The sequence below is a fragment of the Chloroflexota bacterium genome (assembly GCA_026710945.1).
In the GTDB taxonomy this organism is placed as follows: Bacteria; Chloroflexota; UBA11872; order VXOZ01; family VXOZ01; genus VXOZ01.
The window spans coordinates 1-115,343 of sequence record JAPOQA010000028.1; the positions used below are offsets into that span (position 1 = coordinate 1).

Sequence of the window (115,343 nt, forward strand, 5' to 3'; positions counted from 1 at the left end):
CCCTCTGTATAGACCAGAGAGATACTTAACGGGTGTGCGCAGACATACTTTACACAGTATGGCACTCTTTCTGAGTAAAGAAGGAGGTGCCTCATGCCTTGGAAGGAGAGTACTGTTGTGGATGCTAAGCGTGAATTCGTCGCTTTGGCGCGAGCGCCGGGGGCGAACATACGCGCGTTGTGTCGACGCTTTGCGATCTCGCCGCCCACTGGCTATGCCTTGCTGCATCGTTACGCCGAGGAGGGGGAAGGGGCCTTCACGTCCCGCTCGCGACGGCCGCACCATTCGCCGCGGCGCACGCCGTCTGCGGTGGAGGCGGTCGTGGTAGAACTGCGCAAGCGCCACCCGGCGTGGGGCGGTCGCAAGCTCCACCACGCACTGCTGAACGCCGGTCACACGGTGGTTCCCAGCCCCAGCGCCATCACCAACATCCTCCATCGGCACGATCTCATCGACCCGGTGGAGCGAACGCACCGGGACTGGCAGCGCTTTGAACACCCGTATCCCAACGACCTGTGGCAGATGGACTACAAGGGTCACTTCGCCGTGGACGCCGGGCGCTGCCACCCGCTCACCGTCCTGGACGACTGGCTTGGAAAGCAAGACACTCATTCCCGCTTCGCCGTGGGTCTGTGGGCCTGTGGGGACGAGCGGGCAGACACGGTGCGGGCATGTCTGACGAGTGCCTTTCGCCGCTACGGACTGCCGGCGCGTATGCTGATGGACAACGGGTCGCCGTGGGGCAGCAATGCCGCGCACCCGTACACCAGGCTTACCGTCTGGCTGCTGCGGCTGGGCGTGTCGGTGAGCCATGGTCGCCCCTACCATCCGCAGACCCAGGGCAAAGAGGAGCGGTTCCACCGCACCTTGCAGGCTGAGGCGCTGCAAGGCAGGCGGTTCGCCGACCTCGCGACCTGCCAAGCGGCCCTGGACCGCTGGCGGGACGTCTACAACCTGGAACGACCGCACCAGGCCCTCCACATGGCAACGCCCCTGAGCCGCTACGCGCCGAGCCGCCGCTCCTTCCCCGAGGAACTCCCCCCGATCACGTATGGCGACGGCGACGAGACGCGCAAGGTGATGGCGGAAGGTTGGGTCAACTTTCAGGGACGAGAGTTCCGCGTCGGCAAGGCGTTTGTGGGTTGCCACATCGGCCTGAGACCAACCACCAGTGACGGCGTGTGGAGTGTGTGGTTCATGACCCACCACATAGCAGAGCTGAACCTGCGCGGACCTCTGCCCCGTGTAAAAATACCAACTCATGTGTAAAGTATGTCCTCGTACACCTGTAAACTATGTGTCAGGTCTATACACCCTCTCCCCAGGGAGAGGGGGTCTTTCCTGCCTTCCAGCTTTGGGTGCGCAGAGATCGCTCCCGGGAAACGGCGTCGTCTTGGGTACCGACTTTGCGTGCTCGAAGGTCTCCCCAGGGAGAGGGAGTCTTTCCTGCCAAACAGCTTTGGGTGCGCAGAGATCGCTCCCGGGAAGCGGCGTCCTCTTGGCTACCGACTTTGCGTGTGCAAAGTTCTCCCCAGGGAGAGGAGGTCTTTCCTGCCTACTAGCTTTGGGTGCGCAGAGATCGCTCCCGGGAAACGGCGTCCTCTTGGGTACCGACTTTGTGTGTGCAAAGTTCTCCCCAGGGAGAGGAGGTAGACAGTACACCACCGGCCAGAGCTATGCTGCCCCTGCCGCACTCCCGGAATCGAGGGTCTCAAGAGGGAGGCAGCCATCCACCTTGTGTACGGTGTTGCGCGCAAGTTTCATTGCGTGAGGTCGAACAGCATTCGAGCCTCGGCTGGCTTCCGTTTTGGGTGGTTTTCGTGCCGTTTACTCTAACTTGCTCACAGCGGACAAGCGGGGTACACTTGCGCTCAATGCAGCGTCCCTGACGAAGTCATCCTTCACCGTCCGAACAAGCGCAGCCCATGGCAACTACGGCACCGTCGTCCGCGAGCTTCTTTACCCTCTCGTGGATTGCGATGTCCGCCTTCTTCGTCATCCTCTTCTTCAATGTCGGCGCTGCCAATCCGCCGCGCGCGCAACTGCCAGTCTACGTTGAGAGCGCGCTGGCAGGTGCGCCGATTGTCACCTCGATTGTTCAGTCGACGTTTCACGTCGTTTTTGCGGCGATGCTCTTGGTTGGCGGTTTTCTCGCCGACCGTTTCCGTCCCAAGCGAACGTTTGTCATCGGGTTGCTCACCCCTGCGGTTGCCGGATTCCTGTTGATCGCGCAGGAGGTCTGGCAACTCGTGCTTGTGGCGGCGCTCACGGGCACCTTCTTTGCGCTGCACGCGGCCGGCAGTCGCGCCTACCTCGTGCTGGCGGTGCCGCTCAAACGCATGGGACTGCTCGGCAACCTCTATGAGCTTGGATTCACGTTAGGCGCGGCTCTTGGCAATGCCGCCGTTGGCGTCATCGCCGCAAGGTCGGGCTTTCCACTCGCCGGCATTGTCATCGTAGCCTTGGGCTTCCTCACCGCCCTTGGCGCGCAGCTTTGGCTGCCGTCGGTTACGCCAAAGTTTGAGAGCGCTGAGCCCATTACTCTGGGGAGCTATTGGCAGATGGTGCAGCGCCGCTCAGTGCAACTCTTGCTTCTGCTGCGCGGTCTACCGACGATCTATTGGGCCACGGGGCAACTGGTGATTGGCATCCAACTCCTGCGCTTGACGGGGTCCCCCGTGGCGCCGGCGCTCTTCTATGCGGTGAGTCTGCTGGCAATCGGTACTACCATGATGCCGGTGGGCTGGGCCTCCGACCGGTGGGGCAGCGGCCTGCCGGTTCTCGCGTCTACGGTGCTCGTAATCATCGGGGCGGTATTGGCGGCCATATTCGTAAACGACGTCTGGGGACTTGTCTGTGGGGCTTTCGTTGGGCATTTGGGCGCGTGGTGGCTTTCCGGTCTCTTTCCGCTCCTGGTCGCCGAAAGCGGCGCGCACGATGAACAGGGCCGCCTCGTCGCCGTCACGGAGATGGCTTGGAACATTGGCGCGGTGGTGGGCGCTTTGGGAGCGGGAGCGCTCTTAACCGTTCACCTCAGCGCGCCGTTCCTGGTGGCGGCGTGGCTGAATATTCCCACGCTTTTCATTGCCATGCTCGTGGCGAACGGCGGACACCGGCTGGTGACCGACAAGCCCGTGGCGGCACTCGAAACCGGCTAGAAAACGCCATACCAGCAGGAGAAAGGTACAGCGAATGGTTGCAGGCTTGCGCGCGCGCATGGGCCGGTTCGCCTCATGGCGGTCGGTCGTGATCATGTTCGGGCTCCTGTTCGTGAATCTCGTATTTATGAGTCCGGCGCAGGGCCTGATACCGGTTTTCGTTGAGAAAGAGCTGGAACAGCCGCCGTTCTTTACGGCGATCGTCGTTTCGATGCATACGGCCGTCTATGGCGTCATGCTGCTGGTCGGTGGCGTGCTGGCCGACCGGCTGGGCGCGAAGTGGACGCTGGTGCTGGGGTTCTGCGGCGCTATCGCCGTGGGTCTCATGCTGCAAATGAAGACTGTGTGGCTGCTGCTTGTCATTGCGCCGGTGTACGGCCTGCTCTTTTCGTTCATGACCACCGGCAGCCGCACGTATCTCGCACGCGCCCTGCCCTTGGGGCAGATGGGCATTGGTGGCGCATATTATTTCTTGTGCCTCACGATTTCCATGGCAGTGGGCAGCGCAATTGGCGGCTTGATTGCTGACACCTGGGGGTTTGCCAAGCTGGGCCTGATTGCCATCACTGCCGGTCTGGTGCTGGTGCCGCTCACGGCATGGTTGCTGCCTTCAGTCGAATCCGGTAGCGAAGAACCGGACTCTGATGAGAGTGCCGAACAGCGGAAGGCTGCGTTTTCGGACTACCTTGGGCTTCTGCGCGACCCAAGAATTCTCTCCCTGTGCGGACTGCGCTTCTGCGCTACTTACTTCTACGGCACTATGAACCTGCTGCTGGTGTTGCAGCTCTTCCGGCTCACGGATTCGGTTACGTTTGTGGGGGTTTACGGCAGCGCCATTCTCTTCATCATCGGTCCGACCCAGCTCATTATTGGCTGGGCTGCCGATAAGTACGGCCGGAGCGGGCCGGTTCGCATGGCAGCCGTTTTCGTGTTGAGTGGCGCGGTTCTCATCACACTCTTCATTAATGACCAGTGGTTGCTTGCCGCCAGCGGCTTGTTGGCAAACATGGGCGCGTGGTGGTTCTCCGGTCTCTATCCAAAACTCGTGGCGGAGGCCGGTTCGGCAGAGGAACAGGGCCGCCTCATTGCCATTACGGAGTTCTTCTGGGCGGTGGGCATTCTGGCGGGCACGCTCATTTCCGGCACGTTGGTGTCAGTGTTCCTGCGACTACCTTTTATCGTCTGCGTAGGGGTTACGATTCCTATGTTCCTCCTGGCCATGTTGGTGGCGCGGGGCTATCATCGCGCGCCTGATAGCGAGACCGTCGCGTCCGGCTGAGCCCGCCAGGGAGAGGGTCGGGGTGAGGGGATCCTTGCTTACTCGGTTTCTCTCTCCCTGTAGGAGACCTTTGCGGAACTCCTCCCCGACGGGCTGACAGGGGTATGTATTCTATAATCGACTTCACATGTCATTCCGAACGGAGCGCAGTGGAGTGTCGCTAAGAGCGCGGAATCTAAAGCACATCTCCGCAAATCAGCATTTTTAGATTCCTCGCTGCGCTCGGAATGACATTTACATACCCCTGTCAGCCTTCGACGGGGGAAGATGGGACAGAGTAAACGGATTGACGGTATGCTACTATAAGCTGTACACGCACCTCTGGATTCCTCGGTTTCTCAACCGCGCTTTTGCCGGAATGAGGGTGGTTAATTGCCCATATGCGATAGCCCTGGGTGGAATATTGACCCAATACTTCTAAGGAGAGTACAATACATGCATGTATCGCATCTTACACCCCCACCGTGTGAGATGTGACGAGCGTTGTGCTCATAGCTGTTGGCGCTATTGGTTCGTGCAATGGTAGCGTCCACTGCTGGAGCCGCGGCCTATGAGTCATGAAACTTAGGGTTGCCTTTGTTTTCATGGTACTGCTACTGGCCGTTTTGGCTTGTAAGTGCGGGATCGCCACCTTCATCTGCTCAGACTAAGGCCGCATTATCGCCATCTGCTTAGCTTCGGCCGCGTCGGAGCATTAGTGCGGCAACACGCATAGTCCACCCCACCTTAATGACCCCGTGCTATGTCTTGGGATCTAGCGCGGAGCCTTGATTTCCATGGAGGTATCTGATGGAAAGCAATTCAATTCCTACTGTTTTTCTCGTGATTGGACTGCTACTCTACTTTCTCCCCTTCAGTGTGGCCTTGCTCCGGCTGCACACTGGCCGCACAAAGATATTCTTTGTGAATCTCCTGTGCGGCTGGACGGCTATAGGTTGGGTTGTTGCCATGCTCATGGCGCTGGATGTCATCAACGCTAGAAAGCCGCTGTAGTAACTCTCTACGCCGCCGCTTTCACCGCCCGCTCCATGAAGTCTTCGAAGAGTATTCCTGACTGCCCCCACCCTACAAACCCCGATCCTGAAACTCCTGATTCCGTTATCTGGCTCGTTGATTCGGGAACGGTGAGGCTCACTCTTACCCTAGCCCTCTTCCTGTGGCGGAGGGCATTCTTGGATACAGGAAAGTGGGAGTCTTTGCACCCAACCATAGGGTTAACACGTGTTCCTTTCCGCGGAGCATTGGGATATATCCCTATAGCCGGGGTGTATAATCGGTAGCATACAGTGTCCATGAGAGTTGAGGGAACGCAGCACTATGATCATCGACGTCCACGTTCACTCGCGGCTGGGGCCGGACCCGCATGGTTTTCAATACTTGCTGGAGCAGGCGGCAGCGCTGGACGTTACCCTCTGCGTGAACAGCTTGAGCCCCAAAGATGGTACCGGCATGTCGTACGATCCGGGAAGAGATGAAGTGAAGCGGTGTAACGATTGGACGGCCGAGCTGGCCGCCGCGCACCCGGAGCGCATCATCCCCATGTGGTACCTCAATCCCGCGCACGGCGACTTTGCCTGCCGAGAGCTTGAAGAGCGTGTGGCCGCTTACCCCGGCCAGCAAGGCGTGAAACTCTGGGTAGCGGTGCGCTGCAACGATCCGCGCCTGGATCCCATCATGCGCCTCTGCGCGAAACACAAACTGCCGGTGCTGCAGCACACATGGTTCAAGGTCACGGGTAACCTGCCCGGTGAGTCCACACCGATGGACCTCCGCGTGCTGGCGCTGCGGCATCCCGACGTGAGCTTCTTCTGGGGGCACTGCGGCGGCGATTACGAGTACGGCGCTAAGTGCGCCCGCGGATTACCCAACGTCTACATGGACCTGGGTGGCGGCGAGGCGATGAACGGCTATGTCGAATTGCTGGTGGAGCATGAGACCGCCAACCACATCGTCTTCGGCAGCGACGCGCCGGGGCGCTCATTGGTGTCCCAGCTTGCCAAGGTGTGCGGGGCGGATCTGAGCGAGGAAGAGCAGGACAAAATTCTCTTCCGCAATGCCCAAGCCCTCTTCGACCAACAGAAACCCGCCAACGGAGCAACGTCATGATCGATGCCAACGCGTACATTGGCAATTGGCCGTTCCGGCAACTACGCTACACGACACATATCGCGTTACTCGACAAGATGGACGCGCTCAGCATTGAGAAGGCCGTCGTGTCGTCGCTCGAAAACGTCTTCTATAAAGACCAGCTTGCCGGCAACCGCCACTTGCATTCCGAAGTGCACCACCACGCCGACCGGCTCCTCCCCGCTTTTACCATCAACCCGATGTTTCCCGGTTGGGAAGAAGACCTCGCCATCTGCGTGCGGGAATTCGGCATGCGGGTCATGCGGCTGCATCCCAACTACCACCAGTTCGCGCTGGACTCAGCGGAGGGCGCGGCGGTCCTGGCAGCGGCCCGGGCGCACAACTTTGTGGTAATTCTGACAACCGGATTGGAAGATACGCGCCATCACCACCCGCTCGTAAAGGTACCCGACGTGCCCAGCGCGCAGGTTGCGGCGGCAGTTTCAGCGTTTCCCGACGTGCGGTTTCTTGTCGCAGCAGAGAGATTCACGGGCATTAACGCCGTCTGGTCGGAGGCTACCCACACGGAAAACCTGCATTTCGAGATTTCCCGCGTGCAAGGGCCGGTGGGAGACATCGAGAAGCTCTGCAGAACAATGGGCGCCGACCGCGTGCTCCTCGGAACCAACCTGCCGCTGCACGTGCCCGAAGCCGCCACGCTGGCAATTGCGCATGCAAATATAGCCGCCGACGCACGCCGGATGATCGAGCAGGAAAATGCCGCGAGACTATTCGGCCTCTAGTCGGCGTGCCCTTGGGCGCTTGGCGGGCAGAGGCAATCAACTATTCGATTGATGTTTGGGCACCCACTAACCTTGTGGCCGTAGTACTAGCTGCCATTAAAAGTCATGAGGTGCCGCGAACGCCCATTATTCTTCAAGGTACAAGTCTGCAATCCGCCCCAACTGCTGGGGACAGCCTGGCGAATGCCTGAGCGCGGACTTGCAATCGAATGGTAACTGCGTCGTACGTCATACCCTCACGTTCGTTATGAAGAGGGTGCTTCTCTGCCTGCCAAGCCTTCGCGCAAGCAAGGGAAACTCTCGGTACCGCTATAGTCTCAGCCAACGCCTTCTCAGACTGACAGTGTAAGCCGTCTTTGTCCTCCAGGGGGGCTTTGGCGAGTCTTGGCAGAGCGAACGAGACTTGGCTGTGTCGACAAAGAGTTACACTCATTCCCTCTTCCGAGGGACTATCTTTGGCAAACGGCATGCGTTGTGCAAGGGATTCCAACGGCAGCGGAACTCTATCGCCTATGCCAGGTTTTCTTGCAGGCCTCCACTTAAGTCAACAAAGACTGCGGCACTTCTCTCTCAGAAGTCCGGCAACCTATGAGTCCTGCTGGTGAGGCAGTTCATTGCAGCCCCATTAGGAGACCTTTGCGAAACCTGAGCGGAAGCGAGAGCGTTCCCTCTCCCTCGACGGGAGAGGGGGTGCCCCTGCTTGAAAGTGGGGTTATGCAAAGGTCTCCATTAGGGCTATACCCACTGGCCGTGCTACGTTACGCTAGGTGAGTTGCCAGGTGGTTGGGTCCAAGCCCACGTCGCGGGCGGCGGCACAGAGCTTCTCCCATGTAGTTTCGTCGATGGGGATTCCCGTCTGCTCGCGCTCGCGTTGTGCACGGTACTCCGGTTCGCTGGCAACCAAAACCTCATCGACACCGGCTGCCGGGCGGCTCGTCTTTACGTGGCTGACGAGCGTGTCAATCTCATCATAGAAGAACTCAGGTTCCACAAACTGGGCGATGTCATAGGCCGTCATGTGCACACCGTTGCTATCCACGCGCATGTCGCCGGCGGACATACCCTGGCCGCTCAGCCCGCCGCCGCAGATTTCATTCATCATGCTCAGCGCAGTGCCTTTGTGCCCTAGGGGACCGCCCAGCGGGAGCACAGCACCGCGCGGTTCGTCCCAATAGTCGCTGGGATCGGTGCTGGGGTTGCCTGCCGCATCCACAATCCAGCCCTCAGGCAGCGGCTTGCCCTGGTTGGCGGCCACTTTGATCTTGCCGTCAGCGACAGTAGAGGTGGTCATGTCCACAAAGAATGGCGGATCGGCGCGCCGTGGCGCCGCAAAGGCCAGCGGATTCGTCCCGAGACGGCCGTCGATGCCACCGAACGGCGCTACTTGAAAGCCCAGTCTCCCGGCATTGACAAAGATCAGGCCGATCATGCCGGCCTCTGCCACCATGTGCGGATACTCCCCGACTCTGCCGATGTGGCTCGCATTTCGCAGCGAGACACTGGCTATGCCGTACTGTTGCGCCTTCTCTATCAAGAGCTTGGTGGCAAAGACCGCGCCCACCTGACCAAACCCGTTGTTGGCGTCCACCACCGCTGTGCAGGGATGTTCGCGCACAATCTCCGGTACGGCTTGCGGGTCGACAACCTGCTGTTCCGTTACTGCGCGCCAATACTGTTCCATGCGTACGACGCCGTGAGAGTCATGGCCGTAGAGGTTGGACTGCACGAGGTGATCAGTGACTATGCGGGCATCTTCCCGGCGGCAGCCCAGAGCGGTGAAGAATTCGTAGCCAATGCTGCGCAAAGCGTCGGCGGTAACGGTAGGCACAAACGGCTCCTTTCGGCATCGCGTGAGTTTTGAAGGTTCGGTTCTTGCTCGTGAAGGTCCACGTATTGGGTTACAGTGCAGGCTCTGTGAACTTATGTCAAATACGCCGGTTCAGGTTGGTACGGTGAAGATTCCCCTCACCCCGGCCCTCTCCCCAAGGAGAGGGAGTCTTCTCGCTAGCCGGCTCGGTTTGTGCAAGAGTCTCCCCAGAGAAAGGGAGTCTCCTCGCCTGACGGCTTGGGTTGTTCAAGAGTCTCCTCAGGGAGAGGAAGTTTTCGCAAAGCCACTGTCCCAAGTTACGCATTGGACTGGAAGCCCGCCCCTGCCCTGCCCGTTATGCGGGGATCGCCGGGTGGGAACTCTCCGCAGGGCAGCGCTTGTATGTGTTAAGTGATTTGTTGACAGATTTGAGAACAAAAGCAACTGAACGCAGTACTCTACATGAACAGTACACATGTCATTCCGAACGGAGCGCAGCGAAGAGAGGAATCTAAAGATGTTGAGCCTATTGGGCGACACGTTGCATGGGCCCTAGATTCCTCGCTCCGCTCGGAATGACATGCACCATCAACTCCTCAGAATGGAAAGCGGATTCTGTCAACGAATTACTCAACTCTTACAGGAATGACATGTATGCAGGCAAGCGCAGAGTCTTGCTCCCGTGATTCTTCTATCAAATCTGTCAACGAATTACCTGACATTTACAAGCGCTGACTACTGCATCTATCCTGCCACAGTGTCGGGACTGTCACACGTGGAGTACTGCAGCAGTCCGTAATGGTCACTGTGTTCAGTCTGCGGCGTCACGCGAGGCGAGTTCCCAAGTGTCTGGTTCCAAGCCCAATTCCCGGGCCGCGGCGCAGAGCTTTTCCCAGGTGGTGTCGTCGATGGGGATTCCCGTCTGCCCGCGTTCGCGCTCCGTGCGGAATTCCGGTTCGCCAGGAACCAGAATCTCATCCACGCCGGGCGCGGTGCGGCTAGACTTGACGTGGCTGACCAGGGCTTCCACCTCAGCGTAGAATGCCTCCGGATCGGTGAACTGCGCGATATCGTAGGCCGTAATGAGGACGCCGTTACTGCTAAAGCGCATGTCGCCTTGGGACATGCCCTGACCGCTCATTCCTCCCCCGCAAATCTCCATCATCAAGCTGAGCGCAAAGCCTTTGTGCCCCAGGGGACCGCCCAGCGGAAGCACGGCCCCGCGCGGTTCGCCAAAATAGTCATGCGGGTTCGTGCTGGGGTTGCCCTCCGCATCGACAAACCATCCCTCTGGCACCGGCTTGCCTTGATTGGCGGCGATGTAAATCTTGCCGTCGGCGACCGTGGATGTGCTCATGTCCACAAAAAGCGGTGTGTCGGCGCGCCGGGGCGACGCGAAAGCCAGCGGATTCGTGCCCAGGCGACCGTCGATGCCGCCAAAAGGCGCCACCTGAAAGCCCATCCGACCGGCATTGACGAAGATCAGGCCGATCATGCCGGCCTGCGCCACCATGAGTGGATACGCGCTCAACCTGCCAATGTGACTCGTATCGCGCAGTGAGACACTGGCCACGCCGTACTGCTGCGCCTTTTGTATCAAGAGGTTGGTGGCGAAGGTCGCGCCCACCTGACCGAACCCACCATTGGCATCCACCACCGCGGTGCAGGGATATTCACGCACGATGTCCGGTACTGCTCGCGGGTCAACACGTTGTTCCTCCCAGACGGCGCGCCCATACCTTTCCATGTGCACGACACCATGGGAATCATGGCCGAAGAGGTTGGACTGCACCAGGTGATCGGTGACAATTCGGGCGTCAGCGGGGCGGCAGCCCACGGCGGCGAAGAAGTCGTAGCCAATACGGCGCAAAGCATCAGCGGTGACGGTAGGCACAGCGGCTCCTTTCGGCGTTACACCAATTGTGACTTGAGTAGGTGTTATGGTATGGCTTCGCGCCAGTTGGACGGCTTTTCGTTCCAGGCTGCGGCCTCGCGCTAGGCGGGTTCCCAGGCGGTTGGGTCGAGGCCGATGTCACGCGCTGAGGCGCAGACTTTCTCCCACGTGGTGTCGTCTATGGGAATGCCGTTGCGTTGGCGTTTGCGCTCGGTACGGAATTCCGGCTCACCGGGAACCAGTATTTCATCGACGCCGGGCGCAGTCCGGCTCGGCTTGACGTGTTTGACCAGAGCTTCCACCTCGTCGTAGAAGAAGTCCATGTCCGTGAAGTGCCCGATGTCGTAGGCGGTAAGCAGGAAGGCGTTCGCAGGCGCGCGCGAGTCGCCGGCAGCCATGCCTTGACCGCTGAGGCCCCCGGCGCAGAGCTCTACCATCATGCTCAGCGCATAGCCTTTGTGGCCGAGTGGACCGCCCAGCGGCAAGATTGCGCCGCGCGGTTCGTCCCAATAGTCCTGCGGATCGGTGCTCGGATTGCCATCTCCATCGATGATCCACCCTTCCGGCAGCGGCTTGCCGAGATTAGTTGCCAGGCGAATCTTGCCGTCGGCGACCGTGCTCGTTGTCATGTCCACCATGATGGGCGGGTGGGAACGGCGCGGCGCGGCAAAAGCCAATGGATTCGTCGCCAGGCGGCCGTCTATGCCGCCGAACGGCGCAACTTGGATGCCTAAACGGCCGTAATTGACGTAGGCCACGCCAATGAGGCCGGCCTGGGCAATCATGATGGGGTAGGCTCCCGCTCTGCCGATGTGGCTCGCTCTGCGCAGTGCGACACTCGCCAGGCCGTACTGCCGCGCCTTCTCTATGGCCAACTTTGTGGCAAGAGTCGCGCCCACCTGCCCAAACCCGTTGTTGGCGTCAATCACCGCCGTGCAGGCGCGTTCGCTCACGATCTCGGGCGTTCCCTGGGGTTGGACGCGCCCTTCGTCCACGGCGCGCGCATACTCATACATGCGCAAAATGCCGTGGGAGTCATGGCCGTAGAGGCTCGATTGCACCAGATGGTCGGCCACAATCTGCGCATCATCGGGACGACAGCCGAGTGCGATGAAGAATGCTTGGCCGATGCGGCGCAGGGCGTCAGCGGTAACGGTCGGCACGAACGGCTCCTTTCGGCATCACGCTAGTCGTATCTGCGCAGGTATTTTTTGATTGGTTAGCTGTGGGCTGTACGGCGATTCTAAGAGGAATGGAATAGGCTTGCTTTGCGCAGTGTCATCGCGGGACAGCGTCTTTTCAGGCGGGGACAAGCCCCCGCGCTACGGCCTCCGTCATTCTTCGTCCGGTAGCGCAGGTTTGCAACCTGCGCACCCAGGCCAGCCCACAATCCGAGCGAAAGCCGAGTACCATCATTGCCGCCAGGCAGTGCGCCTTGCCAGGCGGGGGACAAGCCCCCGCGCTACGATCCTACGTAAATCTACTCGCCGGCAGGATAACCGGCAACCCGCTCCACCAGCGCGTCCACCGCGGCTTCTTCCATGATCAACTGCGGTCCGTGGGGAAAGTCGGCGTGCTTTGCAAAGCGGCCGCGCCGTTCGAGCGCGCATTCCCAGCCATCGTCGTTATGCTCGGCGCGTGTGATCTGGAGAACGTACCCGTTAGCGAAGGGCACCGTGTACCGCTCGTTGATGCGCAGGCACCAATCATTGGGCAGTTCCTTGCGAAACACGCGCCACGACAACTCAGGTTGCCATACTCTCTGTCGCACTGCCATCGTTCACGCTCCCTTGGTTTTATACTCAAAGCACATGATACTGTGTGACAGTTTGCACGTACAGCCTCCGTCAGGCGCAGCTAGCAAACGTGTCCTGAGCACTTCGGCAGGCCTGTGCTGAGCCTGTCGAAGGGAACACACTGCCGGATTACGCACAGCTTTTGCTCCTGCACGCTGTGCGGGATAGAATAAAGCAAAGCAGCGGTGCGCGGCCTGCGCTATGCAGTGCGCGCCCTATGCAGATTCACAAGCAATCGCCGCAGAAAATGAGCAAATATGTTTGACATCGGCCTGCCGGAACTTATGATCATCCTCCTGCTGGGCCTGGTCCTCCTGGGACCGGACCGCCTGCCGGGGGTAATTCGTCAATTTTCGGGGGTTGTCCGCATGCTGCGCTCGAGCTACAGTGAAGCACTCGCCACCTTCAAAGACCAACTCGGCGACGTGCAGGAAGACATCGACGCCATCCGTGGCGAAATATCCTCTATTCAAGGTGAAGTGCGCTCTACCGCGGAGGACGTGGAGAAAGATGTAAAGGAAGTTGAGAGTGAGGTCAAGACTGCCAGCGCTGATATAAAGCGCGATCTCGATGAAACGGCGAAGGAGGCTGCTGCGACGCGACCGGACCAGGTCGGCGCGGAAGCCGCGGCGCCGCCGGTAGTTGCCAGCGTGGCTTCCTCGCGGCCCGCTATAAGCGAACGCGGCGCTGCCTGGACGCCCCAGGGAACCCAGACGGGCGGCGGCTCTCCGTTGCAGCAAGACCTCTTCGCCGGTCTGATGCGCAGCCTTAAGGCGCGGCTTGGCGAAGACTGGCTGGTGGAACAGGCAGCGATCTACCGTGATCTCGGCACGCGCGCCGCCGAAAGGAACGCGGAAAAGGAACAGGACGTTGCGGCGCTAGTGCGCACGTGGGCGGACATGCACCGCAACTCGCTGCCGGAGGGCAGTTTGCAGATCATTGAGACCGGTAGAGACTATCGCGTGCGCATGCGCCAATGTCCCTTTAGCTTTACCGAAACAGATGACGTGGAACTGTGCCGGTCGTGCGGCGCGTATGACCTGGCTTATCTGGAGGAACGCACGGCTGAGGCGAAGTGGGAGTCGCACCTGACGGCAGGCGATCCCTGGTGCGAGTTGGTGTTTGCCAAACCGCCGCCACCGCCCAAGCCGGAGCCCGCTGAAGAGGCGCCGGCAGAAGAACCCACCGCCACGGTCAACGGGGATGCTGTGGTTGCTACCGAAGACTCTACGCAGACCGTCGAGCCACAGGCTGCGGCGGCGAGCGCAGTCGACCCTGTCGCTGCAGGATCGGAATTCAGTGCTTTGGCACAGGCATTTCGCACCACTGCAGAGGATGCGGATTCGCCGGAGCCCGCTGCCACAGACGTTCCGGACGTGGCAGCGGTTGATGAGGCCAAGCTAGCGGTCCAGAACGACGATAGTGCACAGGCGTCCGCAGTGGATCCAGTGGTTGCTGAAACGTCAGCGGATGCCGATGCAGATTCCCCTACCAAGACCGCCGGCAGAACCGACTCCGGCAAGAAAGAAGCCGCCCCATGAGGGTGGAGACTTTCGTCCGGGGTCCGCTGCTAAACAACGTCTACCTCCTCTGGGACGAGCACAGCAACGAAGCGGCCATCATCGATCCCGGCATCCAGAGCGACGATCTGCTACAGAACATCCAGGACCTGCAACTAAACCTGCGCTATGTTCTCAACACTCATCGCCACTTCGATCACGTCGACAACGATGAATTCTACCGTGAGCAGACCGGCGCTCCCATCGTATTGCACCAAGACGACGCGGCCATGCTCAAAGACCAGCTAGGGATTGAACCGGACATGCTGCTGCAGGGCGGCGAGGAATTGGCGTTGGGCGGCCTTACCATCCGGACACTCCACACGCCCGGCCATTCCGCAGGCGGGATGTGCTTCCTGGTGGAGGACCACCTGTTTGCGGGCGATACGCTGTTTGCCGGCTCGGTAGGCAGGAGTGACTTCGAGGATAGCGACGGTGAACTGCTGCTAAAGGTCATCGCAGAGAAGATCCTGCCGCTGCCGGACGCGACCCGCGTTCTCCCCGGTCACGGCGATGAGACTACCGTCGGCGCAGAACGCGCCGGCAATCCCTTCCTACAGGGGTTTGTGGGGTAGACTTTTCCAGGCAGGAGCTACACGGGCAGGCGGTTCAATGTGGGATTTCCTTGCCCGCATGGTGTGCACACTCGTCCGTTCGTAAGATTGGCACTCTTTCCGTTCGGCCTGAGCTTGTCGAATTCCGTTCGGCCTGAGCTTGTCGAATTCCGTTCGGCCTGAGCTTGTCGAAGGCTGAGCGGAAGACTTGGTTGAATCTGGGTTCTATGAGGACTGCTTCTTGCGGCACCTGGCTATACTACGTTTGACGACTATTACTGCGCCGATTGAAGACATTGGAACAACCATCAGAACCAGTGAGGAGCTTGACCGTTCGTACTTCGACAGGCTCAGCACGAACGGTCAAGCATTGCCATACGAGCTTCTGAACTTCATGCGGGGAACGCTTCCAAGCACTCCTGCAAGGCACGGTATTCGCGGTACAATAGTATGTGCTGGCGAAAAGCAAATTCACAGGTTGAAGGCCAATCTTTGAGACAGTCGCCACCTCACTAATGTTGGGCAGGCTGCACGTTCAATGAATTGGCGCATACTCCCGCGCACCGACGAAGAGTGATCACGGCACCACTGGGGAAATTGGAGGTCTAGCAACATGAACAATGAGCAGACGCACGAACACGACCATGACCACGAGCATCATCAGGGGCGCTCGATTATCTCCCGGCAGCCGCATCGACCGCCGCCGTGCGAGGCGGATGACAATGAGGCGGAAGCAGCGGCACGCCAGCAAGATGAGGCACACGCCCAAACGGGTGAGGGTGGCCATGCCGAAGCACACGGCCATGCCGGAGAAGGCGTGGTCCACGCCCACGACGAGCGCCAGCATGGGGCTAAAGCAGAAGAGCACGCCCATGACGCCCACGCACACGGCGCGGCCGCTGCAACGTCGTCCCCCGATGAGCATCGCCAGGCCGGCGCGCAGCAGTTTCCCACCATAGAGTGCGCGGTGATCACGGTCAGCGACACGCGCACGGAGCTCGACGACAAGTCCGGCGCGATCATCCAGTCTATGCTGCAGGAGGCCGGCCACGAGATCGTCGGTTACCGGTTGGTCAAGAATAATGCCCAGCAGATTACGCAGGCGCTCACCCACATGCTGGCAAGCCGGGCGCGCTTCGTGATGCTCACCGGCGGCACAGGTCCGGGCACGCGGGATATCACGGTCGAGACCGTGCAATCCCTGCTGGAGAAAGAGCTAACGGGCTTCGGCGAGCTCTTCCGCATCTTGAGTTACGAGGAAATCGGCGCCGCGACCATTCTCAGCCGTGCCACTGCCGGCCGCATCGGCAACAAATTTGTCGTCTGCTGCCCCGGATCCTCGGGCGCCGTGCGTCTGGCGCTGAACGAGATACTCATTCCCGAACTGGCGCACATTCTCCGCGAAATGAACCGGTGAGGCAACCAAATGCGCATACTCTTCCTCGGTACAGGAGCTGCTGAAGGCTATCCGGCGCTTTTTTGCGAATGCGCGCATTGTACTGCGGCGCGGGCGCGCGGCGGACGTAACCTGCGGCGGCGCTCGGCGCTCATGGTGAATGACGACCTCCTGATAGATATCGGCCCCGACTTTGTAGCCGGCATGCATGCGACCGGCGCGAATTTCGGCCGCGTCGCTACCCTGCTCATCACCCATGCCCACGGCGACCACTTTCATCTGCCCAATCTCTACATGCGTCGGAGCAACTTCTGCGCTACGACACCCGCGCAGTTGGAAGTCTTTGGCACTCCTCCCACGACGGAAGCGACGAAAGCTGAGGCCTCAGCGCGCAATCTCTCCGAAGAGGAGTTTCGTCTGCGGCTCAACACCATCCAACCCGGTGATTCCTGGCAGACCGGGCGCTACCGGGTCACCGCGTTCCCAGCGGCACACGCAGAGGAACTCATACCGGTGTTCTTTGCCATCGAAGAGGGTGACCGGACGCTACTCTACGCATCTGACACCGGCCCTTTCCCCGACGAAACCTGGCGGCAACTCCAAGCATTCCGTTTCGACTGCGCAGTCATCGAATCGACAATGGGCATCGGCCCGCCGGGCACGCACCATCTCTCTATGGAGCAGTGCGCCGAACACCATCAAAGGCTGGAAGATGAGGGCTTGCTGCGTCCCGGGGCACGCCGTTTCGCCACGCACTTCTCCCATAACCGGACGCCACCCTATCTGGAATGCGTGGAGTTCTTTGCGCCGCACGGCATCGAGCCCGCGTACGATGGCTTGGTCGTGCAGGTGTAGCCGCTGAAGGTTAGCTCACCATGTGGACTTGCAGGCGAAGCACATAGAAGTCGCTAGATGGTCTCGATGCGAGATTCTTAGCGCCTCTATGACAAGGACTGTGGCTTCAATCTCGTATCTCTAAAGAATTCGAGGGAATCTTAAATCGTACTGGCTTAACTTTAGAGCTTATCGGTCAAGAAGTATGCGAGGGACAAGGCCCACGCTACGTTGTAGCTCTTGGCTTAAGTGATGGCTAGGCAGAATTCACCTTTCATTGCATTGCTATCCAGCGAGCCTCTAGCCCGGTTTAGCTGTCAAACGGTCTTTTAGAGCTCTTTCCTCATCTGTCATTTCGCATTCTGGCACTCGGCTCATTGACAGCAGAGCAGGGATACCACGCCTGCCCATCTCATCCATGTTCAGTTCAATCAAGGAAAGTGCCAAGCAATGAAGAATCTGTACATCACGCGGGAGAATCTCGAATTCATTTCTTAGTTTTCCTTCGTGACTTAGGTCAAAGTATCTTACGCTCAAGTACGAAGAATCATGCCTGTTTAGGCAGACCCTTAGGTCTTTTTCAGAAATGTGTTCAATGTCTTTGGATTGACCGAGCGAATTCATCCTAGTGGTGATGCGATTCCTTATCCCTTCGTTGCCGCCACTCATTCTTAGCATGGCTTTGTATAAGACGTTTGGGTTATGGTTTACGTCATCTCGAATGATTGAGTAGTGAAGGAGTAAGAGAAGGCGCAAAGACTGTTCGATAGAAAGCAGGATCAACTCAAAAGAAACCGTAGGAAAGAAGAAGGCATCAATAGATGGAGGTTTGGCACCGGGCTTTTCAAAGCACCAGACCGATGCTCGTTGGTGGGCCTGCGCTGCAGCCATCATTCGGACCGCAGCGATCTTGATTTCTTCACCGCAAAGTTGCGCTCGCTCTTCCATTTTTGGTGCATTCCTGCGTCTCGCCATTTATGTAGTCTCCGAACCGCGCATCAATTCACCTTTGTCCCATACCCGCCGTTGGGATCCCGTCCAACAGCCGTGTTGTAAGGAGGATAGTAGTAGTGGGGTTCAGCGTCAATCCTAGCCAATGTCGTCCGAGGTCGCTTCCGACAACTTGGCATATTGGAGGCTTGCTTCCGCAACCGCGATGCGTGCGCTATTGAATGTCGCTATGAATTCAAGAGTTTCTATCGGTAAGACGTATTGGCGACAGTGTACATAATTCCTTTTGAATGGAGCGGCAATGCTGACAATTGTGCACACGCTCTAAATTCCATCCCCGTGTCAAGCACGAGGTCTCGGCGCATCCGGGATTCCTTGATAGATAGCTTGGACCGCACTCTCCTCAACCAGTCTTTAGTAGTCCGGTGACAGGGGCGAGTTTCTCTACGCAAGGACAGCGTTTAGAATAATGGAAGAGCGAGGTTACGGAGCCACTGTAAATTGGAGAGCGATGAGCATTTCGCGACGGAAACTTCTAAGTGCACTAAGCTCGCTGCCGGCGCTGCCGCTGCTGGCGGCATGTGGCAACAGTCTGCCGGATTCCATCCGACCCGGCGGCGAGGCCAACGTGCCGACGGTACACGTGGTCGCGCCGAACATTACCCTCATCTCTGCCACCAACCTCATCCGCGCCATCCAGGCCTGGAACGGCGGCGAAATTGATCCTGCCGGCCCTGGTGAGCGATTTCGCATCTCTTTGCAGATAGTTAAGGCACGCGAAGACGGCGGCGTCACGGCCAGCGGCAGCCCGCCGACGTGGACGTATTTTCGCCGCGGCATTGACGCCGAGGCCGCTGCCGGACGTCCGGCGGACGTTGCCATGCTCACCGGCGGCATCTTCACACTGCCCGGCATTGCCAGCCCGTTCTTTGCGCCGCTCAACGACTTTATACAGCGCGACCCGGGCTTTCTCAACGAGTTTGTGACCCCAGCCGTGGACGCCACGACGTTCGGAGGGCGCATCCAAGCGGTGCCAACGGTGTTGGGCGCCGGCGTGATGGCCTGGAGGCCGGACCGGTTTGACGATACCGACCTGCCGCCACCTCCCGCGAAATGGACCTGGAATGACCTCGCAGCGCTGGGACAAGATTTCATGACCGCGGCGCGTGCGCGCAACAAGGACGACTGGTGGGCCATCGGCGAGGGTCTTCACTCGGCACTGTGGGCGCACCTCATGGCCCAGTCCGGCGGGGGCGTGCTGAACATGGAGGAGGGTCGGCTGAGCCTCAATTCCGATAAGACTCGTGCGGCGCTCCAGTGGTGGCGGGATCTAGCCTACACGCACCGCATCATGCCGACGGGCGCCGACATGTCCTTCTTTGACATGACGCGCTTGGCGCCGCGCAAGCGGGCAGCATTCCATCACGCCATGGTCTATTCCGGCGAAAATATCGGCGGCGGCTGGAAAGTGCAGCACTCGCCGTCCTTTGCCGGCAACGCTAACAGCTCGCTCTACGTGATGGACGTCATGGGCATTCACGGCAAGTCGGTGCAAACCGAGTTGGCCTACCAGGCCATCAAGGCGCTCGCGCCCTATGTGTCGTTGCGCTCGATGGTGCCGGCTTGGATTCCCGCCCTCAAACACGTTGAAAACCCCTCCGGCGAACGGCCGGAGCTCGCGTTGGTCGAAGATCGCGTGCCGGTGGTCTTGGAGGCGCTGCGCAATGGGCTGGGTACGACGACGTTGCCCTGGACGGAGGTAGGCACGCTGCTCACCAGAAACCTCATCGAGCCGCTCTACACCGATGAACTCGACGTCGCCGCCGCTACCGAACGCGCCACCCGCGCTGTCGCCAACGCCTTGCCGGGGGTGCTAGTGTAGTGCGCATACTCGACGAGGGCTCGTCGACAGCCGGCGAGCGGTGAGGGTGGGAGTGTAATCCGGCCCACGGACAGCCTGCGCTAGATCAAGCTACCAGCGGCTCCAACCTCTTCAGCAGTACCTCTACGCGCTTGATCCCGTCCTGGACTAAGTCTTCCGATTGCCAATTCTCGTAGAAATTCGTATGCAGCGAATTGGCAATTCTGAACAGGTCACGAAGCTCAGCGTCTTCCGTCTCGTGGTAGATTCTATCGACCGCATCAAAGAGATACCGGTGTCCGTCGAGCTGCCAGCCACGGTGCTGAGCCACGGCTTTCACCGCATGCGCAGCCGCGCCCCAGGCCTTCTCTGAGGCTTGGAGCCGGTCGCCTGTGGCGAATTCTTCTTCCGCTTGGCGCAGGAATTGGCGGCTGATGCGCAGGTGCTCTTCTACTCTTGGGTCCCTGCCGTTAACTCGCGTAGCCACGATGCGCTCCGTGTTCTGGTTGCTGCTCTTCTAATCGTCGTGAAAAGCTACACGCTGCACCATAGCGGACCAAAGAATGGTTTCAGGCTGCCAGCGGCTCCAGCTTCTCTAGCAACACCTTTACACGCTTGATCCCGTCCTGCACTTGATTGTCCGTTTGCCAATTCTCATAGAAGTTCATGTGCAGCGAGTTGGACGCGCTAAATAGGACAAGAACTTCCGAGTCTCCCGTCTCGCAATAGATCTTGTCGATTGCCTCGAAGAGAAAGCGATGCCCGTCGTGCTGCCAGCCGCGGTGCTGAGCCACGGCTTTCACCGCGTGCGCGGCCGCGCCCCAGGCTTTCTCCGAGGCCTGCAACCTGTCGCCTTTGGCAAGCTCTTCTTCCGCTTGGCGCAAGAATTGGCGGCTGATGCGCAGGTGCTCTTCTACCTTGCGATCTCTGTAATTGACTTCTCTCGCCACTATGTACCCCGTGTTCTAACTGCAACCTTATTCGTCGTGCATAGATTCGCGCTGCAATTTAGCGCGTCTATCACCTTCAGCATGTCACGCTACCAGCGGCTCCAGTTTCTCTAGCAGAACCTTCACCCGCTCGATACCATCTTGCACGAATTCATCGGATTGCCAGTCCTCGTAGAAATTCATGTGCAAGGCATTGGCCGTGCCGAATAGGCCTCGCAACTCGGGGTCGCCCGTTTCACGGAAAATGCTGTCAACTGCTTCAAAGAGAAAGCGATGACCGTCGTGCCGCCAGCCTCGTTTTTGAGCAACGGCCTTTACCGCATGCGCCGCCGCGCCCCAGGCCTTCTCTGAGGCTTGCAGTCTATCGCCCTTGGCGAATTCCTCATCCGCTTGGCGCATGAATTGACGGCTGATTCGCACGTATACTTCCACATTGCGATTTCTGCCGTTGACTTGCCTAGCCAAACCGAACCCCTAGTATTAATCCTATTTAATTACACCATGAATTCACTTTATACTGTACCATAACTTAGTTGTGCAAACCATAAATGAATACACGTTTCACGCCTTTTGTCGACGCACCCGCGCTATCTCGCGCTCCGCCTCGATGAGGCGGCGTTGAAAGCGCACGTGAGGGACCGATAGGTTGTAAGTGCGAATGCGCTTGTTGAGCGCGGAAACCCGCTCGCGATAATCCGCCATTGCTTTCTGCCAGCGTGCTTCTGCCGCAGCGCCGGGGTGTCCTGCACTTTCGCAGGCACCGTACATGGACCACGACCGCGCCAGTTCTGCAGCAGCCTCAGCGCAGAGCTTTTCAATCCGCCGGCGTTCTTCAACCCACGGCAAGCTCATGCCGCTGTTGCGCAAAATATGTCGAGCCATCCACAACGCGGGATCCGCCAGCGGGTCTTCCTCCAAGTTCAGGGGCTTACCCTTGCCGGGCAAGTCTGCAAACTTGCCCTCTGCAAAGGCCGTCTGCAGTCGTTCCTCAACCAGCTTGCCCCACTTATCCGTCATGCCTGCCAACCTTCCGGTCGCGAGCCGTCGGCAACCGCCGCCAGCCGTTCCAAATAGCGCGCCCAGCCTTCGTCGTGAATGTCGCGTTCGAGAGGCGGCGCCTGCGCAAAACCGGTCTGTCGCAAGCGCAATGCCGTATCACTGCCATCGCGTTCCAGGGTAAAGAGCACGTGGAGCGGCGGAAACGTCCATTGCCGGTTATGCCACGTGAAGCCAAAGCGGGCGTTAGCTTCATACGCTGTGACCTCCCCGGAGAACACGCTAACCGAGCCGTTCTCGTTGAAAAACACGAACTCCACCGCGCCACCCGGATGCGGCTCGATGCCGGACACCTGCGCAAACCAAAGGCTGATGGCATTGGGATCGGTCAGCAGTGCAAAAACGCGCTGTGGCGAGGCCGCAATCCGCAACGACACTTCCAGCATGTCATCGTGCGCGTCCGCGGAATCGCCTGGCGCGCCGCTTCTTGAGTTGTCTTCAGTTGAGTCTTTCAAAGCATTCAAAAGCGCGTCCTTGGGAATGGCGCCGGGAGGACGTTCCGGCACGGGAAGCCTCTGAGCGAAGTTTGGCATCCACCCTGAGTATACTGCGGACTTGCGGATTTGTAGACTAGAGTGTTGAAACCGCGATGCTATTATTGCGCCATATGTCTGCGCCGCGCCTCGTTTGCCGGCAATCGAAGCTGCTTGTCCATGCTGTGCCTGGACACCCACTCGTGGAGAGGTGACAATGGAGGCGCATGCGACGATTACGACAACAGAGACCGGTCGTTCTTGACGTAGCCTTCCTGTTCAAGAAACTAGATTAGGTCGTGCTCCCAACGGATGAAGGATCTGCAGCCGCCACAGCGCCAAGGAATTCATCATGGTCATTGACTGTCATGCGCATCTGAGCGGGGACCACACCGGCATCACGCGCATTTGGGGCTCTAGCGACGCTGCGCTGCTTGCTGCCGCCGACCGCGTGGGCATCGACATGAGCTGTGCCTCAATTCTGACCACGGCTATGCCCGCCCCGCTGGCGGACTTCCAGGAGTGCAACCGGCAAATGGCCGCCGCGACTCAACAGTTCCCCGGCAAAGTGCGCGGCTATTGCTACGTGAACCCCGGCTACACGCGGGAATCCTTGTGGGAGATCCGGCACTACGTGGAAGAGCACGACTTCATGGGCGTCAAGCTCTACAACGAATACAAATGCACCGATCCCATCCTCTTTCCCATTGTTGAACTGACAATAGAACTCGGCGTGCCAATTCTGCATCACGCCGGGCATCCGCACCACCCGATACCCAGCCAGCCCAACATCTCCGATAGCGGGGACCTCGCCGCATTGGCCACACGTTACCCCGAGGCCGTGCTGATCTGCGCTCACATCGGAGGCGGCGGCGACTGGGAGTGGACGATAAAGGCGGCCCGCGCTACACCAAACATCTACCTCGATACAAGTGGCAGCGTCTTCGATAGCGACATGGTGCAGACGGCCGTGCGGGTCGTTGGCGCAGAGCGTGTGCTCTTTGGGTGCGATACGTCGTTCACCGCCGGGATCGGCAAGCTGCGGGCGGCGCCCCTGACAGAGGAACAGCGCGCGCTCATCATGGGCGGCAACATGGCGCGCATTCTGGCAATGCGCAAGGCCTAGCCTGAGGACTTCCGCAATCCTCGTTGCCCGGCTCCGACGTTGTGGGTAGCCCGCCGCCTCAGCCCATAGCAACCTTACGAGCGGCCTTAGACTCAGTCGCGGCCAAGATACCGGGCGGACTTGCTATGCAATGCGTAGCCCTTTTCGTTAGCCTGTCGTTCAAGTGAGCCCGTCGCCAAGCCCGTCTTGAGCCTGCCGAAAGGCTCAGGGAGCAACCCCGCGACGAGAAAACGAGCAATCTCAGGACTCTAGATTTCTCGCTTCGCTCGAAATGACAGGTAAGGTCCCTTACCAGCGGGGCTCGACATTCAGTTCATTAGGTCTGTTCAATCCTCAAACTTGCAGGTCTTTGCTTCATGCTCTTACCGCAGGAAATGTGGGAAGCTCATGGCGGAAAGAGTTGCAAGGCCGTGCCTGAACTCCAGTACTGCCTTGACAGTGTATGATATCCAGGGGTACACTTCTTGCCACAACGGGTAGTGGCAATGAAAGTCCCAAAGCCGTTCCCGAAGAGTGAGCAGTGGTACAAAGGAGAGCAACGATGAGAAATGCCCGACGATTGACGCGGCGTAGCCTACTTGGCGCGTCGACTATCGGCTCCGCCGGACTTGTCTTGGCTGCCTGCGGCCAGGTGCAGATGACGGGTGAGCCCATGGAACAGGCGGCAGATGCCCCGAAAGAGGAGGCAGAGCAGCCGCAGATGATGGAGCACGCGCCCGTCGTCGCGTTGCTCATCAGCCAGCGTGAGGATACGATCGCCAAGACGGCGGCCACGCTGGAGCTCTTCGATACGGAACATCCCGAAGTCGACATTGCTTGGAAGCTGGGCTATCCGCCGGGAGAACTGCCGGCGCTCTTGGCAGCCGGTTCACCGCCGGACGTGTGCTGGTGGGGCGTGGCGCCGCATCAGGTGGCCGACATCGTCCGGGACCACCGTCCGATCCTGGCGGCACACGGCGTAGATATTGACGAGATCGTGGAACCGGTAATCAAGGGCAATACCTGGCAGGGCAAACTGCTCGGCGTGCCGTACGGCTTGAACACCACGAGCATCTTCTACAACAAAGATCAATTCGCTGCCGCCGGCCTCAATCCCCCGACAGACGACACCACGTGGGAGCAGGTCCTCAACGATGCCGATGCCTTGACGGCGCACCTCAACCAGGGGCAGGAAAAGAAGACCGCCTGGGGTATCGCCATGAGTTCTTATATTCCACAGTACTTGCCGTTCGTCTATGGCGGCATGCTCGATGAGGACGGCGAACTCGCCGCTGACCGCGAGATTGTGCTCCACATGGTGCAAATGATCAAGGATGCCTGGACCCGGCGGGAAGCGGCGCCAGGGCCGAACAACGAAGATATCGACCTGAGCCGCTTTGCCATCGCGGCATTCGGCAGACAGCAACTCAGCCAGGTGATCTTCGGTACCTGGGGTATCGTGCCGACACGGGAAGCGGCCGAATTCGGGTTCGATTCCATCGAGCCACCCTACCTCGAAATTGGCGGCGGACGCACCCGCGGCGCGTTCATGGGTCAGGAAGAGCACTTTGTCCTAGACAGCAGCACGAATCCGGATGCGGAGACGCTTGTGGTCTGGTTCGTCAAATCCACCCATCAAGAGTGGATGGGGCAGCGCGGCCACGCCATCCCCGTGCACATCCCATCACAGCATTCCTTCGGCCCGCCGGAAGACAACCCGCACCCGGCCAATCAACTGTCATTCGCTCGCAGCGCGGGCTATGCCACGCCATTCTGGCCTCACCCGGCGTACCGCAGTTTCACCGGCGCCCTCAATACGCACCTGCGGCCGCATTTCCGGGAAGAGGACAATCTGACGTCGGAAGAGGCGGTCGAAAACTCCTTCGCGGCGCTCGAGCAGGCCATCGAGGACTGGAAGAAGGAGAACGCATAGGTTCTCTAGCCAGTTTCAGTTGACAATCACTGGTATTTCCAGCGCAAGTGTCATTCCGAGCGTAGCGAGGAATCTAGTAGGGGCGGTTCGCGAACCGCCCCTACGCACGAACTGTAACCAATGGGCACATAGGCAGAATACTCACCGAGGAGGGAGGCACGTGGGGCGTTGCCTCCCTCTTTTTTTCTCTAGTCTGCCTTGGTTGCTGCCATCACGGATTCCGCCGCTGCCGCGAACTCCTTCGCCGTAATCGACCCCGCAAGGCTGCGCGACTCAAGGTGATGAAACACCTCCTCCGTGCAGAGATTGTGCGGCAGGCCGGGTGCGCCGATGCTCGTCGTGCAGTCCCGCAGCATGATGATGCAGTAGCCGCGCTCGCGCATGGCGAAGACGCCGTAGTCGCGGTGGGGCACACAGTAGTTGGCGGCAAAGCCTGCGTAGAAGAGGTAGCGAATGCGCCCGTCACGGCAGAGGCGGTGCAGTTGATCGCCCGTCGCGATCACGAAGTCCTCATCGGCGGGCCACACGGCGCGGTCGATAGACCGAATCTCGTCATGTTGACGGCGCAGCGGCAGCCACTCCTCGCCATAGTGCGCTTCCAGGTTTGCCCACGCGCCTTGCCGCAACGCGAAGTCCGGCGGCGGCCAGTCTGAGACGGCCTTTGGCGGCGGATTGAGTTCGCTATCGCCCGCGTAGCGCAACCACTGCGGGAACTTCCGTGCCACCGGCGGCGAGGGCGCATGTACCACGGCGATACCCAGCCCGCGGCACGCATCAAGCAGGGGCCGGATGAGGTCTCGGCAAATCTGGGCGGAGCGCTCGCCGTGACTCTCGATGGTCGGCTCGTCCCAGCAGTCTACCAGCACGATGGCAGCCTGGGAAGGCGGAATACTCACGGAGGCGTGCTTGAAGCCAAAGTGCTCTTCCCGGTAGGGCAATTCGATAGTGCGCGGTTCGTGGATGAGGAAGCGGGTACGCAATTCCAGGTTCGGCATCCAGGGTCTCCTTCAGTTTTGAGGATCGCGACTCATCTCTAGTCGGGATTAATAGATATAGGCTTGTAGCCCTTGCGGGCAGCGTTCATGTCATTCCCTGTAAGTGTCAGGTAATTCGTTGACAGATCTGGTAGAAAGTTGATGAGTGTCAATCACCAGCTCTGGAGGCAACTGATGCGGGACAATAGTAGTGACAAGACCATCGAACGCAACTTCATGCAGAAATGGCGCTTCCTCATCTCGGAATACGAACTGGTCAAGGCCAAGCAGCATCCCCAGTTCCGCTTCCTGCAGGACTTCTATGCGTTCCATGGTACCAGCCGGCAGACCTTCGCCAAGTACTACAACCGTTTTCTTCAATTGCGCAGCGACGACGCCCTGCTGCCGCGCAAGCGCGGCCCCAAGTGGAAGAGCCGGCGCACCTTGCCCTACATCGAGCAGAAAGTGCTGGAGCAACGCCGCAAGGGCATCAACCGCTATGAGATCTATGCCATACTCAAGCCAGTACTCAAAGCGCACACGCCGTCCCCCTCAACCATCTATGCTATCAGCAGACGCCATGGGCTCAACCGCCTGAAACCGGCCATGAAACAAGCCAAGCGCACCATCATCAAGACCCGCGCGGGCGAACTGGGGCATCTGGACTGCCATTACCTCAGCCGCGACCTGCTGGTGAACAGCTCCCAGCGCTACTACCTGGTCTCCGTGCTGGACGCCGCGGACTTCAGTCCGAGCACTCGTCTGGCCTGGGCTGAGGTGGTGCCTGACCTCAAGAGCCTCAGTGTCATGTTCGCTGCCCTCAAGAGCCTCAACCTGCTCAATGCCGAGTACGACTGCTTCTGCGAAGCAGAAGACGGCATCCAGTTCGAGGCCATCCTCACCGACAACGGTCCTGAAGTGGCGGCACGGACGAAGCCGGCGCAGCACCCCTTCGAGCGCATGCTGCTGGAGCTCGGCATCAAACACCGCTACACCCGGCCCTACCGACCCCAGACCAACGGCAAGATCGAACGCTTCTGGCGCACACTCAATGACGACCTGATCGAAGGCACGACGTTCGAGAACCTGGCCCAGTTCCAGGATGAACTGATGCAATACCTCCTGTACTACAACACGGAAAGACCACACCAAGGCCTGAACGGGCATACGCCTCTTCAAGCCCTGCAAAATCTGTCAACGAATTAGTCAACACTTACAATTCCGAGCGCAGCGTCGAACAATGTTCGCGGAATCTAATAAAAGCTCCCGATTCTAGATTCTTCGTCGCTGCGCTCCTCAGAATGACAGTTGGAAGTTGGCTTAGACCTAAAGACGATCACAAGTCTTGCCTCTTGCCAACCCAAACCTAAAACTACTAATCGCTTCTCTATTCTAGGTGGTGCGAAAAAAGCAGGACATTCCTTTATAGTTAAGGTCGACGTTGAAGTGAGACAGGCGGTCTCACCGGTCACTGCTGCGAAGGCGGGTGTCCACGTATCACACCAGAGATGGCTGCCAGCTTTCCTGGGAACGTTGGATTCGAATGCTGTATGGTCCTATGGCAAGACCGCGCCACTAGTCGCTTAGGAGAAGCCGCATGCTGCGCGTAGAAACTTGGAAGCACGGTTGGCGGTGGGTGTACTCCATCACGTACGACGCAGCGGTGCGCTCCCTGTTGGAGCCTGCCCTACCGTTGCACCGCCGGCATGCGATACCCGGGACCATAGCCCTCGACGCAGCGGGACTATCAAGCGGCGGCGGCCAGAGTGAATCGGGCAGCCGGACACATGCACCTGCTCTGAGCAATGACGAATTGCGGGAGCTCCAGCGGGAGGGCTGGAGCGTTGCCGGCAGCGGCCCAACGCGCAAGCTGTCTCCCAACGGCGATCGGGCGCCCACAAGGGACGCCCCTACGCGGGAATCGCGGGAAGCTCTCGAGAAACTTGTGGATGCGCCGGTTACGATGCTCGTGGTATCGACTATAGACCATCACCATGGGATTCTGCCGGCAGAGGTGCAAGCCGCCGGCTACCAGGCAGTTTTAGCGCTGGAAGACCGCCTGAACTACAACCACGTCGACGAGGACCTGAATGCGCTGGGCCGGTCAGCGCTCTACACGATAGAGGGTCTCCCGCTGCCCGCGCGGACCTACGATCCCTACTGGCGGCTGCACCAGGCGTGGGATACTGAGGGATGGCTGGTGGATAGCGCCCAGTTTGTAGCCGATGATCCGGCTGACCCGGAACGCGACATTACGCCCGCGCTGCTTGGCGAACGCTTTGCGAAAGTTGCGGAAGTTGGGGACGTGTGGCGCGCCACGCCGGACGAGGTAATTGACTACATTCTCACACGCCGCACCGCCCATCCGCGCGGGTACTGCGCCGCTGACGACGCAATAACGTTCTATATGGAAGCGCCCAGAATACCGGAGCGCGTACAGAATCGGGACCTCACGATCACAATGGACGTGCCTCCCGCTTGGCAGAATCCGGTGGTTACGAGCGATGGCGAACCGGTGAACGACGTAACGGCGACTGCAGCAGGCCGCATTCGGTTTACGTTGCCAGTGCACGACGGCCAGCAACTACGGATTGAGCGTGCGGCTGCCGTGTGAGCACTCGTGGTTCTCTACTAAGTCTTGTGTTGATTGGCCTCACAGACCCCCTGGACTCCGGCTTGCGCCGGAGTGACGGCAACAGGCGCCCCAGAATCTGAACCAGAAGTGGCACTAGCGTGAACGACTACATTCTCGCCCTCGACCAAGGCACCACTTCCTCCCGCGCCATCCTATTTGATGTCGAAGGGCAGATCGTCGCCAGCGCAGGCCAAGAGCTGCCGCAAATCTACCCGCAGGCAGGCTGGGTAGAGCACGACCCTAGCGCCATCTGGCAAACGCAGTATGCGTGCATCCAAGCCGTACTGAAAGAGACGGCTGTCGCGCCCGAGCAGATTGCGGCCGTCGGCATCACCAACCAGCGGGAGACGAGCCTCGCCTGGCAACGGTCCACCGGCGTGCCGTTGGGCAACGCCATCGTCTGGCAATGCCGTCGCACGGCGGGGCGTTGCCAAGAGCTGGAGGCGCAGGGTCTGGCCGATACTGTCCGGCAGAAGACCGGCCTGGTGCTGGATGCCTACTTTTCGGGTCCCAAGTTCGAGTGGATTCTGCAAAACGTCCCGCGCGCTCGCGAATTGGCGGTACGGAACGACCTCTGTCTGGGCACCGTGGACTCTTGGCTCATTGCGCAGCTTACGGGACACGCCCAGCACGTGACCGATCCCACCAACGCCTCCCGCACCATGCTCTATGACATCCACGCGCGTGACTGGGATGCCGGTTTGCTGGCGCTCTTTGGCATTTCGCGCGCAGCCATGCCGCAGGTGGTACCTTCATCGGGCGTAGTGGGGCACACAGATCCGGCGGTGTTTGGCGCTGCCACTCCGATTGCCGGCATTGCGGGCGATCAGCAAGCGGCGCTCTTCGGCCAGACCTGCTGGCAGCCCGGTCACGCCAAGAATACGTACGGCACCGGTTGCTTTCTGCTCTCGCACACCGGCGACGAGGCCACGCCTTCGGAAACCGGACTGCTTACGACGGTGGCAGCCTCTGCGGACGCCCCTGCCTATGCGCTGGAAGGTTCGGTTTTCGTGGCCGGAGCCGCAATTCAGTGGCTGCGCGACAAGCTGGGCGTCATCGCCACCGCGGGGGAGAGCGAGGATCTGGCGCGGCAAGTACCTAATACTGGTGGAGTAGTAGTGGTGCCCGCATTCACCGGTCTCGGCACGCCGTATTGGGACCCCGAGGCGCGGGGGACTATCCTTGGCCTGACACTGGGCTCTACCAAGGCCCACGTTGTCCGCGCAACCCTGGAATCCATAGCATTTCAGACTCGCGACGTGGTACAGACGATGCAGGCGGAGTCCGGCGTGGCGCTGCAGGAACTGCGCGCTGACGGCGGCGCGGTGGCCAACGATCTCCTCATGCAGACCCAAGCCGATCTGCTCGGCATCCCCGTAGTCGTGCCTGCGGTGACGGAGACCACGGCACTGGGCGCGGCGTACTTGGCTGGACTGGGCGTGGGCTATTGGCCGGATGCCGCTGCGGTGGCGGCGCAGTGGCGGGTCGCGCGACGGTATGAGCCCCAAATCAGTGCCGACGAGCGCGAATCCCGCTATGCCACCTGGCGACGCGCGGTGGAACGCTCCCGCCAGTGGGCAGCAACCTAACCGCCGCCCCAGCCCTAGTCGGATGCAGCTTGTAGCGCCTGGAGCGCCACTTGATAGAGCGTTTCCAGACCCTCCCGCGTGGTGTCGGAGCGGAATTGCGGGTCCCAGGTCAGATCGGCAAGAGAATCGCTGATTGTCAGCAGTGAGCCCATCTCCACGCCCCGGTACGCCGCCACGGCAAAGAGCGCCGCGGCCTCCATCTCGACCGTCAGGACACCCTCCGCTTGGTAGTGTTGCACCTCGGCGGTGGTTTCACGATAGGGCGCGTCGGTAGTCCAGCTTGTGCCGACGCTATGCGCTATATCTGCGGTCTGGAGCGCCGCTACCAGCCGACTGGTCATGGCGGGCGAGGCATGGGCGTACTTTTCCGGCGGCAAGTAGTGGTGGGACGTGCCTTCATCGCGAACTGCGCGGTCGCAAACGACGATATCGCCAATGCCCACATGCCGCTGCAGGCTGCCGGCGGTGCCGATAGTAAGGAAACGCCGGACTCCTTGCACGATCAATGCTTCCAGCACCAGTACCACAGCGGGCGCTCCTACGCCAAAGCCACCGGCAACCGCCACGCGGTTCTCGGTTTCCTGCAGCCAGTGGAGATGACGATAAGTTCCCCGCTCGATACCAGCGGTCTCATGCCGATCCAGAATGTGTGTCAGCAATGAAGACTGGTAGCAGAAGATGACGGCTTCCGGAAACGGCAGCGGCGGGTCGTCTGTCACAAAGTGCGCAACCGCGGCTTCCGGCGTGATGAAGGCCTCTTCCCGGTGTTTGTTGGGAAAATTCGGAAACGGCATGAATCTCAACAACCTGTCACATTCTTGCTCTAGTAGCGCGGGGGCTTGTCCCCCGCTCCGTTGTACAGGCGCGGCAAACTCCCACTCACTATGTCAAATTCTCGCGATGGAATCACGCTTTCTTGACGAACACCGGACTGCACCAGGCCATTTCGCCGTCGTATTGGGTGACGCGGACGAAAAAGGGCGTAAGGTCCTGCTGCAACGGCTCGGGGTCCTGGAAGGTGAAAGCCGCATCTAAGGGTGCGCGGTCCCCGTCATCGCGGCTGATGCGGACCTCGCTGCCGACGCCGGTGTTACCGGGTCGTACGATTTCGCTGCAATTGGCCAGTTCATCAAGTCGCACCGAAAACGTGGCAGGCGCAGAGGAGAAGTGCAGCGTCGTATCGGCATCGCCCACAATTTCCAGCGCGATGCCGTCCCAGTCGCCGGAGGTCTGCGAGACCCAGCGCACGCTTTCTTCGTTCCAATCCACAACGCCTTCCGTCGGATCGTCGAATGCCCAGCCCTTGGCCGCCACTATGCGGCCTTTTTCCACGCGTAGGCTGCCGTCCCAGCGCAGGCGGCGGGTGCGGTCTTTCACGCGGGAGCCGCGCCAGCCGACGCGGACTTTTCGGGGGATACCGCTCTCCGGCTCCACCAGGGGATGGGAGTAAACCGGCTCTGTGCCGCGCAGCACCTCCACTTTTTCCAAGGGCGCGGTGCCGGCCACATGCACGTTGAGTTCCGGCGGCTGGCTGGAACTGAAGACTTCACCCTGCAGGTGCCCATCGGCGGTCATGTGGACGATCATGCGCGCGCCGGTTGTGGCAAAGGTATGCCGGGCGCGGATTGCGTCCCAAATCGAGCGGCGCTGGAGTTCGGGGGCGTATGCGCCGAGCAGTCCGCCGCGCACGCCGAACATGCCGCCGTTGGTGGGACGGCTGGTGCCGGGACGACCGGTGTGGTCGTCGCTGCCGGCGGCAAAACCGGTGATGTAGCCGCGCTCCAGCGCCTCCTGCCACACCCACTCGAACCAGCCGTGGGCCGAGGCGATTTCGATCAAGGGCATGACTTCCGAATCAAAATAGTCGAGGTTCGCGCGCCGTCCGCCGATGTGGGGAATCATGAAGACATCGTCCAGGCCTCGATAGCGGTCAACAAGCCTTGAAACCGGACACATATCCTCCCACGGCCCCGGATCACCCGGCACCTGCCAGTGAGACGAGCGGTGCAGCGGGCCTTCATCGCCGAGAAAGTGCACGTTGTGGTCGCCGCCTGCCGGATGGTTGCCCGACCACTCGTAGCCGAGCAGCGTGAGAAAGCGACCGGGGTCGTTGTAGCGCTTCACGATCTCCTGCAGCTCATACCAGAACTCAGCGGTGACCTGGAAGTCGTTGCCCTGTATACCCAGGAAGTCGACTCCCGCATGGTAGCGGGCGTAGGTGAAGTACTCGTCCGGACTGCCCGTGCCCACGGTCTCTTCGGTCTGGGCGTGCATGTCGCCCCAGTAGAGGCGGAGGTCGGGTGGATCGTTCTGCACGTGGATGGGATTGCTGAGGACAGAGAACGCCGGACTTTCACTGCGGGCCTCCAGGCGTGCAATGCCGGTCTCGTTAAGCTCTAGGCCGGTGAAGCAATAAATCCCACCATCGTCTTGGCTGAAGGAGTGGCTCGCCAGCGGCTCGGCGTGGTGCGGCCAGTACAGGCCGACCTCACCGCGAAAACCGCTCGCCGTATTGCCCCAGGCGTCGTCGGCGCGCACGCGCACGTCAAATTCCTCGCCTACGCCCACCATGCTCGGCGCTTGCGCCACCAAACTCGCCGCCGGGCCCGCCACAATGCGCACTACCGGCGCGTCCGGCAGCTCGCGGAACTGCAAGGTGCCGAAGTTGTCGGCAAAGAACTTGAACTCGAACGTGCTCTCCACGAACGTCTGCGCCTGGCTGCCGGGACTGCCCCCCGAGGGGTCGCCAAGCACGATCCAGATTTTTTCTCCCGCCGCCAGCGTGCCGTCGTGCACATGCACGTGGATGGTGCGCCGCCAGGGGCGCACGTGGTTTTCGCGGTCGAAGTGCACCTGCAATTTGGCGTTGCTGTCGGTATGGATGCGGCAGTAATTCGGCGCGGTGGGGTCGTCGAAGTCTGGCGCGCCCCAGTCGCACACGCCCCGCATCACCAACCGCAGATTGGAGCGGTCGTCCATACCGTATTTGCCAACGGTAAAGGTGAACGTCCACGTGCCCCACGACCCGGCCACCACATCGGCGGTCGGCTCAAGCGCGACCGTGCCGCAGTACTCCCGCAACGTCGCTGCATCATATTCCGGTGGCATGATAGGTCAAAGTACTCCCTTCTCCTGGTTCACCATTGGAGGAAGCCTACACATTGAGACACAACAGTAGGCAGGAATCTACACCAACAGTATACGTCTTAATCTACAAAACCGGGTGTGCTTTGACTCTTCGACAAGCTCAGGTCCTGCCCAGTAAACAATACGGGGGCGCACGGAGGTGGTGAAAATCTGTTGCTGCTGAGCGCTGTGCGGACTCCTTGCCACAGCCTGAGCCGATTTTGCGAGCCGAACCATGTGGAAGTCTCTTGTTTGTCACTACTCAATTCTGCCGGAGCCAAATCTCCACGCTACTGCTGAGACGAGCGGGCCAGGCACGTTGCTCCTCCCGCGGCCGGTAGCGCAGGTTTGTAACCTGCAGCTTGCTGTGGTGGTTAGCCTGCGCCAATCGTCCGGCTTGAGAACGGTGATTTGTAGCGCGTGACCCTTGGCTTGGCGCCAATATCACCATTCTGTCTGCAAGTGCCCGTGGCCTGCGCCGAGTCCTAGGTTGGCTCCTCACTTGATCCACATCCTTGAAATGGCATCCCGCGCTCCGCTATAGTGAAGAATGGAAGAATACGTGATCTTCTCCAATACATTTTTCTCAGTTACGTGCCAAACACCGGCCACCAGCTTGTCCAAATGACACGTGCGGGACAGGGTTAGTATTTGGTGACTAGCACATGCTGCTTCAGGGAAACGGCGTTTCTGCAAGACGATATCCGCACGCAACGTAGCGGTAACTTGGGGAAACGGCGGCTTTGCGAAGCAGCGACTTTGCGAAGCAGCGACTTCGTTTCAAAGAAACGGCATCTGCTAGTCACTAACCACATCTGGGGCTGAGGCGGGGCACGGGAAGGGTTTTTTGAATCGTATGATTCACAAGGTAGAGGCAGACCACGCCGGTCGTGAGCTTAGCATCGAGACCGGGCGGTTTGCCGAGCAGGCGAGCGGCAGCGTCACTATCCGTTGCGGCGACACGATACTTCTGGTCACGGTCACGGGCTCTAAGCCCCGCGAGGGGATCGATTTCTTTCCTCTCTCCGTAGATGTGGAAGAGAAATACTACGCCGTAGGCAGGATTCCCGGCGGGTACTTGCGGCGTGAGGGACGGCCCAGCGACGATTGCGTGCTGGCGGCGCGGCTGTGCGACCGCCCGTTGCGGCCCCTTTTCCCAAAGGACTACCGCAACGAGGTGCAGGTGATTATCACCATCCTCAGCGCGGACCAGGAAAATGCCACGGACGTCATGGGCATTGTCGGCGCGTCCGCGGCGCTCTGCATTTCGGATATCCCCTTTGGCGGGCCGGTAGGCGCGGTGCGCGTGGGACGCATCAACGGCGAGTTCGTCATCAATCCGCTCATGTCGCAATTCGAGGAAAGCGACCTCGATCTCGTCATCGCGGGCACCCGCGACGCCGTGATGATGGTGGAAGCCGAGGCCGGCCAGTTGCCCGAGACCGAGATGCTCGCGGCGTTGGAGCGCGGGCATGAGGCCCTGCAAGAGACCATCGCCATGCAGGAAGAGCTCATCAGCAAGATCAGCAAGGCCAAGCACGAGTATGTTCCTCACGGCCCATCGGACAAACTCGTCGCGCAGGTGCAGGCGCAGGTAGCGGACAAGATCGCCGCGGCATTTGGGCGACCGGACAAGGCGGAGCGCGAGGAGCAGCTTTCGGCAATCACCGCCGACACCGTGGCAGCCCTGGGCGAGGAGCATGGCCAAGAGCACGTGGCCGACGCGGTGCAGTCTGCCGTCAAGAAGCACGTGCGCAACGAAATCTTGCATGAGGGCAAACGTCCCGACGGACGCGGCCCGGCGGAGATCCGGCCGCTGTCCGCCGAGGTTGGCGTGCTGCCCCGCACCCATGGCACCGGACTTTTCCAGCGCGGTCAGACCCAAGCGCTGAGCATTACAACGCTCGGCTCGATTGGCGACGCCCAGCCGCTCTACGGTCTCGAAATCGCAGATTCCAGGCCGTTCATGCACCACTACAACTTTCCGCCCTTCAGCACCGGTGAAACCGGACGTTTGGGATCGCCGCGCAGGCGTGAGATCGGCCACGGCCGGCTCGCCGAGCGTGCGATCGCACAGGTGCTGCCCTCGCAGGAGGAGTTTCCTTATACCATTCGCGTAGTCTCCGAAGTGCTTTCGTCGAACGGTTCAACCAGCATGGCTTCTACCTGCGGCAGTTCGCTGGCGCTCATGGATGCCGGGGTTCCCATTTCAGCGCCGGTAGGCGGCATCGCGATGGGTCTGGTATTGGGGGATGAAGGAGAATACGCAATTCTCACCGATATCCAGGGCATCGAGGATGCCCTCGGCGACATGGACTTCAAAGTGGCGGGCACCGCGAAGGGTGTCACCGCGCTGCAGATGGATATCAAGGTGTCGGGCATCACTTTCGCCATCATGGAGCAGGCATTGGGGCAGGCGCGCGACGCTCGCCTGGAGGTGCTCAACGTGATGACGGAAGCTCTGCCGGAACCTCGTACCGAGCTGTCCGATTATGCGCCGCGGCTCGAGTCGCTTAAGATCAATCCGGAGAAGATCGGCGACGTGATCGGCCCCGGCGGTAAGATAATCCGTAAGATCCAAGAAGAGACCGAGTCGAAGATAGACATTGCCGATGACGGCACCATCGTCGTGACCGGCGAGTCCAAGGATGGTGTCGAAAAGGCGGTAGAGACCATCCGCAATATGACCACCGAACTCGAGGTCGGCGCAATCTTTACCGGCACGGTATCGCGCATCATGAATGCCGGCGTTTTTGTGAAGCTACCCGACGGCCGGCGCGAAGGCCTGGTGCGCATGAGCGAACTGGCTGAGGACTACGTGGAACGCGCCGAAGACATTGCCGACATCGGCGATGAAGTCATGGTGATGGTGGTTGAGATCGATTACCAGGGCCGCGTGAACCTTTCTCGCCGCGCGGTGTTGGAAGGAAGCCATCCCTCCGATCGCCCGCCTTCAAGCCGTGGCGAACGGGGCGGCGGAGATAGAGGACGAGGTCAATCATCCGATCGGCGCGGCCCGCCTCGCGGCGGCCGAGGCCCGCGACGCTTTGACCGCGAGCGCCCGACTGCAGGTGCAGACCGAGACCGCGCGCCCGCGGGAGCCGAGGGAGATCGTGACCGCGGCGGTGAACGCGACACGTCCCAAAACGAGGGCAACGACGGTTCGTCGGGAAGCTCGGGGAGAAAGTGGTAGAGAGTCATGGCAGCCAAGAGTCCTGAGCCCCAAAGAGTTGCCGTGTGCGGCATCTTCGGGCGTGTGGGCACAACCGTTGCAAACGCGGTGTCCCGCGAGGACGACCTTGCGTTAGTCGGTGGCGTGGACGTCATCGCCGCAGATGACGGTCTTACCACCGCTTCCGGTCAGACTATCGCTACCGACACGGACATGCCGGCCATGTTGGCGCGAGCTAAGCCTGAAGTAATTGTAGACTTTACCCGCGCGGATGCCGCGCGGGTAAACGTGCGCGCGGCGCTCGAGCACGGTGTCAACGCCGTGGTCGGCACCACCGGCATGGAGATCTCCGAGATTGAGGAGTTGGGTGAGTTGGCAGCAGCCAACGACGTTGGGCTTGTAGTGGCGCCGAACTTTGCCCTCAGCGCCGTGCTCATGATGCATGTCAGCAAGCTCATCGGCAAGCACATGGACTACTGCGACATCGTGGAGTATCACCACGAGCACAAAATCGATGCCCCTTCCGGCACGGCCCTGCAAAGTGCCATTGACATCCGCGAGGCGCGAGGCAGCGATTTCATCTCCGTGCCGACTGAGAAAGAGACTCTCGTCGGCACCCGCGGCGGGGGGCACGGCGGCATAAACGTCCATGCCGTGCGGCTGCCGGGGATGGTGGCGCATCAACAGATCGTGTTCGGCGGTCTGGGGCAGACTCTCACCATCCGCCAGGACTCGACGAGCACCGAATCATTTGTGCCCGGTGTACTCATGGCCGTGCGCGCAGTGCCGAGTTTGCCGGGGCTTACCCACGGTCTGGATGCACTGCTCGGCCTTAAGTAGGGACATCTTTATCCGCAAGTACTGGTAGCACAGGTTGCGAACCTGTGCTACTGTGATATTGACAGCACGCTCTTGGGTCGTGGATTGCCTCCAATCGCATTTCCCACGAGAAAGACAAATGCTGGGACTGTTCTACAGCCTGTTGATGAAAGAGTCTTGCTTAGGCAAATACCGGGCCAAAAGCAAGGATTGCGGAGGAGCGTAGACATGGCGACGGTTGTTGAACCGGCCGTTCACCAGATGAGCATTCGGCCATTCAGCGTCGAAGAGTACCATTGGTTGATCGAGCACGGATTCTTCCATGAAGACGAGCGCGTGGAGCTTATCGAAGGAGTCCTGCATCAGATGAGTCCGAAAGGATTGCGCCATGCCGCCTGTCTTAGCAACTTTCTGCGTCTATTTCCTGCCATGATTGGCGATAGGGCCTGGATACGTGCGCAGGACCCCATTACGCTGCTCGCTGGAAACTCAGAGCCGGAACCCGACTTGGTGCTGGCCGCGCCCCGCGCAAGCGCCTATCTTGACCATCATCCCTATCCCGAAGACGTGCTCTTGGTGGTGGAAATTGCGCATACAAGTGTGGAGTACGATCGGCGCGTCAAAGGTCCGCTCTACGCGGCGGTCGGTATTGTCGAGTACTGGCTCGTGAATCTGCGTGAGGACCGCATAGAAGTGTATCGTGAACCGTCTGGCCCTACGGCGGAAGTCGCGGAGTTTCGGCAAACCACTGTCTACGGCGTGAAAGACGTGGTGGCTCCACTTGCCCTTCCCGCATGTACACTCGCCGTAGCGCAGTTGCTCCCGGTAGCCGGCACGCAGCCGGAGAAGGACTGAGCCATGGCCGTACAAGCCAGCGCGCCTCTCCGTATAGACGTCCGCAGATTGAAATTGGCGGAGTACCACTGGCTGATCGAACGCGGGTTCTTCCGTGAAGACGAGCGCGTGGAGCTTATCCAAGGAGTTCTGCATCAGATGAGTCCTGAGGGTCCTCGCCACGTGGCTGTAATTGACCGGCTGCACGACCACTTCTTTAGCAAGCTTGGAGAACGCGCACAGGTGCGCGCTCAGCATCCTATCTCGCTGCTGGAAAGCGGCTCAGAACCGGAACCCGATCTCGTGCTCGCCAAAAAGCGGGCGGACTATTACAGTGGCCGTCACCCAGTGCCAGAGGAAGTCATTTTGGTAGTTGAGGTTGCCGCATCCAGTTTGGAGGAGGACCAGCGTGTGAAGGTTCCGATTTATGCGGCGGCGGGGATTGGTGAGTATTGGCTTGTGAATCTGCGTGCAGACCGTATAGAAGTATATAGGCAACCAATCAATCCAGCCGCTGGCCCGGCTTACTATCGTGAGCGGTTGCTCTATTTTCCACAAGACACCGTACACCCGCTCAACTTCCCCGACTGCGATCTTCCGGTTGCGGATGTACTCCCGCCACAGCCTGACTAGCGCCTCGGAGTTGCCCACTGCCCTGCTCATCTGTTCGCGCCAAGGAAACTGGGCACTACTCGCAGGCACTTACGCGCTCCAATAGTGTGCGTCCAAGCGTGCTTTAGCTTTGGAGCCAGCGCTAGCACTAAGCAACTTCACGCTTGATTGACCGAGTCTCTTCCGGTCTTGGTATGATGGTAAGCGTACGCTCGAATTGAGAAGTAGCGATTAGTAAGGCCTAGGACGAAAGCATGGCAAACAGCGACGGTTACAACGTAGGTGTTCTTGGCGCCACCGGTGTGGTGGGGCGTCTCTTGCTCGACATTCTTGAAGAGCGGGCATTTCCTGTGAAGGAGTTGCGCCCGCTCGCCTCGGCGAACTCGAAAGGCAAGGCAGTAGCCTTTGCCGGTAAGGAGCTCGGCGTAGTAGAGACCACAGAGGACTCTTTTGCCGACCTGGATATCCTCTTTGCCTCCGCCGCCACCGGCGCGAACCGTCATTTTTCGCCAATCGCTGCCCGCGCAGGCGTAACCGTGATCGACGATTCCTCCGCGTTTCGCATGGACCCCGACGTGCCTTTGGTCATCGCGGGCGTGAACGACGACGACCTGGCCTGGCACAACGGCATTGTCGCCGGGCCGAACTGCACCACCATGCAGCTTGTCATCGCCATCAACCCTATTCATCAGGTAAATCCCATCCGGCGCATGGTGGTCGATACCTATCAGGCCGTATCCGGCTGGGGCCGTGATGCCGTGGTGGAGTTGGATGAACAAATCAAGGCCAAGGCCGCCGGCAATGGCGATAGTCTGCCGCGGGAAATCTTCCGTCACGACATTCTGGGCAACGTGCTGCCTGAAGTCGATTCCTTTCTCGACGACGGCTACACCAAGGAAGAGTGGAAAGTGATGCACGAGACCCGCAGGATCTTGCACGAACCGGAGATGAAGATTACGTGCACCGCGGTTCGCGTTCCGGTGGCGGTCAGCCACTCTGAGGCAGTGCATCTGGAGCTCACCCGACCCATGACGGCCGCTGAGGTACGCGACGTGCTGTCAGGGACACCGGACGTGCGCGTGGTGGATGATCCCAGTCAAGGGCTCTACCCGGTTGCCACCGACGCAGCCGGCACTGACGACGTACTTGTCGGCCGCATCCGCAGCGACGTCTCCCACGAGAACGGCGTGGCCATGTGGATAGTGGCCGATAACCTCCGTTGCGGTGCAGCCACCAATGCGGTCCGCACAGCCGAATTGCTCATCCAGGGCGATCTGCTGCATGGTGCAGCGTTACCGACGGCAAGCAGGAGCGTGGGATAGCGCTGCCTTATCGCCTACAGCCTCCCGGTGGGCACAAAGCCCCCCGCTACTCTCTTGCACGGCGCACGTTCTAAACATGCCCATATTACTTTTGCGCTCTAGGTAAGAGAGTGACATATCGCACATCGTGGCAATTGCGTCGGATTCCACGCGGGCAGCCACCGCGCCGGGATCGCTTGATGGTCTCAATTCGTCATTTGATACAATGAACGTTGGCACCTGAGCGGTCTCACGCGTTTAAGCAGCGCTGAACCGGCAGAGACCAGGCTTTTGGGTCCCTGTTTGTAACCGAAATCCAACCGTATATGGCCTTACAACGAGTACGCATTTAGTGAATCAGCAGTACATACGCAACTTCTGCATCATCGCGCACATCGACCATGGCAAGTCCACCCTGGCGGACCGGCTCTTGGAGAAGACCGGCGCTATCGACGCACGCAAGGTGGTGGAGCAAGCGCTCGACTCCATGGAGCTGGAGCGCGAGCGCGGCATTACGATCAAGGCCAAAGCCGTCCGCATGCTCTATGCGGAAGAAAATTGTCCCACGTACGAACTCAACCTGATCGACACGCCGGGGCACGTGGACTTTGCCTACGAGGTGTCACGGGCGCTGGTGGCGTGCGAAGGCGCGCTGCTCGTTGTCGACGCCTCACAGGGCATTGAGGCGCAGACACTAACGAATCTTTACCAAGCGCTCAATCACGACCTCGCCATCGTCCCGGTGATCAATAAGATCGATCTCCCCAGCGCCCAGCCCGAGTTGGTGGCGGCAGAATTGGAGAATCTTGGCTTCACGCGTGAAGAGATGATCTATGCGTCCGCCAAGACCGGTCTGGGCACGGACGAAGTGCTGGCGGCAATCGTGGAGCGCATCAGGCCGCCGTCCGGTGCTGAGGAGGCAACTACCCGCGCGCTGATTTTCGACTCTCACTATGATCTGCACAAAGGGGTTGTCGCATACGTGCGCGTGGTGGAAGGCGCCGTAGAGGCAGGCCAGGAGATACTGCTGATGCAGTCCGGGGCGCGCTCCGAAGCCATGGAGATCGGCACCTTTCGGCCACAGCTTGTCAAGGAGACGCGCCTTGCCACCGGCGAGGTGGGCTACGTTGCGAGTGGCCTCAAGACGCTGCGGGAGTGCCAGGTTGGCGATACGATCACGGCGGCGTCTGCGGCCGCGGCACAGCCGCTCCCCGGCTATCAACCGGCAAAGCCGATGGTATTCGCGGGATTCTATCCGGTGGAAAGCGAGGACTACGAGCCGCTGCGCAATGCGTTGGAAAAGCTCAAGCTCAATGACGCGGCGCTGACGTTTGTGCCGGAGACCAGTCCGGCGCTGGGTTTCGGCTTTCGTTGCGGCTGTTTGGGGTTGCTGCATCTGGACATCGTGCAACAGCGGCTGGAGCGCGAATACGGCCTGGAAATCCTCACCACGCTGCCGAATACCGAATACCGGGCGGTCACGACTGCCGGTAAGAGTGTGGAGGTGGATACCCCAGCGCGGCTACCCGAACCATCGGAGCTCGACCGCATCGAGGAGCCTTGGGTTGAGCTCAGTCTCATCACGCCCGCCGGCTACATCGGCGCCATCATGGAACTGTGTGAGAAACGGCGCGGCGCCTTCAAGGAGCTTGAGTACCTGGACGAACGGCGCGCGATCTTGCGCTACGAGGTGCCGTTCGCGGAAATCCTTACCGACTTCTACGACCAACTGAAGACCCGCACCCAGGGCTACGCCAGCATGGACTACACCGTGACCGGCATGCGTCCCGGCGATCTGGTGAAGCTGGAAATCCTCGTGAACGGCCAGCCCGTGGACGCGCTTTCGAGCATCATCCCCCGCGAACGTTCCCAACAGGTCGGTCGGGGGTTAGTCGAGGAACTGCGCCGGCAGATACCGCGCCAGTTGTTCGAAGTGCCGTTGCAAGCCGCCATTAGCGGCCGCATCATCAGCCGGGAGACAATTCCGGCGCTGCGCAAGAACGTGCTCGCTAAGTGCTACGGCGGCGACGTCACGCGCAAGCGCAAACTGCTGGAAAGACAGAAAGAGGGCAAGAAGCGCATGAAACGGGTCGGCCAGGTGGAAATCCCACAAGAGGCGTTTCTGGCACTGCTGAAGGTGTAGTGTCGTTTGACTAGTGGCATTGTGAAATCCAATTCAATAGGAGCAATTCAAGAGTGGCTGAAACACAATCGGTGATGTCTGAGTCACAAGAAACCGGCGCGGAGTCTGTGCGTTGGGATCTGGCGGATCTCTACGCCGGGCCGGATGATCCCGCGATAGAGGAGGATTTCAAAGCGGCGTTGGCGCAGGCAGAGGCGTTCCAGGCACGCTACAAGGGCCGCATTGCCTCAGGAGACATTGCGCCGGACGAGTTCTTGGCGGCGGTTGAAGAGATCGAGCGGATATTCATGAGCGGCCACAAGGCCATAATGTTCGCGCATCTGGTCTTCTCGGTGGATACGGCCGACCCGGCGCATGGGGCCTTACTGCAGCGCACGGAGGAACAGGTCACCGCGGTGCAGAACACGCTACTCTTCTTCGACGTGGAGTGGCGGCAGGCGGACGATGGCTTTGCCGAACGTATTCTGGCGCACCCGCCGCTCGCGCGCTTCGCGCACTCCCTGGCTCACGAGCGGGTCTTTGCGCCACATACACTCACGGAAGCCGAGGAGAAGCTCGATGCCGAGAAGCGGCTCACCGGCATCAGCGCATTCCAACGGCTCTTCGACGAACGCACCAGCCGCTTGCGCCAGACGATAACACTGGACGGCGAGCGCAAAGAGATGAACGAGACCGAACTGCTGGCGCTGCTCTACCATGATGACCGCAATGTGCGGCGGCGCGCTCAGGTTGCCATGACGAAGGCGCTTCAAGGCGACGCCCACATCCTGACCTTCATCTTCAACGTGGCGGCGCAAGAGAAAGCCATCGAGGACCGCCTGCGGGAATTCGCTGATCCGATGTCGTCGCGCAATCTGGCGAACGAGGTTGACGATGCCACCGCCCACGCCATGCTTGACGCGGTGACGCAACGCTACGACATCGTCGCCGACTACTACACCCTCAAGCGGCGCATGCTCGGCTACCGCAAACTCTACGACTACGACCGCTACGCGCCGGTATTCCCCCCGCCGGACGGCGGCGTCGACTTTGGTGAGGCCAAGTCGCTGGTGCTGGATGCGTACCACGCCTTCTCCCCTGAGTTGGGGCAATTGGCCGGAGAGTTTTTCGAGAAGCAGTGGATCGATGCCGCCGTTTTGCCCAACAAACGGGGTGGCGCGTACTGCCAGCCCTGCCTGCCCAGCCTGCACCCGTACGTCTTCCTGAACTACACCGGCAACCAGCGCGATGTGATGACCCTGGCCCACGAACTCGGCCACGGCATCCATGCTCGCCTCTCCCGCGAACTGTCGTATCTTGAATTCGATACGTCTCTGGTGGTGGCGGAGCTCGCGAGTACGTTCGGGGAGATGCTGACGTTCCACACGCTCATGGAGCGCACCGAGGATCCTCGCGTCCGCTTGACGCTGCTGGCGCAGAAGATCGAGGATTCGTTTGCCACGGTTTTCCGCCAGGCGGCGATGCACCAGTTCGAGTATGGGCTGCACACGCGCCGCCGCAGCGAAGGCGAACTTACGACGGAAACCATCGGGGAGATCTGGCTGGAGCAGCAGTCAGCCATGTTCGGCGATTCGGTGGTGATGACGGAAAACTACCGCCACTGGTGGGCGTATATTCCGCACTTCATCCACGTGCCGTTCTACGTCTATGCTTACCCTTTCGGCGAGCTGCTCTCGCTCTCGCTCTACCGCGCCTATCAGCAGCAGGGCGCGCCCTTTGTAGACGTGTATCGCGGCATGCTGGCGGCCGGCGGCAGCGAATCTCCTGCCCAGCTCATGCAACGCGCCAACATCGATACCGCCGATCCCGCCTTCTGGCACGGCGGCCTGGACATCATCCACGACATGGTGCAGGAGGCGAAGTCCCTGGCCACGGCGTAACGAACAGAGTCTTGGATCGGCGGTAGGGCGAGAGGTTGGGATATAATACTCTGTGTGCGGTTCCATAGTCCAAGGCCCTTTGCAGTTGCTTGTATGGCAATTAACAGGCTTCTAGCGATCAGGCCTAAGTGCCTCGAAGGTGAGTTTCGGGCTTGGGGAGTTTCTGGCAGATGATTGAAGTAGCAGATTCAAGAAGAGATACTGAAGTCGAAGACATCCTTGGTTTAGAGGAAGAGATTCCCTTCAAGTACTCGATTACCAGCTATGGCGCCGACTTCACGTTGGACGGTCTGGTACGACGAATTCAGGTCGGAGACATCGTAGTGCCGACCTTTCAACGCGGCTACGTTTGGAATAAGAAGCAGGCATCTCTGCTCATTGAGTCCTTTCTGATGGGTCTGCCCGTGCCGGGTATCTTTCTCTCTCAGGAGGAAGACCAGACGTTGCTTGTGATAGATGGCCAACAGCGGTTACGCACGCTTCAGTACTTCTACGAGGGGTTATTTGGTGCGGAAAGCCCCAGCCTTTCGGGCAAGAAGTTTGCGCTTACCGACGTAAGTGAAGCTTTCGAGGGCAAGACGTGTAAGACTCTATCCCCACAAGATCGAAGACAACTCGACAATTCGCTCTTGCACGCGACTATTGTCAAGCAAAATGAGCCTGAAGACGATAACAGCAGTATATATCTGCTTTTTGAGCGCCTTAATACTCAAGGGGTTCAGCTACAGCCGCAGGAGATTCGCAACTCAATCTATCGTGGGGCATTTAACGAGATGCTCAAGGAGTTGAATGCGAACAAATCCTGGCGACACATATTTGGAAGAATACATTCTCGAGCCAAAGACCAAGAGCTAATTCTGCGATTTCTTGCTCTATATTTCGATACTCACAACTATTCACGTCCAATGAAGCAATTTCTCAATGACTACATGGACAAGAACCAACACTTAGAGATGAACACGCGTGAAGAAGGAATCCAAGCCTTCGTGCCTGCAATTGAGTTTATTGACAGTGCTTTGGGCAGAAAGGCTTTCCGGCCCACAGTTGCCTTAAACGCAGCCGTCTATGACGCAGTAATGGTAGCTGTTGCAAAAAGGCTGAAAGGGAGCATAATTGCCAGTTTAGAAGGGTTCGAGCAAGAGTACGATAAGCTACTCGATAACGAGGAGTTTATCTCTGCTACAAGAAGCGGTACAACGGACGTGGTTCGGGTCCGGCGAAGACTTGATATAGCAACTGCTGCATTTGCTGACGTGGGTTGATGCGAGAACGACAAGCGTACCGAAATCGTCTTGACAGTTTGTTTAGGCAAATTTCTAACCTCTCAGATGACCTCTATCTCCAGTCTAACCTTGTGAAATTAGCGTGTGTGTTGGTCTGTGGATTCATTGAAGTTTCTTTGCGGGACATCTTGCAAGAGTACACCCGAACAAGAGCCTCGGCTGAAGTCGCAAAGTACGTTAGCAGACAGTTAGAATGGTTCCGGAATCCGAATATGGAGCTTATCCTGCAGCTAGTGGGTGCTTTCAGCTCAGATTGGAGAATGAGTATGGAGAGTGAGACGCAGGGAAGACTCAAACTCCAGGTAGATTCATTAGTAAACGATCGGAATCAGATCGCCCACGGACGAGACGTAAGACTGAGCTATGCTGAATTGCAAGAATATTACCAAAGTGCGCTAGACGTAATCGAACTCGTTGAGAAACAATGTGGCGCCGGCTCGCTATAGTCGATAGTCTGCAAGCTTGTTGGCTTACGTCTATTTTAACAGAAATGTACGGCCTGATGCCGAGCTGATAATGTACTTGACGCTCCTATAGGGCGCGGATATGATGAATCAGGTGGGGCGTCGCCAAGCGGTAAGGCACGGGCCTTTGGAGCCCGCATTCGTAGGTTCGAATCCTACCGCCCCAGCCGCGGGAATGCGAGCGGCGCACAAGGAGGAAGGGTGTAGGCAGGCTTCGTCCGTAGGACGGCGGACTGCGTTCCAAAGGTTGTCAGGAACGCTCAGCAATACTGAGTTGGCACGCAATGCCGTTGCTTGGACTGCCCTGCCTAGTAGCCCATGACAGAGAGCGACCCAGACCCCCATCAATCTACTGCCGCCATCATCTTGGCCACCGGCCGGACTGGGCGGATGCGGTCTCAACGCGCTACGGTATTACATCCGCTGGCGGGCCGGCCCATGGCTGTCTATCCCACGCATACCGCTCATACCATCGGCTGTTCGCCCCTGGTCATCGCCTGCTCCGCAAACACTGCCCAGTTGCAGGATTACGTAGGTTTTGCAACCGCATGCCATTACCAGGATGACGGTAGCTGGCTTGAGACGATGGTTGCTGCGGTACCGGAAACCGTCCGTGCAGTCTTGGTTGTCGCCGGCACAATGCCGCTGCTTTCCCAGAAAACTATGTCTCGTCTAATTCAATGCCAGCATGAGACTTTTTGTCCGCTAGTGCTGCTCACTTCTCACCATGCAGGCTCCCCGCATTGCGCCAGCATCGTCCGTGACTCTGCCGGACGGATCGAGCGCATCCTGACCGGGAATGACACGACTCCGGCGGGCTCGCCGGTGGAATCCTTTAGCACCGGTGTCATGTGTTTTTCTCGCGAGTGGCTTTGGGAACACCGAGATGCCGCCCCGGGGCAGGAAGAGTGCCTCGTGTCGCTTGCCGCGTTGGCGCTTGCCGAAGCCGCCAAAATAGGGACAGTGCGACACGCGGGCGCCGATGTCGAACTGCTTCAAGTAGAGGATCGGGCAGACTTGGCGCTGGCGGAGAGTACGCTGCGTGAGCGAGTTCGCGGGCGGGCCTTGCAAGGCGGCGTAACCCTCGTCGACCCGGCGACGGTGTGGATCGATGACACAGTGACGTTCGGTCGAGATGTTACGCTGTGGCCGAACTGCTACCTCTACGGCAACACAGCGGTGGGAGACAACTGTACGATTGGCCCGGGCACACGGCTGCATGACACGCGGCTTGCGCCAAATGTTACGGTAATGGAGTCGGTGCTTGAGGGCGCGGAGGTCGGTGAGAACGTGCGCATTGGCCCATTCGCACACTTGCGGCCGGGGACCGTCGTGGCAGACGACGTGGAAATTGGAAACTACGCCGAACTCAAGAACACACAGGTAAATTCTGGCGCCAAGATTCACCATGTGGGCTACTTAGGTGATACTGTAGTCGGAAACGACGTGAATGTCGGCGCCGGCTCAATCACGTGCAACTTTGATGGCGCAGACAAGCATAAAACCGAGATTGGCGACGGCGCATTCATCGGTAGCGGTACATTGCTGGTGGCGCCGGTGCGGGTTGGGAACAATGCATTAACTGGCGCAGGCTCCGTGGTGACACGGGATGTGCCTGCGCAGGCTAAGGCATACGGTGTGCCCGCGCGGGTGCGCGGGATGCGTGGGTCGCCCGCAGAGTCTGAGCAGGATTGATCCGGCAACGGGCGAGGCGCGTGAAGGGTAAACTCTTAAGGCAATTGACATTCTCACATGAAAGAGATTCATAGAGAAAGACGTGTGTGGCGGGAGGAAGGGCGTTCATTAGTAAGGAGTGACATATTTTGGATCCGTCAAGTTGGGGTCAGATTCTTGGCATTCTCATCCTAACGTTGTTCAACGGGTTCTTCGCCGCGACAGAAACCTCGGTAATTTCAGTAAGCCGCGCGCGCATTCAACAACTAGCGGACGATGGTGTTTCCAACGCCCGTATCGTGCGGGGCTTTCACCAGAACATCGAGCGGTTCCTCACGACCATTCAGATCGCGATCACGACGGTCGGATTCCTCGCGTCCGCGATTGGCGCGGTAAGCTTCTCAGACGACCTGGGCGGCGTGATCGGCAATGAGGTAATCGCCGTCATATTGATCACGCTCGCAATCGCCTTTGTCAGCATTGTCCTTGGCGAAATCGTGCCCAAGACCATGGCCATTACCCACGCCGAGCGCTTTGCCCTGCTTTCGGCACGTGTAATTCTGGTCACCCAAACGGCCTTCCATCCGCTCGTGTGGCTTATATCACACTCGAGTAATCTCATCACGCATCGCTTTGGCAAAGAGGCGCTCACCACGGTCCCGACGGTTACCGAAGAAGAGATCAAGCTCATGGTGGACACCGGCGGCAAGGAGGGGGTGATCGAGGAAGGCGAGCGCGAGATGATCCACGGCGTGTTTGAGCTGGGCGAGTTGGCCGTCGGCGACATTATGTCTCCCCGCGTTGACATTGTAACGCTGGAAGGTGACAGCACCCTGGCTGACGCTATCCACACATCTTCTGAACATGGATATTCGCGCATCCCAGTCTATGAAGAAACTATTGACAACATTAAGGGCGTAGTCTATGTCAAGGACATACTGCCGTATGTAGAAGCTGACAAGCTCGATACGCTGGTGCGCGACGTGATGCGCGAGCCCTATTTCGTGCCGGCGTCGAAAAAGCTCAGCGAATTCTTGCAGGAGATGCGGCTAAAGCGTGTGCACGCGGCCATCTGTGTGGATGAGTTTGGTGGTGTTGCCGGCCTCGTCACCATTGAAGACGTGCTGGAAGAGATCGTTGGCGAAATCCAGGATGAGCACGATGCGGAGGAGCCCCGGGTAGAAATGGTGAATGAGTTGGAGGCTGTCGTGGACCCGGCGGTAAGCATGAACGATCTCAATGACATGCTCGGCACCAGTCTCGAGAACGAAGAGGTGGATACGCTGGGCGGTGCGATCTACGCCCAGCTTGGCCGCATGCCGGACGAAGGCGATACCGTGGACCTTGACGGCATTACGGTTTCGGTGCTGGCAGTGGAAGGCACGCGCATCAAAAAGGTGCTTGTGCGCAAGGAGCCGCATCCAGGGCCGGCAGAAGATGGGACTGAGGCAAGTAATGGCGAAGAACGAGTGTAGCCAATTGCCAAGCGATGTTTCAATAGTGGCGGATGCTTCCCCAGGCAACGCGAGATGTGGATGAGGCAGTGTGGCCAATTTGATTTTCGGCTATTGAAGCGGAGACGGAGCTAACCGGATACGCCATGTCAACGTGGGAGTTCGAACAAGGCTGTGAGTGCCGAAACTCGCAGCCTTGCATAATTCTAGCGTCGATTCTTGGTGGGGATTGTGTCGTTTTGAGAAGAATGAGCGACCGATTCCTTGCAGCATCCACCTGCGGTACGCACACCAAGGCAGTACTCCCTTCCGGTGAAAGACGTTGAGATTTCATGGCAAATGAACGAACGTACATCGCGGAAGCGCTCGTCCTGCGCCGGACGGACTTTCACGAGGCCGATAGACGGCTAACCCTCCTTACGCCTGATCGGGGACGCCTCAACGTCGTAGCCAAAGGTGTGCGCCGCCCTACCAGCCGCATGGCGGGGCACCTGGAACTCTTTACGTTAGCCAAGGTCTTCGTGGTGCGCCGTCGCAGTCTGGACCTGGTGGTGCAGGCGGAAACCGTGCAGACGTTCCCACAATTGCGCACCGATCTCGCACGTTTGCCCTACGCCTACCAAGCCGTCGAGGCCGCGCACATTCTGGTCGAAGAGGAAGTGGAAGCGCATGGGGAGTTCATCTTGCTCATCAAGGCGCTGAGCGCCCTGGCGGTTACGGCCGCCTTGCCGCTGGTCTTGGTAGCCTATAAACTACAACTACTGGCGACCCTTGGGTATCAGGCCCAGTTTCAAGACTGTGCGCGGTGCGGCAATCCACTCTCAGCGGCGGGGGCGTCTGCGGCTGCGCGTATCCAGGTGCGCCCGGATAGCGGTGGGGCCGTGTGCGCTGCGTGTGGCGGCGCCTCCGGGTCGCCGCTAACGGTTCGTGCTATCAAGTGCCTCCGCTGGTTGGCACAAGAGCCGCTGCACACCGTTGAGCGCCTGCAGGCAGACTCAGCTACAACCACCCAACTGGAACAGACCGCAGATGCCTTTGTGCGCTATGTCGCTGAGCAGGACCTAAAAACCACGCCCTTTCTGGAGCGTATGCGCGCGTTGAAAACACAGTCGTGAAGGGAATCACGTTGGCAAAGAAATCCGACACCATGGAAGAGATTGTAAGCCTATGCAAGCGCCGGGGATTCGTGTATCCCTCCAGTGAGATCTACGGTGGCTTCGAGAGCTTTTGGGACTACGGGCCGCTGGGCATCGCCTTGAAACGCAACGTGCGCGAAGCGTGGTGGCACAATACCGTCCGTACGAGAGAGAACGTCGTCGGCGTGGAGACCGGGGTCATCATGAACCCCAGCGTGTGGCAGACTACCGGCCATGCCTCCCACTTCGCCGATACGCTGGTAGATTGCACGAGTTGCCACCAGCGCTTCCGCGTCGATCATCTCGAAGGTGACTCGTGCCCAAATTGCGGCGGCGAGTTCACGGACCCACGCCGCTTCCTCACCATGTTCAAAACGCACGTCGGTCCTGTGGAAGATGACTCTGCCGTTGCCTTCATGCGTCCGGAAACCGCGCAGGGCATGTTCGTCAACTTCAAGAACGTGCTGAATTCGTCGCGGCAGCGGCTGCCCTTCGGCATTGCCCAGATCGGCAAGTCGTACCGCAACGAGATAACCACCGGCAACTTCATTTTCCGCCAGCGTGAGTTCGAGCAGATGGAACTGGAATTCTTCTGCGAGCCGGGCACCGACGACCACTGGCACGCCTACTGGCTGGAAGCGCGGCGCCAATGGTACGTCGCCTACGGGGTGAAAGAGGAGAACCTGCGCTTGCGTCAGCACGGAGATGACGAGCTGGCCTTCTACGCCAAATACTGCTGGGACATCGAGTACCAGTTTCCGTTCGGCTGGGGTGAGTTGGAAGGCATTTCCAACCGCACCGACTACGACCTGCGCAGTCACAGCGAGGCCACCGGACAAGACCTTACCTTCTACGACGAACAGCAGAAGGAGCACGTCTCCCCCTACGTCATCGAGCCCGCCGCCGGGGCTGATCGCGCGCTCCTTACGTTTCTGCTCGACGCCTACGACCAAGACGTTGACGCCAAGGGTGATTCACGGGTCGTGCTGCGGTTCCATCCTTATCTCGCGCCTATCAAGGCGGCGGTCTTGCCGCTGGTGAAGAAGGGCGGGCTGCCGGACATCGCCAAAGAGATCGTGGCGGAGCTGCAGTTGCACTGGGACGTCTTCTACGACGAAAGCGGCAGCATCGGCCGCCGCTACCGGCGGCAGGATGAGGTTGGTACGCCGTTCGGCATTACCGTGGACTTTGATACCAAAGACGACAAGACGGTAACCGTGCGCCACCGCGACAGCATGGAGCAGGAACGCGTGCCGGTTGGCGAACTCGTGGCGTTTCTCGCGCAGCACATCCGGCCGGAGCCCAATCCCGATGTGCCGAGCGACTGAGATGCGACTTGTGCCATTCATGCTAATTGACATGCAATTGAGCTGTCTTGTTCAAACTGCTGGCCCAATAGCGTGTGCTAAACTGATGGCAAATCCGGCACATGGAAATCGCTGAAGAGAGCGACAAATGGCAGTGCTTGACACCCGCAAGGCAGTGAAGACTCTTACGGGGGTCGGCTTCGAAGAGGCCCAAGCTGAAGTGCTTGTTGGCCTAGTAAGTGCGGAGCACGGTGAACTCGTAACGAAGGCAGGCTTGAGGACGGAACTGCAAGCACTGGAGTTGCGGATTGAGAAGCGCTTTAGCCAATTGGAGAAACGCTTTAACCAATTGACGATTCAACTTGTGCTGCTGTTTGTAGCCTTGGCAGGTGTGCTGGCGGCACTGGAACTCATTCCGAGATAGGGGCCGAGTCCTTCACACATGTGCCCTAAACTAACCAAAATCGATCGAACAGATTTCATGAAAGAAGCCCGCTATATGCAGAGTAGCGGGCTTCTCTCCTTCTCAAATTGGGCGCGTAGATCACCTAAGAGTTTATACTCTCCGCGTACTCGGCGATGAATTCAACCACCTCGCCGCCTTTCAAGTCGCCCGGGCGGAAGTCGCGCAGCGCTTGCACTGCGTCCGCCGGAGCGTAGCCTTCGTACTTCACCAAGTATCCTGCCAGGACCGTACCGGCCCCGCCGAAACCGGAGCCTCAGTGAATGAGGGCTTTGTCGTCGCGCAGTGCAGCCGCGTGCAGGGACTCCACCGCGGCATCGAGCGTCGCCACGTCGCTGCTGACGCCGCTAAAGTTGTCCACGGTCATGCCGAGGCGTTCGATGGTCGCCGTATCCGGCGCCTTGCGCGAGGCGGCGACGATGTGCTTGATGCCTTGCTCCGCCACCGCGGATAGCTCTTCCTCAGTCTCGGGGAAGCCGGAGGCGGCGAATTTGCCCTCCCCAAACCACTTGAAAATTCGTGGTAGCGTCTGCGCACTCTCAGCCATGATCTTCTTCCTTTCTCAATGGAACTCGTCACATAAAGTAACTTTGTCGTAAATTCGGACTGGCCCGCGCTGGTTCTCCCTCACCCCTGTATCATGTCGATACTTTGTATCGAGTACGGGGCAGGCTCTAACCTTCTCCCGGCGGGAGATGGGATTTTCCCGCTCCGCCAAGGGTTATGCAAAGGTCTCCGCTGGGAGAGAGGACATTCCCGCTTTGGTATTGATTGTGCAGAGCCCCCTTCAGATGTCCTGCTTGCTTAAGATTCTACTCACGCTGGTTTTCTTCGTCCCATTTTCTTGCGGGAAGTCTCACACCGGTTTGAGAGCGTCGCCCTCCAGAACGCCCGCTAACCGCGTCCGGTTATGATGCACGTACCACACCAAGCTTCACAGATATGCCGTTGAGGTCAACGGTCTCTTGATGCGCCTCATCCGGCCCATGCGTTGATTCAACGCGCATGGAGAGCGTCTCCTGGGCCACGGCATCGCTGTGGGCGTCCAGCATGGCTGACACATTCGCTTGATCCGCCTCCCCGTCGGTTACACCCACGTAGGTCACGATGCGATCGGAAAGGTCGAAGTTCGCCGCGCGCCGCAAGTTCTGGACGTGATGGATGAGTTCTCGCGCCATGCCTTCCCGTTCGAGATCGAGTGAGATCTCCGTATGGAGCGCCACCAAGTACCCTTCTTCAGTGGCCACGCTGTAGTCTGCCCGCTCACGGGCCTGCACGTCCACTTCTTCCGGCTGGAGCTCGATTTGCTCTCCCTCCACCTCTACCGTGACGGGCTTGCCATGGGCAACGAGCCGCGCGCCGGCCTGCGCGTCGCTCCGGCCCAACGCCGCCGCGATTGCCTTGACCTGCCTGCCATACTTGGGGCCGAGCAGTTTGAAGCGCGGTTTGAGTTCGTATGTCACCAGCTCCTCTTCTGGTCCAACGAAACGCAGCGCCTTTACATTCAGTTCGCTGAGGATGTGTTCCTGCAAGCGTTCGAGCCCTGTCTGCTCGTCAGCGGTTTTCACGTGCACCAGCATCTCCGGCAGTGGCTGTCGCACCTTGATCTTGCTGGTGCTGCGCGCGGCGCGGCCGAGGCTGACGATGCGCTGCGCCAGTTCCATGTGGGCGAGCAGATCTTCATCGATGAGCGATGCATTGTAGCGCGGCCACTCGGTGTGGTGCACGCTCTCCGGCGCGTCGCTATCTACCGCGCGGACGAGGTTCTGGTACACCTCTTCACTGAGGAACGGCATGATGGGCGCGATTGTGCGCGTGAAGGTGGTCAGCACTTCGTAGAGCGTCTGGTATGCCGAGAGGGTGTCGCGGTCCTGACCGGACTTCCAATAGCGGCGGCGGCCGCGACGCACGTACCACGTGGACAACTGCTCGATGAAATCGTTCACACGCCGGGAAACGCTGTAGGCGTCAAAACGCTCCAAGTCGGCGGTTACGTCCCGCACCAGCTTGTGGAGCAGCGCAATGATCCAGCGGTCCAGGATTGAACGCACTTCGAGGGGCACACTGACACTGGTGGGATCGAAGTCCTCCAAGCGGGCATACGTTACGAAGAAATTATAGACATTCCAGAAGAGCAGCAGGCGTCGCTTCACGTCTTGGGCCACGCCGTACCCGAAGTTCAAGTTCTGTTGGGTGTTGCTTTCGCAATACAGCCAGCGCATGACGTCGGCGCCCATCTGTTCCACGGCATCGTCGAACCAGATGGCGTTGCCGTGGCTCTTGTGCATTGGTCTACCATGCTCGTCATTGACTTTTTCGTAGATGAGCACGTTACGGTAAGCGCGGACGTCTTCCAGGGTGACGCTCATGAAGGCAAGCGCGTAGAACCACAGGCGGATCTGCTCGCGCATCTCGCTGATGAAGTCAGCGGGGTACCACTTGCCCCACTCGGCGCTGCCTTCCAGGTAGCCGAGTGTGGAGAACGGCACAATACCGGCATCGAGCCAGCAATCGCCGACCTCCGGGATACGCGCGGTCTCGCCATCGCACTTCTCGCAACGAATAGTTATCTCATCGATCCACGGACGATGTAGCTCCGGCAGCGCCCGCACTAATGCCGCGTCTAATGCCCGTTCTTCAAGCTCTTGCACCGTGCCGACAATTGTGACGTGGTCGCAGTCCTCGCAGTGGTAGAACGGCAGCGGCAGACCCCAGAAGCGCTTGCGCGAGATGCACCAATCCCCCATGTTATTCAGCCAGTCGTCCATGCGCTTCCCGCCGTATTCAGGCACCCAGTCGACGGTCTGGTTTTCCGCCAGCATACGCTCACGGATTTCCTCAGCGGAGATGAACCATTCTTCTACCAGACGAAAGGCGACCTCTTCCCCACAGCGCCAACACACGGGATAGCGGTGCGTGTAGTCCTCTATGCGGTAGACGATGCCGGCTTCTTCCAGGGCGGCGAAGATCGGTTCGTTGGTCTCGGTGATATTGCGCCCGGCGAGCGGGCCGAAGCCGTCGCCGTAGTTGCCGTCGCCGTCGATGGGCACGATGACGTGGAGCCCGTGCTCCTGCGAAAGCTCGTAGTCTTCCGCGCCGCAGCCCGGCGCGATATGGACGATGCCGGTGCCCTCTTCCTCGCCGACGATGTCCCAGCCAACGACCTTGGTAGAGAAACCTTGCTGGGCGGGCAACTCATGCCAGGGGCCGACATATTCCAGGCCCACCAGTTCTTCGCCTTTGAATTCGCGCACGGCGTTGAGCTTGCCGCGGCCAACGCTCTCGAGAGTCCCCTTGGAGAGGTAGTAGGTATTGCCATTGGCTTCGGCAGCGACGTAGGTGAGGTCGGGATGCACGGCCAGCGCGGTGTTGGCGGCCAACGTCCACGGCGTGGTCGTCCACACCATGAAGTACTCGTTGTCACGTCCCTTTACCGGCAGCCGCAACGTGATACTCGGATGCGTGACTTCGCGGTACGTGTCCGTGCCGACCAGCTCATGCTGCGAAAGGCTGGTGCCGCAGCGAATACACCACGGCATGGAGCGCCAGCCCTTGTAGAGCCAGCCCTTCTCGTGGCAGCGCTTCAGGAAGTACCAGATGTGCTCGATGTTGGTATCGTCCATGGTGTAGTACGAGTTGTCCCAATCCATCCACTGGCCGAGCCGGATGGACTGGTTCGTCTGCACCGAGGAGAAGTGTTCCACGCGTTTGCGGCACTCGCGGGAGAAGTTGTCGAGGCCGAATTCCTCGATCTCGTGCTTCGAATCGAAACCGAGATCGCGTTCAACCTCGACTTCCAACCAGAGCCCCTGGCAGTCGAAGCCGTTTTGATAGCGCTGGGCATAGCCCTGCATGGCCTTGTAGCGCTGGTAGATGTCCTTATAGGTGCGTCCCCAGGCATGGTGGACGCCCATGGGATTATTGGCCGTAATGGGGCCGTCAATGAATGACCAGCGGGGATTGTCCTTATTCTTCGCGACAAGCTTCTCAAAAGCAGCGGTATCCTCCCAGAACTTGAGGATCCGATGCTCCATACTGGGAAAATCGAGGTCTCTACTGACTTCCTTGAACCCGGCCACCTCGTCCCTCCTGGATGACTGTCCCACATCGGGGTTAGCGTGCGCTTCCTCAATGACGGTTTAGGTCGCACTTCACGTTTTAGAAGCTGCATTTGGGCAGTCTTGATTTTGGGAATGCCCCGTACACGGTCAATTACGCAGGGTGGCGGTGCAGCAAACACACTGCCCCAACAGCACACGCAAGCTGCTCCCACGCACGGCATTTTGTCACGGATGTATGCCAGTCGTCAAGCCAAAAGGGATTGGTTAGCTTGCTTTGCGCAGCGCCGATTCTATTGGGCCACTGCTAGCTTAACTTCGATGGTGTGAAAGGATTCGACTAACTTCCTGGCTCTATTTGGTTGGCACCAGAATCGTGCACCGTGATAGAAGTAACCACTTTGGGTCAGGCTTGCCGCTCGCGCCAAGGCTGCCATCTTTCTGTAAGTATTGGTGCACAATAGCTATGCGACGACAGGTTCCGCTGGAGAGACGTTCATAGTAATATACAACTTGCGCTACCGTTCCGGGGAGTTGATTTGCGTTTGCAGGGGCACGATACTCATCTTGAACGACAGCAACTAAACATCCTCTTGCGGCTTTACAATACAAATGCATACAGTTAAAGTGAGCGCGTATTACATCTGGCGGAACTTGACGTTTCCTAGGAAGGCGAGAAGTCATGCAAGAATCCAAGGATATATTCGATCGCATTGATGCGTATCTAGCTGAAGACTTGTCTCATGACGAGTTGTTTCACTGGCTTCTTGAAGCGGCAGATCGTTACTGTGAGGTCGGTGAGAATGCATTAGGTGTAAACGTGTGGGCACGCACTCTGAATATGCTATGCCTTTTACAGGATGGTGCTGTTGAGGAATCCGCTGTTCAACTGGAACTTCAAGCACTCGGTGGAAGTCGGCCGGCCCGCACATGCCGCATTGAGATCAGTAAGTCACTCGTTGAGCAAGGCGGAAATATGGTGGTTTGGGAAGTTTCTTCGATTCGCCCAGGGAATTCAGACAGCGCAGATATACAAAATCGCAATGAAGAATGGGCTATCGCGCGTTAGCCTGTGCCCGCAAGTAGATGAGGTCAAACTGCACCTTTGTCATAGGCTGGTCATTGAAGTACACCCATATCCAATACCTGCCCGGCTCATCCAGTTGCAGATTGAGTTTGGCAATTAGATTCTGCATCCTTCCGGGTTCCATGTGAAGGTCTTGACTACCCAATTCTTGCTTGCTACCGTTGGCACCCTCTAATTCCAATTTTACTGCATGTGCTCCCCTCGTCTGGTCTGCAGTTAACATAAGTACCAAGTTCACATTTAAGTCGTAAGGTGGCATCTCCGTCGGGGGGTCAACACCTCTTGCCTGAAATTCAATTCGATCCACGATGTTGACTAGCGATAGGACACCGTCCTTGCGTTCAATTACTGTTTCACAGATTAGGGCAGCGCGAATATGCGGGCCTTTTTCAAACTGCATTAGCTGTATTTCCTTACCATGCCTTGGCTAACTCTCCTGCTTCTATCCAATAGAGTTACTCTGAAGTTGAATGTAGCCAGGTAATTCATTCTTGGGGAGTTTGGTAGGCCCCGACTAGGCTCTGGATCATGTCCTATCCTAGTCTCTCATTTTTCTCGACCATGGGCAATTATCTCGCGTGAGTTAGACCGTTGTGTCCGCCAACCTAAGTCCAATCAAGAGTCGACCAAGCCGGATCTCGTCGATTGTGAGGAGGTATAGGCCAACCAACAACCAATTCACAAATCCGTGAAATGTAGTGCACTCGTAGATTTTCCTCTGAGTGGCAGTTCCAATGAGCATGCTTTCCTCTACAATAAAGGGTAGTATGGACGTTAGATAGTTGGCATAGGCCGACTGATGGCCCAAAGGTCAAGGCTAAGATCGCGACAATTGAAGCCCGTTCAGGTAGCGGCTCGACAAGAGCAAACTACCAACAGAAGTGTATCCCAATCACATGCCTCGGAGGCAAGAATCTGAATCTAATTGTGACCCTAGCCAGGACTAGCCCTTTGTACTATTTCACTTGGGAAGGCCCTATCGCCAATGCAGTTTGCTTCGAGGGGGGTGAGACAAGCCAAGTGTGGCATCTCTCAATAGCGCATGAATTTGGCCAATTAGCCAACGTGCCTCCATTAAGCGTCACTGCCCGTAATGGAGCCCACACGTGAGAACCCCTTCATTTGACTTGATTGACAATGTCGCTTTGGTCACGGGCGCGAGCCGGGGCATAGGACGGGGGATTGCCAAAGCGCTCGCTGAGGCGGGCGCGGACGTGGCGGGCGTTTCTCGCTCCGCTTCAACTGAAACGCAGGCTCAGGTGGAGGCCGCGGGCCGGCGCTACCTGTCATTACAGGCCGATTTGGCAACAGCCACGGTGGCAGACTTGAATGCGCTCGTGGACCAAACGGCGGCGCACTTTGGCCGCATCGACATCTTGGTGAATAACGCCGGCATGACGTGTCGCAAGACTGCCTTGGAGCTCACTGAGGAAGATTGGAACACTGTGATGCAAGTGAACCTCCATGCGGTCTTCTTTCTCTGTCAAGCGGCGGGGCGCTACTTTGTGCCCCAAAAGCGAGGCAAGATCGTGAACATCGCATCGCTCATGTCGTTTCAGGGCGGGGTGCACATCGCGCCGTATGTCGCGAGCAAGCACGGCGTAGCCGGCATCACCCGCGCTCTAGCGACAGATTGGGCGCCCCACGGGGTCAACGTGAACGCGATCGCGCCGGGCTATATCGATACCGACATGACGGCAGCGCTGCAGCAGAATCCCGCGCGGGCGCCGGAAATCCGGCTGCGCACACCCGCCGGCCGCTGGGGCACGGCAGAGGACATCGGCAAGCTGACTGTCTATCTTGCCTCACCAGAATCGGACTTCATGCACGGCTCGATAGTGCCCATCGACGGCGGTTGGCTGGCGCGGTAGACATCGCTGGCTTGTGTTGGCTATCCGCCACGATGGTATTGATTCTTAGCCGTCAATCCCGCGAATAGTCGTCTACAGTCGTCATTCCCGCGAAAGCGGGAATCCATCGTCTCCTTGGACAGAGGACTTAGGCGGTTCACAGGCTAGCGAGGCTTCTCACCCTAGCCCTCCCTGGACTCCGGCTTTCGCCGGAGTGACGGATCGAGATGCGGGCCAGAATGCCGTAGCCGCCGTCATTTGTATGTTGAAAGAGGCGCACAAATGAGCGAATGTACGTAGGTAACGCGAGGGGCGGGTCGTCCGTCATTACCATGAAAATAGGCGATCTTGCCGTTCGCCCTGAGCATCGTCGAAGGGTGAACGGCGGAGGCGACTAACAGATTTCGACCTACTCTCTCCGTACATGCTTCGACCCTTCGACAGGCTCAGGACAGGCAAGCTCAGCACGTACGGGAAGAGTGACGTTCACTTTCATTCCCTTGTACGGCCTCGACAAGACTATGGTGATTCCCGCTCGCGCGGGAAACCATCTTAATGCAAGGCCAGGTTGCACGCGGGGCCATCCCGCGTTTATTCCAATCTCGGGACGTTTCGCTGACGCGGAACACATAGCATGAATCCGAGATTCCGCGAACAGGGTTCGACGCTCCGCTCGGAATTGTAAGCGTTGAGTAAATCGTTGACAGAATCCGCTTTCCATTCTGAGGAGTTGATGGTGCATGTCATTCCGAGCGGAGCGAGGAATCTAAGGTCCCTGCTCAACGCACTTTAACGGCTTCAGCACACTAGATTCCTCTCTTCGCTGCGCTTCGTTCGGAATGACATGTGTACTAGTCATGTCTAACACTGGGAAAGGTTGCTTTTGTTCTCAAATCTGTCAACGAATTACCTGACATTTACAGGAATGACATTGAGCTGGCTCGCCTCTTCGGACGCGGTATTCGCAGGACTTAGTCCGTCCAGACCACTCCCGCCACCGAAACCACCGAGCCCGCCAAGCCGTCAGCCGGACACTGCGCGTAGTCCACAACACGTCCCGCTACGGGCCCAAGCATCTGTAGCGCCGCGTAGATGGGCGGGAGACCGCACACCTTTTGTTTATCCCTGCTCTGCTGCAGGAGTCCCAGAAAGCGCGCAGCATCGCCTTGACACATGGCATCGAGCAGCGTGCGGTCAAAGCCTTCAAGCTCCTCTTTCTCCGGTTGTTCTAGCGGCTTTGGATCGCCAAACGCCGGTCCCATGTGGGCCAGGTCGGCCGCGGCGACGACGAGCACGCGCCTGCCTGCGAGCGCATCTCCGAGCGCGGCGATGCTCTTGGTGAATCTGGAGTTGTCCTTGGGGCTCGTGTCGCCTGAAGTGAACGGCAAGAAGGACCCGCAAAGGATCGGTACCAGCGTCACAGGTTCACCATCACGCATGAAGTGCAACCACACGGCGGCCAGCTCGATGGAGTGTTCTCTGCGGTGGTGGAGCTCCTCGTCGTAGAGAGAGTCATCGCCCCAGGCCGCTTCAAACCGGTCTAGCGCGTCTTGGTCGGTGGGCAGCGTGCCCCAGGGTGTGGCGTAGTCCTGCCGCGTCGGCGTGAGCGTTCCCGGGCTGCCCGCGTGATCAGTGCCGAGAATGACAACAACCTCCGCCTCCCGCACGGCTGCCCGCGCGTGCTGCCACGTGCGCGCGTAGACTGGTCCGCCCCGGTCGTAGTCAATATGGGGACTTACAAGCCCCCGCACGGCAGGCGGATCGGGGCATGCAGGCGGCTCAACGGCGTTGATGTAGCCCTCCAACATTGCCGAAAGCTCGTCCGGGTCGGCGGGGTACGAAGCGCCGGCGAGCGCCGGCGGGCGGTCTCCGCGCGTTCGCTCTCCAGGAGCAAGGCCTCATCAAGCTGCTGAATGAGGGATACCAACCTGGCAGTCGGCAAGGACAGGCCGTAGCGCAGCGTCAATGCCGCCTGAATGGCGGCAAGCGAATGCGTGCCGTCGCAGAGTTCGAGCACGGGTGCGAGGGCAGGAGAAACGAAAACGGTCCCTTCAATCAGTTCGTCGGGATCGCGCAGCGCGAGACGAAGATCGCCGTTCGCCTGTACCCACTCTGAAATGAGCGGGCGCACTTTGGGCTGTGCCAGCGGAGACATCAAGGGCGCCTCACGAGATTAAGATCAGCTTTGCCAAATCCCTAGTATAGGGAAATCTGCGCAGGCCGAGCAAACGCCAAAACGCGCTTTCTTCACGGCTCAAGCGGGGCTTGTTACAATGGGAAGGCGCGGCCAGGGCCGCAGTCTAACGAGAAGACGATTGGATTGCTGAGAAACATGGACCTGCGTTATCACCTAATCACATACGGCTGCCAGATGAACAAGGCCGATTCCGAGCGGCTGGGCGGCTCATTGGAAGCGCTCGGGTACTCGTGGGCGGAGGAGCCGATGCAGGCCGATCTGGTCGTGGTGAACACCTGCGCCGTACGACAGAGCGCGGAAGACCGTGCCCTGGGTCAGCTCGGCTGGCTTACCGGCATGAAGAAGAAAAACCCCGATCTCGGAATCGCGATGATGGGCTGTATGGTGGGCGACGACAGCCTGGAACGCTTGCAGGCGCGGCTGCCGCAGGTGGACGTCTTCACCAAGCCGGTGGAGTACGAACCCATATTGGAATTCGCCCAACAGAAAGCCGGCAACCGGGGCATGCTTGACGAAGGCTGTTTGGAGGGTTCGCCGCTGGCGCTGGGCGGTCCGTGCCGCTGGGTGCCGGTGATTTACGGCTGCAACATGCGCTGCGCCTTCTGTATCGTGCCGATCCGGCGGGGCCCGGAACGCAGCCGCCCGATCCCGGAGGTTGTGCGCGAGCTACGCTGGTTGGTGCGGCACGGCACGCGGGAAGTTACCCTACTCGGACAGACGGTTGACGACTACGGCCGCGACCTGGAGGGCCGGCCCGACCTGGCGGACCTGCTGACGGCGTGCAGCGCAGTGCCAGGCTTGGACCGCATTCGCTTCCTTACTTCACATCCGCTCTTCATGAGCGACCGCATCATCGAAGCGGTCGGCAGCTTGCCCAATGTCTGCGAGCACTTCAACATCGCCGTGCAGAGCGGCGATGACCTGGTCCTGCGGCGCATGAAGCGCGGCTCCCCCGCCAGCCGGTACGTGGACCTGGTAGCGCGCATTCGCGACATCATCCCCCACGCTTCCATCGCGACGGACATCATCGTGGGATTTCCCGGCGAAACGGAATCGCAATTCCAGAATACGCTGGCGATGCTGGAGCAACTCGAACTCGACGTAGTGCACACGGCCATGTATTCGCCGCGGCCGGGCACGAAGGCGGATGAAGAGATGCACGACGACGTGCCCCGTGACGAGAAGCATCAACGATTGCTGGCCGTCGAAGCGCTGCAGGAGCGGATTGTCTCGGCCAAGAACGCGCGCCTGCACGGCCGCACGCTCGACGTGCTGGTGGAAGGCCAAAAGAACGGCAAGTGGTGGGGCCGCATTCGCACCGACCGTATCACGTTCTTCACCGATCCCCGTGAGAACCTGGTGGGCGAGATTCTGCCCGTGCACATTGACGAGACGACGGCGTACTCCCTGCGCGGCACGGCGGTGGCGTGAGCCTGTTCGGATTGAGTGCGTACCCCGCATTGGGAACCTCCATGCGCCGCACGGACAGAGCGTAACGTACGTGGGGTAAGCGATGTGCATTCGTACGTACTTCGACAGGCTCAGCACGAACGGATGCTTGTCGCGCCTCACTTTTCGAAGGCATTGCTCCGCCCTAGGATTTGCTCCGCGTTATTGAACTGTTGCGGGCAGATGTACATGAAGTAAATGATGACGAGACTGAGGTGACCAGATGAAATTGCGGGTAGCAGGTATTGGCGCGGGACGCCGCGCGCAGGCGCACTATCGCGCGCTTGCACAGGTGGAAAACGCTGAAGTTGTGGCGATCTGCGACGTGGACGCAGAGCGCGCTCAAGAGGCCGCGGCACCGTTTGGCGCGGAGACCTACGCCGACTACCGCGACATGCTCGACACCGAGCAGCCCGATGCCGTGTTTATTGTGACCCCGCCGAACTTGCACGCCGAGCAAGTTGAGTATGCCGCCACGCAGAAGGCCGCCATCTTCGTGGAAAAGCCGGTGGCGCTCAGCGTGCTGGACGCGCGCCGCATTCGCATGGCGGTGGAGCAGGGCGGTATGCTTTGTTGCGTCGGCTACCAGCACCGGTACGGTAGTCAGGCTGCCCGTGCCCAGGAACTCTTGGCCGGACGTGAACTCGGACTGGCCCGCATCTGGTGGTATCAAGGCGTGCCGAAAGTCCCCTGGAACCTGGATTCCGCCCAGGGCGGCGGCCAGATCGTGGAACAGGCCACGCACCTGCTCGACTTGTGCCGGGTCTTCGGCGGCGAGGTGGACGAAGTTTACGCACAGTTCGGCCGCAGCGCGTGGAAAGACGATGAGTCTTTTCAAAATTGGGATGTCTATTCGGGTGCATTTGCCTTCAAAACCGGCGCTGTGGGCAGCGTGGCGACGACGTATGCGCTCTTCTTCGGCCTGCCGCAGAGTTCGGGGCTCGATCTCGTCAGTGAAGAGCAATTGCTGCGCTTCTCCGGACGAGACCTGCAACAGATCACGCCGCGCGGGACCGAGATCCACCCTGTAGAAGAACCGTCGTCGGAGGTGCGCATGGCGCAGGCGTTTCTGGCCGCGGTTGAAGAAGACGACGAATCACTGATACGGTCGCCGTTGGATGATGCCCTTAAGACGCTTGCGCTCACGCTCGCCTTCAATCGCTCCACGGCCGAGAATAGACCGGTAACCCCAGCAGAGATCGAAGATGAGATCTTTGCGTAGGGCTGCCACGTCCACGACGGCGTGTAGCGCGGGGGCTTGTCCCCCGTTTGAGATGGCCCAGGGCACGTAAAGATGCATACCTACGTGCGCGAGAGTGACGGAGAGAGCAGGCGCAGGCCCTCTTGAAGAAAGTCTCCGGTTTGAGAAACGCTAGGTTAGTAAGCACACTCAATGCGTGACGCGAAAACCTACCACCTACCCCTTACGCTGTTCGATCCTGAAACGGCACATGTAGTGCTGGAGCCGCTGGAGGCTGGGAACGGCCACTGGGCCGGCGCGCCGTGTGTGCTCTACCTGCCGGATGAGAAGGTTTTCTATCTCTACTACCGGCGGCGGCGCCCGCGCGGACAGGAGCCCGACCGCGGCTTTGCCTGCTACGTGGCGTGGAGTGAAGACGGCAAGCATTTTGAGTCCGTCTGGTCGGCTGAGAAGACCGCTTTCGGCAACTCGCCTTCAGTAGAGAAGAGCAGTCTCGTCAGAGATGCTAACGGGCGCTTTCTGCTCTTCATGTCGTTCGTGGATAGCGCAGACAACCGCTGGCGCATCGATATGCTGGAAGCCGACACGCTAGACCAGTTCGATCCCGCCTCCCGCCGGCCGGTGTTCACGGCGGCGGACATCCACGCCGAGGGTGTCAAAGACCCGTACGTCTACAACGTGGGTGGCTTGTGGCACATGATTGTAAGCTACGCCCCCTCACCCCCGGTGGCCGACGAATCCGCCCGTGAAGCCATGCATGCCACCGCCGACGTCTACAACACCGGCATTGCCAAGTCGAGCACGGGGCTGGCCGTTAGCGCCGACGGACGCAACTGGGATTGGCAAGGCGACATCTTCGCGCCCCGCGATCGCGGCTGGGATAGCTATTGCAGCCGCATCTCTTCGCTCGTGCGGGTCGGGCAGCAGTGGGTCGCGTTTTATGATGGCTCCGCCGATGTCTCGGAGAACTACGAGGAGCAGTGCGGCGTGGCGCTCTCCACTGACTTACGCACCTTCACGCGCTTGAGCGTCGGTGGGCCGGTGGTGCGGTCGCGTGGCGGCTCGTGCTCCGTGCGCTATGTTGACGTGGTGCCGGTGGGTGATGAGCTCTACTTTTACTACGAGTGCGCCCGCGCTGACGGCGCCCACGATCTCCGCCTCAGCATCCTGCCGCACGATGTCTTTTGCCCCGGCTAGAACCAGCGTGGAATCTCTCCGTCACTCCGGCGGACGCCGGAGTCCAGCAGCCTGGCAGTGCTGGCTGCCGCGACCCAGAGATCTTCCTCAGGCACAGCCGGAACACTCACGCGAAGGGCGCTGACAGGGGTATGTAAATGTCATTTCGAGCGCAGCGTCGAACAGGGTTCGCGGAATCTAAAGATGCTGATTTTGCAGGGCTGTGCCTTAGATTCCGCGCTCTTAGCGAAACTCCGCTGCGCTCCGTTTGGAATGACACGTGAAGTCGATTATAGAATACCTACCCTTGTCAGCGCGAAGGGCGTAGGGGCACGACATGTCGTGCCCCTACGTGCTGTCCTACGCTATCGCTTCGTGGTCTATTCGTTGTAGGACAGTCCTATCCGTGCTAGTATTTTGGGGCCATGAACTCCATCCCCCTGTGGCGCTACATTGCCGTGGGCATTGCCGGCGGTACCTTGTCCGGTCTCGCCGGTGTCGGCGGCGGTGTTGTCATCGTTCCGTTGATTACGGCCTATTTGGCTTTGTCGCAGCGGCAAGCCCATGCCGTCAGCCTGGGCGCCATCGTGCCCACGGCCATAGCTGCGTCTCTCGTCTATGCCCTGTGGCCGCGCGACGAACCGCCGGGAAACGACGTGCCGGCGTACATCGCGGGCGCCGGCTTCATGATCAGCGCCGTGCTTGCGGCGCCCATCGGCGTGCGCATCTCCCACCGCATTAATCAAAAGCAACTCAAGCGCCTCTTTGCCGTCTTGCTCACCGCCGTGGGCCTGCGCATGCTCTTGCAGCATCCCGTGCTGGGCAATGCCATCCTCATTGCCGGTTTTGTGTTGTTGGCAGTCATGGCGGTTTGGAGTCTCGTGTTCCACCGGGAGGAAGCGGCATGACGCTCGATCCCGAACTGAGCGTATTTCTCTTAAGTCTCGCTATTGGCTTTAGCGTGGGGCTGCTCAGCGGTACGATGGGCGTCGGCGGCGGCATCATCATGGTACCGGCCGCGGTGCTCATTCTGGGGTACGGCCAGCACATCGGCCAGGGCATTTCGCTCGTGGTAATGATCCCCACCACGTTGGCCGGGGCCTTCACGCACTACCGCATGAAGAATCTGAAGCTCAAGCCGGTGTTTCTTATCGCCATTGGCGCGGTTGCCGCCGGCCTGGTGGCCGCTTTGATTGCCCAGCAGCTTTCGCAATCCGCCCTACAGCGGGTGTTCAGTCTCTGGGTGCTCTACTCGGCCATCCGCGCGTGGGGCGTCAACGACTGGATCATGCAGCGCTTCTTTGGCAAAGAGCCTGCGGAGCACGAGGAAGAGGTCCCGGAAGAAGAACCTCTCACCTAGCGAACTCCGATAGCGCAGAAGTACGCTGCGCGCAATATCCGTCGCGCATGGGGCTCAAGCGTAGTTTCCATTCGGCTTGAGCAAGAGAGCCAATAGCCCGGTTCTCGCACGAGACTCGCCTTGTGCGAAAAGCCCGTAAGCCAACACACCAGACCCCGTTTACCCTTCGACAAGCTCAGGGCGAACGGGGTCTGGTAAGCGCTGCCCACCAATTTCCACGGTCTCCCGCTCATGCTTTAGCAGGAGCTTTGCGCGACCCTCAACACGAATGTTCAAAGCATTCGGTCTTCAGCGAACAGGATGAGCACGCACGTGCAAGCAACCTGGCACTGGCCAACTTTCGTGCCGAAAAAGAGACTACCTACTCCAGTCCCAGCAGCGCCAGGCTCTCGCGGTGGATAATCCCCTCGATGACGTCCTCCGGCACACGCGGGAGCGCGGTGCCTTCTACCAGCGCGTTGACATTGCGTAGCCCGGCCATCGTGTCAGCGGCGGAGAAGAGTGGGAAGTCCGTGCCGAAGAGCAACTTGTGCGTAGCGCCGTATTCGACGGCAGTCATGAGCGCGTTATAGTACTGCCAAGGGCGGGGATAGAGTCCGCTGATGTCGGTGAAGACGTTCGGCTGCTTGCGCACGACAGAGACGGTCTCTCCGACACCGGGATGTCCCATGTGCGCCACGATGATCTTGAGATCGGGAAAGCGAATAGCAACCTCGTCCACCTGCCAGGGTTGGGCGAACCTCAGCGGCGCTTTGCGCACAAAGGTCGTGCCATGGTGCCACATCACGGGAGTGCTGAGCGCCTCGGCTTTCGCAAACATGGCGAGCGCCCCAGCGGAAAGTGGATCGTAGCCCTGGTAGATTGGGCCGATCTTGAGGCCGCGCAGACCGAGTTGCTTGACCGCATGTTCAAGCTGGTCGGGGGCATCCACATCGTTGGCGTCGACACTCGCAAAGCCGATAACGTTCTCACCGGCCCCGCGCACATAGTCGGCCACGTATTCGTTGGGCACCACAATGCCGCTGTACGGCGCGTTGAGCGGAAAGACGATGACAGCGTCCACGTCGGCGACTGCTTCTTGCCGGTGCACCTCCGGCGGCGCGTGAATAGTATGGTCTTTCCACGATGCATCGAGATCGGACTTGAACTCATCACTAAGATGAAGCGTCGAATCTGCCATGTGCGAGTGTACGTCTACAATCATGCTACCTACCATTCTCAAGTGCGGCGACGCGCGTTCTTTGCTGCTGCTTACGTAGCACTAGAATACCACGCGCTGGGCAGCCGTACGCAGGAAGGAGAACCTGGCCAATCGTAGCCAAGGCTTGAAATCGAGGGCGCTACAACGTAGTATGGAGATTACAGATAGCGGCCACCAAGCGGTCGCTTTCTTTATTTGGAACTGTCGACTCTGAACGAACGGTAATGCTACCGCATGAGAGAGTCGTTACCAGGCCGTCGAGTGTCAAAGAGCAGGAACGAATAAAACCCATGAACAGAGAATCGGCACGCACGCACATTCGCGGACTCCTGGTGCAGGCACTCGGCGTGGCGCAGCAGGAGAATAAGCTCCCGCTGCTGGCGAATGCCGACGTGACCGTAGAGTACGCCCCGCCGGAAAAAGCCGATTACGCCTCTAATCTGGCTCTGCGGTTGTCGCGCGCCGTGCGCATGCCGCCCATGCAGGTTGCCGAGGTGATTGTGGCGGCGCTGCCGGAGAGCCCATACCTTGCTAAGGCCACCGCGGCCCCGCCCGGATTCATCAACTTCCATTTGGACGAGACATGGCTGGCGCAGCAGGTAGGCGAAGTTGTCGCCCAAGGTGAAGCGTACGGCGACTGCGACGTGGGCGGCGGCGCTGCGCTCCAGATCGAGTTTTGCAGCGCCAATCCCACCGGCCCGCTCACCATCGGCAGCGGACGCAATATCGTGCTCGGTGACACGCTGGCGCGGGTGTTGGAAGCCGCAAACTACGCCGTGCAGCGGGAGTACTACGTCAACGACGTGGGCGGCCAGATGGATACCTTTGCCCGCACGCTGCTGGCACGTTACCAGCAACTGCACGCTATGGACGCTCACGTGCCGGCGGACGGCTACGCCGGGGAGTATATGATTGAGCTTGCCAAGCAGGTCAAGCAGGAAGATGGCGATACACTGCTGCACATCCCGGAAAGTGAGGCACTGCACAAGCTCCACAAGCGCGGCCTTGCCCTGATGCTGGATTCTATCCGTGAGGACTGTGCGCTATTGGGCGTAGCGTTTGACGAGTGGCTTTCTCAGGCCTGGTTGGAGGATGAAGGCCGCGTGCAGGCCGCCATACACACCTTGCGCGAGCGCGGCCGCGTGGCCGAGCGAGAAGGGGCAACCTGGTTCGTCTCGAGCGACGTTGAGGATGATAAAGACAATGTCCTGGTGCGGAGCAACGGCGAACCGACGTATTTTGCCGCCGATGTTGCCTACCATGCCTATAAGCTGGAACGAGGCTTCACGAGCCTCATCGATGTCTGGGGCGCGGACCATCACGGTCATGTGCCGCGGGTCAAAGCCTCACTGGCAGCTCTCGGGCACGACCCCGAACAACTAACGATTCTCCTCTACCAGCTTGTGCGCGTGCTGCGGGGCGGTGAAGAGGTACGCATGTCCAAGCGCACCGGTGACGTCGTAACCGTGCGTGAAGTAGTGGAGGAGGTCGGCGTTGACGCAAGCCGCTACTTCCTGGTGGCGCGGTCCCCGGATACCGCCATGACGTTCGACCTGGACCTGGCGCAGGAGCAGTCGGACGAGAATCCGGTGTATTACATCCAGTATGCCCACGCGCGGACGGCGAGCATTTTGAAACGCGCGCAACAGGAGGGCGTCGGCTCAGGCGATTCCGATCTCGACCTCTTGCAGCATCCGGCGGAGCTTGCGCTGCTGCGCCTTATGATCCGCCTGCCGGAACTCGTCGAAGACGTGGCCATGCAGCATGCGCCCCACCGGCTGGCGTTCTTTGCCCAGGAATTGGCAGCGCTCTTCCATGCCTTCTACCGCGACTGCCGCGTGATAGACTCCGACAAGCTCGCGCTCTCACGCGCCCGCCTGCAACTCGTGCAAGCGGCCAAGCTCGTGCTGGCACGCTGCCTCAGCCTGATGGGCATGTCCGCGCCGGAACACATGTAGGCGAGGCCAGCTCAAGGATACGGCTCGCAGGTCTAGCCTTCTGCTCAGTGCCGGTCGGCGAACAGCGTTAACCGTGTTCATTGCGGGTTTTCTTCAGACGAACACCACGCTCTCCGGTAGAGCAGGTTTGAAACCTGCGGCCATTCGGAACCACAGCCCAAAGGCTACCTCCGGCAGCGGTGAGGCGAACTCCTGCCGTAGCGCGGGGGCTTGTCCCCCGCTCTTTAGCTCCGGACGACCGCTATCAACTCACGTCAGGCGGAACGCTTCCTCTTCCAGGACAAGCGACCGTGCGCCGGTAGACAGCGCAGGTATTCTCTGGGGAGGTGTGCATCGCGGCTCCTCCCTGGTGTATGGACAGGGTTGATGGGTAACGTTTGCTCGGTTTGAAGGGTTACACCATCGAATATGGTTGATTTATAATTGTGTGACGACCATGAAGTAAGACCATAAACCTCAAGGTTTTCATCCCAGCGGGTGGCGCAGGTTGCAAACCTGCGCTACCGTACTACGACTGGGGCTTGGCACAGCGGCCTCAGCACTGCTGGTATAGCAATGCGGGCGACGCGGGTCTTAGGCAATGGCTCTACTGCCGTAGCGCGGGGGCTTGTCCCCCGCCTCTTGGCCTTAGCCTAAACACCATCTCAGGCTAGACCCTAGGCCACCTCCTCGAGCACTGCGACCACGTGCCAATAGAGATTCCACACCTCGCGGAGAAAGATGAGCTGGCCGGCGTCGTTCGTCGGGTAGAGGTGGGCAAAGAGGACAAACGACCGAAACACCACGGTTGTGTGTTCACGGGCCGCCTCCTCAAGGAGCAGCGATTCGCTGTGGGGTAGGAAAGCGTCGGCGTGGTCGTGGGCGATGTAGAGCCGTGCATGCACGTTCCGCATATCGGTTGAGGGCGATATCTCCTGCAGCCAACCCACCAGAGTCGGATCGCGTGCCAGTATTTCCCGGGTGCGGTGCGGGTCTTCATTCTCGTAGAGAGCAAGCAGCGTGCGTCCACGCTGTGAAAGTTCATCCGGTGGTTCACCTTCCCCAGCGAGAGCGGCTTGTAACTGCGCCCGTTCAGCCTCACTCTCAACCGTAGCCAGCAGCGCATGCTGAAACAGGCTGGCGGCGAGAGGATCTGGCGTCCAGGGCACGGCTTTGCCGTCGACAATGACCTGCTGCGTAGTCACGGCACTAAGCACATTCGCCGCGTCAAAGTAGCCGCCAAAACTGTGCACAAACGCGACGTCGTCGCGGATGCGCGGATCCGCCGCCGCCCGCAGCGCAAGGCCGGAACCGACTGAGAACCCCAGAATGCCCACGCGCTCGCGGTCGACCACTGGGCGTTCCCGCAGATAACGCACGGCTTGGACGATACCTTCGACTTCCGCGGGATCGATGATGCCGGCTTCCATGCGGCGCGACTGGTGGATGAGCACCACAATCCCTTGCTGCGCCAGGCCGCGCACCAGCGCTTGGGCATAGGGATCGTCCGCCGGCGATGCAATGCCCAGATAGATGAGAATTGCCCCAAACGGCCCGTCACCGTCAGGCAGGTAGAGGTCGCCAACGAGCGCGGGGTCTGTCCCGCTGTAGTCGGTACGCTCCTGTCGAATGGGATTGCCCAAAACGTTAAGCGGCTTGACTGGAATCTGCGGCAGTACTTCGGTGAGCAGCAACGCCGACTTGAATATCGCACGCTCTTGGGACGCGCTCAGACAACTCGTTGCCAACAAGCTAGCGACCAGAATCAGAAGAATAAGTGAACGAAGCACGCGCATTGGGCAGATTAGCATTCCTTACGAAGGGTCATAAACAGCAAGTCCTGAAAGCCGCTTCGGGTCTATTGTATGTCAATCATTAGCTGAAGAAAACGCGTGCGCCCCACATGATCGGTTGCCCTGCAATTCAAGCTGCGCCCACCAGGCTTCAATGAAGCATGAAACTTAAGCATGCGGATAATTCCGCACCTGTAGACAGTCCCAGGTCCGGTGGATCGCCTGAAGACCGCCCTGCTTGGCTGTGGTAGAGTTCCCATGAAACGTCACTGCCCGCCAGACGGACGGCGGACCACTATAAGGATGTCGAATAGAGCGACGCAGAGCTCATAGTGGAGGCCCCCTCGTGGAGACGAGCATTCCGGGAAGCATGGCGCATATGCAAACGGACCCCCACGCGCAGTTCCTCGACATCGTTCTCGGAAATGAGAACATTCGGACGCTGACGGACCGGTTGGCAGAGCTTGAGCTGCCGGACGCCTACCTAGCCGCAGGCTGCCTCTGTCAGACTGTCTGGAACAATGTAAGCGGGTTCCCTCCGGACTACGGCATCATAGACTACGATGTCCTTTACTGCGACCTCGACGACCTCAGTTGGGAGGGAGAGGACCGGACAATCCGGCGATGCGCGGCGGCTTTCGCGGAGCTAGGCGTCAATGTCGAAGTCCGCAATCAGGCCCGCGTTCACCTCTGGTATCCCGCGAAGTTCGGCGTTCCCCACCAGCCTCTCCACAGTACGAAAGAAGGCATCGACAGTTTCCTCCACTGCTGCACCGCCCTGGGACTGCGCAAGACGCCAGAGGGCTACGACGTTTACGCCCCCTTCGGCTTTGTCGATGTTTTCCGGATGGTCGTCCGCCCCAACTATTCGTACGGCTTGCCTGGGTGGTACGAGGAGAAAGCCAGCCGCTGGAAACGGACCTGGCCCGGCGTCGTTGTCGAGCCCTGGTGCGCTCCCGGCCCGCAATAGGGGATTGAGATACCTCTTAGGGTGTCGCAGCGAGACTCTGCAGAGACCTACTTCGAGATACGTTGGCTCTAGGGATCGGATACCGCGCCATTGGAGCCCCGCAACCCAGAAGGACGGTGACAGCGATGACCAAACAGCCCCGGCTCACGATACGTCGTGCGACGGCAGATGACGTGCCCCGGCTCTTGGCCTTAATTCAAGGCATGGCGGAGTACGAACATCTGACACATCTAGTGACGGCGACGGAGGAAGCCTTGCGAGCGTCGCTATTTGGTGACCCGCCGGCGGCCGAGGCGCTACTCGGGTTTGCGGACGACGAGCCGGCGGGATACGCCGTTTACTTCCACACCTATTCCACGTTCCTTGCCGGGCGGAGCATGTATCTGGAGGACCTCTACGTGTCCCCTGGATACCGACGCCGCGGGTTAGGCACACTCCTCCTGCGACGCGTGGCGGCTATTGCCGTAGAACGCGGCTGCGTGCGATTCGATTGGATGGCTCTGGACTGGAACACGGACTCCCACCGCTTCTATGAGGGCCTAGGAGCGGAAATGCTGCCCGAGTGGCGTCTCTTTCGCGTCCACGGCGATGCCCTGCTTCAGCTTGCGGAAGAGAGGCAAGGATAGACAGATGAGCCGCTGCGGCAGCATGACGATCCCGCCATCCCATATCCGCCCAGCCTCCTCGGACACAGGCGCCGCCTTCCTTCTCCCCTTGACCGACACTCTATTTTCGCCTATACTCAAGAGAAGAAGCCTGTGTCACAGAGGCTGGCGTGGCGCATTCGTCTAGTGGCCGAGGACACCGCCCTCTCAAGGCGGAGATCACGGGTTCGAATCCCGTATGCGCTACCAAGTTTTGGGCTTCACAACAGGTAGCTGGCTTGTTGTGGAGTCTATTTTCATGCAGGGCTTATTGCCGCATAGCTTGCTGAGAGGGTCCTTATGGACAGTGGGGTATCGAAAAGACCATTACAAGGACGCTAATTGGTTAGCGTTGCCGCGCTTGGCTGCAAACGCGACAACGGCTTTGCTAACCGTCGTAGGTGTAGTTCGGCCGCTCTCGTCTGGCGATGAGAGCGGGTTTTTGTTGCTGTGAACGCGAGACTTGGGTCAGGGAAAAGCAGAGACCGGAAAGGATAACCCGAGGATGGCCAAAGCCAAACCGGAGACAGATTCACGACAGTCAATGGACAAAACCTACGAACCCGCGCCGGTGGAGGCGCGCTGGTACCCCTTCTGGGAGGAAGGGGGCTATTTCGCCCCGCGTACCGATGCTGAAGGCGAGCCGTTTACGGTCATCATGCCGCCGCCGAATGTCACTGGGGAACTCCATCTGGGCCACGCGCTCACGGCCGCCATCGAGGACGTGCTCGTGCGTTGGCACCGCATGCGCGGCGATGTCACTCTGTGGGTGCCCGGCACCGACCACGCGGGCATTGCGACGCAGGTGGTGGTGGAGCGCTTGCTGCAGGAAGAAGGCACCTCAAAGCAAGAGCTGGGCCGCACGCAATTCGAGGCGCGGGTGTGGAAGTGGGTGCAGAAGTACGGTGACGTCATCGACGACCAGCACCGCCGCCTCGGCGCGTCCTGCGATTGGTCGCGGGATACGTTTACGCTCGATCCGGGGCCGGCCCGCGCCGTACGCAGCACGTTCGTGCGGCTCTATCACAAAGGCCACATCTACCGTGGCGAGCGTATCACCAACTGGTGCCCGCGGTGCGCCACCGCGCTCTCCGATCTTGAAGTCGCCCATGAGGAAGAGGACGGCCACCTCTGGTATATTTCATACCCGCTCGTGGACGATGATTCTACGTCAATTACCGTCGCGACCACGCGGCCCGAGACCATGCTGGGCGATACCGCTGTTGCCGTGAATCCGGACGACCCGCGCTACCGGCATCTCTTAGGCAAAGAGGTAAGCCTCCCATTAACTGAGAGGAAAATCCCCATCATTGCCGATGATGCGGTGGAGGCGGAGTTTGGCGCGGGAGCGCTCAAGGTGACTCCGTCGCACGATATTGCGGACTTCGAAATCGGCCAACGACACGGTCTCGAATTCATCAACGTGCTAAACCTCGACGCCACCATGAACGAGCATGCCGGCGCGGCCTACGCGGGTATGGACCGCTACGCCTGCCGCGCGGCGGTCGTGCGCGAGCTGGAGGCCCAGGGGCGTCTGGTGAAGATCGAGAACCTTCGCCACGCCATCGGTCACTGCACGCGTTGCGACATCGTGGTGGAGCCGCTGGTGAGCAAGCAGTGGCGGCTGGAAACCAAGCCCCTCGCGGAGCCTGCCATCGCGGCGGTGCGCAGCGGCAAGATTCGCATTCTGCCCGAGCACTTCGAGCGCATCTACTACAACTGGATGGAGAACCTCCGCGATTGGTGCATCTCGCGGCAGCTCTGGTGGGGGCATCGTATTCCCGTGTGGTACTGCGACGCCTGCGAGACTATCGCGGTGCCGCCGGTGGACGACCCCATGGACAATCCGGAGACGTGCGGGGAGTGCGGCGGCACCCTGCGGCAGGACCCGGACGTGCTCGATACGTGGTTTAGCTCCGCCTTGTGGCCGCATTCGACGTTGGGCTGGCCCGACGATACGGAGGACCTGCGCACGTTCTACCCCACCACCGTCATGGAGACCGGCCACGACATCCTCTTCTTCTGGGTGGCGCGCATGATCATGATGGGTATCGAGAACATGGGCGACATCCCCTTCGACACGGTCTACCTGCACGGGCTCATCCGTGACGTGGAAGGCCAGAAGATGAGCAAGACGCGGGGCAACGTGATCAACCCGCTCGTCATGGTGGAGGAATACGGCGCGGATGCACTGCGCTTTGCGCTCGTCACGGGCACCACCGCGGGCAACGACATGCGTTTCACCACTGAGCGCATTCAAGCGGCGCGGAACTTTGCCAATAAGCTGTGGAACGCCAGCCGCTTCGTGCTGAGCAGTCGCCCGGAAGATGTCACAGCAATTTCGCCGGAGCCCGACCCGTCTCAGCTTTCACTTGTGGATCGCTGGATTATCAGCCGCCGCAACCACACGATTGCTGAGGTTTCACGGCTGCTCGAGCAATTCCATTTGGGCGAAGCCGGACGAACACTACAAGAGTTCGTTTGGAGTGAGTTCTGCGACTGGTACATTGAAGCTAGCAAAGTGAGTCTGTACGGTGAAGATGCTGGCGCCAAGGCGGTTACACAGAGCGTGCTGGAGAATACGCTCGCTGTAATTCTGCGGCTGCTGCATCCCTTCATGCCGTTTGTTACGGAGGAAATCTGGCACTACCTCCATCCTGAGGCCGATGAAGGCGACACCGAAAGCCTCATCGTCGCGCCGTGGCCGGAGGCGGGTGAACGCGACCGGGAAGCTGAAGACTTCCTTGACGAACTCATCGAGGCGATACGCGGCGTACGCAATGTCAGAGCCGAATACGAGGTGGAACCGGGCCGCTATATTCCCGCGACGATCGCGGCCGGTGTGCACAGCGACGCAGTGACGGACCACACCGCAGTCATAGAATTGCTGGGCCGCGTACGGCCGCTCACCGTCCACGCGGCTCTCACTGAGAAGCCGGAGCAGGCCGTGTCGGTGCTTACCAGCCGCCTGGCCGTGTACGTGCCGCTCGCCGGGCTGCGCGACGTGGAGCAAGAGCGCCAGCGGCTGCTCAAGGAAGAGGAGAGTGTGCTGGCCAATCTTGAGCGCACGCGGGGCCTGCTGGCTAACGAGAACTTTGTAAATCGCGCGCCGCCGCCGGTTGTGGAAAAAGAGCGCGAGAAGCTTGGCGACCTAGAGTTGCGGGCCCAGCAGATTAGCGAGCGCTTAGCAGGGCTTGAGTGAGGGAGAGACTTCAGACTCAACATGCCCCCATCATTCAGCACGTTCCCATTGGAATGCGTGTACTACTGATACTCACGGGCACCTGACAGGTAGCCTTTCTCCGTGCAGCCTGCGATAATTCAGAATGGTAGGCAGAGGTTCTTGGCATGTACCGTCGTCGCAGCCTGCAAATCTCAGATACATTGCATGAGCCGGAGGATACGCAGCGGAGCAACCGGTGCAATTCTAGCGCCCAAGAGACGAATGCAAGAGCAACAATTACTTCCGACAGACACGAGAGGATGACACTGATCGATGATTACTTTGGTATGGAATGATATCCCGGCTACGCAATTGATGATGGCTTCGCAGAAAGCGCAAAGCCTGGCAGACGCAGCGCCTGAAAAAGAAGAGACGCTGAGTTGGGCGCGCGCCGCCATCGGGGCTGCGACCGCCGTTGATCCGGTTGAATGCGATCTTGCCCCCTTTCAAACCTTCGCCGCAGCCCTGACGGCCTTGGACGACGAGCAAATCGTGAAGGATGCCGCCGAGGCCTTAGCCAAGCACCCCCAGGCCCTTTTTACGCTCGCTGCCGCTGCCAGAGAAAAAGGATGGAATGAGCTTGCCGATGCCGTCATCGTGCGCTGCCTTGCACAGACGGTCGCCATGGCCTGGCCGGACGACTATTCCTATCAACGGGAGTGGAAGCAGCAGTATGAAGAACAGTTGGTAGGAACGCTGCTAAAAGTGTGGAAGAAGCGCGCGTCACGCACGGTGGCGAAGCAAGCAGTGTCATTGGCCGGGGAGTCGGAGGAGCTCGACGCGAAGCAGGTGGAAGAGAAGCTCAAGGCGCTGCTTACCCCGGCAGACTTGTGGCCGCGGCCGGTCCAGCGAGGGAGACAAGCGCGCGGCAGGCAATCGTCGGCCACTCGCTCTCGCAGCGGCGGACGTCGCCCAGCTACCACCGCTCGGTCGCAGCGGTCGCCTTCCCGCTCGCGCACTACCCGCAAGCCGGAAGGGGAAGCAAAGTAGGTCTGTACACGTCGGGGGCTTGCTTTGGCGACGGCCGAACCGTATCGCCGACCGGCAGGAAAACGGACGTTTGCGGCCGACTGCAGTGAACTCGGCGGCCTGCGTGGAAGATTCCTCGTCTCGGTCAGGTCCTCCATTGTCTCTCGCCACGTCTTGCCGCGAGGAGCAGTGTGCTTTTGCTGCATGCGGCAGTGTGAGACCGTCATAGATTCTGCCCCACGGTCTGTCTTATGTCGACTGTCATCACCCTCACTACTGACTTTGGCACCGCGGACGGGTTCACGGGCGCAATGAAGGGCGTAATTCTACGCCTGGCGCCCCACGCATCCATCGTGGACATTACACACGAAATACCGCCGCACGATATTCGTGCAGGCACGTTCGCGTTGGAATCGGCCGTACCGCACTTCCCACCGCATTGCATCCATGTCGTTGTTGTGGACCCCGGCGTGGGCAGCGAGCGTGCCGCCATACTCGCCGAAACTGCGCAAGGCCTGTTCGTCGCGCCGGATAACGGTGTGCTTACGAGCGTGGTCCCGGATCCGGCCGCTGCCCGGATCTACGTTCTGGATAGACCGGAATACTGGCGGTCACACGTGAGCGCAACGTTCCATGGGCGTGACATCTTTGCCCCGGTCGCCGCCCATCTAGCGCAAGGTGTCCAGCCTGAAGTTCTCGGCACATTAGTATCCGGTATGGCGCGGCTGCCCTGGCCGCTCCCCCAGCGGTGCGGAAGTGACATCCGGGGCGAAGTAATTCACGTTGAAATTTTTGGAAACCTGATTACCAACCTGCGGTTGGAAGACCTTGGCCCAGAACCTCAGCGCACTCGTTTTGAAATTGGCGGGCGCTCCATTCTCGGCATCACGCTCCACTATGCGGCGGGCGATGGCCTTATGGCAGTGGTGAATAGCGGCGGGCGTATCGAAATCGCCTTGCCCCGTGCCAGCGCGGCACATGCGCTTGACATCGGGGTTGGTGAAACAATTCGCGCATTTCTATGAAAGAGAGACAGCACCCTGGTCCGTCAATCCTGTAAGTGCCAGGTAATACGTTGACAGAATTCGCTTTCCCGTAGAGAGTGCTACAAGGCCTTGTCATTCCGAGCGTAGCGAGGAATCTAGGATCCCAGCTCAACACACTTTCACGGTCTCAGCACTCTAGATTCCTCACTCCGCTACGCTCCGTTCGGAATGACATGTATTCAGGCAAGCACAGAGCCCTGCTCCCATGTTTCTTCTACCAAATCTGTCAAAGAATTACCTGACATTTACAGGAATGATATCCACCGTCAACCCTTCAGAATGGAATGCGAATTCTGTCAGCGAATTACTCAATACTTACAATTTCCGCGCACGCGGGAATCCATCTTCTCCGTGCCACGTCAACGCCGTTGCCACGAAAACACCTTTGCCACGCAGGCGCCATCGCAAGCGGGGGCCTGCCCCCCGCACTACACCCAGTTTCTATGGGGGAGTGGGAATGGGGATGTGGGCGATGATTGGGAGGCTGATTGTTATTCACATCCCTTTTGCAGCTTCTTACAGTCCTAGCGATTTCAAGCACAATAAGAGCTTGAAGCACTATGCCGGAGCGCGGCGTTTGTTGGCGGACTGATAAAGGAGGCAAAACGTGAGCACGCAATTTCCCGAGCGTTCTCAAGCACTAATGCAGGGCAGTGATGCGTTCTTGGCATACTTGACCGGCTGGCACGCTGGTCTCGCGCCACTTGATTTGGCAAGCGATTGGGCCGCTAACGGAGTCAGAGCAGAGAATGTCGCGGTGTTCGTCGTAGATATGGTCAATGGCTTCTGCCACAAAGGGCCGCTGGCGGGAGAACGGGTCAAGGGGTTGATTGCGCCGGTGCAAGCGGCAATCGAGCGCTGCCACTCCCTTGGTGTGCGCCACTTCTTGTTGCCGCAGGACACGCACCATCCCGATGCCCTGGAATTCGGCCAATTCGGCCCGCACTGCGTCGCCGGCCAAGACGAATCTAATACGGTGCCGGAGCTTGCCGGCTTGCCTGCCGCCGCTAACTTTACGGTTATAGAAAAGAACTCGCTGCACCCGGCATACGGCACCGGTTTGGCGCAATGGCTCCGACAGCACCCGGAGGTGGCATACTTTCTCGTCATGGGCGACTGCACGGATCTCTGTGTTTACCAAACGGCGATGTACCTGCGTCTTAGCGCCAATGCCATCCAGCGCGACTGCCAGGTGGTGGTACCGGAGAACTGCGTGCAGACATACGACTTGCCGGTCGAGATAGCTCAAGAAATAGGCGCTATGCCGCACGACGGCGACTTGCTGCACCTCGTCTTTCTCTTTCACATGGCGCTCAACGGTGTGCACATTGTGAAAGCAGTAGAATAGAGGCATACTGTCGTGCGATCATTTGGGAGAATCGCGTGCAGCCCCTTTTCCCACAGATGGAGAACTTGGCGTAACTAGAACCTGAGGGAATTGTCTTAATCCCCTCTCCCTGGGGAGACCATTGCATAGCCCCACTTTCAAGCGGGCACTCCCTCTCCTGGGGGAGAGGGGATAATTCTTGCGCCTCCGACCGGAGTTATGCAAAGTTCTCCATGCTGGGAGAAGGCTGGGATGCGGGTGAAGCAGAGCTGGCCGACGAGCGAGCGTTAGCCTCCTATGCCCCCTGAATTCCGGCGTGCGCCGGGAATTGTAAATGTCAGATAATTCGTTGACAGATTTGAGAACAAAAGCAACCTTTCGCAGTGTTAGACATGACTAGTACACATGTCATTCCGAACGAAGCGCAGCGAAGAGTCGCTCTTAGCGCGGAATCTAGTATGCTGAAGCCGTTAAAGTAGGGACCCTAGATTCCGCGAACAGGGTTCGACGCTTCGCTCGGAATGACATGCACCGTCAACACATCAGAATGGAAAGCGGACTCTGTCAACGAATTACTCAACACTTACAGGAATGACTGGGGCTATTCCGAGATTCTTAGAGTGGGCGAACATCGTTTGGCGAGGTATAAGAACGGAAGCTGAGAGGAAAAAGAAACCGTGAAACTGGTGCAATTCTATGACGTGGATCAGAGCGTTCACGTCGGCGTGGTGCAGGATGAGAAAGTCTTCGACATCACGGATCCGGCCCATGACTTAACCACGACGCTTGATTTCGTGGATGAAGCCCGTCGGCAGCGCCGCTCGCTCGACGCGGTTATCGAGGAGAAGCTTGCGGAGGCATCAGGCGGCGCTCATGCCTATGCAGAACTACTGGAGCCGGACGAGCCGCGGCTCACCATGCCGCTCTTTCCACCCCAGGTATGGGGCTGCGGGGTGACCTATCGCCGCAGCGCCGAATTCCGCGACGCCGACATGGAAGGACGCATGGGCATCTACGACAAGGTGTACCAATCGGACCGCCCGGAGATCTTCTATAAGGGGGACACGCAACATTGTGCCGGGCCGAATGAACCCATCGGCATTCGCGTGGATTCCACGTTTACGGCGCCGGAACCGGAGCTCGCCTACGTGCTGGGCTTCGACAATGAAATCATCGGGTATACGATCTGCGATGACGTGTCGGCCTGGGACATCGAGCGGGAGAATCCGCTCTACCTGCCCCAGTCCAAAATCTTTCTGGGTTGTACGGCTTTAGGCCCGACTATGGTCACCGCCGGCGAACTCACGGACCCGTACAACCTGGAGATTACGGCGCGCATTCGCCGCAACGGCACAGTAATCTTCGAGGGTTCGGCAAACACCGACCAGATCCGGCACCCGTTTGAGACGCTGACCGCATATCTCGTGCGCAATAATCCGGTGCCGGTTGGCACCGTGGTGAGCACCGGCACGGGCATCATCGTGACAGAAGAAGCGGCCCTGCGCGCCGGCGACATTGTGGAAATCGAGATCGACGAAATCGGCCTGCTCGCGACGCCCGTGCGTCAATTGTCGGCTGACGATTAGATTGGGACTAGTTTTGTGGCTATTCCCGCTGCCCATCGTCCTTAGGCCGGTAAACAAGGATACGCTTGGTGCCCTGCCCTACTAGTATGGGCACAAACAGATGGAGCGGGTTTCCTGCTTACATGCGATTATACTGTATTTATTATCTTGTCAATGCTGTGTTGCAGCCGCTGTCGCCGTGCCTCGTAGAACTCCATAAAATCAACTATCTCTCCGGGAAGTTCGTCTAGATAGTGCTGGTCGCGATAACGCAGGCGAGCTTGAGGGTCCGGAAAATGTTCAGCCAACCATTCCTTCGGCAACTTGGCCCGCTTCTCGTTGTTGATATCACCGTCCAACAACTGGAGATTGCCAAGTCGATTGGCGCAATCACGAAACGCGTCGACTTGATTGTCGCTGAGGCCGGCTCTGGTGAGCCGGGCCGGTGCAAAGCGACTGGCCGGGAACACATGGTCGATATGCAGCCGATTGCGCGAATCTATAAACGAGAACAATAACCTTAGCAATGCAAATAGCCTGCTGTCCCCATACCCAATGTCCGCTAGGTCTTCGACTTCTTCCGCTGAAAACTCGAGACTCTTGCCCCGCTGCGCCATTACGCGACGCATCTCATGTGCCGGGAATTGTCTGCCGTCTGTAGTGCGTATAACATCGCGAAGATCGGTAAGCAGCGTGTCTAGACCACTGCCCCAAATCCCAGAGGCTTTCAGTATCGATCTCGTGAGCCAGCCACGAATTGCGTTGCGCTCGTCAGCGTAGCTATCGCGAGTAGCGAAGCCTGATGGCATTCCTTGCCGATAGAAGTAGTAGGCAATCGGTAGCAGGGCGCTCTGCGCCCGGATAGTAGTGCCGTCAAACCCGAAACTTGCTACGAGTTCGACGGTAGCGGTCAGTGCTTCGCGAATTCTTGACCAGTTCTTTTCAAGCACCGACATGTTACCGTGAGTGAAGTTCTCGACTCTGAAACCTACGCTTGCTATATCGGCAAGCATGAGTCCGGCTTTCAGCACGAAATCCTTCGATAGACTGAACCCGTTTCCAACACGGTTCAATTCATCGACCAACTCGTGCACCTCTTTACGTGCATCTAGTTCTGTCCATTGCGATACGGCAATGCTCAACAAGAGGTCTGAGTAAGAGAGCACAGTTCCGCCACTGTTGCGACGAATGAATATGTTTAGGACGCGGTCGATGTCTTGTCTTTTTTCTTCGTAGTAAATCACTGTCTGATCGACGCAGATAGCTTTGTATAACCGATCAAGGGATCGGAAAGCGACGCGTTGCTTATCGCGATCCAATTCCCTTTCAAGGAGCCAATCATTCATGTCCGGGCCCGTCTCCAGAGTCCTGATATCCGAAACCCTGAACCAAAGTCGATCGCCCTCAAGTCCAATCCTGTTTTCATCGATAAACTCGAAGGTGTAGAGGTTTCCATATTCATCCGGTCCGGACGACAAAAGGTCTAAAGCCAGAACACGGCGCGGAAAGGCATCCGAATTGCTCCACCTCTTGCGAGGAAGTTTGACTGACATTGACCCACGCAATCCGATGTTGAATGCAGTTAATCGCTGCTGTCCGTCAAGAACGGCTGTCAGATATCTGTCGTGCAAGATTCCAAGGTCGGGGCAATGGGGATTGTCACGCTGGTGGTAGTCCCGGACGAATCCGTACCAACGATACTCATGAGAGTGTTCCCTGGCTATGCGCCAGAATAGAAACTCTCCGAACGGATACCCCTGCATCACGCTGTCGAACAAAGAGGTGATTTGCTCCGGCCGCCAAACGAACTCTCGTTGAATTGCTGGCAAAACATACTCATTCGATGCGATACTATCCAGCGCATCGCTGATAGTTCCTCCCTGTTGATACACTCGCTTGTCCTCCCTATTGGTAACAGGGCTGTCAATCTCAGAGTCGACCAAGTTGGCGTGGCAACCCTAATAGACAGTCTGTTAGATAAGGGTACTTGAAAACTGCTTCCACGATTCTAGCACACGCGCCTCACACTTGATTCTGCGGGGAAACCTCTTGACTTTGCCCTTCCAGTACCAAGCTCTCTACGTGCCAAACACCTTATGCTTCGGCTTCGTTGACTTGCGAGATCCTCGCAGGTTCTTGGGCTGTGAGAGCGCATTCAAGGAGTGCCCTGGATTGTGGTGTCGGCATTACGGATGGAACAAGATGTGTGTATGTTTGGCGCTTAGTCGCTGTCGTGCGGTTTCTCGTTCCGTCCACTGAGATAGAACCAGACCACGTAAGCGATCGCGCAGCCCACGAGGAGCGCGCCGACGGCTACCTCGTCCCAGACGCCCACCGCGCCATGCTCCAGAGGGGCGGGGAGCACGGAAAGCGGCGCCGCAAGCGCAGGCAGGCACTGTTGGTGAACGCAGTCCTGGTATCCGGCACGACGAGGTGTACGGCGATTGCGGTTCAAACGTGACAGTGGCATCAAGTTACACTCTTAGTCCCCTCGGTATCATCGAACCTACGTTTCATGTGCACTATTTTACTCATCCAAGTATCGTGCCGCGCATTTCCATCGGCTGCGTCATCAGCCAGGCTCCGGTGAAGAAGAGCGCGACAATCAAGACTGCCCACGGCAGCAGGCAGCGTATCGCCCTCGCGGCGGAGCTTTGACGGCTTCTCGCAATGCGATAGCCAGCGGTCAGTGAAACGAGCACGCCAAGTTCCAGGAGTAGCAGTTCAAGGGGCACCAGCCAGGCCTCAGGCACTATGGCAGCCAGCTCCCACTGCGGATCGCCCAGGATTGGCACACCAAAATCGGCTAGGAAACTCTGCATGACGGGAATAACCGTCAACGCGCCGATAAGAAAGTGAAAGCCATAGTGCGCCAGCCACATGCCTAAAGCAATAGGAATGAAGGCGAAGCTGAAGCGCGTGGCCGTGGCTGCCAACGTCTCGTTGCCGCCGACAAGCGCGCGGCTGGACCACGCGGCGGCGGTCACGAGCACAAAGGGCAGGGCCACCAGTCCCACGATGAAGAGTATGCCGAGCACCACGGGTTCACTGGTGACGCCGAGCTGTGTCGCCAGCCATTGCTCCAACACATAGACCGGCGCCACCATGCCAAAGGCGTTCACAAAGGCCGCGAACACAAGCACGAAAACCAGCGCCGCTACGTCTGCGCGTTTCACTAGCGTGCCGACGCCGGAGTGCCATTGATCCAAGCGCCTGAACTCGCTGGTGGGCGCACGCAGTTGGATGCCGACGTTATCGAAGGGACAAGCCTGGATACAGTCGAGGCAGAACGTGCAGTCCATGTTGCCGACTTTGCCTTCTTGGAAGAGCCACAGTTCGCAGCCACTTTGTACAAGTTGCAGGCCGGCGGGCATTGCTACTGATCTTGCCGGCTGGGAAGGACTCTTGGTCACCTCTCGCATACCTGCTTGAGGTCGCTGTTCGTCGGAAGATGGATTCCGCGCCCCGGCACGGGGCGAGCTTTCACGGGAATGACGGAGCAGATGCGATACTTGCGCTTGCCGAGGTTTATCCCGTTCATCTGGATTCCGGCTTGTGCCGGAATGACGGAGGGAAGGCTCCGCTACTGGACCATACCGCCCCTTGATGCAGTCCTTTGTCGGACAGGACCCGCAGATGTCCGGCTGGCGCACCTTCACCTCCAGCGGCGACACCATGCTGTGCACAAAGTGGAACTGTCCGATAGGACAAACGTATTTGCAGAAGGCCGCGCCCTTAAAAATACCGTCTATCGCAAAGGCAGCGACAAAGTACGTTAGGGCTACCCACGCGGTGAGCCAGGGGCTCGCCCACAAGTCGAACGCCTCGTACGCCCAGAAGAAGACCAGGAGCACGCCGATTGCCAGCCACTTGCTCCGTATGAACGTCGGCCAGGGGCGGTCGGCGGGGAAGAGCTTCTTGGCCAGGCGGCGCGGCAGCATAAAAGGGCAGGCCATGCAGAAGAGGTTGCCGGCAATGAGTAACGCCAGCACAACAAAGCCCCGCCAGTGCACCCAGGGCAGCACGCCGGCGAGATTCTTCGGCGCAAGCTGCGGACCCCAAAAACCGTCGTAGAGGATGAGTGCCGATACCGCCAGCAGTACCGCCTGCATGGACGTACGGGCATGCTTCCAGCGCAAGAAGCGCCCGACGACAGGCACGTTGAGGAGATCGCGCTGTCTCGTTTGCTGGTTGCGCAACACGGCCACGTCTAATTGCCATCCTTGGGCTTATCGGACTTCATGCCCATCTTTATCTCGCCCTGCACGCCTTTCAGGTCAATGCGCCGCTCGGCGGTGGCGCCGTTGGCAAACGTGGCGCGCACAATGATGACCCAATCGCCGCCCATAGTGAACCTGAAGCCCTCGGTGACGTACTTGCCCGCGCCGCGGGCTTCAGTCCCAACGATGACCGGCTGCATACCGGCGTGGGTCATGGTGCCCTTCACCAGAATGGTGGCGTCCGAAACGGGATTGCCTGCTATGTCGCGGACTTGCAGGGTGATGACGGCGTCACCCACCGCTGCCGGTTCGGGCGAGATCGACAATACGGTTACGTCAAGGTTGCCGCCCTGCTCGGCGCGCGGGCCGCATGCGCTGAGAACAAGCGCTCCCAGTATAGCGATGAAGATGACGCAAGTCGTCCGTGCAAAATTCATAGTTTCCGAGTAACCGCAATGGAACATTAGACCTCCCACTTCATAGTAACAACTGTCGATACAGCTTTTGCAACGTGCGGGGGGATTTACCAACGCATCGGCGCCGCGCTCGCGTGGCGTAAAGCACTTTGCCATTTCGGGCGCACCGGCTTGCATGCGCTGCAATGCCTGCAGCTTGTAACGAGGCTCGAAGCGATGGAGGATAAAGGGCGGCGGACGCCAGACACGGAGAATGCCGCTGTTGGAGCAAAGCCGATCTGTCGACTTGACCGATGCAGATCGTAGCACAGAGATACGTAGGGACATCGCAACGGGCAGGGGCTCCCACGTCGTGTGCGTCCCAACGGCGCGGGCACCCAATTGCGGCTGCAGGTCAGGGCACGCGCTAGGCTCCGTGTGATGGTTGGCGGAAAGTGACGGCAACTGAGCGTGCCGCGTGGAGGATGACGCCGCAGCAAAGGCGGAGGTGTGCTCAGCTTCCGGTAGGACTCAGACGACTCCATTAGACTAGGGGATGGCAAGATGCAGCACGATTGCACTGATAAGCAGATAGGAGCTTAAGGCAAGTGGCCTTTGCGCCACACTCTCTAGGGGTTTCCCTTGCTCAAGATTCCGGTTGGAGGACGAGCGCCGCCGCGCCGACAATGCCGGAGTGCTCGCTCTCCGCGGCGAGTCGGATGTAGTTCCCTACGTCGGGATGCGGGTTCCCGGCAAGACGCTGGAACCAATTGCGGATTTCCTGAATTAAGCGTCCGCCGTCTTGCATAACACCGCCGCCAAAGACGATGCACCCGGGGGCGAAGAGCTGCTGACAAATCTGGCAGCCGATGGCTAACCAGCGCGCCGTATCGTCGCGCACCGCCTGCATCACCGGGTCCCCTGCTTCCGCGGCGTCGCGCACGGTGACACTCGTGAGGTTTTCAATGTCACCATCAGTGAGACGGCGCACGATGTCCGTAAGCTCATTTGCCGCAGCCTGCCGCCCACGGCGGGCGATGCCGGGGCCGGCAGCCAGCGATTCCAAACAGCCGCGCACGCCGCACGGGCAGAGCGGGCCGCCCGGACTAACGAGAATATGGCCGATTTCGCCTGCTGAACCTTGCCCGCGCACCACGCGTCCGGCTTCGATGATGCCGCCGCCAATGCCGGTGCCGACAGTAATGTACACCAAGTTCTGTGCGTCTTTGCCCGTGCCAAACGCGTATTCGCCCCACGCGCCGGCATTGGCGTCATTCGCGATGACGCCCGGCAAATCGTACCGATCCTGTAAGAGCGGAACGAGCGGCAGGTCTTGCCAGCCCACGTTGACGGCAGATACTGCGATGCCTCGGTCACGATCAACCGTACCGGGAACGGCCACGCCAATGGCACTCGGCCGTTCCTGCGCTTGCGCGAGCAGCCGGTCGACCACGGCACAGATGCTCTCCAGCATCGTCTCGTGGGAGTCCTTTACCATCGGCGCGCGGTCGGTGGACAGAATGCTACCGTCCTGGTCGACAATGCCGGCGGCAACTTTCGTGCCGCCAATGTCAATACCAATACCGGTCATGATCGTTAGCCCAATGCGAATTCCGGTGCGCGATACACAATTTCGCCGCCTACTATCGTTAGCATAACGCGAAAGTCCCGGGAGAGCACGGCAATATCGGCATCCGCCCCAGCTTCGATCAAGCCTTTCCGGTGGCTTAGCCCAAGTTGCCGGGCCGGTACCAAGCTCGCCATGGCGAGAACATGCGGGAGGGGTACACCGGCTTCCACGTAAACTCCGACATTGCGATTCAGCGACGAGGAACTCCCCGTAATCGTACCATCGTCCCGCGTAGCGAGAATTTCCGAAACCGTTAAGGCTACGCCATTCGCCCGCTCGTAGCGGCCCGGCGGCAGACCCGAAAACTCCACGCCGTCCGTGACGAGGGCCACGCGTTCCCAGCCTTTCGCCGCGATGAGCAGTTTGCCGGCTTCCCGATCCACGTGCGCGCCGTCGCCGATAAGCTCAGCGGTGATTTCGGGATGGGCCATCACGCCTCCCACCGTGCCCGGATCCCGGTGGTGAAGCGGACGCATGGCGTTGAAGGTGTGCGTCGCCTGGCGCACGCCACTGCCGACGGCTGCGGTCACTTGGGCGAATGTGGCGTCCGAGTGGCCGATGGAGGCGATGATGTCATGCTTGGTGAGGTATGCCGCGAGCTCCAAGCCACCCTCCCGTTCGGGGGCGAGGGTCATTGACTTGATCATGCCTTGGGCGACGTCCTGCAGGGCGGCCACTTCGTCCACGCTGGGCTCTCGCATAAGGGGAATGCGCATGGCCCCGGGCCGTTCCGGGCTGAGATACGGTCCTTCCATGTGCACGCCGAGCAGACGGCTGCCGGCAGGGGCTGCGGCGGCTTGCACGACGGCCTTGAGCGCTGCCAGCGTATCATCCCACGAAGAGGTGCCGATGGTGGCAAGCAGGCCGGTGGTGCCTGTGGTCGCGCGGTACGCCGTCACCTTGCGTATGTCCTCCGCCGACGGCGAGCGGAACGAAGCCCCCAAGGCGCCATGCACGTGCATGTCGATGAAGCCGGGACAGACGATGCAGCCGGATACGTCGATCCTCTCATCGGACCCAGAGAGGTCTGAGATTGCATCGACGGGTGCTACGCGCGCGATGCGGCCACCCTCTATCGCGACGCTCGTCTGCGGAAGCTCTTCCAGGGGCGTGTAGACCGTTCCGCCAGAGAGAAGAATCATGCAATTTCCAATCCTTGTTGCTCAATTCATCGTACGGGGCGGTAGGGAGTGCGTCAATGTATACTAGGATTACGCGCAAATTGCAGGAAAATGAATGAGGAGAATTGCGATGGGTACGAAAGTGCGGGTCGGCGTGATTGGCGCCGGTGGTATTGCCCGCGGCGCTCACCTACCGGGATACGCAAAGATTCCTGACGAGGCCGAGGTCGTTGCCATTAGCGACATCGATGTGCCGCGCGCCCAGACGGTCGCAGACGAATTCGGCATTGCTCAGGTCTACGCCGACTTCAACGAGATGGTGACGCAGGAAGACCTTGATCTGGTGAGCGTCTGCACGCCGCCGTTCATGCACTGCGCCGCCAGCGTCGCCGCGCTGAATGCGGGCAGCAATGTCATTTGCGAGAAGCCCATGGCCATGAATGCCGCCGAGTGCGAGGAGATGATTGCCGCGGCCAACCAGAACGACAAGATGCTGACGATTGGGTTCCAGTCGCGCTTTGGCGAACGGGCGCAGTTCCTCAAACATCTCATCGATCAGGGCGAACTCGGCGAGATCTACTATGCCCGCGTGCTGGCGCTGCGGCGGCGCGGCATTCCCTGGTGGGGCGTGTTCGTGGAGAAGGACAAGAACGGCGGCGGACCGCTGATCGACATTGGTGTGCACACGCTCGATCTGACACTGTGGCTCATGGGCCACCCCACGCCGACGGCGGTGACCGGCGCGGTCTTCACCAAGCTGGCCAAGCGGCCCGGCCTCTTTACCCGTGGGAGAGATGCTGACCAAGACAGATACACCGTGGAAGACTTTGCGACGGCGCAAATCCGCTTCGACACCGGCGCCGTCATCAACCTTGAGACGAGTTGGGCGCTCAACATCGAGAATGAGGTGAACGCGTATCTCTGCGGCACTGAGGGTGGCGCGACGTTGCGTCCGCTGAAGATCCACAAAGAGGTGCCGAACGCCGGACTGCTCGACTACACGCCCGCCCATGAAGAAGGCAGAGAGCACAACCACGCGGGCCAATTCGCCCAGGTCGTGAGAAATGTGAAAGAGGGCACGCCGCCGCTGGTAAAAGCGGAAGAGGCGCTAATAGTACAGCGGATCGTGGACGCCATCTATGAATCCGGCGAGACCGGCCGGATGGTGGATCTGGCGTAATGCCAAGCTAAAGTGAGGGTTCACAAGACCAAATCAATAGTCTCCGTCACTCCGGCTTTTCGCCGGAATGACGGCGGTTGGCGTGCTGTTTTCACGGTGTTGACCGGCCGATTGAATCCTATTTCTAAGAATTGTGACACTGTAAGGTGAGGCAGGAATTCCTATGGCACGGTTGAGAGTGGTTGTTACCGGAGCCGCGGGCTACGTTGCGTCCCAGCTACTGCCCGCGTTCCGCGAGCGGTACGATCTCGTGTTGCTCGATGCGCGGGAAAAGACCCGCGACGGCACTCTGGTGAAAGGCGTCACCATCACCGATCTCCGCGACTCCGACCGCGAAACGTACCGCAGCTATTTCGTAGGAGCGGACGCCGTCGTACACCTGGCCTTCAACTATAAGCAGGGCCACTCGATGAACGACGGCGACTACTACTCGGAGCGGTCGAATCTCGACCTGGCGTTTCACGTCTACCAGACCGCACTCGAAGAGGACGTGCGGCGGGTCGTGATTGCCAGCTCGAACCACGCCGCCGACTGGTACGAGCACCTGCTGCGGCAGCGCAAGATGGAAATGCTCGACGTCACCGCGCCGCCGCTCTCAGACAACTACTATGGCTGGGCGAAAGCCTGCTATGAGCACCTGGGATTCCTCTTCGCCACCGGCAGAATGGGGCGTGCGTTGGAGGTGGTGCAAGTGAGAATTGGCGCGCCGCGCCAGATTCCGGCGGACAACGCCGCCAATGACCTCACGAGCTATAAGCGCAACCTCGGCGCGTACATCAGCCCACGGGACCTGCAGCAACTCTTCGTCAAGTCCATCGAGACGCCGGATATCACGAACGAGCACGGCATTCCCTTCCAAATCTTCTACGGCGTTTCCAACAACGCCCGCGCCTTTTGGAGTATCGCCAACGCCCGCAAGGTGATTGGCTATGCGCCGCAGGACGACTCGGAAGTCACCTTCGCCGACGACATCCGGCAGGTGCTGGTCGAAAGCAAGAGCGTAGGGAGACTCTAGACTGCGTTAGGCCCCAGCGTCATTTCGAGCGCAGGGAGAAATCTAGAGCCCTAGTGCAAGCAGCCCCATCGCACAGCCGATTGCAGCAATGGGGCAGCATGCGGGATCGCACCCCCATCACGACGAATCGTAGCGCGGGGGCTTTTCCCCCGCTCCGAACTGCGCGTGAAGTGGAAGCCGGCTAAGGCCGCACGTGCGCGACAATTCTGGGCCTGGTTACCGTGCTTCCCCCTTTTCCCTGATTGACGATTGCGTTAAGATGGTAATTGAGCGTATTTCTAGCTACTTCCTCACTTGCACATTCAGATTCTAGGGATTCAACAACGTGGCAACGCTTCGGGTATTCGACACCGGCAGAGCAGAGCGGGCGCAGGTAACGGACGTGCCCGCCATGAAACAGATCATCGACTACTACGCCAAGCAGAACCGCATGCTCTTCCGTTCGCTGGCAGAGCTCTACGGCGGCATTCGCGACTACGTGGTCTGGCGGCAAGACGGCAAGGTGGCAGGCTGCTGCGCGTTGCACGTCATGTGGAAAGACCTGGCCGAGGTGCGCGGTTTGGCCGTGCTACCGGAATTCCAGGGCCAAGGCATTGGTCGTCAGCTTGTGGACGCCTGCGTGGCGGAAGCGGGGGAACTGGGCATCAAGACGGTGTTCACCCTCACGCTGGAGCCGACATTCTTTACGAAGTGCGGCTTCCGGCAGGTTGAACGGGATACCCTGTCCATCAAGGTATGGCAAGAGTGCTACCGCTGTCCCAAGTTCTCCAAGTGTGACGAGATCGCGATGATCCGCACGCTGCAGGAGTGATATCGCTTGTTGGCCGGCCGCGACGAGAGGCAGTTCTTGTGGCAAGAACAATAGGCAACGTCAAGGCGTCCCACGGCCAACCTTCACAATTGCGTATTTCAATTTGCGTCCTTTGGCGCCGTGCATTGCTATGGGAGTGAGCGCGCTAACAGGGTCGCAAACAAGATGTGAAAGTGAATGTGTAGCGAGAGTTGCGGAAGAGGAGGGTCTGAGAGATGGCACTGACGCGTCGATCGCTTCTTGGTTTGATTGGGGGCGTGCCGCTGGCGGCAAGTATCGCGTCCGGTTGCGGCTTCTTTGGGGACTTGGTTGGAGGGGATTCCGGCGATAAAACGGTAAACGTAGCCGTCTTCCTCCCCCAGGGAGAAGGAGCTAATTTCCAGGCCGCGCAGGCCGGTAACATCCTTGCCAGCCTCCAAACCGCCGCTAACGAAATCAACGATCAGAATCTCGGATTCCAAATGGAGGTAAAGCTGACGGTCGTGCCGCCGGGGCCCGTCTTTAATTTTGCCGCCTTCTTTGGCACGAGCGACGCAAACGCGGAGCCCACGCCGACCCCTTTCAGTCCGATTGCCGAAACGCTAAACGAGGCGGCGGCAAGCGGACAGTTGGCCAGCGGCGACCCGCTGCCGGACGTCTTGATGATCAGCAATATGAACGAGTTACCGCTCCTCTACCAGGAAGGCATCATCGAACCGTTCGAGCAGGCAACCAGAGTAGAAGGCAGTATCGATCTCTCGGCATTTGCGCCCGGCGCCTTGGAAGCGGTGAGTTGGCAGGGGCAAGCCCTCGTTCTGCCGCTCTCCAGTTCCATCAACACACTTACGTACGATTCAGAGCTCTTTGCGGATGCGGGTGTTGGCACACCCGGCAACGAATGGACGTGGCTCGATATGATCGAGGCGGGTAAGCGCCTCACCTACAGCGACGACACAGGAGCGCAGTGGGGGACATATGCGCATGCTTCAGTCCCGCTACTCTTGAGCCTTATCTGGAGTCACGGCGGCGAGGTGTTCGGCTCCCAAGGCGGAGACGTGCGCATTGCCGAACCGGAGGCAATCAAGGGCATAGAGCTTTGGCGCGATATGATTACGTTCCATCAAATTGCGCCAAATCCGCCGCAAGGCACCTTCGCCTTCCTACGCGCCGGTCGCGACGGCATGGAAGTGGTCAGCTTCGACCAACTGCCCCAGAGAGGCGGCGGCGGTGGCGGCGTTCGGCCCAGCGAAACGGCGCGCCTGGCTACTGCCGTACGCTCAGGCGGGGGGCAGGGACTTGGCCCGGAGCGCATTCATGCCGCGGCCATGCCGGTGGATGCACGGCAGGCAACGTGGGTATCACCGGTGGCAGGACTGGGCGTCGGCGCGCAAGCGAAAGACACCGGCCTGGCAGCGCAGGCGGCAGTGGTGCTGGCGCGGGAACTCTCGCAGTTGCCCGTTACGTTCTTCGGCTATCCAGTCTACAACGTCTCCGGTGAACGCATCAAGCAGGTGAGGCCGAGTCTGAGGATTGAAGACGCCACGATTATTTCCGACGCTCTCGGCTATAGCCGGGGCGTGCCTCCCCTGCTTTCGCCGTACTTGCAGTCGCTCTTCCAGCAGCATCTCATGGCGCCGGTCTTGAGCGGTGAGAGAAATGTGGCCGACGCGGCGCACCAGTTGTCGATAGCCATGCAGGAAATGCTGCGGCAATAAACTCCGGATCACTGGTGGACCAGTGATCCGACACGAGCCAGGCAAGGTCTGGCTTTGCTTCCCTCAAGAGTGGGGCAGCCGCTGTAGATTCGTGATTTGGCAAATCCTCATAACGCGACGTGCACCCGGAATACTGTTAGAAGGTGAGCGACCGTGAGGTCCTACTAAAGAGGACCCGCGGCCTGCGCTTCGCCAATGCTTCGACAGCGCCCATGTTGTGCCTGTCGAAGCATTAGCTCTTAAGGGTCTTGCGGCTCCCAACCGAATCGAACGAGCGGTGATTGCGCACACTACCGATCGGGCACTCAATTCGACTCAGCGAATTTCGACCATACAATGCCTTTCAATGCCACGGGTGCGATGGATAGCAATGTGGTGGCAAGTCTACCTTGCAGCGGCCTGAATTGGCCCAGTGTTGCCGATTGCGCCGTATCCCGCCGGAAAGCGATGGCGCGAATCGTCGCTAAGGCATGTTCAAAGTCCCTTCGTCGTCACATTTACCTTCACATTCTCTTGACAATTGAGCAGTAGCATGGGGATGAGTTGGCAAGCGCCGCGCGGCGCGCGGGTTGCCCTTCGGGGCTTGATTGCCCAGAGTGCTGCTGGAGAGTGTCGGTAAGTTCACTCGTCATCTTGTGGTTCGCCATCTGCGCGCAAGCAAACCAAGACGTAAGCGTGGGGCGCAAATGGGCTTTCATCGTGAGGAACTTTTGAATTCCACAAGACGAGCGGCAGCAGAGGTTGCTTTACATAGGACACGTGTAGCGCGAAAGATTGCAAAATGAGAGGTATGTGATGGCGATGACGCGTCGTTCGTTTCTTGGCCTGGTCGGTGGCGTGCCGGTAGTGGCAAGTCTCGCCGCCGGCTGCGGTTTTTTTGACGGCCTAGTGGGCGGAGATTCCGGAGACAAGACGGTAAACGTTGCGGTTTTTCTGCCCCAGGGGCAGGGGGCCAACTTTCAAGCTGCACAAGCCGGCAACATCCTTGCCAGCCTCCAGTCCGCTGCCAATGAGATTAACGATCAGAATCTTGGCTTCCAAATGGAGGTCAACCTAACGGTCGTGCCCCCGGGGCCGAACCCTAACTTTGGCGCCTTCTTTGGCGCTGCTGCTAACGCTGAACCGACGCCGACCCCGTTCAGCCCGATTGCCGAAACACTCAATGACGCGGCTGCGAGCGGGGAGTTGGCCGGTGGGACCCCATTCCCAGACTTGCTGTTGATCAGCAACATGAATGAGCTGCCGCTGCTTTACGATGAAGGCGTCATCGAGCCGTTTGAGCAGGCCACGCGGGTGGAAGGCAGCATCGATCTGTCGGACTTCGCTCCCGGTGCGATGGAATCGGTCCGTTGGCAAGGGCAAGCCCTTGCCTTGCCGCTTTCCAGCACTATCAATACGCTCACCTATGATGCGGACCTCTTGGCCAACGACGGTGTGGCGGCGCCGGACGGTGGGTGGACCTGGCCCGAGATGATCGAGGCAGGCAAGCGCCTCACCTACAGCAACGAATCGGGTTCCCAATGGGGTACCTATGCGCATGCCTCGGTGCCGATGTTGCTCAGCATGATTTGGAGCCACGGCGGCGAGGTGTTTGACGCCCAGAATGGCGCCGTGCGGCTGGCTGAACCAAATGCCGTCAAAGCCATCGAGCTCTGGCGGGATATGATTGTCGTACACAACATTGCGCCAAATCCGCCGGAGGGCACTTTTGCCTTCATGCGCGCGAATCGCAATGGCATGCAGGTAGTCTCCTTCGACCAAGCACCCGGCGGCGGCGGGGGCCGTGGCGGTGGCGGCGGCGGAGGAGGCGCGCAGCCCAGCGATACGGCGCGCTTGGCGACTGCCGTGCGCTCCGGCGGGAACCAAGGACTAGGTTCGGAGCAGATCCATGCCGCGCCGTTGCCGACGGACTTAGGGCAGGCGACGTGGGTTTCCCCTGTGGCCGGGCTGAGCGTGGGGGCGCAGGCCAAGGATACTGGCCTGGCAGCGCAGGCGGCGCTGGTGCTATCCCGAGAACTCGCGCAACTGCCGGTTACGTTCTTTGGCTATCCGGTTTACAGCGTAACGGGCGATCGGATTAAGCAGGTGAGGCCAAGCCTAAGAATAGAGGACGCCAATATCATCGCAGATGCCCTCGGCTATAGTCGAGGCATTCCGCCCTTGATCGCCCCCTATCTACAGTCACTCTTCCAACAGCATCTCATGGCGCCGGTCCTGAGCGGTCAGACCACGGTATCCGATGCTGCCGAAGAGCTGTCATTCGCGCTCCAGGAAATGCTGCGGCAGTAAGCGGAAGTCTGTCTTGGGTGTTTTCTAGATGTCTTCGGCACTACCCTGCCCGAGATTCGAGGTCCGCGGTCAACTTACAAGGGAACGCATTCCCACCCAACAACCGGAGTCCGCAAGACTTTGTGCGCTCAGTGCGAGTCTCGAGCACTGTACTTTGCGGTATTTGCCAACCGATGGCGTTCTGATGGATTGGAGATTGCACCAATCGGGTATGCTGCTCCCGTGCAAGCAACTGCATAGACCCTGGCAATTAGAGGATGCGCCTGACGGGCTTTCTGTGCCTTGAAAGCGTTTGAGTGTGGTTGAGAATCTCATGCAATTTGAAGGGAAATTGGTTTTGGAACGAGAACAGACTGCCGATTGGAAACTTGCCTCGGAGAGAACCAGACCCCATACCAGGCTGGCTCGGTACGCCTTAGCGATCGTATTCGCAGTGGGAATCGTACTTGGCGCGGCGTGTGGGGGTGACGATTCAGAATCAGGAGCAGCAGACACAACTACAAACCAGACTGCTGCCACTGCGGCACCTTCCGAGAGCTCAACAGAGAGTGAAGCAACTGCTGCACCCTCTGAAACCCCAGCGGCGCCTGCGGAAACCCCGGCTACGACCGCAGCCACACTCTCAGCAAATGACGCCAGCATCGCCGAATTAACGGCTGCCTTCGAAGCAGCAGGGATTAGCAACGCAAGGAGATGGGCACGCGAAGTGGACGAGTACCGCCCCTATGAGACGGACGATACGGAGTACAAGAAGCTGCGCGGAGAACTCGCTAAATACAATCCGGCTCCCGGCGTGGTGGACGCAATCATTGCGCTCCTGCACCTGCCATGAGGCAGCTCATCCGCCGCAATGGAAAGATCGACGGATTACGCGCTGTGCTCTTGGCGCTCGTGTTGCTGGGAGTCTTTGGCACCGCGGGAGAGTTGGCGTTGGAACGGCATTGGCACGACTGGATCCAGATCCTGCCTTGGATCGCCGTGGGTGGAATCTGCGTCGGCCTAGCGGCTCTCTCCATTCGTACGACACCGGCGACTATCTGGCTGGCGCGCGCACTGGCGGCGCTGGCCGTCGCCTTTGCACTGGTGGGGATCTGGCAGCACTTGGCAGCGAACTATGACACCGCGCCGCTGGACTACCGCTACACCGACATATGGGAAACAATGACACGCCTTGAACGCTGGTGGGCGGTGTTGAGCGGCGCGGTCGGCCCGGCGCCTCTGCTGGCCTCCGGCATCTTGCTCCAGGTCGGCGTGGCATTCGCGGCATTAACCGGCGGCCTGGATCGGACCTCGCGGTAGGTTAGGTAAATGTACTTGGCCCACCCAGTTCTTGTACGACCTCTCGGAAGGTGAACGCAGCCGAACAAATTCCCATGGAAGACCGTTGAATAACCCTTGCCGGCGCTGGAAGGTCCCCTCTCCCGGCGGAGACCTTTGCATTACCCTCGCCGGGACGGAAAAGTCCCCTCTCCCGGCGGGAGAGGGTTAGGGTGAGGGGGAAATTCCCGCAATCCGGGAGCTCCATTCCCGTTATTGCACTCTTGCGTATCGGTCTTGCCGGTAAAGAGGATGGGGTAAGCAGAAATCCCCTCACCCCAGCGCTCTCCCCAAGGAGATCTTTGCGAAACCTAAGCGGAAGCGAGTGTGTTCCCTCTCCCTCGACGGGAGAGGGCTAGGGTGAGGGTGAGGGTGAATCTCCTGAAATCTCTCCATATGCACACCGATTCTGCCTGATATATCTTGACACTACTCAGCGTAAAGGGCCATTGTAGCAAAGAGATCCCCTCACCCCGACCCTCTCCCCCAGGAGAGGGAGTGCCCCTGATTGAAAATGGGGTTATGCAAAGGTCTCCCAAGGAGAGGGAGTAAGCTCTTGCGCCTCCGGCCGGGGGTTACGCAAGGAATTCCATGGGGCGCCAGGAGACCTTGCAGACCGCTGGGAGAGCGTGCGGAATTCTCTCACACGTTTTCACTCCGCTACGGTCACCTCTTCCAGCGGCTGCACGTTGCCGAATACCGGTGCGGGACCGTCCGTGGTCGCTGCCCAGCGTACGGCATTGCCAATCACGTGGCGCACCTCATCTTGGTAGAACGTGGGGAAGGTTTCGTGTCCGGGGCGGAAGTAGAAGACCTTGCCGCGTCCGCGATGGTAGCAACAGCCGCTGCGGAAGACCTCGCCGCCCGGAAACCAGCTAATGAAGACGAGCTTGTCCGGCTCCGGGATGTCGAAGAACTCGCCGTACATCTCTTCGTGGGGAATGTCGATGTACTGCCCTACGCCCACCGCAATGGGGTGGCTGGGATCAACCACCCAAAGGCGTTCATTCTCGCCGATCTCCCGCCACTTCAGATTGCACGTGGTGCCCATGAGTTTCTTGAAGATCTTGGAGAAGTGGCTGGAATGCAAGCAGATGAGCCCCATGCCGTCCAGCACGCGCGCGTGCACGCGGTCGACGATTTCGTCCTCTACGGCGGCATGTGCCTGATGTCCCCACCAGATGAGTACGTCGGTGCCTGCAAGCACATCTTCCGTGAGCCCGTGTTCCGGCTCATCCAGGGTGGCAGTCTGTACGGAGAAGCCCGGTTGTTCCTCTAAGTAGTCGGCAATGGCGCGGTGGATGCCTCGCGGATACACCTGCCTGATATGTTCGTCTGCCTTCTCATGGCGAAATTCGTTCCATACCGTGACTCTGACCGGCTGCGACATTTGCATTACTCCCTCACCAAAACGGCAAGTTCTTGAAAGTTACGCACGTACACACACTTATGCTTTACCTCAACCACACCGACCCGCGCCAATTCGCCGAGGGTTTGCGTGACCGTGGAGCGCAACGCCCCAATACTATCGCCGATTTCCTCGTGCGTGAAGCCCCGTACCTCCTGGGACTTCGGGTCCAGGTGTGTGAGGAGAAACGCTGCCACACGGGCGCGCACCGAACTAAACGCAAGGCGTGCCAACTGGTCCTCAAGCGCCCTGAGCCGATCCCCAATTACCTTGAAGAAACGCAGCCCGACGTCAGGCCGCTGGCGCAGGAGGTTTTCCATTTCAGCCCGCGACATGACGCACACGAGGCTGGGGGTAACTGTTTCGGCAAAGCAGCCGTGCATGCTCTGGCCCAGCAGACCCATTTCACCGAACACGCTGCCCATGAAAACTCGGCGAATGCTCAGGCGTTTGCCTTCCTCGCTTAGCCGATAAATGTCGACGGCACCCATCTTGAGAATGTAGAGGCTTTCACTTCTGTCATCCGGCGTATACACTATCGTGTTCTTCGAATAAGAATACATCGGCAAGTGGCCGAAGAGCCGCTCAAGTTCGGTCTTTGACAGATCGCGAAAGAGGTCTACGTGAACGAGATAGCGCATTACGAGCGCCGTACGCTCGTCCTTGCTCATGATTGGCGTGCTCTTCTTGGAAGGGAGCACTTTGCTCAAGACGCTCACGGCATCCCCCAGCGAGCTTGTCGTCCAGAGAACAGTCTTGCCCTATGCGGTACAATAACATCATACACAACCTTTAGCAGGAACACCCAAAACAGGGAGGAATATACATGCCCAAGAGTTTGTCCGTACTGCGGAGGAGCTTCGTCTTGATGAGCGTCGCGCTCATTGGGTCAATGCTGCTCTTGGCGGGGTGCGGCGGCGAAGAAGCCGAGGATATGTCCGCCGATGCCCCGGAGGCCAACGGAGCCGCTATCATTGAGTATCTGAATTCGGCTGATTATCAGAACGCCTGGCAGCATCTGCCCGGCGTTGAGCCCTTGTATACCGGCCAGGACCCGCACGGCGCCTTGCTGAGCACGTACTTCAACGCGATCGCTCTAAAGGCGATTACCGACAAGACGGGGAGTGTTCCTGAAGGCGGCATAGTCCTGAAGGAGAACTACATGCCTGACGGTACGCTGGCAGCTATTACTGTGATGTATAAGCCGGCTGGCTACGAGAATCCTGACGCAAACGGCTGGTTCTTCTTGAAGTACGCGCCTGATGGAGCAATTGAGGTCGAGGGCATGGTGCAAGGCTGCACAGAGTGCCACAGCGACGTGAGCGACAACGACTTTCTCTTCTCGGCAGACGTGAAGTAGATTATCCAAGCACCTGGGTGTCGAGTCTGTAGGCCGAGCCTTCCCGAATGAATCCATACACAACGCCTGTGGGTAGCACACCCACAGGCGTTGTGTATGCTGTTAAGCAGCCATACCAAGTGGCTGCTAACATCACCTCTATATCAAGCGTGGCACGGTCCGCCTTGTGCAACCTGGCAATAATGGTAAGAACTCATCTATGGGGCAGACTCTAACCGCAGCGAATCCCCCGCAAGGGCAATGCAACGGACTGCATTCGACACTGCCTTCTGGAGTGGCGATCTGGACATCATCAACGACATGGTGCAAGAAAGAGGAGCGCTGGCAGATGTGTGAAAGAAAACAGAATTTCTTGCAAGTGTATCGAAGAACGGTGCTTCTCAGTACAGAAGGGTTACGAATCACATAGCAGAGAGAATTCTTGAGTCTGTAGACACAATTGGCACTCATACGTGGTATCCTCAAGTTAGGATGCGCTGTGAATTAGGGGGTGATAGCGATGGGCCAAAACCGTCAGCCCAACGAGGGGAAGTTCAAGGAACTCCTCATCTACATCGCTTTGTGTTCGGAGGGCGATGACTCTTTCGGCGCAGTCAAGCTGAATAAGCTGCTATTCCTCTCGGACTTTCTTGCTTATCTTCGGCTTGGCAAGGCTATGACGTGGTTTGAATATCAGGCACTACCAAATGGGCCAGCGCCAACCAAGCTTGTGCCGATACGAGAGGAACTCATGCAAGAGGGTGCTATAGCGGAGAGGCAGGAAAGCTACTTTGGGTATAACCAATACCGCATACTTGCTTTACGCAGACCTAATCTCAAGCTGTTCTTGCCAGAGGAAGTAGACATAGTTCGTCAGGTAATCGATCACTGGTGGGGCAGGAATGCCAGTGAAATTAGCGACTTTTCCCATAGAATTCTCGGATGGCGGCTTGCAAGTCAGGGAGAGACGATCCCCTATGGTTCTGCGCTGATTGGTTCTCGCAAACCCTCGAAACGGGAGATGGAACACGGCCTTGGATTAGCTGACCACGCAGCAAGCCTACTCTTCTAAGATACATGCCAGCATACCGTGATATTGTCCGCACAGAACGGTTCGAACGCGAACTACGAGAGATTGAAGAGAATCCACGGCGTGCCGATGAATTCACTGAAGCCGTCGAATGGGCGCTGGCGCGAGACCCTAGTTCCGGAACTCAAATCGAAGACGATCCCCCCATTTGGTTTATCCCGATGGCCGACACTCTTGACGATAGTACTGTAGCAATCTTCTATACATTTGACGATCAAGTAGTGTGGCTGATCTCGATTCTAAAGTCACATTTGTACGAGATTTTCTGATACTTGCCTCTTCGGCATTCTCCGTCTGACCATACGGAGAGTTGGCATATACGACGCTCGCTAAATAACATCCCTTTGAATTTCAGCCGCCAGATCAGCGAGCGGTGGCTTCCTTGTTCAGCCGTGTGAAGAACTGCTTCATGAGCAGTCTGGCGGCTTGCAGCATGAGACGCTGGCCGACGCGGGCCAGGGTGCCGCCGGCTTGACCGTCGCCGGCAACGTGGATGATGGTCTCGCCTGCCTTCTCTTCGGATAGGGTGAAGCTGCCCTCGCCTTTCACAAAGCCCGGGCCGCCCTTGCCTTCCACGATCATGCGGTAGCCGTGGGGCGGGTCGCGGTCAGCCACGGACACCGTACCTTGGTAGCGGCCCTTGATGCCGGCCACGCCCACGTTCAGGGTCGCCGCGTAGGTGTCCTCGCCGGTCGGCTCCAGCTTCTCGCAGCCGGGGATGCACGCCGCCAACACGTCGGGGTCCTGCAGCAGCTCCCAGACGCGGTCTTGCTCCGCTTTGATCGTGAATGTGCCTTCTACCTTCATGCGCTATTCCCTTGTGCGGTGTGTGTGGCGTCTTGCTACCCCAATCATACCGCCAACCGTGATCGGCATCCTAATCCCAAGGGTGACTCCCAAGATGCAGTTGGCCGCAAAGGGTGTCTGAAAACTGCACGGTGAAAGCGGGGGACAAGCCCCCACGCTACGGTCTATGGGCAAGTCTGAGTTGCCCATCATTGAGAGTTCTGCTCGCACACTCTGGATTCCTCGCTGCGCTCGGAATTGTAAATGTCAGGTATTTCGTTGACAGATTCGGCACGAGTATTCGGTGGTTCTGTCGTCGTGAGCGACCACGACACCTGTCATTCCGAACGGAGCGCAGCGAAGTGTCGCTCTTAGCGCGGAATCTAGAGTGCTGAAGCCAGTGTACTGTGTGAAGCATGGACCCTAGATTCCGCGAACAGGGTTCGACGCTTCGCTCGGAATGACATGTACGTTCGACACAGTCCAGTGAGTAGAAGTTTTTGTCAGCGAATTACTCAACGCTTACAGGAATGACACGAACTGTAAATGCGCTGTGTGCAAGTGCGGCCGTTTGGGAGATAGACACGTGTGCAATCGTGGTGCAATTGGTATACTAGATCAAGAATTTTGCGTCTTTGACGAAGTCAGCGCCTTTGACGAAGTCGGAGTCTGCGACGAAGTCGACGCATGCAGATACGCTCTGCGTAGGGGGATAGACGTATGCCCAATGAGATTTCCGTAACCATAAACGGCACTCGCCATGCGAGCAGTGTCGAATCGCGCATGTTGCTCGTGCACTACCTGCGTGACGAACTGGGTCTCACCGGTACGCACGTGGGGTGCGACACCAGTCAATGCGGCGCGTGCACGGTGATAGTGGACGGGGCCGCCGTCAAGAGTTGCACGGTTCTGGCCGTGCAAGCTGATGGCAGCGAGGTGACCACGATTGAAGGCCTGGCCCAGGACGGCGAACTCCACCCGGTGCAAGAAGGCTTCTGGGAAGAGCACGGGTTGCAGTGCGGCTTCTGCACGCCGGGCATCATCATGACCCTCCACCAGGTCTTGGAAGAAGAGCCCGATCCCAGCGAGGATGAGATTCGCCACAAGCTGGCGGGCAACATCTGCCGCTGCACCGGCTATCAGAACATCGTGAAAGCGGCGCAATTCGCCGCCCGGCGGATGCAGGAAGCGTAGCCGGTGAGAGACGCTTTGCGGCGTCCAGGGCAGTGCGCAGTGGGTGCCGGGAAGTGCGTGAGGTTCAAAAAGGTAGCGCACTGAATGACGACAGGCATTCTGGAATTCATTAGAGTGGCCTCCGCCATTGCGGGATTGATGCAGGAATGAGTCCAGCCATCAGGCAAACGGTATTGCAGAGAATTCCCAAGTAGACGGCGTTGGCCGGGTGCGTAAGTAAAGGAGCGAGGCGATGATCGCGGGCCAAGTATCGAAATTGATCGGTTCGCGCGTGAAGCGCAAGGAGGACCCTCGTCTCATTACCGGCGAGGGCAAGTACACCGATGACGTCATCCTGCCGGGTATGGCGTTCTTTGCCGTGCTGCGCAGTCCGTATGCTCACGCGCGCATAAACAGCATAGATACGTCGGCGGCTGCGGACCACTCCGGTGTGTTGGCTGTCATGACCGGCGCGGAAATCAACGAGCGCTGCAGCGAGCCGTTCCCCCTCTTTGCCATCTTGGAGGGCATGCAGTATCCCGAGCGCTGGCCGATGGCGGCGACGAAAGCCAACTACGTGGGCGAGCCGGTGGCCGCCGTAGTCGCCAGTTCGCGGGCGGCGGCGCGGGACGCGCTTGATCTCATCGAAGTTGATTACGATCCGCTGCCCGTCGTGACGGACATGGAGTCCGCAGTAGATGCAGACGCGCCCGTTATCTTTGAGGAAATGGGCTCCAATCTCTGTTACGAAGCCACCGATCAGGCAGGCGATCCCGACCGCGCGTTTGCCGAGGCCGACGGCGTGGTGGAGGCCCGCATGGAGCAGCCCCGCCTCATTCCCAATCCCATGGAGCCGCGGGCGACCGTGGCGGACTATGAGCGCAGCAGCGGCAACGCGACGTTGTGGGTCACCACACAGAACCCGCACATCGAGCGCATGGTCGTGGCACAGATGCTTGGCATGCCGGAGAACAAGCTGCGCGTGGTCGCCATCGACGTGGGCGGCGGCTTTGGCTGCAAGATTAATACGTACTCTGAATCGCTTATTGCCATTATCCTCGCCCAGGAAGTCAACCGGCCGGTGAAGTGGGCGGAAGACCGCACCGAGCATTTCGTCTCCACCAGTCACGGCCGGGGCCAGGCGCAGTACGTGCAGGCCGCCTACAAGAAAGACGGCACCCTGCTCGGCATGAAGCTGAAGATCTACGCCGATCTCGGCGCGTACGCCCAGGTGATCTCCCACGTCATTCCCACGCTCACGCCTTCACTGGCGCCGGGTGTCTACGCGTGCCGCGACATTGGCTGGACCACCATTGGCGTCTTTACGAATAAGATTCCCTATGACGCCTATCGCGGCGCCGGGCGGCCGGAAGCAGCGTACATCATCGAACGGGTCATGGACCTGATCGCCGATGCCACGGGCAAAGACCCGGTAGCCGTGCGGCGCAAGAACTTCATTCCCAAGGACTCCTTCCCCTACGAAACGCCAACCGGCATGATCTATGACTCCGCCGACTATGATGCGGCGCTGGACAAAGCGCTGGACATCGCGGGGTACGACGACCTGCGCGCCGAGCAAAAGGCCGCGCGCAAGGACGGCAAGCTTATGGGCATTGGCGTGACCGTGACCACCGAGGTCTGCGGGTTCGGCCCCGCCGCCGCCATGGGCGGCTTGGGCGGGTTCGAAAGTGCCACCGTGCGCGTCGATCCCATGGGCAAGGTAACCGTCCTTACGGGTGCGTCGCCCCACGGCCAGGGCGAGGAGACCTCGTTCGCGCAGATTGTGGCCGACGACCTCGGCGTTGCCTTCGAAGACGTGGAGGTCATACACGGCGATACAGCCATAGTTGCCAGGGGTGTCGGCACCTTCGGCAGCCGCACGCTGGTGGTTGGCGGTACGGCGATCCTCAAGGCCAACGAACAGATTAAGGATAAAGCCAAGCGCATCGCCACGGCCCTCTTGGAAAACAAGCTCGAGGATACGCTGGACCCGACGGTGGTGACGCTGGAGGACGGCTTGTTCTCGGTGCAGGACATGCCGGACCAATATGTGACCTGGGCCGAGGTAGGGTCTGAAGCCTACGACGGTCAGTTGCTGCCGGAAGACGAGCAACCCGGCTTGGAGGCGGTGTCCTTCTGGGAGCCGCCGGGACTCACGTTCCCCTTCAGCGCGCACATTGCCGTGATTGAGATCGACCAGGACACCGGTGAAGTTTCTTTGAAACGCTATGTTTCCGTAGACGACTGCGGTACGGTGATCAATCCCACGCTCGTGGAAGGGCAGATCCACGGCGGCCTGGCGCAAGGCATCGGCCAGGCGCTGCTGGAGCAAGCAGTCTGGGACGACGAGGGCCAGCTTGTGTCCGGTTCGCTCATGGACTACGCCATGCCGTTCGCCCAGGAATTCCCCATGTTCGAGCTTGACCGCACGGTGACGCCGAGCCCGGTGAACCCGCTGGGCGCCAAGGGTATCGGCGAGATGGCAACCATCTCCGCCACGCCGACCGTTGCCAACGCAGTCATCGATGCGCTCTCGCACCTTGGTGTGACCCACGTGGACATACCGATGACGGCGGAACGCATCTGGCGGGTACTGCAAACACATGGCCGTAGCCGGAGAGGAGGACGCTCATGATCCCCCAAGCATTTGATTACTTCGCACCGACTTCCGTTGCCGACGCCCTGCGGCTGCTGCGGCAGCACGGGGACGAGGCGAAACTGCTGGCGGGCGGCCACAGCCTGCTGCCCATCATGAAACTGCGCCTATCCACGCCGCAGTGCCTGATCGACCTGGGCAAGATTTCCGAGCTGCGCTTCATCGGCGAGGCCGACGACGGCTGCCTGGCGATTGGCGCCATGTCGACCTACCACGACATCAAAAACTCGGCGCTGGTGCAGGAGCGCGTGCCCGCTCTGGCGGCAGCCGCCGGTGAAGTAGGCGACGTGCAGGTGCAGAACAAAGGCACCATCGGCGGTAGCTTGGCCCACGCCGACCCGGCGGGCGACTTCCCCGCCTTGGCGCTGGCGCTGAATTTCGAACTGGTCACCGCGACGGCCCGCTCCGGCCGCACCATCGCCATCGATCGCTTCTTCCGCGACCTGCTGACCACGGCGCTGCGGCCCAACGAGATACTGACTGAAGTCCACATTCCGGCGTTACCGGCCGGCACCGGCGTTTCGTACCAGAAGCTGCCGAATAAGGCCTCCCACTACGCTGTAGTGGGCGTAGCGGCGGCGATCACGGTTGGGGACGACGGTGTCTGCACGGAAGCGCGCATCGGCGTGACCGGCGCCGGTCCCACGGCCGTCCGGGCGCGCAACACGGAGCGCATCCTCAAGGGCAAGCACATCGACGCGGCAGTGATCCGCCGCGCCGCCAAACGCGCAGCCGCCAACATCGAGGACCTCAACGACGACCTCCACGCGTCAGCCGACTACCGCGAACACCTGACGACGGTCTTCGCCGCGCGGGCAATTGAGGAGGCGCTATCGCGGGCCGGGTAAAGAAAACTTTACCGAGAGGCGGTCTCACCACTGCCAGGCTGTGATGCTTGAGAAGAGTTGAGAGTCCGCGTCAAATGAACTCTGTAGACGGTGTAGGGGCACGATATATCGTGCCCCTACGTTTGTAACCGTACCAGGAGCCTACTATGGATGCCTGCGAAGATGAGATTGAGCAGGTGGACGTCCGCGCCAAGTGGCCGGATGAGGCGCTCGACTTCACCCCCTGGCTCGCCGAAAACCTCCACATGCTGGGCGATGCGATCGGATTGAAACTGGAATTCGTCCAGAGGGAGGTGAAGGTGGGACCATACTACCTGGACATCAAGGCGAAAGAGGTCGACGGCAGCGCGATAGTAGCCATCGAGAACCAGCTAGAGATGACCGACCTGCACCATCTCGGGCAACTGCTCACTTATGCGACCGGATGCGAGGCGCAGACCGCAATTTGGGTCGCACCGTACTTTGGCTACGAGCATGCGCAGGCCCTGCACCGACTCAACGAATGGACGAAAGACAGCATCCGGTTCTACGGCGCCAAGGTCGAGGTCATCAAGCAGGCTGGTGGCGACCCTTCGCCTCGGTTCCGCAAGGTCGTGTGGCCCGGAGGCTGGTGCAAAGAGGCCACACTCCCACCGGGTGAGATAGACCCACAAAAAATGAAGTACGATGAGTTCTTTCGGCCACTACTTGCTATGCTGCATGGCAAGTACTTTGAAGAGAAGCCGGTCTTTTTCTTTGGTCACACCGGCCGGATGTTTTGCTCTAACCTCAACCCGGGCATCAGATATGCGGTGGAAATGAACAGAGACAGCGCCTGGGTGATACTTAACATCTACATGAATGAAAAAGAGTCCACTAAGGGCATATTCGACACCTTGGTAGTCGACCGGGCGGCGATTGAACAGAGTATCGACGCTGATCCCGCGCCAGACTGGCATTGGTTAAGGCATAAGAACCAGAATTTTTCCTCCATCTGCATGAGGAGAGATGGGTCCATAGACGATCCTCCTGAGAAGCTGGAGGAAACCAGAGCGTGGATGCTTGATCTCCTTCCCAAGTTTAAGGATGTCTTTCATCCGCGTCTCACAGACATATTGGATTCCACATAACCATCGGAGACCCAGTCGGTTGCAATCGACTCTATCCGACAGATGCAGTGTCCACGGCCTCTCGGTAGGGGCACGATGTATCGTGCCCCTACATTTGTGAATTAGCTATGTCATTGAAGCCGGTTCTCGTCTCCTGGTCGTCGGGAAAAGACTCCGCTTGGGCGTTGCACGTGCTGCGCCAAGAGCCGGAGCGGTACGACGTGCGGGGAATCTTCACCACCGTGACGCCGCATTTCGACCGTGTGGCGATTCAGGCCACGCCGGTGCCGGTGCTGCGTGTGCAGGCGGAACGGCTGGGTCTGCCGCTCTACGAGATTCCCATCCCCTACCCCTGCTCCAACGAAGAATACGAAGCGGCGATGACCGCTTTCCTCGATATGGTGCGCGACTTGCCGTCGCATTTGACAGCCAAGACCTTCGCCTTTGGCGACCTCTTCCTCGAAGACATCCGCGCCTACCGCGAATCCAAGCTGGCAGGCACAGGGTTCGAGGCCATCTTCCCTGTCTGGGGCATGCCGACGGCGGAATTAGCACAGACCATGTTGCAATCTGGGCTGAAGGCCATCGTAACGGCAGTGAGCCCAACCTCCAAGCTCGACCGCAACTTTGCCGGTCGCTGGTTCGATCAGTCGTTCTTGAACGATCTGCCCGAGGGCACGGACCCGCTCGGCGAGAACGGCGAGTTTCACACCTGCGTCGTGGCCGGCCCCATGCTCAGCCAACCCATCGCCGCGCGACCCGGCACAATCGTCGGCCGGCCGGTGAGCCGCAATCACGACGGCACCGGCGGCACGGTCACCGCCTGGTACGCGGACGTGGCATTGCAGGATGATTAGGGCATACGTCCGGCGAGGGATGGTGAGACAAAGTAGCGCAACGGACCGCAGTAGAAAATGCCTTGCCGAGAACGTAGGGGCACGATAAATCGTGCCCCTACACCATTTAACCAAAAAAGCGCCGGCGACATGCCGGCGCTCGTTACTGGAATGGGCGGGTACAGGCAACGGCTTGCGCGTGGCCTTCACGCGGGCGCCAGCGGCAGATCGAGAAACGCCGCGAAGGTTTCTAGATACGTTTCGCCGCCGGCGTAATGCACGTCGTTGTGGTCCGCGCCGCGGACGATATAGAGCTGCTTGGGCTCGTTGGCGACGGCGTAGAGCCTGTCGGCGTGTTGTGACGGGACGGTGCGATCGCGGTCCCCGTGGACAATGAGCACAGGCGCATGGACGGAGGCGAGGTGGTCGTGGTTGCTGTAGCGCGTGTAGAGCAGCGGGCCCAGGGGCAGGAACGGGAATTGCACCCGCGCCATGTCCGGCGTGGACATAAACGTGGATTCCAGAATCAGCCGGTAGGGCGCATCTTCAGTAGCGAGGTGCGATGCCACCGCGCCGCCGAGCGACCTGCCGTAGTAGACAATACGGTCGGGGTTGACATCGTCGCGGCTCTGCAAAAAGGCGAGGGCATCCCGGGCGTCCTGGTAGAGGCCGGGCTCCGACGGTCTGCCGCTGCTCTGGCCATATCCGCGATAGTCAAATATGAAGAACCCGACGCCCAGCCGCTCGTGCAGCAGCTTGATGAATTCCACCCGCCCGGGGTGCGAAAGATTGCTGGCATTGCCGTGAAACCAGAGGATGGTCACGTCCGTGCGGCCGGGGACGTACCAGCCATGCAGCCGCCCCTCCTCCCCAAAACGAACTTCCTCATAGGCAAGGCCGAAGTCTGCGGGGGTTGTATAGGTCTGATAATCGGGAAAATAGATGAAGGCGTCTTCCAACCGCATGACCCGCGCCAGCACGACGAGCCCGGCCAGAAGGACCACTACGATGAGAAAGCCTGTGCCCATATTCCGCATTGTCTTTATGAATGAAACAAGGATTGGCATACAGCTATAGAATCATCATACTAGAGGAGGATAGACGTGGTGCTCTTGTGCGGCGGATTGCGGAGACTAGGGCAGCGCAATCCCTCTTCAATCCGGCGTGGTGTGCGGAAGGCAGTGGAACTGTGAATCCTGAAGCGGACATGGAATCCAAAGATTGGCGAACCTTACCAGCCTACTCTGTCAGTGAGGCTGCGAAACTGGCGGGTACGACAGCGCCTACCGTGAGACGTTGGATTTGGGGCAACGAAATTGCGCCCGTGTTCGGTAGGCAGTCTGCTTCTGCGGGTCAACCGGCGACAATCTCCTTTCTCATGCTGGCGGAAATCCTCGTGGCCGTTAGGTTCCGGCGCAGAAACATAAAGTTGGAGACAGTGCGCCAGGCGCACACCTTTGCCTGCGATTTTCTCAAAGTGTTACATCCATTCGCCTTCAGCGAATTCGACACCCTTGGCGGCCATATAATGCATGAGTTCTCGCTGCAGACCGGTGAGCCGGCACTGTACCGCGCTCTGGATACAGAAGGCATGCAGGCAGCTTTGCCCATGCCCGTCTTGGAGCGGTTTCTGCAGTTGGACTTCATCGAAGAGCGTGGACTTGCCGCGCGCTGGTTCCCGCTCGGCCGCGACGTGCCCGTCGTCGTGGACCCTCGCTTTGCTGCCGGCCGACCTTCTATCGCGGGCAGTGGAATCCGGGCAGAGACCATTCTAACGCGATTCTTCGAGGGTCATGAGAGCATCAGTGCAATCGCCGATGACTTCGAGCTAGACGACAAGGTGATCGAACTGATCATCCAACACGAGAAGGCCCTTGCGGCGTGATCCTGTTCTTCGATGAGGATATGGGCACGGCCATACCCAGGTTTCTAAGGGGCGCTGATAGGGATGTAGATGTTCGCTGGCTCCGCGCGCAGTTTCCTAACGAGAGTGACCCACGCCGCCAGGACGTAGAGTGGTTAGCGGAGGCGGGACGACAGGGCTGGTTAGTCATCTCGTGCAACAAGCGAATGCTCTCGGTGATATATGAACGCCAAGCGATTCTTCAGCACAAAGTAGGCATTGTCTACTTTGCAAGTGGTCAGGTCGGGCGGCTCCCGATGATGCGCGCGCTTCTCCGCAAATGGGACTGGCTCAAGGCTGCGGACCTATCTGAACCTCGACCGTTTGCCTACTACCTCTATGCCAGCGGTCGGACTCGGCAGCTAAGCCTCGAGACTAGGCGAGTACCGATTCAGGGCCCGGAGTCTGCCGGTGCCAACTGCCCTACCCCCGGTCGGGCTGACAGGGGTATGTAGATGTCATTCCGAGCGCAGCGTCGAACAGGGTTCGCGGAATCTAGGGCCATGCCACATGTCGCAAGAAAGGCTCAGCACCTTAGATTCCGCGCTCTTAGCGACACTTCGCTGCGCTTCGTTCGGAATGACATGTGAAGTCGATTATAGAATACATACCCCTGTCAGCCCCGGTCGGGGATGTGCTGGTTGGCATGCCAGAAGGAATCTTCAGGCACCGGCTCCGGGGACTGCTGCATCGAGTTGAAGTCCTTGAGCGCCGGGCGCACGTCGTCTTCCCAGATGTCCTCAATGTCGGCAAACGTCAGAGTCTTGCGCGTCGGCTGCACACGGTCGTACTCCGCCACAAGTTCGTTAGCGGCTGCGCCGAGGCTTGCCACGATGTCGGCACTCATGCGTTCGCCGGCGCGGCGGTCGGATGCAGTGGCGTCATCGCCCATGGCAAAGTGCGGCCCCGGGGTACCGGCCGGCGGAATGCGGGTGAGGTCCACGCCGCCCGGCGTCACCGCCCACAGCAGCGATGTCTCGCCGCGGCCGGCGTGACCGCCCATGCCCGCATCGTCCTCGAAGCGCGACTCTTCCGTGCCCATGCCAATCGGCATATGGCAGTGCAGCCGGGTCGCCACGTGCCGCTGCATGATCTCCAAGAACACCGGAATGTCCGGGCTATGGGGGCCGGCGTGACCGGAGAAGATGATGGCGCCATGAAAGCCATGGGCGTCCACGGCACGGATGTGGTAGCTCATGTTCTTGAAGAACATCCACGGCGGGATGGACGTGAGCCACGTGCGGTTATTGCCGATGGTGCGGTCCCCCCAGTTGGCGGACGTCCCCGCCTCGTGATTGTGCCAATACGTGGTCGGCATCACGATCCCGCCGTATTGTTCCGCCGCCTGGCGCATATGGCCTTCGGGCCGCAACGCATCACACCCCACCACGTTCTGCGGCCCGTGCGGCTCGCACAACCCATACGGCATGTACACCACCGGAAACGCCGCCACCGCCGCTTCCAACTCATCCCGGAACATCAATTCCCAACGCACTTCTCGCTGTTTCATGATCATAGGCTCCTCGGGGTATGCTAGTTTGTCCTGCTTAATCGGCTTTTTGGTCAGTCACTCCACTATGCGTGTAAAAGCCTGGCAAAGTCCAGAACTACAATTCAGTCCAATCCTCTCGACTATACAAGGTCTGACACCGACCCAATGGTCATATCCGGACGAACTGTGGTCCCGTCCGGCAGCCCTCTACCTTGTGTGTCCACCCACACGGCATAGATGCCCACCTGCTGCGCGCCGCGAATATCGAACTCCAGGTTGTCCCCAACCATCCAAGCATCGGCAGGCTCCGCGCCAAGGGCGCCAAGGGCATGGCGAAATGCTCGCTCGTCCGGCTTGCCGATCCCTAATTCCCCCTCAATTTGGATGTGGTCGAAGTAGCCCGCCAGGAAGAACCGCTCAATCTTGGCTCGCTGCATCTCGGTATTGCCGTTTGTTAGCAGACCCAAGCTAATGTCTGTCATATGGAGCCGCAGCAGCGTAGTGAAGGCTCCTGGAAACGGTCGCATCGCCTCATCCCTGATTTGATTGTACCGCTCAACCATGCGGGTGATGAGCGGCGAATCGGGAACATTGAATGCGTCCAAGGCCCTCAGCAAGATGTCTCGCCTGGCCTGCAACATGTGAAGACGACCCAGGCGCGCACGCTCCATGTCGCTCCAATACCAGTCCCGGGCCTGCAGGACGGCAGGCTGGAGTTCCTCTGCAGTCACGTCTCCCAGACTGGCGGCAAACTCGCGGCAGAGCTGGAGCCACGCCAAATCGGGATCGCTGTAAGAATCAATGATCGTGTCGTCGAGATCGAGAAGAAGTGCTTTGGGCAGATCCTTCATGTGGGCAATTATAGTTGTGCGGACAGGATGAAGCCAGAGGAATGGTAACTACGGTGCGGATTGAGGGCGCGGCGACACGCTGCCTCGGCGTTCGGCTATACTGCACAGAACAGCGCCACTCCAAGCAAGTACGTTTGGGCAAAAATGAAGCGTGTTACGCGAAGGACTTTCCGGTAGTCTTGCAGTATCTGGTGATTTAGCATGGCGCATTCTGCCTGATGAAAGCACCTCGTAGCAAAGCAAGAGAGCATGGTCGACTATGGTTTCCTTAGCGTACGATGACGCAAACAGCGTTTACGATTTTGAGACAGCGGAATTGAAGGGTTCGCTGCGGGCGCAGTCGCCGGATCCGCAGATGGATATTCGGCATGGGATCAGCGATTTGGTGCACAAGCCGAGTGGAGTCTCCATCATTCATCCCAAGTATTCGGCGCTCAATCTGTTTCGGTTGTTCGCGACTCATACGGGTCTGGGGGAACCGCGCCTGTTCGAGCGCACCGTAAGCGTGGACGGCGACACGCTGACCGTGCACTGGGGCCCCGCCGACGAGCACTTTGCCAGCATCGAGGCCGTTTACCAGGTCAAGGAACCCAACCTCATCGACCTGACGATCACGGTCTGCGCCGAGGCGACGTACGAGAGCTACGAGATCTTCCTGTCGAATTACTTCGACCCGCCGCTGCTGGCGCACGTCTACCTGGCGACGGAGCGCTACACGCGCGAGCCGGGGTCTGAAGAGTTGATCGCGCCGCAGGAAAACCCGGTCTTCAAAGGCATGGGGCTGGTGTACACGCGGGATGCCCACGCGGCGCGGCGCTGTGTGGACGGCCGCTGGGAGCGCAAAGAGATGGGACACCCGACGGCGCAGTTTCGCCCCCAGCGTGAGTATGCCGTGCCGGTGGCGTTTCAGGCCGATATGGAGAAGCGCGTGGCTGCAGTGCTGATGTCGCGGCCCGAGGAGTGCTTTGCCGTCACGAGCGGCTACAACACCGACGACCCGGAAGACGCCTGGAAGGTGCAGAACCCGCTTTACCTGTCTCTGTTTGGCAGCGACTTCGTGCCGGGAACGGAGCGTACGGCCCACGTGCGGTTGGCGATTACGGCGCTGGACGACGACATGTCGCAGCCGTTGGCGTTGTACCGGCAGTTTCTGGCGGACGTGGGGTGATGAAGCTGAGGGGGGGGGCAGCGGATTAGCTGAGGCCTCTCGTGGGCCAATTGGGAATTCTGGATTTGACGGCAGGCGACTCCACCGTCACTTCCGCAGGGCTGAACACGAGGAGGAAAGAGAAGATGGATTCCCGTTTTCACGGGAATGACGGACAGATTGGCCTTCTCTTAGTAGCGCGGGGGCTCGTCCCCCGCTCCTGGGTGGGCCTGTGCTCTGTTCGAGGGAAGCATTCTGGAGATAGTCAGTGGGCCGTTGGTCACGTGGTGAAGAGAAGATGGATTCCCGTTTTCACGGGAATGACGGAAGGAAGGCATTTCCTTCGTATTGACGGAGTTGGGCACGCGAAAATGACGAAAATCAATGTTTTCGCTTAGAGATAAGGATTGCAGGGCATGAAAAAGCTACGTATCGCCGTGATTGGCGCGGGGTCGGGGCCGGGTGCGCGGGCGCGGGGGTGGATCGAGACCGTGGCGAAACTCACCGATCACTTTGACCTGTGCGCCATTTGTGACATCAACCCGGCGGTCGCGGAGGAAATCTCGGCAAAGCATGGCGTGAAGCAGTCCTTCACCAACGTCGCCGCTACGCTGGATGAGGCCAAGCCCGATCTGGCGCTCATTTTGGTGCCCACCGACGGTCAGTCGGCGGTCGCCGTGGAAGCCGCCAAGCGCGGCATCAACATCATTACCGAAATTCCTTACGGCATCACCCTGGAAGTCGGCGACGCCATTCGCGACGTGTGCCAGGAGCACGGCGTGGTCTGGGAGATTGCCGAGCAGGTCTGGCTCTGGCCGCAGGAGCAGCTCAAGGCCAAGATCGTCGAGTCCGGCTACATCGGCCAGGTCTCCATGTCACGTCTCTGGTACGCCAGCGGCAGTTACCACGGCTTCAATGCCGTGCGCATGATCCTGCGCGATTCTGCGCGGCGCGTACTGGCCTACGTTACAGAATCGGAGACCGATCAGTACCTCACCTACGGCGGCGAGCAGGCGACGACGGTGGTCTGGGAGGCCATGTGGATCGAGTATATGCGCGGCACGATGTGCCTCTACGAGCGCGCGCCGCGGCCGTTTTCCAAGCACTCCCGGCCCAATCTCTGGGAAGTTGAAGGCTCTAGCGGCCACATTTCTGGCCGCGACGTGGTGCTGCTCGCCGGCGAACCCGATCAGCCGCAGACCATTCGCGAGCAGTATCTACGTGCTGGCGGCGAGCAAGTGCTGGACTATGTGCATCTGGACGGCACCCCCGACCTGCGCTGGGAGAATCCTTACAAGGCCTACCGCGTCGGCGATTTGGACGACGTGGCAAAGTCGGAAATTCTTACGAGCACACACCGATCGATTACGGAAGGCACGCCGGTGCAATACGGTCCGGAGGGTGCCCGCGCCGACCTGGAACTCTCCTTTGTGATGGCGGAAAGCCAGCGCCTGGGCAATACCTGGGTGGACGTGCCACTGCCGGGACCCACGGAACTCTCGAAACGCATCGAGCGCATATTTGTGGAGACGTACGGCCACGATCCCATCGCCGGCAGCCGAGAACTGCTGGATGTGCCGATCAGCCGCTTAGGGGTCTGGTGGCCGGCGGCGCAGTGGCTTTAGGGGTACAATACCCAAGCAAGCTTCCTCTGCTGTC

The 115,343-nt window shown here is 59.4% G+C and carries 97 protein-coding genes and 2 tRNA genes; 65 read left to right on the forward strand and 34 right to left on the reverse strand.

Annotation, left to right across the window (positions count from 1 at the left end; translation table 11 throughout):
* Positions 1 to 93 precede the first annotated feature (93 nt).
* The 4 genes from OXE05_05410 to OXE05_05425 all read left to right on the forward strand — a co-directional run bounded on the left by OXE05_05410 (position 94) and on the right by OXE05_05425 (position 5,430).
* Entirely contained in the window at positions 94 to 1,269 is a 1,176-nt protein-coding gene (locus OXE05_05410) for an IS481 family transposase (protein MCY4436756.1), read from the forward strand.
* 656 nt (positions 1,270 to 1,925) lie between these two features.
* A complete protein-coding gene (locus tag OXE05_05415; GenBank protein ID MCY4436757.1) occupies positions 1,926 to 3,158 on the forward strand; it encodes an MFS transporter in 1,233 nt (410 codons plus the stop codon).
* A gap of 34 nt (positions 3,159 to 3,192) precedes the next feature.
* Positions 3,193 to 4,437 (forward strand): MFS transporter, encoded by a 1,245-nt coding sequence (locus OXE05_05420; GenBank protein ID MCY4436758.1) that lies wholly within the window; start codon positions 3,193 to 3,195, stop codon positions 4,435 to 4,437.
* 789 nt (positions 4,438 to 5,226) lie between these two features.
* Positions 5,227 to 5,430 (forward strand): superinfection immunity protein, encoded by a 204-nt coding sequence (locus tag OXE05_05425; protein ID MCY4436759.1) that lies wholly within the window; start codon positions 5,227 to 5,229, stop codon positions 5,428 to 5,430.
* 7 nt (positions 5,431 to 5,437) lie between these two features.
* Here the strand turns inward: OXE05_05425 and OXE05_05430 are convergent, their stop codons facing one another.
* Positions 5,438 to 5,572: a hypothetical protein gene (locus OXE05_05430; protein ID MCY4436760.1), complete on the reverse strand. Its 135-nt coding sequence runs from the start codon at positions 5,570 to 5,572 to the stop codon at positions 5,438 to 5,440.
* Positions 5,573 to 5,754: 182 nt separating this feature from the next.
* On the opposite strand from OXE05_05430, the gene OXE05_05435 reads away from it, so the two are divergent.
* Complete coding sequence (locus OXE05_05435; protein MCY4436761.1) at positions 5,755 to 6,543, forward strand: amidohydrolase family protein; 789 nt, start codon at positions 5,755 to 5,757, stop codon at positions 6,541 to 6,543.
* On the forward strand, positions 6,540 to 7,307 hold the full coding sequence (locus OXE05_05440; protein MCY4436762.1) for an amidohydrolase family protein: 768 nt from the start codon (positions 6,540 to 6,542) through the stop codon (positions 7,305 to 7,307). The genes OXE05_05435 and OXE05_05440 overlap by 4 nt, the downstream gene beginning before the upstream one ends.
* Positions 7,308 to 8,070: 763 nt before the next feature.
* Here the strand turns inward: OXE05_05440 and OXE05_05445 are convergent.
* From OXE05_05445 to OXE05_05460, 4 genes are all read right to left on the reverse strand, one after another.
* Positions 8,071 to 9,135, reverse strand: coding sequence for an Ldh family oxidoreductase (locus tag OXE05_05445; protein ID MCY4436763.1), 1,065 nt, complete (start codon positions 9,133 to 9,135; stop codon positions 8,071 to 8,073).
* Between the two features lie 790 nt (positions 9,136 to 9,925).
* Positions 9,926 to 11,008 (reverse strand): Ldh family oxidoreductase, encoded by a 1,083-nt coding sequence (locus tag OXE05_05450; GenBank protein MCY4436764.1) that lies wholly within the window; start codon positions 11,006 to 11,008, stop codon positions 9,926 to 9,928.
* A 101-nt stretch (positions 11,009 to 11,109) separates the two neighbouring features.
* Positions 11,110 to 12,171 carry an Ldh family oxidoreductase gene (locus OXE05_05455; protein ID MCY4436765.1) on the reverse strand — a complete coding sequence of 354 codons (1,062 nt, stop codon included), beginning with the start codon at positions 12,169 to 12,171 and terminating at the stop codon, positions 11,110 to 11,112.
* A 317-nt stretch (positions 12,172 to 12,488) separates the two neighbouring features.
* A complete protein-coding gene (locus OXE05_05460) occupies positions 12,489 to 12,785 on the reverse strand; it encodes a hypothetical protein (protein ID MCY4436766.1) in 297 nt (98 codons plus the stop codon).
* 276 nt (positions 12,786 to 13,061) lie between these two features.
* Here OXE05_05460 and OXE05_05465 point away from each other — a divergent pair, with 276 nt between their 5' ends.
* From OXE05_05465 to OXE05_05480, 4 genes are all read left to right on the forward strand, one after another.
* Entirely contained in the window at positions 13,062 to 14,345 is a 1,284-nt protein-coding gene (locus OXE05_05465; protein MCY4436767.1) for a hypothetical protein, read from the forward strand.
* Complete coding sequence (locus tag OXE05_05470; GenBank protein MCY4436768.1) at positions 14,342 to 14,938, forward strand: MBL fold metallo-hydrolase; 597 nt, start codon at positions 14,342 to 14,344, stop codon at positions 14,936 to 14,938. The genes OXE05_05465 and OXE05_05470 overlap by 4 nt, the downstream gene beginning before the upstream one ends.
* 934 nt (positions 14,939 to 15,872) lie before the next feature.
* Positions 15,873 to 16,334: a molybdenum cofactor biosynthesis protein MoaB gene (locus OXE05_05475; GenBank protein MCY4436769.1), complete on the forward strand. Its 462-nt coding sequence runs from the start codon at positions 15,873 to 15,875 to the stop codon at positions 16,332 to 16,334.
* A 9-nt stretch (positions 16,335 to 16,343) separates the two neighbouring features.
* Positions 16,344 to 17,168 carry an MBL fold metallo-hydrolase gene (locus tag OXE05_05480; protein MCY4436770.1) on the forward strand — a complete coding sequence of 275 codons (825 nt, stop codon included), beginning with the start codon at positions 16,344 to 16,346 and terminating at the stop codon, positions 17,166 to 17,168.
* 279 nt (positions 17,169 to 17,447) lie between these two features.
* On the opposite strand, the gene OXE05_05485 is transcribed toward OXE05_05480, so the two are convergent.
* Positions 17,448 to 18,095, reverse strand: a complete 648-nt coding sequence (locus tag OXE05_05485) for a hypothetical protein (protein MCY4436771.1) — start codon at positions 18,093 to 18,095, stop codon at positions 17,448 to 17,450.
* Positions 18,096 to 18,609: 514 nt separating this feature from the next.
* Here OXE05_05485 and OXE05_05490 point away from each other — a divergent pair.
* Entirely contained in the window at positions 18,610 to 19,980 is a 1,371-nt protein-coding gene (locus OXE05_05490) for an extracellular solute-binding protein (GenBank protein MCY4436772.1), read from the forward strand.
* Positions 19,981 to 20,065: 85 nt separating this feature from the next.
* On the opposite strand, the gene OXE05_05495 is transcribed toward OXE05_05490, so the two are convergent.
* The 5 genes from OXE05_05495 to OXE05_05515 form a co-directional block, all read right to left on the reverse strand.
* Entirely contained in the window at positions 20,066 to 20,446 is a 381-nt protein-coding gene (locus tag OXE05_05495) for a HEPN domain-containing protein (GenBank protein MCY4436773.1), read from the reverse strand.
* Positions 20,447 to 20,528: 82 nt separating this feature from the next.
* Positions 20,529 to 20,909 (reverse strand): PaREP1 family protein, encoded by a 381-nt coding sequence (locus OXE05_05500; protein ID MCY4436774.1) that lies wholly within the window; start codon positions 20,907 to 20,909, stop codon positions 20,529 to 20,531.
* Positions 20,910 to 20,993: 84 nt separating this feature from the next.
* Positions 20,994 to 21,329 (reverse strand): PaREP1 family protein, encoded by a 336-nt coding sequence (locus OXE05_05505; GenBank protein MCY4436775.1) that lies wholly within the window; start codon positions 21,327 to 21,329, stop codon positions 20,994 to 20,996.
* A gap of 141 nt (positions 21,330 to 21,470) precedes the next feature.
* A complete protein-coding gene (locus tag OXE05_05510) occupies positions 21,471 to 21,926 on the reverse strand; it encodes a DUF1992 domain-containing protein (protein MCY4436776.1) in 456 nt (151 codons plus the stop codon).
* Positions 21,923 to 22,471 carry an SRPBCC domain-containing protein gene (locus OXE05_05515; protein MCY4436777.1) on the reverse strand — a complete coding sequence of 183 codons (549 nt, stop codon included), beginning with the start codon at positions 22,469 to 22,471 and terminating at the stop codon, positions 21,923 to 21,925. The genes OXE05_05510 and OXE05_05515 overlap by 4 nt, the downstream gene beginning before the upstream one ends.
* A 319-nt stretch (positions 22,472 to 22,790) precedes the next feature.
* Between OXE05_05515 and OXE05_05520 the strand changes: the two genes are divergently transcribed.
* Both OXE05_05520 and OXE05_05525 read left to right on the forward strand, forming a co-directional pair.
* Positions 22,791 to 23,564 (forward strand): amidohydrolase family protein, encoded by a 774-nt coding sequence (locus tag OXE05_05520; GenBank protein ID MCY4436778.1) that lies wholly within the window; start codon positions 22,791 to 22,793, stop codon positions 23,562 to 23,564.
* Between the two features lie 541 nt (positions 23,565 to 24,105).
* Positions 24,106 to 25,476, forward strand: a complete 1,371-nt coding sequence (locus tag OXE05_05525) for an extracellular solute-binding protein (GenBank protein MCY4436779.1) — start codon at positions 24,106 to 24,108, stop codon at positions 25,474 to 25,476.
* 188 nt (positions 25,477 to 25,664) lie between these two features.
* On the opposite strand, the gene OXE05_05530 is transcribed toward OXE05_05525, so the two are convergent.
* Positions 25,665 to 26,471 carry an isochorismatase family protein gene (locus tag OXE05_05530; protein MCY4436780.1) on the reverse strand — a complete coding sequence of 269 codons (807 nt, stop codon included), beginning with the start codon at positions 26,469 to 26,471 and terminating at the stop codon, positions 25,665 to 25,667.
* A 174-nt stretch (positions 26,472 to 26,645) separates the two neighbouring features.
* Between OXE05_05530 and OXE05_05535 the strand changes: the two genes are divergently transcribed.
* The 3 genes from OXE05_05535 to glpK all read left to right on the forward strand — a co-directional run bounded on the left by OXE05_05535 (position 26,646) and on the right by glpK (position 30,674).
* Entirely contained in the window at positions 26,646 to 27,656 is a 1,011-nt protein-coding gene (locus tag OXE05_05535) for an integrase core domain-containing protein (protein ID MCY4436781.1), read from the forward strand.
* Positions 27,657 to 28,047: 391 nt separating this feature from the next.
* On the forward strand, positions 28,048 to 29,064 hold the full coding sequence (locus OXE05_05540) for a hypothetical protein (GenBank protein ID MCY4436782.1): 1,017 nt from the start codon (positions 28,048 to 28,050) through the stop codon (positions 29,062 to 29,064).
* A gap of 119 nt (positions 29,065 to 29,183) precedes the next feature.
* Positions 29,184 to 30,674 carry a glycerol kinase GlpK gene (gene glpK / locus OXE05_05545; GenBank protein ID MCY4436783.1) on the forward strand — a complete coding sequence of 497 codons (1,491 nt, stop codon included), beginning with the start codon at positions 29,184 to 29,186 and terminating at the stop codon, positions 30,672 to 30,674.
* A gap of 14 nt (positions 30,675 to 30,688) precedes the next feature.
* Here the strand turns inward: glpK and OXE05_05550 are convergent, their stop codons facing one another.
* The gene (locus OXE05_05550) at positions 30,689 to 31,468 is read right to left on the reverse strand and encodes a nucleoside phosphorylase (protein MCY4436784.1); all 780 of its coding nucleotides are present in this window, start codon (positions 31,466 to 31,468) and stop codon (positions 30,689 to 30,691) included.
* Between the two features lie 112 nt (positions 31,469 to 31,580).
* Positions 31,581 to 33,782: a DUF3604 domain-containing protein gene (locus OXE05_05555; protein MCY4436785.1), complete on the reverse strand. Its 2,202-nt coding sequence runs from the start codon at positions 33,780 to 33,782 to the stop codon at positions 31,581 to 31,583.
* Between the two features lie 874 nt (positions 33,783 to 34,656).
* On the opposite strand from OXE05_05555, the gene OXE05_05560 reads away from it, so the two are divergent.
* The 14 genes from OXE05_05560 to OXE05_05625 all read left to right on the forward strand — a co-directional run bounded on the left by OXE05_05560 (position 34,657) and on the right by OXE05_05625 (position 52,303).
* On the forward strand, positions 34,657 to 36,993 hold the full coding sequence (locus tag OXE05_05560) for a polyribonucleotide nucleotidyltransferase (GenBank protein ID MCY4436786.1): 2,337 nt from the start codon (positions 34,657 to 34,659) through the stop codon (positions 36,991 to 36,993).
* Between the two features lie 6 nt (positions 36,994 to 36,999).
* Positions 37,000 to 37,812, forward strand: coding sequence for a 4-hydroxy-tetrahydrodipicolinate reductase (dapB, locus tag OXE05_05565; protein MCY4436787.1), 813 nt, complete (start codon positions 37,000 to 37,002; stop codon positions 37,810 to 37,812).
* A gap of 207 nt (positions 37,813 to 38,019) precedes the next feature.
* Positions 38,020 to 38,646, forward strand: a complete 627-nt coding sequence (locus OXE05_05570; GenBank protein MCY4436788.1) for a Uma2 family endonuclease — start codon at positions 38,020 to 38,022, stop codon at positions 38,644 to 38,646.
* A 3-nt stretch (positions 38,647 to 38,649) separates the two neighbouring features.
* Positions 38,650 to 39,258, forward strand: a complete 609-nt coding sequence (locus tag OXE05_05575) for a Uma2 family endonuclease (GenBank protein MCY4436789.1) — start codon at positions 38,650 to 38,652, stop codon at positions 39,256 to 39,258.
* Between the two features lie 233 nt (positions 39,259 to 39,491).
* Positions 39,492 to 40,559, forward strand: coding sequence for an aspartate-semialdehyde dehydrogenase (locus tag OXE05_05580; GenBank protein MCY4436790.1), 1,068 nt, complete (start codon positions 39,492 to 39,494; stop codon positions 40,557 to 40,559).
* 331 nt (positions 40,560 to 40,890) lie between these two features.
* Complete coding sequence (gene lepA, locus OXE05_05585; GenBank protein MCY4436791.1) at positions 40,891 to 42,681, forward strand: translation elongation factor 4; 1,791 nt, start codon at positions 40,891 to 40,893, stop codon at positions 42,679 to 42,681.
* Positions 42,682 to 42,734: 53 nt separating this feature from the next.
* On the forward strand, positions 42,735 to 44,561 hold the full coding sequence (locus OXE05_05590) for a M3 family oligoendopeptidase (GenBank protein MCY4436792.1): 1,827 nt from the start codon (positions 42,735 to 42,737) through the stop codon (positions 44,559 to 44,561).
* A gap of 170 nt (positions 44,562 to 44,731) precedes the next feature.
* Positions 44,732 to 45,823, forward strand: a complete 1,092-nt coding sequence (locus tag OXE05_05595; GenBank protein ID MCY4436793.1) for a DUF262 domain-containing protein — start codon at positions 44,732 to 44,734, stop codon at positions 45,821 to 45,823.
* 580 nt (positions 45,824 to 46,403) lie between these two features.
* Positions 46,404 to 46,475 (forward strand) — tRNA-Gln (locus OXE05_05600).
* A 151-nt stretch (positions 46,476 to 46,626) separates the two neighbouring features.
* Entirely contained in the window at positions 46,627 to 48,003 is a 1,377-nt protein-coding gene (locus tag OXE05_05605) for an NTP transferase domain-containing protein (protein MCY4436794.1), read from the forward strand.
* Positions 48,004 to 48,131: 128 nt separating this feature from the next.
* On the forward strand, positions 48,132 to 49,457 hold the full coding sequence (locus OXE05_05610) for a hemolysin family protein (protein MCY4436795.1): 1,326 nt from the start codon (positions 48,132 to 48,134) through the stop codon (positions 49,455 to 49,457).
* Between the two features lie 311 nt (positions 49,458 to 49,768).
* Positions 49,769 to 50,551: a DNA repair protein RecO gene (recO, locus tag OXE05_05615; GenBank protein MCY4436796.1), complete on the forward strand. Its 783-nt coding sequence runs from the start codon at positions 49,769 to 49,771 to the stop codon at positions 50,549 to 50,551.
* Between the two features lie 11 nt (positions 50,552 to 50,562).
* Positions 50,563 to 51,900: a glycine--tRNA ligase gene (locus tag OXE05_05620; protein MCY4436797.1), complete on the forward strand. Its 1,338-nt coding sequence runs from the start codon at positions 50,563 to 50,565 to the stop codon at positions 51,898 to 51,900.
* 127 nt (positions 51,901 to 52,027) lie between these two features.
* A complete protein-coding gene (locus tag OXE05_05625; protein MCY4436798.1) occupies positions 52,028 to 52,303 on the forward strand; it encodes a hypothetical protein in 276 nt (91 codons plus the stop codon).
* 124 nt (positions 52,304 to 52,427) lie between these two features.
* On the opposite strand, the gene OXE05_05630 is transcribed toward OXE05_05625, so the two are convergent.
* The 3 genes from OXE05_05630 to ileS form a co-directional block, all read right to left on the reverse strand.
* Positions 52,428 to 52,553, reverse strand: a complete 126-nt coding sequence (locus OXE05_05630; GenBank protein ID MCY4436799.1) for a hypothetical protein — start codon at positions 52,551 to 52,553, stop codon at positions 52,428 to 52,430.
* A gap of 45 nt (positions 52,554 to 52,598) precedes the next feature.
* Entirely contained in the window at positions 52,599 to 52,889 is a 291-nt protein-coding gene (locus tag OXE05_05635; GenBank protein ID MCY4436800.1) for a hypothetical protein, read from the reverse strand.
* A gap of 361 nt (positions 52,890 to 53,250) precedes the next feature.
* A complete protein-coding gene (gene ileS / locus OXE05_05640) occupies positions 53,251 to 56,421 on the reverse strand; it encodes an isoleucine--tRNA ligase (protein ID MCY4436801.1) in 3,171 nt (1,056 codons plus the stop codon).
* A gap of 661 nt (positions 56,422 to 57,082) precedes the next feature.
* On the opposite strand from ileS, the gene OXE05_05645 reads away from it, so the two are divergent.
* Positions 57,083 to 57,469, forward strand: a complete 387-nt coding sequence (locus tag OXE05_05645; protein ID MCY4436802.1) for a hypothetical protein — start codon at positions 57,083 to 57,085, stop codon at positions 57,467 to 57,469.
* On the opposite strand, the gene OXE05_05650 is transcribed toward OXE05_05645, so the two are convergent.
* The gene (locus OXE05_05650; GenBank protein MCY4436803.1) at positions 57,456 to 57,887 is read right to left on the reverse strand and encodes a hypothetical protein; all 432 of its coding nucleotides are present in this window, start codon (positions 57,885 to 57,887) and stop codon (positions 57,456 to 57,458) included. The two genes, OXE05_05645 and OXE05_05650, sit on opposite strands and share 14 nt — an antisense overlap.
* 706 nt (positions 57,888 to 58,593) lie before the next feature.
* On the opposite strand from OXE05_05650, the gene OXE05_05655 reads away from it, so the two are divergent.
* Positions 58,594 to 59,358 (forward strand): SDR family oxidoreductase, encoded by a 765-nt coding sequence (locus OXE05_05655; protein ID MCY4436804.1) that lies wholly within the window; start codon positions 58,594 to 58,596, stop codon positions 59,356 to 59,358.
* A gap of 950 nt (positions 59,359 to 60,308) precedes the next feature.
* Here OXE05_05655 and amrB read toward each other — a convergent pair.
* A complete protein-coding gene (amrB, locus tag OXE05_05660) occupies positions 60,309 to 61,145 on the reverse strand; it encodes an AmmeMemoRadiSam system protein B (protein MCY4436805.1) in 837 nt (278 codons plus the stop codon).
* Positions 61,073 to 61,492 (reverse strand): hypothetical protein, encoded by a 420-nt coding sequence (locus OXE05_05665; GenBank protein MCY4436806.1) that lies wholly within the window; start codon positions 61,490 to 61,492, stop codon positions 61,073 to 61,075. Before OXE05_05665 ends, amrB begins: the two co-directional genes overlap by 73 nt.
* Positions 61,493 to 61,669: 177 nt before the next feature.
* On the opposite strand from OXE05_05665, the gene miaB reads away from it, so the two are divergent.
* The 5 genes from miaB to OXE05_05690 all read left to right on the forward strand — a co-directional run bounded on the left by miaB (position 61,670) and on the right by OXE05_05690 (position 66,720).
* Complete coding sequence (miaB, locus tag OXE05_05670) at positions 61,670 to 62,965, forward strand: tRNA (N6-isopentenyl adenosine(37)-C2)-methylthiotransferase MiaB (protein ID MCY4436807.1); 1,296 nt, start codon at positions 61,670 to 61,672, stop codon at positions 62,963 to 62,965.
* A gap of 241 nt (positions 62,966 to 63,206) precedes the next feature.
* Complete coding sequence (locus OXE05_05675; GenBank protein ID MCY4436808.1) at positions 63,207 to 64,205, forward strand: Gfo/Idh/MocA family oxidoreductase; 999 nt, start codon at positions 63,207 to 63,209, stop codon at positions 64,203 to 64,205.
* Between the two features lie 171 nt (positions 64,206 to 64,376).
* Positions 64,377 to 65,381, forward strand: a complete 1,005-nt coding sequence (locus OXE05_05680; protein ID MCY4436809.1) for a hypothetical protein — start codon at positions 64,377 to 64,379, stop codon at positions 65,379 to 65,381.
* A gap of 404 nt (positions 65,382 to 65,785) precedes the next feature.
* A complete protein-coding gene (locus tag OXE05_05685) occupies positions 65,786 to 66,268 on the forward strand; it encodes a sulfite exporter TauE/SafE family protein (protein MCY4436810.1) in 483 nt (160 codons plus the stop codon).
* A complete protein-coding gene (locus tag OXE05_05690; GenBank protein ID MCY4436811.1) occupies positions 66,265 to 66,720 on the forward strand; it encodes a sulfite exporter TauE/SafE family protein in 456 nt (151 codons plus the stop codon). The genes OXE05_05685 and OXE05_05690 overlap by 4 nt, the downstream gene beginning before the upstream one ends.
* Positions 66,721 to 67,081: 361 nt before the next feature.
* Here the strand turns inward: OXE05_05690 and OXE05_05695 are convergent, their stop codons facing one another.
* On the reverse strand, positions 67,082 to 67,924 hold the full coding sequence (locus OXE05_05695) for an amidohydrolase family protein (GenBank protein ID MCY4436812.1): 843 nt from the start codon (positions 67,922 to 67,924) through the stop codon (positions 67,082 to 67,084).
* A 287-nt stretch (positions 67,925 to 68,211) separates the two neighbouring features.
* Here OXE05_05695 and argS point away from each other — a divergent pair, with 287 nt between their 5' ends.
* Positions 68,212 to 69,879 carry an arginine--tRNA ligase gene (argS, locus tag OXE05_05700; protein ID MCY4436813.1) on the forward strand — a complete coding sequence of 556 codons (1,668 nt, stop codon included), beginning with the start codon at positions 68,212 to 68,214 and terminating at the stop codon, positions 69,877 to 69,879.
* A 656-nt stretch (positions 69,880 to 70,535) separates the two neighbouring features.
* On the opposite strand, the gene OXE05_05705 is transcribed toward argS, so the two are convergent.
* Entirely contained in the window at positions 70,536 to 71,654 is a 1,119-nt protein-coding gene (locus tag OXE05_05705) for a hypothetical protein (GenBank protein ID MCY4436814.1), read from the reverse strand.
* A gap of 343 nt (positions 71,655 to 71,997) precedes the next feature.
* Between OXE05_05705 and OXE05_05710 the strand changes: the two genes are divergently transcribed.
* From OXE05_05710 to OXE05_05745, 8 genes are all read left to right on the forward strand, one after another.
* Complete coding sequence (locus tag OXE05_05710) at positions 71,998 to 72,621, forward strand: nucleotidyltransferase family protein (GenBank protein MCY4436815.1); 624 nt, start codon at positions 71,998 to 72,000, stop codon at positions 72,619 to 72,621.
* Between the two features lie 116 nt (positions 72,622 to 72,737).
* Positions 72,738 to 73,247 (forward strand): GNAT family N-acetyltransferase, encoded by a 510-nt coding sequence (locus tag OXE05_05715; protein MCY4436816.1) that lies wholly within the window; start codon positions 72,738 to 72,740, stop codon positions 73,245 to 73,247.
* Between the two features lie 151 nt (positions 73,248 to 73,398).
* Positions 73,399 to 73,475: transfer RNA gene (locus tag OXE05_05720), tRNA-Glu, on the forward strand.
* 295 nt (positions 73,476 to 73,770) lie between these two features.
* Positions 73,771 to 76,467, forward strand: a complete 2,697-nt coding sequence (locus OXE05_05725; GenBank protein ID MCY4436817.1) for a valine--tRNA ligase — start codon at positions 73,771 to 73,773, stop codon at positions 76,465 to 76,467.
* 294 nt (positions 76,468 to 76,761) lie between these two features.
* On the forward strand, positions 76,762 to 77,478 hold the full coding sequence (locus OXE05_05730) for a hypothetical protein (GenBank protein ID MCY4436818.1): 717 nt from the start codon (positions 76,762 to 76,764) through the stop codon (positions 77,476 to 77,478).
* A 230-nt stretch (positions 77,479 to 77,708) separates the two neighbouring features.
* A complete protein-coding gene (locus OXE05_05735) occupies positions 77,709 to 78,482 on the forward strand; it encodes an SAM-dependent chlorinase/fluorinase (protein MCY4436819.1) in 774 nt (257 codons plus the stop codon).
* Between the two features lie 628 nt (positions 78,483 to 79,110).
* Positions 79,111 to 79,851, forward strand: coding sequence for a cysteine hydrolase (locus OXE05_05740; protein MCY4436820.1), 741 nt, complete (start codon positions 79,111 to 79,113; stop codon positions 79,849 to 79,851).
* Between the two features lie 656 nt (positions 79,852 to 80,507).
* Entirely contained in the window at positions 80,508 to 81,416 is a 909-nt protein-coding gene (locus OXE05_05745) for a fumarylacetoacetate hydrolase family protein (GenBank protein ID MCY4436821.1), read from the forward strand.
* Positions 81,417 to 81,544: 128 nt separating this feature from the next.
* Here OXE05_05745 and OXE05_05750 read toward each other — a convergent pair whose 3' ends face one another.
* The 6 genes from OXE05_05750 to nagA form a co-directional block, all read right to left on the reverse strand.
* The gene (locus OXE05_05750) at positions 81,545 to 83,287 is read right to left on the reverse strand and encodes a DUF262 domain-containing protein (protein MCY4436822.1); all 1,743 of its coding nucleotides are present in this window, start codon (positions 83,285 to 83,287) and stop codon (positions 81,545 to 81,547) included.
* 329 nt (positions 83,288 to 83,616) lie between these two features.
* Positions 83,617 to 83,865 (reverse strand): hypothetical protein, encoded by a 249-nt coding sequence (locus tag OXE05_05755; protein MCY4436823.1) that lies wholly within the window; start codon positions 83,863 to 83,865, stop codon positions 83,617 to 83,619.
* A 61-nt stretch (positions 83,866 to 83,926) separates the two neighbouring features.
* Positions 83,927 to 85,603 carry a FesM gene (locus tag OXE05_05760; GenBank protein ID MCY4436824.1) on the reverse strand — a complete coding sequence of 559 codons (1,677 nt, stop codon included), beginning with the start codon at positions 85,601 to 85,603 and terminating at the stop codon, positions 83,927 to 83,929.
* A 2-nt stretch (positions 85,604 to 85,605) separates the two neighbouring features.
* Entirely contained in the window at positions 85,606 to 86,052 is a 447-nt protein-coding gene (locus tag OXE05_05765) for a FixH family protein (GenBank protein ID MCY4436825.1), read from the reverse strand.
* A gap of 604 nt (positions 86,053 to 86,656) precedes the next feature.
* The gene (locus OXE05_05770; GenBank protein ID MCY4436826.1) at positions 86,657 to 87,601 is read right to left on the reverse strand and encodes an ROK family protein; all 945 of its coding nucleotides are present in this window, start codon (positions 87,599 to 87,601) and stop codon (positions 86,657 to 86,659) included.
* 5 nt (positions 87,602 to 87,606) lie between these two features.
* Positions 87,607 to 88,782: an N-acetylglucosamine-6-phosphate deacetylase gene (nagA, locus tag OXE05_05775; protein ID MCY4436827.1), complete on the reverse strand. Its 1,176-nt coding sequence runs from the start codon at positions 88,780 to 88,782 to the stop codon at positions 87,607 to 87,609.
* A 109-nt stretch (positions 88,783 to 88,891) separates the two neighbouring features.
* Here nagA and OXE05_05780 point away from each other — a divergent pair, with 109 nt between their 5' ends.
* The 7 genes from OXE05_05780 (at position 88,892) to OXE05_05810 (ending at position 97,049) form a co-directional block, all read left to right on the forward strand.
* Positions 88,892 to 89,941, forward strand: a complete 1,050-nt coding sequence (locus OXE05_05780; protein MCY4436828.1) for a Gfo/Idh/MocA family oxidoreductase — start codon at positions 88,892 to 88,894, stop codon at positions 89,939 to 89,941.
* A 163-nt stretch (positions 89,942 to 90,104) separates the two neighbouring features.
* Positions 90,105 to 90,956: an NAD(P)-dependent oxidoreductase gene (locus OXE05_05785; protein ID MCY4436829.1), complete on the forward strand. Its 852-nt coding sequence runs from the start codon at positions 90,105 to 90,107 to the stop codon at positions 90,954 to 90,956.
* 325 nt (positions 90,957 to 91,281) lie between these two features.
* Complete coding sequence (locus OXE05_05790; GenBank protein ID MCY4436830.1) at positions 91,282 to 91,767, forward strand: N-acetyltransferase; 486 nt, start codon at positions 91,282 to 91,284, stop codon at positions 91,765 to 91,767.
* Between the two features lie 215 nt (positions 91,768 to 91,982).
* Positions 91,983 to 93,461 (forward strand): extracellular solute-binding protein, encoded by a 1,479-nt coding sequence (locus OXE05_05795; protein MCY4436831.1) that lies wholly within the window; start codon positions 91,983 to 91,985, stop codon positions 93,459 to 93,461.
* Between the two features lie 795 nt (positions 93,462 to 94,256).
* Positions 94,257 to 95,750 carry an extracellular solute-binding protein gene (locus OXE05_05800; protein MCY4436832.1) on the forward strand — a complete coding sequence of 498 codons (1,494 nt, stop codon included), beginning with the start codon at positions 94,257 to 94,259 and terminating at the stop codon, positions 95,748 to 95,750.
* 337 nt (positions 95,751 to 96,087) lie between these two features.
* Entirely contained in the window at positions 96,088 to 96,582 is a 495-nt protein-coding gene (locus tag OXE05_05805) for a hypothetical protein (protein ID MCY4436833.1), read from the forward strand.
* On the forward strand, positions 96,579 to 97,049 hold the full coding sequence (locus OXE05_05810; GenBank protein MCY4436834.1) for a hypothetical protein: 471 nt from the start codon (positions 96,579 to 96,581) through the stop codon (positions 97,047 to 97,049). The genes OXE05_05805 and OXE05_05810 overlap by 4 nt, the downstream gene beginning before the upstream one ends.
* A gap of 670 nt (positions 97,050 to 97,719) precedes the next feature.
* Here the strand turns inward: OXE05_05810 and OXE05_05815 are convergent.
* Positions 97,720 to 98,457, reverse strand: coding sequence for a ThuA domain-containing protein (locus tag OXE05_05815; protein ID MCY4436835.1), 738 nt, complete (start codon positions 98,455 to 98,457; stop codon positions 97,720 to 97,722).
* 5 nt (positions 98,458 to 98,462) lie between these two features.
* Positions 98,463 to 99,146: a Crp/Fnr family transcriptional regulator gene (locus OXE05_05820; GenBank protein ID MCY4436836.1), complete on the reverse strand. Its 684-nt coding sequence runs from the start codon at positions 99,144 to 99,146 to the stop codon at positions 98,463 to 98,465.
* Between the two features lie 197 nt (positions 99,147 to 99,343).
* Between OXE05_05820 and OXE05_05825 the strand changes: the two genes are divergently transcribed.
* The 3 genes from OXE05_05825 (at position 99,344) to OXE05_05835 (ending at position 101,173) form a co-directional block, all read left to right on the forward strand.
* Positions 99,344 to 99,835, forward strand: a complete 492-nt coding sequence (locus OXE05_05825) for a cytochrome P460 family protein (protein ID MCY4436837.1) — start codon at positions 99,344 to 99,346, stop codon at positions 99,833 to 99,835.
* 499 nt (positions 99,836 to 100,334) lie between these two features.
* A complete protein-coding gene (locus OXE05_05830; protein ID MCY4436838.1) occupies positions 100,335 to 100,886 on the forward strand; it encodes a Panacea domain-containing protein in 552 nt (183 codons plus the stop codon).
* A 5-nt stretch (positions 100,887 to 100,891) separates the two neighbouring features.
* A complete protein-coding gene (locus OXE05_05835) occupies positions 100,892 to 101,173 on the forward strand; it encodes a hypothetical protein (GenBank protein MCY4436839.1) in 282 nt (93 codons plus the stop codon).
* 94 nt (positions 101,174 to 101,267) lie between these two features.
* Here OXE05_05835 and OXE05_05840 read toward each other — a convergent pair whose 3' ends face one another.
* Complete coding sequence (locus OXE05_05840; GenBank protein MCY4436840.1) at positions 101,268 to 101,711, reverse strand: carbon monoxide dehydrogenase subunit G; 444 nt, start codon at positions 101,709 to 101,711, stop codon at positions 101,268 to 101,270.
* A gap of 699 nt (positions 101,712 to 102,410) precedes the next feature.
* Between OXE05_05840 and OXE05_05845 the strand changes: the two genes are divergently transcribed.
* From OXE05_05845 to OXE05_05865, 5 genes are all read left to right on the forward strand, one after another.
* Positions 102,411 to 102,884: a (2Fe-2S)-binding protein gene (locus tag OXE05_05845; protein ID MCY4436841.1), complete on the forward strand. Its 474-nt coding sequence runs from the start codon at positions 102,411 to 102,413 to the stop codon at positions 102,882 to 102,884.
* A 232-nt stretch (positions 102,885 to 103,116) separates the two neighbouring features.
* Positions 103,117 to 105,498 (forward strand): xanthine dehydrogenase family protein molybdopterin-binding subunit, encoded by a 2,382-nt coding sequence (locus OXE05_05850; protein ID MCY4436842.1) that lies wholly within the window; start codon positions 103,117 to 103,119, stop codon positions 105,496 to 105,498.
* Entirely contained in the window at positions 105,495 to 106,367 is an 873-nt protein-coding gene (locus OXE05_05855) for a xanthine dehydrogenase family protein subunit M (GenBank protein ID MCY4436843.1), read from the forward strand. Before OXE05_05850 ends, OXE05_05855 begins: the two co-directional genes overlap by 4 nt.
* A gap of 146 nt (positions 106,368 to 106,513) precedes the next feature.
* Complete coding sequence (locus OXE05_05860) at positions 106,514 to 107,476, forward strand: DUF4268 domain-containing protein (protein MCY4436844.1); 963 nt, start codon at positions 106,514 to 106,516, stop codon at positions 107,474 to 107,476.
* A gap of 107 nt (positions 107,477 to 107,583) precedes the next feature.
* On the forward strand, positions 107,584 to 108,312 hold the full coding sequence (locus OXE05_05865; GenBank protein ID MCY4436845.1) for an adenine nucleotide alpha hydrolase: 729 nt from the start codon (positions 107,584 to 107,586) through the stop codon (positions 108,310 to 108,312).
* Between the two features lie 185 nt (positions 108,313 to 108,497).
* Here OXE05_05865 and OXE05_05870 read toward each other — a convergent pair whose 3' ends face one another.
* Positions 108,498 to 109,319 carry an alpha/beta hydrolase gene (locus tag OXE05_05870; GenBank protein ID MCY4436846.1) on the reverse strand — a complete coding sequence of 274 codons (822 nt, stop codon included), beginning with the start codon at positions 109,317 to 109,319 and terminating at the stop codon, positions 108,498 to 108,500.
* 161 nt (positions 109,320 to 109,480) lie between these two features.
* On the opposite strand from OXE05_05870, the gene OXE05_05875 reads away from it, so the two are divergent.
* Both OXE05_05875 and OXE05_05880 read left to right on the forward strand, forming a co-directional pair.
* Positions 109,481 to 110,176, forward strand: coding sequence for a DUF433 domain-containing protein (locus tag OXE05_05875; protein MCY4436847.1), 696 nt, complete (start codon positions 109,481 to 109,483; stop codon positions 110,174 to 110,176).
* The gene (locus OXE05_05880; protein MCY4436848.1) at positions 110,173 to 110,649 is read left to right on the forward strand and encodes a hypothetical protein; all 477 of its coding nucleotides are present in this window, start codon (positions 110,173 to 110,175) and stop codon (positions 110,647 to 110,649) included. Before OXE05_05875 ends, OXE05_05880 begins: the two co-directional genes overlap by 4 nt.
* Before the next feature lie 161 nt (positions 110,650 to 110,810).
* Here the strand turns inward: OXE05_05880 and OXE05_05885 are convergent, their stop codons facing one another.
* Positions 110,811 to 111,704 carry a creatininase family protein gene (locus OXE05_05885; protein ID MCY4436849.1) on the reverse strand — a complete coding sequence of 298 codons (894 nt, stop codon included), beginning with the start codon at positions 111,702 to 111,704 and terminating at the stop codon, positions 110,811 to 110,813.
* 122 nt (positions 111,705 to 111,826) lie between these two features.
* Positions 111,827 to 112,537, reverse strand: a complete 711-nt coding sequence (locus OXE05_05890) for an HAD family hydrolase (protein MCY4436850.1) — start codon at positions 112,535 to 112,537, stop codon at positions 111,827 to 111,829.
* Between the two features lie 259 nt (positions 112,538 to 112,796).
* On the opposite strand from OXE05_05890, the gene OXE05_05895 reads away from it, so the two are divergent.
* Together OXE05_05895 and OXE05_05900 are read left to right on the forward strand one after the other, a co-directional pair.
* Positions 112,797 to 113,705 (forward strand): hypothetical protein, encoded by a 909-nt coding sequence (locus tag OXE05_05895; protein ID MCY4436851.1) that lies wholly within the window; start codon positions 112,797 to 112,799, stop codon positions 113,703 to 113,705.
* A 395-nt stretch (positions 113,706 to 114,100) separates the two neighbouring features.
* The gene (locus OXE05_05900; GenBank protein MCY4436852.1) at positions 114,101 to 115,309 is read left to right on the forward strand and encodes a Gfo/Idh/MocA family oxidoreductase; all 1,209 of its coding nucleotides are present in this window, start codon (positions 114,101 to 114,103) and stop codon (positions 115,307 to 115,309) included.
* Positions 115,310 to 115,343 lie beyond the last annotated feature (34 nt).

Bases quoted from the DNA above. Each gene is read 5' to 3' on its own strand.
- OXE05_05410 (MCY4436756.1), top strand. From the start codon at position 94: ATGCCTTGGAAGGAGAGTACTGTTGTGGATGCTAAGCGTGAATTCGTC.
- OXE05_05415 (MCY4436757.1), top strand. From the start codon at position 1,926: ATGGCAACTACGGCACCGTCGTCCGCGAGCTTCTTTACCCTCTCGTGG.
- OXE05_05420 (MCY4436758.1), top strand. From the start codon at position 3,193: ATGGTTGCAGGCTTGCGCGCGCGCATGGGCCGGTTCGCCTCATGGCGG.
- OXE05_05425 (MCY4436759.1), top strand. From the start codon at position 5,227: ATGGAAAGCAATTCAATTCCTACTGTTTTTCTCGTGATTGGACTGCTA.
- OXE05_05435 (MCY4436761.1), top strand. From the start codon at position 5,755: ATGATCATCGACGTCCACGTTCACTCGCGGCTGGGGCCGGACCCGCAT.
- OXE05_05440 (MCY4436762.1), top strand. From the start codon at position 6,540: ATGATCGATGCCAACGCGTACATTGGCAATTGGCCGTTCCGGCAACTA.
- OXE05_05460 (MCY4436766.1), bottom strand. From the start codon at position 12,785: ATGGCAGTGCGACAGAGAGTATGGCAACCTGAGTTGTCGTGGCGCGTG.
- OXE05_05465 (MCY4436767.1), top strand. From the start codon at position 13,062: ATGTTTGACATCGGCCTGCCGGAACTTATGATCATCCTCCTGCTGGGC.
- OXE05_05470 (MCY4436768.1), top strand. From the start codon at position 14,342: ATGAGGGTGGAGACTTTCGTCCGGGGTCCGCTGCTAAACAACGTCTAC.
- OXE05_05480 (MCY4436770.1), top strand. From the start codon at position 16,344: ATGCGCATACTCTTCCTCGGTACAGGAGCTGCTGAAGGCTATCCGGCG.
- OXE05_05485 (MCY4436771.1), bottom strand. From the start codon at position 18,095: ATGGAAGAGCGAGCGCAACTTTGCGGTGAAGAAATCAAGATCGCTGCG.
- OXE05_05490 (MCY4436772.1), top strand. From the start codon at position 18,610: ATGAGCATTTCGCGACGGAAACTTCTAAGTGCACTAAGCTCGCTGCCG.
- OXE05_05510 (MCY4436776.1), bottom strand. From the start codon at position 21,926: ATGACGGATAAGTGGGGCAAGCTGGTTGAGGAACGACTGCAGACGGCC.
- OXE05_05520 (MCY4436778.1), top strand. From the start codon at position 22,791: ATGGTCATTGACTGTCATGCGCATCTGAGCGGGGACCACACCGGCATC.
- OXE05_05525 (MCY4436779.1), top strand. From the start codon at position 24,106: ATGAGAAATGCCCGACGATTGACGCGGCGTAGCCTACTTGGCGCGTCG.
- OXE05_05530 (MCY4436780.1), bottom strand. From the start codon at position 26,471: ATGCCGAACCTGGAATTGCGTACCCGCTTCCTCATCCACGAACCGCGC.
- OXE05_05535 (MCY4436781.1), top strand. From the start codon at position 26,646: ATGCGGGACAATAGTAGTGACAAGACCATCGAACGCAACTTCATGCAG.
- OXE05_05540 (MCY4436782.1), top strand. From the start codon at position 28,048: ATGCTGCGCGTAGAAACTTGGAAGCACGGTTGGCGGTGGGTGTACTCC.
- OXE05_05550 (MCY4436784.1), bottom strand. From the start codon at position 31,468: ATGCCGTTTCCGAATTTTCCCAACAAACACCGGGAAGAGGCCTTCATC.
- OXE05_05555 (MCY4436785.1), bottom strand. From the start codon at position 33,782: ATGCCACCGGAATATGATGCAGCGACGTTGCGGGAGTACTGCGGCACG.
- OXE05_05560 (MCY4436786.1), top strand. From the start codon at position 34,657: ATGATTCACAAGGTAGAGGCAGACCACGCCGGTCGTGAGCTTAGCATC.
- dapB (MCY4436787.1), top strand. From the start codon at position 37,000: ATGGCAGCCAAGAGTCCTGAGCCCCAAAGAGTTGCCGTGTGCGGCATC.
- OXE05_05570 (MCY4436788.1), top strand. From the start codon at position 38,020: ATGGCGACGGTTGTTGAACCGGCCGTTCACCAGATGAGCATTCGGCCA.
- OXE05_05575 (MCY4436789.1), top strand. From the start codon at position 38,650: ATGGCCGTACAAGCCAGCGCGCCTCTCCGTATAGACGTCCGCAGATTG.
- OXE05_05580 (MCY4436790.1), top strand. From the start codon at position 39,492: ATGGCAAACAGCGACGGTTACAACGTAGGTGTTCTTGGCGCCACCGGT.
- OXE05_05595 (MCY4436793.1), top strand. From the start codon at position 44,732: ATGATTGAAGTAGCAGATTCAAGAAGAGATACTGAAGTCGAAGACATC.
- OXE05_05605 (MCY4436794.1), top strand. From the start codon at position 46,627: ATGACAGAGAGCGACCCAGACCCCCATCAATCTACTGCCGCCATCATC.
- recO (MCY4436796.1), top strand. From the start codon at position 49,769: ATGGCAAATGAACGAACGTACATCGCGGAAGCGCTCGTCCTGCGCCGG.
- OXE05_05625 (MCY4436798.1), top strand. From the start codon at position 52,028: ATGGCAGTGCTTGACACCCGCAAGGCAGTGAAGACTCTTACGGGGGTC.
- OXE05_05635 (MCY4436800.1), bottom strand. From the start codon at position 52,889: ATGGCTGAGAGTGCGCAGACGCTACCACGAATTTTCAAGTGGTTTGGG.
- OXE05_05645 (MCY4436802.1), top strand. From the start codon at position 57,083: ATGCAAGAATCCAAGGATATATTCGATCGCATTGATGCGTATCTAGCT.
- OXE05_05650 (MCY4436803.1), bottom strand. From the start codon at position 57,887: ATGCAGTTTGAAAAAGGCCCGCATATTCGCGCTGCCCTAATCTGTGAA.
- amrB (MCY4436805.1), bottom strand. From the start codon at position 61,145: ATGTTGGAGGGCTACATCAACGCCGTTGAGCCGCCTGCATGCCCCGAT.
- OXE05_05665 (MCY4436806.1), bottom strand. From the start codon at position 61,492: ATGTCTCCGCTGGCACAGCCCAAAGTGCGCCCGCTCATTTCAGAGTGG.
- miaB (MCY4436807.1), top strand. From the start codon at position 61,670: ATGGACCTGCGTTATCACCTAATCACATACGGCTGCCAGATGAACAAG.
- OXE05_05675 (MCY4436808.1), top strand. From the start codon at position 63,207: ATGAAATTGCGGGTAGCAGGTATTGGCGCGGGACGCCGCGCGCAGGCG.
- OXE05_05680 (MCY4436809.1), top strand. From the start codon at position 64,377: ATGCGTGACGCGAAAACCTACCACCTACCCCTTACGCTGTTCGATCCT.
- OXE05_05685 (MCY4436810.1), top strand. From the start codon at position 65,786: ATGAACTCCATCCCCCTGTGGCGCTACATTGCCGTGGGCATTGCCGGC.
- OXE05_05690 (MCY4436811.1), top strand. From the start codon at position 66,265: ATGACGCTCGATCCCGAACTGAGCGTATTTCTCTTAAGTCTCGCTATT.
- OXE05_05695 (MCY4436812.1), bottom strand. From the start codon at position 67,924: ATGATTGTAGACGTACACTCGCACATGGCAGATTCGACGCTTCATCTT.
- argS (MCY4436813.1), top strand. From the start codon at position 68,212: ATGAACAGAGAATCGGCACGCACGCACATTCGCGGACTCCTGGTGCAG.
- OXE05_05705 (MCY4436814.1), bottom strand. From the start codon at position 71,654: ATGCGCGTGCTTCGTTCACTTATTCTTCTGATTCTGGTCGCTAGCTTG.
- OXE05_05725 (MCY4436817.1), top strand. From the start codon at position 73,771: ATGGCCAAAGCCAAACCGGAGACAGATTCACGACAGTCAATGGACAAA.
- OXE05_05730 (MCY4436818.1), top strand. From the start codon at position 76,762: ATGATTACTTTGGTATGGAATGATATCCCGGCTACGCAATTGATGATG.
- OXE05_05735 (MCY4436819.1), top strand. From the start codon at position 77,709: ATGTCGACTGTCATCACCCTCACTACTGACTTTGGCACCGCGGACGGG.
- OXE05_05755 (MCY4436823.1), bottom strand. From the start codon at position 83,865: ATGCCACTGTCACGTTTGAACCGCAATCGCCGTACACCTCGTCGTGCC.
- OXE05_05765 (MCY4436825.1), bottom strand. From the start codon at position 86,052: ATGAATTTTGCACGGACGACTTGCGTCATCTTCATCGCTATACTGGGA.
- OXE05_05770 (MCY4436826.1), bottom strand. From the start codon at position 87,601: ATGACCGGTATTGGTATTGACATTGGCGGCACGAAAGTTGCCGCCGGC.
- nagA (MCY4436827.1), bottom strand. From the start codon at position 88,782: ATGATTCTTCTCTCTGGCGGAACGGTCTACACGCCCCTGGAAGAGCTT.
- OXE05_05780 (MCY4436828.1), top strand. From the start codon at position 88,892: ATGGGTACGAAAGTGCGGGTCGGCGTGATTGGCGCCGGTGGTATTGCC.
- OXE05_05785 (MCY4436829.1), top strand. From the start codon at position 90,105: ATGGCACGGTTGAGAGTGGTTGTTACCGGAGCCGCGGGCTACGTTGCG.
- OXE05_05795 (MCY4436831.1), top strand. From the start codon at position 91,983: ATGGCACTGACGCGTCGATCGCTTCTTGGTTTGATTGGGGGCGTGCCG.
- OXE05_05800 (MCY4436832.1), top strand. From the start codon at position 94,257: ATGGCGATGACGCGTCGTTCGTTTCTTGGCCTGGTCGGTGGCGTGCCG.
- OXE05_05810 (MCY4436834.1), top strand. From the start codon at position 96,579: ATGAGGCAGCTCATCCGCCGCAATGGAAAGATCGACGGATTACGCGCT.
- OXE05_05815 (MCY4436835.1), bottom strand. From the start codon at position 98,457: ATGTCGCAGCCGGTCAGAGTCACGGTATGGAACGAATTTCGCCATGAG.
- OXE05_05820 (MCY4436836.1), bottom strand. From the start codon at position 99,146: ATGAGCAAGGACGAGCGTACGGCGCTCGTAATGCGCTATCTCGTTCAC.
- OXE05_05825 (MCY4436837.1), top strand. From the start codon at position 99,344: ATGAGCGTCGCGCTCATTGGGTCAATGCTGCTCTTGGCGGGGTGCGGC.
- OXE05_05830 (MCY4436838.1), top strand. From the start codon at position 100,335: ATGGGCCAAAACCGTCAGCCCAACGAGGGGAAGTTCAAGGAACTCCTC.
- OXE05_05835 (MCY4436839.1), top strand. From the start codon at position 100,892: ATGCCAGCATACCGTGATATTGTCCGCACAGAACGGTTCGAACGCGAA.
- OXE05_05840 (MCY4436840.1), bottom strand. From the start codon at position 101,711: ATGAAGGTAGAAGGCACATTCACGATCAAAGCGGAGCAAGACCGCGTC.
- OXE05_05845 (MCY4436841.1), top strand. From the start codon at position 102,411: ATGCCCAATGAGATTTCCGTAACCATAAACGGCACTCGCCATGCGAGC.
- OXE05_05850 (MCY4436842.1), top strand. From the start codon at position 103,117: ATGATCGCGGGCCAAGTATCGAAATTGATCGGTTCGCGCGTGAAGCGC.
- OXE05_05855 (MCY4436843.1), top strand. From the start codon at position 105,495: ATGATCCCCCAAGCATTTGATTACTTCGCACCGACTTCCGTTGCCGAC.
- OXE05_05860 (MCY4436844.1), top strand. From the start codon at position 106,514: ATGGATGCCTGCGAAGATGAGATTGAGCAGGTGGACGTCCGCGCCAAG.
- OXE05_05865 (MCY4436845.1), top strand. From the start codon at position 107,584: ATGTCATTGAAGCCGGTTCTCGTCTCCTGGTCGTCGGGAAAAGACTCC.
- OXE05_05870 (MCY4436846.1), bottom strand. From the start codon at position 109,319: ATGGGCACAGGCTTTCTCATCGTAGTGGTCCTTCTGGCCGGGCTCGTC.
- OXE05_05885 (MCY4436849.1), bottom strand. From the start codon at position 111,704: ATGAAACAGCGAGAAGTGCGTTGGGAATTGATGTTCCGGGATGAGTTG.
- OXE05_05890 (MCY4436850.1), bottom strand. From the start codon at position 112,537: ATGAAGGATCTGCCCAAAGCACTTCTTCTCGATCTCGACGACACGATC.
- OXE05_05895 (MCY4436851.1), top strand. From the start codon at position 112,797: ATGGTTTCCTTAGCGTACGATGACGCAAACAGCGTTTACGATTTTGAG.
- OXE05_05900 (MCY4436852.1), top strand. From the start codon at position 114,101: ATGAAAAAGCTACGTATCGCCGTGATTGGCGCGGGGTCGGGGCCGGGT.